The organism is Bradyrhizobium sp. MI1.4 (genome assembly GCF_055811315.1).
Window position 1 is genome coordinate 88,354 of the sequence record NZ_JBVVPP010000007.1, and the last position, 108,419, is coordinate 196,772.

At 61.2% G+C, this 108,419-nt stretch carries 124 protein-coding genes and 4 tRNA genes; 66 read left to right on the top strand and 62 right to left on the bottom strand.

Annotated elements, in window-relative coordinates; genetic code table 11:
• From AC0L23_RS10545 to pepT, 6 genes are all read left to right on the top strand, one after another.
• The coding region (locus AC0L23_RS10545; protein ID WP_473356847.1) for an SRPBCC family protein at positions 1 to 448 on the top strand (448 nt) is incomplete at its 5' end.
• A 60-nt stretch (positions 449 to 508) separates the two neighbouring features.
• On the top strand, positions 509 to 1,804 hold the full coding sequence (locus tag AC0L23_RS10550) for a spinster family MFS transporter (RefSeq protein ID WP_026232876.1): 1,296 nt from the start codon (positions 509 to 511) through the stop codon (positions 1,802 to 1,804).
• A gap of 141 nt (positions 1,805 to 1,945) precedes the next feature.
• On the top strand, positions 1,946 to 2,149 hold the full coding sequence (locus AC0L23_RS10555; protein WP_026232877.1) for a hypothetical protein: 204 nt from the start codon (positions 1,946 to 1,948) through the stop codon (positions 2,147 to 2,149).
• 160 nt (positions 2,150 to 2,309) lie between these two features.
• Positions 2,310 to 2,386 (top strand) — tRNA-Asp (locus AC0L23_RS10560).
• A 193-nt stretch (positions 2,387 to 2,579) separates the two neighbouring features.
• A complete protein-coding gene (locus tag AC0L23_RS10565; RefSeq protein WP_473356848.1) occupies positions 2,580 to 2,894 on the top strand; it encodes an HU family DNA-binding protein in 315 nt (104 codons plus the stop codon).
• Between the two features lie 102 nt (positions 2,895 to 2,996).
• Positions 2,997 to 4,247 carry a peptidase T gene (gene pepT / locus AC0L23_RS10570; RefSeq protein ID WP_085353354.1) on the top strand — a complete coding sequence of 417 codons (1,251 nt, stop codon included), beginning with the start codon at positions 2,997 to 2,999 and terminating at the stop codon, positions 4,245 to 4,247.
• A 55-nt stretch (positions 4,248 to 4,302) separates the two neighbouring features.
• Here pepT and AC0L23_RS10575 read toward each other — a convergent pair whose 3' ends face one another.
• Positions 4,303 to 5,196, bottom strand: a complete 894-nt coding sequence (locus tag AC0L23_RS10575; protein ID WP_018455101.1) for a hypothetical protein — start codon at positions 5,194 to 5,196, stop codon at positions 4,303 to 4,305.
• A 353-nt stretch (positions 5,197 to 5,549) separates the two neighbouring features.
• Here AC0L23_RS10575 and AC0L23_RS10580 point away from each other — a divergent pair, with 353 nt between their 5' ends.
• The 6 genes from AC0L23_RS10580 to AC0L23_RS10605 all read left to right on the top strand — a co-directional run bounded on the left by AC0L23_RS10580 (position 5,550) and on the right by AC0L23_RS10605 (position 12,750).
• Positions 5,550 to 5,774 carry a protein-tyrosine phosphatase family protein gene (locus AC0L23_RS10580; protein ID WP_247336870.1) on the top strand — a complete coding sequence of 75 codons (225 nt, stop codon included), beginning with the start codon at positions 5,550 to 5,552 and terminating at the stop codon, positions 5,772 to 5,774.
• A gap of 120 nt (positions 5,775 to 5,894) precedes the next feature.
• Positions 5,895 to 6,257: a hypothetical protein gene (locus AC0L23_RS10585; RefSeq protein WP_247336873.1), complete on the top strand. Its 363-nt coding sequence runs from the start codon at positions 5,895 to 5,897 to the stop codon at positions 6,255 to 6,257.
• A 56-nt stretch (positions 6,258 to 6,313) separates the two neighbouring features.
• On the top strand, positions 6,314 to 7,588 hold the full coding sequence (gene ihpA, locus AC0L23_RS10590; protein WP_085353357.1) for a divalent metal ion exporter subunit IhpA: 1,275 nt from the start codon (positions 6,314 to 6,316) through the stop codon (positions 7,586 to 7,588).
• Positions 7,585 to 8,574: a divalent metal ion exporter adaptor subunit IhpB gene (gene ihpB, locus AC0L23_RS10595; protein ID WP_204511355.1), complete on the top strand. Its 990-nt coding sequence runs from the start codon at positions 7,585 to 7,587 to the stop codon at positions 8,572 to 8,574. Before ihpA ends, ihpB begins: the two co-directional genes overlap by 4 nt.
• Positions 8,567 to 11,785 carry an efflux RND transporter permease subunit gene (locus AC0L23_RS10600; protein WP_473356849.1) on the top strand — a complete coding sequence of 1,073 codons (3,219 nt, stop codon included), beginning with the start codon at positions 8,567 to 8,569 and terminating at the stop codon, positions 11,783 to 11,785. The genes ihpB and AC0L23_RS10600 overlap by 8 nt, the downstream gene beginning before the upstream one ends.
• A 2-nt stretch (positions 11,786 to 11,787) precedes the next feature.
• Positions 11,788 to 12,750, top strand: a complete 963-nt coding sequence (locus AC0L23_RS10605) for a cation diffusion facilitator family transporter (protein WP_162496492.1) — start codon at positions 11,788 to 11,790, stop codon at positions 12,748 to 12,750.
• A 127-nt stretch (positions 12,751 to 12,877) separates the two neighbouring features.
• On the opposite strand, the gene AC0L23_RS10610 is transcribed toward AC0L23_RS10605, so the two are convergent.
• The 8 genes from AC0L23_RS10610 to AC0L23_RS10645 form a co-directional block, all read right to left on the bottom strand.
• Positions 12,878 to 13,738: a class I SAM-dependent methyltransferase gene (locus AC0L23_RS10610; RefSeq protein ID WP_085384772.1), complete on the bottom strand. Its 861-nt coding sequence runs from the start codon at positions 13,736 to 13,738 to the stop codon at positions 12,878 to 12,880.
• Positions 13,739 to 13,866: 128 nt separating this feature from the next.
• Positions 13,867 to 13,943 (bottom strand) — tRNA-Val (locus AC0L23_RS10615).
• A 61-nt stretch (positions 13,944 to 14,004) separates the two neighbouring features.
• Entirely contained in the window at positions 14,005 to 14,409 is a 405-nt protein-coding gene (locus AC0L23_RS10620) for a GFA family protein (protein ID WP_473356850.1), read from the bottom strand.
• Between the two features lie 87 nt (positions 14,410 to 14,496).
• Positions 14,497 to 16,920 (bottom strand): endopeptidase La, encoded by a 2,424-nt coding sequence (lon, locus tag AC0L23_RS10625; protein ID WP_018455109.1) that lies wholly within the window; start codon positions 16,918 to 16,920, stop codon positions 14,497 to 14,499.
• Positions 16,921 to 17,236: 316 nt separating this feature from the next.
• Positions 17,237 to 18,508 carry an ATP-dependent Clp protease ATP-binding subunit ClpX gene (gene clpX, locus AC0L23_RS10630; RefSeq protein WP_007603503.1) on the bottom strand — a complete coding sequence of 424 codons (1,272 nt, stop codon included), beginning with the start codon at positions 18,506 to 18,508 and terminating at the stop codon, positions 17,237 to 17,239.
• A gap of 440 nt (positions 18,509 to 18,948) precedes the next feature.
• Positions 18,949 to 19,584 (bottom strand): ATP-dependent Clp protease proteolytic subunit, encoded by a 636-nt coding sequence (locus AC0L23_RS10635; protein WP_007611005.1) that lies wholly within the window; start codon positions 19,582 to 19,584, stop codon positions 18,949 to 18,951.
• A 331-nt stretch (positions 19,585 to 19,915) separates the two neighbouring features.
• The gene (gene tig, locus AC0L23_RS10640) at positions 19,916 to 21,277 is read right to left on the bottom strand and encodes a trigger factor (RefSeq protein WP_085362115.1); all 1,362 of its coding nucleotides are present in this window, start codon (positions 21,275 to 21,277) and stop codon (positions 19,916 to 19,918) included.
• Positions 21,278 to 21,450: 173 nt separating this feature from the next.
• A tRNA-Leu gene (locus AC0L23_RS10645) sits at positions 21,451 to 21,535 on the bottom strand.
• A 153-nt stretch (positions 21,536 to 21,688) separates the two neighbouring features.
• Here AC0L23_RS10645 and AC0L23_RS10650 point away from each other — a divergent pair.
• Positions 21,689 to 22,993: a multicopper oxidase family protein gene (locus AC0L23_RS10650; RefSeq protein WP_473356851.1), complete on the top strand. Its 1,305-nt coding sequence runs from the start codon at positions 21,689 to 21,691 to the stop codon at positions 22,991 to 22,993.
• Between the two features lies 1 nt (position 22,994).
• Here AC0L23_RS10650 and AC0L23_RS10655 read toward each other — a convergent pair whose 3' ends face one another.
• Positions 22,995 to 23,435, bottom strand: a complete 441-nt coding sequence (locus tag AC0L23_RS10655) for a GNAT family N-acetyltransferase (protein ID WP_085362113.1) — start codon at positions 23,433 to 23,435, stop codon at positions 22,995 to 22,997.
• The gene (locus AC0L23_RS10660) at positions 23,435 to 24,934 is read right to left on the bottom strand and encodes an NAD(P)H-hydrate dehydratase (protein WP_085384770.1); all 1,500 of its coding nucleotides are present in this window, start codon (positions 24,932 to 24,934) and stop codon (positions 23,435 to 23,437) included. Before AC0L23_RS10660 ends, AC0L23_RS10655 begins: the two co-directional genes overlap by 1 nt.
• Before the next feature lie 380 nt (positions 24,935 to 25,314).
• Here AC0L23_RS10660 and AC0L23_RS10665 point away from each other — a divergent pair, with 380 nt between their 5' ends.
• Complete coding sequence (locus tag AC0L23_RS10665) at positions 25,315 to 25,653, top strand: P-II family nitrogen regulator (RefSeq protein WP_007603495.1); 339 nt, start codon at positions 25,315 to 25,317, stop codon at positions 25,651 to 25,653.
• Between the two features lie 149 nt (positions 25,654 to 25,802).
• Positions 25,803 to 27,212, top strand: coding sequence for a type I glutamate--ammonia ligase (gene glnA / locus AC0L23_RS10670; RefSeq protein ID WP_007603494.1), 1,410 nt, complete (start codon positions 25,803 to 25,805; stop codon positions 27,210 to 27,212).
• 318 nt (positions 27,213 to 27,530) lie between these two features.
• Here the strand turns inward: glnA and AC0L23_RS10675 are convergent, their stop codons facing one another.
• Together AC0L23_RS10675 and AC0L23_RS10680 are read right to left on the bottom strand one after the other, a co-directional pair.
• Positions 27,531 to 28,304, bottom strand: coding sequence for a gamma-glutamyl-gamma-aminobutyrate hydrolase family protein (locus AC0L23_RS10675; protein WP_085353369.1), 774 nt, complete (start codon positions 28,302 to 28,304; stop codon positions 27,531 to 27,533).
• 90 nt (positions 28,305 to 28,394) lie between these two features.
• Positions 28,395 to 29,099: a hypothetical protein gene (locus AC0L23_RS10680; protein ID WP_085353583.1), complete on the bottom strand. Its 705-nt coding sequence runs from the start codon at positions 29,097 to 29,099 to the stop codon at positions 28,395 to 28,397.
• Positions 29,100 to 29,235: 136 nt separating this feature from the next.
• Between AC0L23_RS10680 and AC0L23_RS10685 the strand changes: the two genes are divergently transcribed.
• Complete coding sequence (locus AC0L23_RS10685) at positions 29,236 to 30,372, top strand: AI-2E family transporter (RefSeq protein ID WP_039799329.1); 1,137 nt, start codon at positions 29,236 to 29,238, stop codon at positions 30,370 to 30,372.
• Between the two features lie 6 nt (positions 30,373 to 30,378).
• Here AC0L23_RS10685 and AC0L23_RS10690 read toward each other — a convergent pair whose 3' ends face one another.
• From AC0L23_RS10690 to AC0L23_RS10715, 6 genes are all read right to left on the bottom strand, one after another.
• Positions 30,379 to 30,675: an antibiotic biosynthesis monooxygenase family protein gene (locus AC0L23_RS10690; protein ID WP_018455117.1), complete on the bottom strand. Its 297-nt coding sequence runs from the start codon at positions 30,673 to 30,675 to the stop codon at positions 30,379 to 30,381.
• 101 nt (positions 30,676 to 30,776) lie between these two features.
• A complete protein-coding gene (locus AC0L23_RS10695; RefSeq protein ID WP_018455118.1) occupies positions 30,777 to 31,013 on the bottom strand; it encodes a hypothetical protein in 237 nt (78 codons plus the stop codon).
• A 57-nt stretch (positions 31,014 to 31,070) separates the two neighbouring features.
• On the bottom strand, positions 31,071 to 32,303 hold the full coding sequence (locus tag AC0L23_RS10700; protein ID WP_018455119.1) for a GGDEF domain-containing protein: 1,233 nt from the start codon (positions 32,301 to 32,303) through the stop codon (positions 31,071 to 31,073).
• A 229-nt stretch (positions 32,304 to 32,532) separates the two neighbouring features.
• Positions 32,533 to 33,012, bottom strand: coding sequence for a 30S ribosomal protein S9 (rpsI, locus tag AC0L23_RS10705; RefSeq protein WP_377791021.1), 480 nt, complete (start codon positions 33,010 to 33,012; stop codon positions 32,533 to 32,535).
• Between the two features lies 1 nt (position 33,013).
• The gene (gene rplM, locus AC0L23_RS10710) at positions 33,014 to 33,478 is read right to left on the bottom strand and encodes a 50S ribosomal protein L13 (protein WP_018455120.1); all 465 of its coding nucleotides are present in this window, start codon (positions 33,476 to 33,478) and stop codon (positions 33,014 to 33,016) included.
• Between the two features lie 157 nt (positions 33,479 to 33,635).
• Positions 33,636 to 34,064, bottom strand: coding sequence for a PaaI family thioesterase (locus tag AC0L23_RS10715; protein ID WP_007603483.1), 429 nt, complete (start codon positions 34,062 to 34,064; stop codon positions 33,636 to 33,638).
• Positions 34,065 to 34,150: 86 nt separating this feature from the next.
• On the opposite strand from AC0L23_RS10715, the gene AC0L23_RS10720 reads away from it, so the two are divergent.
• The 4 genes from AC0L23_RS10720 (at position 34,151) to AC0L23_RS10735 (ending at position 37,561) form a co-directional block, all read left to right on the top strand.
• Positions 34,151 to 34,975: an enoyl-CoA hydratase gene (locus AC0L23_RS10720; RefSeq protein ID WP_204511362.1), complete on the top strand. Its 825-nt coding sequence runs from the start codon at positions 34,151 to 34,153 to the stop codon at positions 34,973 to 34,975.
• A gap of 117 nt (positions 34,976 to 35,092) precedes the next feature.
• Positions 35,093 to 35,677 carry a CoA-binding protein gene (locus tag AC0L23_RS10725; protein WP_018455123.1) on the top strand — a complete coding sequence of 195 codons (585 nt, stop codon included), beginning with the start codon at positions 35,093 to 35,095 and terminating at the stop codon, positions 35,675 to 35,677.
• A 137-nt stretch (positions 35,678 to 35,814) separates the two neighbouring features.
• Entirely contained in the window at positions 35,815 to 37,095 is a 1,281-nt protein-coding gene (locus AC0L23_RS10730; protein ID WP_085353375.1) for an O-acetylhomoserine aminocarboxypropyltransferase, read from the top strand.
• Positions 37,096 to 37,216: 121 nt separating this feature from the next.
• Positions 37,217 to 37,561, top strand: a complete 345-nt coding sequence (locus AC0L23_RS10735) for a hypothetical protein (protein ID WP_247385784.1) — start codon at positions 37,217 to 37,219, stop codon at positions 37,559 to 37,561.
• Between the two features lie 13 nt (positions 37,562 to 37,574).
• Here AC0L23_RS10735 and AC0L23_RS10740 read toward each other — a convergent pair whose 3' ends face one another.
• On the bottom strand, positions 37,575 to 38,657 hold the full coding sequence (locus tag AC0L23_RS10740) for a COX15/CtaA family protein (protein WP_473356852.1): 1,083 nt from the start codon (positions 38,655 to 38,657) through the stop codon (positions 37,575 to 37,577).
• 93 nt (positions 38,658 to 38,750) lie between these two features.
• Here AC0L23_RS10740 and AC0L23_RS10745 point away from each other — a divergent pair, with 93 nt between their 5' ends.
• Entirely contained in the window at positions 38,751 to 38,972 is a 222-nt protein-coding gene (locus AC0L23_RS10745) for a DUF2842 domain-containing protein (protein ID WP_007603477.1), read from the top strand.
• A gap of 21 nt (positions 38,973 to 38,993) precedes the next feature.
• On the opposite strand, the gene AC0L23_RS10750 is transcribed toward AC0L23_RS10745, so the two are convergent.
• A complete protein-coding gene (locus tag AC0L23_RS10750) occupies positions 38,994 to 40,037 on the bottom strand; it encodes a polysaccharide deacetylase family protein (RefSeq protein ID WP_473356853.1) in 1,044 nt (347 codons plus the stop codon).
• A gap of 126 nt (positions 40,038 to 40,163) precedes the next feature.
• Between AC0L23_RS10750 and AC0L23_RS10755 the strand changes: the two genes are divergently transcribed.
• A complete protein-coding gene (locus AC0L23_RS10755) occupies positions 40,164 to 41,345 on the top strand; it encodes a GNAT family N-acetyltransferase (protein ID WP_085353381.1) in 1,182 nt (393 codons plus the stop codon).
• Positions 41,346 to 41,528: 183 nt separating this feature from the next.
• Here the strand turns inward: AC0L23_RS10755 and AC0L23_RS10760 are convergent, their stop codons facing one another.
• Positions 41,529 to 43,805 carry a GumC family protein gene (locus AC0L23_RS10760; RefSeq protein WP_085353383.1) on the bottom strand — a complete coding sequence of 759 codons (2,277 nt, stop codon included), beginning with the start codon at positions 43,803 to 43,805 and terminating at the stop codon, positions 41,529 to 41,531.
• Positions 43,806 to 44,008: 203 nt separating this feature from the next.
• On the opposite strand from AC0L23_RS10760, the gene AC0L23_RS10765 reads away from it, so the two are divergent.
• The 3 genes from AC0L23_RS10765 to AC0L23_RS10775 all read left to right on the top strand — a co-directional run bounded on the left by AC0L23_RS10765 (position 44,009) and on the right by AC0L23_RS10775 (position 48,250).
• Positions 44,009 to 45,142: a glycosyltransferase family 4 protein gene (locus AC0L23_RS10765; protein ID WP_085353585.1), complete on the top strand. Its 1,134-nt coding sequence runs from the start codon at positions 44,009 to 44,011 to the stop codon at positions 45,140 to 45,142.
• 120 nt (positions 45,143 to 45,262) lie between these two features.
• Positions 45,263 to 46,813 carry an undecaprenyl-phosphate glucose phosphotransferase gene (locus AC0L23_RS10770; protein ID WP_018455131.1) on the top strand — a complete coding sequence of 517 codons (1,551 nt, stop codon included), beginning with the start codon at positions 45,263 to 45,265 and terminating at the stop codon, positions 46,811 to 46,813.
• 180 nt (positions 46,814 to 46,993) lie between these two features.
• Positions 46,994 to 48,250: an O-antigen ligase family protein gene (locus AC0L23_RS10775; RefSeq protein ID WP_026232883.1), complete on the top strand. Its 1,257-nt coding sequence runs from the start codon at positions 46,994 to 46,996 to the stop codon at positions 48,248 to 48,250.
• Here the strand turns inward: AC0L23_RS10775 and AC0L23_RS10780 are convergent.
• Positions 48,219 to 48,695 (bottom strand): MarR family winged helix-turn-helix transcriptional regulator, encoded by a 477-nt coding sequence (locus AC0L23_RS10780; RefSeq protein WP_051112981.1) that lies wholly within the window; start codon positions 48,693 to 48,695, stop codon positions 48,219 to 48,221. The two genes, AC0L23_RS10775 and AC0L23_RS10780, sit on opposite strands and share 32 nt — an antisense overlap.
• Positions 48,696 to 48,841: 146 nt before the next feature.
• Between AC0L23_RS10780 and AC0L23_RS10785 the strand changes: the two genes are divergently transcribed.
• Complete coding sequence (locus tag AC0L23_RS10785; RefSeq protein WP_018455134.1) at positions 48,842 to 50,038, top strand: FAD-dependent monooxygenase; 1,197 nt, start codon at positions 48,842 to 48,844, stop codon at positions 50,036 to 50,038.
• Between the two features lie 158 nt (positions 50,039 to 50,196).
• Here AC0L23_RS10785 and AC0L23_RS10790 read toward each other — a convergent pair whose 3' ends face one another.
• From AC0L23_RS10790 to AC0L23_RS10800, 3 genes are read right to left on the bottom strand one after another with little or no spacing between them, the layout of a single operon-like run.
• Positions 50,197 to 51,375, bottom strand: a complete 1,179-nt coding sequence (locus AC0L23_RS10790; protein ID WP_085353387.1) for a saccharopine dehydrogenase family protein — start codon at positions 51,373 to 51,375, stop codon at positions 50,197 to 50,199.
• A 14-nt stretch (positions 51,376 to 51,389) separates the two neighbouring features.
• A complete protein-coding gene (locus AC0L23_RS10795; protein ID WP_085353389.1) occupies positions 51,390 to 52,172 on the bottom strand; it encodes a DUF169 domain-containing protein in 783 nt (260 codons plus the stop codon).
• A gap of 57 nt (positions 52,173 to 52,229) precedes the next feature.
• Positions 52,230 to 52,997 carry a YdcF family protein gene (locus AC0L23_RS10800; RefSeq protein ID WP_473356854.1) on the bottom strand — a complete coding sequence of 256 codons (768 nt, stop codon included), beginning with the start codon at positions 52,995 to 52,997 and terminating at the stop codon, positions 52,230 to 52,232.
• 164 nt (positions 52,998 to 53,161) lie between these two features.
• Between AC0L23_RS10800 and AC0L23_RS10805 the strand changes: the two genes are divergently transcribed.
• The 3 genes from AC0L23_RS10805 (at position 53,162) to AC0L23_RS10815 (ending at position 55,054) form a co-directional block, all read left to right on the top strand.
• Complete coding sequence (locus tag AC0L23_RS10805; RefSeq protein ID WP_018455138.1) at positions 53,162 to 54,103, top strand: acetamidase/formamidase family protein; 942 nt, start codon at positions 53,162 to 53,164, stop codon at positions 54,101 to 54,103.
• Between the two features lie 200 nt (positions 54,104 to 54,303).
• Entirely contained in the window at positions 54,304 to 54,501 is a 198-nt protein-coding gene (locus tag AC0L23_RS10810) for a hypothetical protein (protein WP_007603456.1), read from the top strand.
• A 73-nt stretch (positions 54,502 to 54,574) separates the two neighbouring features.
• A complete protein-coding gene (locus tag AC0L23_RS10815; protein ID WP_018455139.1) occupies positions 54,575 to 55,054 on the top strand; it encodes a GcrA family cell cycle regulator in 480 nt (159 codons plus the stop codon).
• 331 nt (positions 55,055 to 55,385) lie between these two features.
• Here the strand turns inward: AC0L23_RS10815 and AC0L23_RS10820 are convergent, their stop codons facing one another.
• Positions 55,386 to 56,942 (bottom strand): porin, encoded by a 1,557-nt coding sequence (locus AC0L23_RS10820; protein ID WP_204511371.1) that lies wholly within the window; start codon positions 56,940 to 56,942, stop codon positions 55,386 to 55,388.
• Between the two features lie 406 nt (positions 56,943 to 57,348).
• Here AC0L23_RS10820 and AC0L23_RS10825 point away from each other — a divergent pair, with 406 nt between their 5' ends.
• Positions 57,349 to 57,855, top strand: coding sequence for a MarR family winged helix-turn-helix transcriptional regulator (locus tag AC0L23_RS10825; RefSeq protein ID WP_007611061.1), 507 nt, complete (start codon positions 57,349 to 57,351; stop codon positions 57,853 to 57,855).
• A 10-nt stretch (positions 57,856 to 57,865) separates the two neighbouring features.
• Here the strand turns inward: AC0L23_RS10825 and AC0L23_RS10830 are convergent, their stop codons facing one another.
• The 3 genes from AC0L23_RS10830 to AC0L23_RS10840 all read right to left on the bottom strand — a co-directional run bounded on the left by AC0L23_RS10830 (position 57,866) and on the right by AC0L23_RS10840 (position 61,284).
• Complete coding sequence (locus AC0L23_RS10830; protein ID WP_247384834.1) at positions 57,866 to 58,984, bottom strand: alpha/beta hydrolase family protein; 1,119 nt, start codon at positions 58,982 to 58,984, stop codon at positions 57,866 to 57,868.
• A 275-nt stretch (positions 58,985 to 59,259) separates the two neighbouring features.
• Positions 59,260 to 60,231 carry an SDR family NAD(P)-dependent oxidoreductase gene (locus AC0L23_RS10835; protein ID WP_247384814.1) on the bottom strand — a complete coding sequence of 324 codons (972 nt, stop codon included), beginning with the start codon at positions 60,229 to 60,231 and terminating at the stop codon, positions 59,260 to 59,262.
• Positions 60,232 to 60,375: 144 nt separating this feature from the next.
• The gene (locus AC0L23_RS10840; protein ID WP_247336929.1) at positions 60,376 to 61,284 is read right to left on the bottom strand and encodes a dihydrodipicolinate synthase family protein; all 909 of its coding nucleotides are present in this window, start codon (positions 61,282 to 61,284) and stop codon (positions 60,376 to 60,378) included.
• A gap of 330 nt (positions 61,285 to 61,614) precedes the next feature.
• On the opposite strand from AC0L23_RS10840, the gene AC0L23_RS10845 reads away from it, so the two are divergent.
• A complete protein-coding gene (locus AC0L23_RS10845; RefSeq protein ID WP_007603449.1) occupies positions 61,615 to 61,854 on the top strand; it encodes a hypothetical protein in 240 nt (79 codons plus the stop codon).
• Positions 61,855 to 62,046: 192 nt separating this feature from the next.
• Here AC0L23_RS10845 and AC0L23_RS10850 read toward each other — a convergent pair whose 3' ends face one another.
• The 11 genes from AC0L23_RS10850 to AC0L23_RS10900 all read right to left on the bottom strand — a co-directional run bounded on the left by AC0L23_RS10850 (position 62,047) and on the right by AC0L23_RS10900 (position 70,069).
• Positions 62,047 to 62,778: a hypothetical protein gene (locus tag AC0L23_RS10850; RefSeq protein WP_473356855.1), complete on the bottom strand. Its 732-nt coding sequence runs from the start codon at positions 62,776 to 62,778 to the stop codon at positions 62,047 to 62,049.
• Positions 62,778 to 63,164 carry a hypothetical protein gene (locus AC0L23_RS10855; RefSeq protein ID WP_473356856.1) on the bottom strand — a complete coding sequence of 129 codons (387 nt, stop codon included), beginning with the start codon at positions 63,162 to 63,164 and terminating at the stop codon, positions 62,778 to 62,780. Before AC0L23_RS10855 ends, AC0L23_RS10850 begins: the two co-directional genes overlap by 1 nt.
• A gap of 13 nt (positions 63,165 to 63,177) precedes the next feature.
• Positions 63,178 to 63,384 carry a hypothetical protein gene (locus tag AC0L23_RS10860; protein ID WP_473356857.1) on the bottom strand — a complete coding sequence of 69 codons (207 nt, stop codon included), beginning with the start codon at positions 63,382 to 63,384 and terminating at the stop codon, positions 63,178 to 63,180.
• Between the two features lie 623 nt (positions 63,385 to 64,007).
• Entirely contained in the window at positions 64,008 to 64,346 is a 339-nt protein-coding gene (locus AC0L23_RS10865) for a P27 family phage terminase small subunit (protein WP_007591172.1), read from the bottom strand.
• Between the two features lie 157 nt (positions 64,347 to 64,503).
• Positions 64,504 to 65,100: an HK97 family phage prohead protease gene (locus AC0L23_RS10870; RefSeq protein ID WP_473356858.1), complete on the bottom strand. Its 597-nt coding sequence runs from the start codon at positions 65,098 to 65,100 to the stop codon at positions 64,504 to 64,506.
• A gap of 84 nt (positions 65,101 to 65,184) precedes the next feature.
• Positions 65,185 to 65,766 (bottom strand): hypothetical protein, encoded by a 582-nt coding sequence (locus AC0L23_RS10875; protein WP_473356859.1) that lies wholly within the window; start codon positions 65,764 to 65,766, stop codon positions 65,185 to 65,187.
• Positions 65,766 to 66,296, bottom strand: a complete 531-nt coding sequence (locus AC0L23_RS10880) for a hypothetical protein (RefSeq protein ID WP_473356860.1) — start codon at positions 66,294 to 66,296, stop codon at positions 65,766 to 65,768. The genes AC0L23_RS10875 and AC0L23_RS10880 overlap by 1 nt, the downstream gene beginning before the upstream one ends.
• Positions 66,297 to 66,488: 192 nt before the next feature.
• Positions 66,489 to 67,103, bottom strand: a complete 615-nt coding sequence (locus tag AC0L23_RS10885) for a hypothetical protein (protein ID WP_473356861.1) — start codon at positions 67,101 to 67,103, stop codon at positions 66,489 to 66,491.
• A gap of 62 nt (positions 67,104 to 67,165) precedes the next feature.
• Complete coding sequence (locus AC0L23_RS10890; RefSeq protein WP_473356862.1) at positions 67,166 to 69,271, bottom strand: AAA family ATPase; 2,106 nt, start codon at positions 69,269 to 69,271, stop codon at positions 67,166 to 67,168.
• Between the two features lie 302 nt (positions 69,272 to 69,573).
• Positions 69,574 to 69,780, bottom strand: coding sequence for a helix-turn-helix transcriptional regulator (locus AC0L23_RS10895; protein ID WP_473356863.1), 207 nt, complete (start codon positions 69,778 to 69,780; stop codon positions 69,574 to 69,576).
• A gap of 182 nt (positions 69,781 to 69,962) precedes the next feature.
• Positions 69,963 to 70,069, bottom strand: a tRNA-Pro gene (locus AC0L23_RS10900).
• A 179-nt stretch (positions 70,070 to 70,248) separates the two neighbouring features.
• Between AC0L23_RS10900 and AC0L23_RS10905 the strand changes: the two genes are divergently transcribed.
• Positions 70,249 to 71,295 (top strand): FRG domain-containing protein, encoded by a 1,047-nt coding sequence (locus AC0L23_RS10905; RefSeq protein ID WP_473356864.1) that lies wholly within the window; start codon positions 70,249 to 70,251, stop codon positions 71,293 to 71,295.
• Between the two features lie 56 nt (positions 71,296 to 71,351).
• On the opposite strand, the gene AC0L23_RS10910 is transcribed toward AC0L23_RS10905, so the two are convergent.
• Positions 71,352 to 71,639, bottom strand: coding sequence for a hypothetical protein (locus AC0L23_RS10910; protein ID WP_473356865.1), 288 nt, complete (start codon positions 71,637 to 71,639; stop codon positions 71,352 to 71,354).
• Between the two features lie 612 nt (positions 71,640 to 72,251).
• Between AC0L23_RS10910 and AC0L23_RS10915 the strand changes: the two genes are divergently transcribed.
• From AC0L23_RS10915 to AC0L23_RS10960, 10 genes are all read left to right on the top strand, one after another.
• On the top strand, positions 72,252 to 73,481 hold the full coding sequence (locus AC0L23_RS10915) for a phage portal protein (RefSeq protein ID WP_473356866.1): 1,230 nt from the start codon (positions 72,252 to 72,254) through the stop codon (positions 73,479 to 73,481).
• Positions 73,478 to 73,801, top strand: a complete 324-nt coding sequence (locus tag AC0L23_RS10920; protein ID WP_473356867.1) for a gene transfer agent family protein — start codon at positions 73,478 to 73,480, stop codon at positions 73,799 to 73,801. The genes AC0L23_RS10915 and AC0L23_RS10920 overlap by 4 nt, the downstream gene beginning before the upstream one ends.
• On the top strand, positions 73,794 to 74,282 hold the full coding sequence (locus AC0L23_RS10925; protein WP_473356868.1) for an HK97 family phage prohead protease: 489 nt from the start codon (positions 73,794 to 73,796) through the stop codon (positions 74,280 to 74,282). Before AC0L23_RS10920 ends, AC0L23_RS10925 begins: the two co-directional genes overlap by 8 nt.
• A gap of 107 nt (positions 74,283 to 74,389) precedes the next feature.
• Positions 74,390 to 75,442 carry a phage major capsid protein gene (locus tag AC0L23_RS10930; protein WP_473356869.1) on the top strand — a complete coding sequence of 351 codons (1,053 nt, stop codon included), beginning with the start codon at positions 74,390 to 74,392 and terminating at the stop codon, positions 75,440 to 75,442.
• A gap of 15 nt (positions 75,443 to 75,457) precedes the next feature.
• Positions 75,458 to 76,006, top strand: a complete 549-nt coding sequence (locus AC0L23_RS10935) for a hypothetical protein (RefSeq protein ID WP_473356870.1) — start codon at positions 75,458 to 75,460, stop codon at positions 76,004 to 76,006.
• A 337-nt stretch (positions 76,007 to 76,343) separates the two neighbouring features.
• Positions 76,344 to 76,640: a hypothetical protein gene (locus AC0L23_RS10940; RefSeq protein WP_473356871.1), complete on the top strand. Its 297-nt coding sequence runs from the start codon at positions 76,344 to 76,346 to the stop codon at positions 76,638 to 76,640.
• Positions 76,622 to 76,966, top strand: a complete 345-nt coding sequence (locus tag AC0L23_RS10945) for a hypothetical protein (RefSeq protein WP_473356872.1) — start codon at positions 76,622 to 76,624, stop codon at positions 76,964 to 76,966. Before AC0L23_RS10940 ends, AC0L23_RS10945 begins: the two co-directional genes overlap by 19 nt.
• A 16-nt stretch (positions 76,967 to 76,982) precedes the next feature.
• Entirely contained in the window at positions 76,983 to 77,273 is a 291-nt protein-coding gene (locus AC0L23_RS10950) for a head-tail connector protein (protein WP_473356873.1), read from the top strand.
• Positions 77,273 to 77,689, top strand: coding sequence for a DUF3168 domain-containing protein (locus AC0L23_RS10955; RefSeq protein ID WP_473356874.1), 417 nt, complete (start codon positions 77,273 to 77,275; stop codon positions 77,687 to 77,689). Before AC0L23_RS10950 ends, AC0L23_RS10955 begins: the two co-directional genes overlap by 1 nt.
• On the top strand, positions 77,689 to 78,012 hold the full coding sequence (locus tag AC0L23_RS10960) for a phage head closure protein (protein WP_473356875.1): 324 nt from the start codon (positions 77,689 to 77,691) through the stop codon (positions 78,010 to 78,012). Before AC0L23_RS10955 ends, AC0L23_RS10960 begins: the two co-directional genes overlap by 1 nt.
• A 2-nt stretch (positions 78,013 to 78,014) precedes the next feature.
• On the opposite strand, the gene AC0L23_RS10965 is transcribed toward AC0L23_RS10960, so the two are convergent.
• Positions 78,015 to 78,629 carry a hypothetical protein gene (locus AC0L23_RS10965; protein ID WP_473356876.1) on the bottom strand — a complete coding sequence of 205 codons (615 nt, stop codon included), beginning with the start codon at positions 78,627 to 78,629 and terminating at the stop codon, positions 78,015 to 78,017.
• A 47-nt stretch (positions 78,630 to 78,676) separates the two neighbouring features.
• Here AC0L23_RS10965 and AC0L23_RS10970 point away from each other — a divergent pair, with 47 nt between their 5' ends.
• Positions 78,677 to 79,150, top strand: coding sequence for an HNH endonuclease (locus tag AC0L23_RS10970; protein WP_473356877.1), 474 nt, complete (start codon positions 78,677 to 78,679; stop codon positions 79,148 to 79,150).
• Between the two features lie 2 nt (positions 79,151 to 79,152).
• Here the strand turns inward: AC0L23_RS10970 and AC0L23_RS10975 are convergent, their stop codons facing one another.
• Positions 79,153 to 79,380 carry a hypothetical protein gene (locus AC0L23_RS10975; RefSeq protein WP_473356878.1) on the bottom strand — a complete coding sequence of 76 codons (228 nt, stop codon included), beginning with the start codon at positions 79,378 to 79,380 and terminating at the stop codon, positions 79,153 to 79,155.
• A gap of 74 nt (positions 79,381 to 79,454) precedes the next feature.
• Here AC0L23_RS10975 and AC0L23_RS10980 point away from each other — a divergent pair, with 74 nt between their 5' ends.
• Genes AC0L23_RS10980 through AC0L23_RS11000 form a run of 5 tightly spaced genes read left to right on the top strand, consistent with a single transcriptional unit; the run spans position 79,455 to position 84,362 of the window.
• Complete coding sequence (locus tag AC0L23_RS10980; RefSeq protein ID WP_473356879.1) at positions 79,455 to 79,829, top strand: phage terminase small subunit P27 family; 375 nt, start codon at positions 79,455 to 79,457, stop codon at positions 79,827 to 79,829.
• Complete coding sequence (locus AC0L23_RS10985) at positions 79,807 to 81,438, top strand: terminase large subunit (protein ID WP_473356880.1); 1,632 nt, start codon at positions 79,807 to 79,809, stop codon at positions 81,436 to 81,438. Before AC0L23_RS10980 ends, AC0L23_RS10985 begins: the two co-directional genes overlap by 23 nt.
• Complete coding sequence (locus tag AC0L23_RS10990; protein WP_473356881.1) at positions 81,435 to 81,842, top strand: HK97-gp10 family putative phage morphogenesis protein; 408 nt, start codon at positions 81,435 to 81,437, stop codon at positions 81,840 to 81,842. The genes AC0L23_RS10985 and AC0L23_RS10990 overlap by 4 nt, the downstream gene beginning before the upstream one ends.
• Positions 81,835 to 82,161 (top strand): GTA-gp10 family protein, encoded by a 327-nt coding sequence (locus AC0L23_RS10995; protein WP_473356882.1) that lies wholly within the window; start codon positions 81,835 to 81,837, stop codon positions 82,159 to 82,161. The genes AC0L23_RS10990 and AC0L23_RS10995 overlap by 8 nt, the downstream gene beginning before the upstream one ends.
• Positions 82,158 to 84,362 (top strand): hypothetical protein, encoded by a 2,205-nt coding sequence (locus AC0L23_RS11000; RefSeq protein ID WP_473356883.1) that lies wholly within the window; start codon positions 82,158 to 82,160, stop codon positions 84,360 to 84,362. The genes AC0L23_RS10995 and AC0L23_RS11000 overlap by 4 nt, the downstream gene beginning before the upstream one ends.
• Positions 84,363 to 84,545: 183 nt before the next feature.
• Here the strand turns inward: AC0L23_RS11000 and AC0L23_RS11005 are convergent, their stop codons facing one another.
• Positions 84,546 to 84,812, bottom strand: a complete 267-nt coding sequence (locus AC0L23_RS11005; protein ID WP_473356884.1) for a hypothetical protein — start codon at positions 84,810 to 84,812, stop codon at positions 84,546 to 84,548.
• 1,126 nt (positions 84,813 to 85,938) lie between these two features.
• Between AC0L23_RS11005 and AC0L23_RS11010 the strand changes: the two genes are divergently transcribed.
• The 3 genes from AC0L23_RS11010 (at position 85,939) to AC0L23_RS11020 (ending at position 88,751) form a co-directional block, all read left to right on the top strand.
• Positions 85,939 to 86,109 carry a hypothetical protein gene (locus tag AC0L23_RS11010; protein WP_473356885.1) on the top strand — a complete coding sequence of 57 codons (171 nt, stop codon included), beginning with the start codon at positions 85,939 to 85,941 and terminating at the stop codon, positions 86,107 to 86,109.
• A gap of 571 nt (positions 86,110 to 86,680) precedes the next feature.
• Positions 86,681 to 87,403, top strand: coding sequence for a hypothetical protein (locus AC0L23_RS11015; protein WP_473356886.1), 723 nt, complete (start codon positions 86,681 to 86,683; stop codon positions 87,401 to 87,403).
• A gap of 292 nt (positions 87,404 to 87,695) precedes the next feature.
• On the top strand, positions 87,696 to 88,751 hold the full coding sequence (locus tag AC0L23_RS11020; protein ID WP_473356887.1) for a tyrosine-type recombinase/integrase: 1,056 nt from the start codon (positions 87,696 to 87,698) through the stop codon (positions 88,749 to 88,751).
• A 6-nt stretch (positions 88,752 to 88,757) separates the two neighbouring features.
• Here AC0L23_RS11020 and AC0L23_RS11025 read toward each other — a convergent pair whose 3' ends face one another.
• Positions 88,758 to 89,039, bottom strand: coding sequence for a hypothetical protein (locus tag AC0L23_RS11025; protein WP_473356888.1), 282 nt, complete (start codon positions 89,037 to 89,039; stop codon positions 88,758 to 88,760).
• Between the two features lie 546 nt (positions 89,040 to 89,585).
• On the opposite strand from AC0L23_RS11025, the gene AC0L23_RS11030 reads away from it, so the two are divergent.
• The gene (locus AC0L23_RS11030; protein ID WP_473356992.1) at positions 89,586 to 89,891 is read left to right on the top strand and encodes an endonuclease VII domain-containing protein; all 306 of its coding nucleotides are present in this window, start codon (positions 89,586 to 89,588) and stop codon (positions 89,889 to 89,891) included.
• Between the two features lie 67 nt (positions 89,892 to 89,958).
• Here the strand turns inward: AC0L23_RS11030 and AC0L23_RS11035 are convergent, their stop codons facing one another.
• Both AC0L23_RS11035 and AC0L23_RS11040 read right to left on the bottom strand, forming a co-directional pair.
• Positions 89,959 to 90,984 carry a phage minor head protein gene (locus AC0L23_RS11035; RefSeq protein WP_473356889.1) on the bottom strand — a complete coding sequence of 342 codons (1,026 nt, stop codon included), beginning with the start codon at positions 90,982 to 90,984 and terminating at the stop codon, positions 89,959 to 89,961.
• Entirely contained in the window at positions 90,985 to 91,347 is a 363-nt protein-coding gene (locus tag AC0L23_RS11040; protein WP_473356890.1) for a hypothetical protein, read from the bottom strand.
• Between the two features lie 104 nt (positions 91,348 to 91,451).
• On the opposite strand from AC0L23_RS11040, the gene AC0L23_RS11045 reads away from it, so the two are divergent.
• Entirely contained in the window at positions 91,452 to 91,892 is a 441-nt protein-coding gene (locus tag AC0L23_RS11045; RefSeq protein WP_473356891.1) for a hypothetical protein, read from the top strand.
• Positions 91,893 to 91,951: 59 nt separating this feature from the next.
• Here the strand turns inward: AC0L23_RS11045 and AC0L23_RS11050 are convergent, their stop codons facing one another.
• The 9 genes from AC0L23_RS11050 to AC0L23_RS11090 all read right to left on the bottom strand — a co-directional run bounded on the left by AC0L23_RS11050 (position 91,952) and on the right by AC0L23_RS11090 (position 100,108).
• Entirely contained in the window at positions 91,952 to 92,461 is a 510-nt protein-coding gene (locus AC0L23_RS11050) for a DnaT-like ssDNA-binding protein (RefSeq protein ID WP_473356892.1), read from the bottom strand.
• Positions 92,462 to 92,543: 82 nt separating this feature from the next.
• Positions 92,544 to 92,945: a hypothetical protein gene (locus tag AC0L23_RS11055; RefSeq protein WP_473356893.1), complete on the bottom strand. Its 402-nt coding sequence runs from the start codon at positions 92,943 to 92,945 to the stop codon at positions 92,544 to 92,546.
• 29 nt (positions 92,946 to 92,974) lie between these two features.
• On the bottom strand, positions 92,975 to 93,412 hold the full coding sequence (locus AC0L23_RS11060; protein WP_473356894.1) for a hypothetical protein: 438 nt from the start codon (positions 93,410 to 93,412) through the stop codon (positions 92,975 to 92,977).
• Positions 93,413 to 93,507: 95 nt separating this feature from the next.
• Entirely contained in the window at positions 93,508 to 94,752 is a 1,245-nt protein-coding gene (locus AC0L23_RS11065; protein WP_473356895.1) for a major capsid protein, read from the bottom strand.
• A 203-nt stretch (positions 94,753 to 94,955) separates the two neighbouring features.
• On the bottom strand, positions 94,956 to 95,237 hold the full coding sequence (locus tag AC0L23_RS11070; protein WP_473356896.1) for a hypothetical protein: 282 nt from the start codon (positions 95,235 to 95,237) through the stop codon (positions 94,956 to 94,958).
• Between the two features lie 137 nt (positions 95,238 to 95,374).
• Complete coding sequence (locus AC0L23_RS11075; RefSeq protein ID WP_473356897.1) at positions 95,375 to 96,226, bottom strand: DUF6651 domain-containing protein; 852 nt, start codon at positions 96,224 to 96,226, stop codon at positions 95,375 to 95,377.
• 234 nt (positions 96,227 to 96,460) lie between these two features.
• Positions 96,461 to 98,161, bottom strand: a complete 1,701-nt coding sequence (locus tag AC0L23_RS11080) for a DUF4055 domain-containing protein (RefSeq protein ID WP_473356898.1) — start codon at positions 98,159 to 98,161, stop codon at positions 96,461 to 96,463.
• A complete protein-coding gene (locus AC0L23_RS11085; RefSeq protein ID WP_473356899.1) occupies positions 98,158 to 98,319 on the bottom strand; it encodes a hypothetical protein in 162 nt (53 codons plus the stop codon). Before AC0L23_RS11085 ends, AC0L23_RS11080 begins: the two co-directional genes overlap by 4 nt.
• A 4-nt stretch (positions 98,320 to 98,323) precedes the next feature.
• Entirely contained in the window at positions 98,324 to 100,108 is a 1,785-nt protein-coding gene (locus tag AC0L23_RS11090; RefSeq protein WP_473356900.1) for a hypothetical protein, read from the bottom strand.
• Positions 100,109 to 100,216: 108 nt separating this feature from the next.
• Between AC0L23_RS11090 and AC0L23_RS11095 the strand changes: the two genes are divergently transcribed.
• The 10 genes from AC0L23_RS11095 to AC0L23_RS11140 all read left to right on the top strand — a co-directional run bounded on the left by AC0L23_RS11095 (position 100,217) and on the right by AC0L23_RS11140 (position 103,103).
• Entirely contained in the window at positions 100,217 to 100,441 is a 225-nt protein-coding gene (locus AC0L23_RS11095; RefSeq protein WP_473356901.1) for a hypothetical protein, read from the top strand.
• 140 nt (positions 100,442 to 100,581) lie between these two features.
• Complete coding sequence (locus AC0L23_RS11100; RefSeq protein WP_473356902.1) at positions 100,582 to 100,866, top strand: hypothetical protein; 285 nt, start codon at positions 100,582 to 100,584, stop codon at positions 100,864 to 100,866.
• 4 nt (positions 100,867 to 100,870) lie between these two features.
• Positions 100,871 to 101,239 (top strand): hypothetical protein, encoded by a 369-nt coding sequence (locus tag AC0L23_RS11105; protein WP_473356903.1) that lies wholly within the window; start codon positions 100,871 to 100,873, stop codon positions 101,237 to 101,239.
• A gap of 58 nt (positions 101,240 to 101,297) precedes the next feature.
• Positions 101,298 to 101,504, top strand: a complete 207-nt coding sequence (locus AC0L23_RS11110) for a hypothetical protein (RefSeq protein ID WP_473356904.1) — start codon at positions 101,298 to 101,300, stop codon at positions 101,502 to 101,504.
• A 61-nt stretch (positions 101,505 to 101,565) separates the two neighbouring features.
• Positions 101,566 to 101,694: a hypothetical protein gene (locus AC0L23_RS11115; RefSeq protein WP_473356905.1), complete on the top strand. Its 129-nt coding sequence runs from the start codon at positions 101,566 to 101,568 to the stop codon at positions 101,692 to 101,694.
• Positions 101,695 to 101,756: 62 nt separating this feature from the next.
• On the top strand, positions 101,757 to 101,894 hold the full coding sequence (locus AC0L23_RS11120; protein ID WP_473356906.1) for a hypothetical protein: 138 nt from the start codon (positions 101,757 to 101,759) through the stop codon (positions 101,892 to 101,894).
• Entirely contained in the window at positions 101,894 to 102,079 is a 186-nt protein-coding gene (locus AC0L23_RS11125) for a hypothetical protein (protein WP_473356907.1), read from the top strand. Before AC0L23_RS11120 ends, AC0L23_RS11125 begins: the two co-directional genes overlap by 1 nt.
• Positions 102,063 to 102,407: a hypothetical protein gene (locus AC0L23_RS11130; protein WP_473356908.1), complete on the top strand. Its 345-nt coding sequence runs from the start codon at positions 102,063 to 102,065 to the stop codon at positions 102,405 to 102,407. Before AC0L23_RS11125 ends, AC0L23_RS11130 begins: the two co-directional genes overlap by 17 nt.
• Positions 102,408 to 102,711: 304 nt before the next feature.
• Complete coding sequence (locus tag AC0L23_RS11135) at positions 102,712 to 102,933, top strand: hypothetical protein (RefSeq protein WP_473356909.1); 222 nt, start codon at positions 102,712 to 102,714, stop codon at positions 102,931 to 102,933.
• Positions 102,930 to 103,103, top strand: coding sequence for a hypothetical protein (locus AC0L23_RS11140; RefSeq protein ID WP_473356910.1), 174 nt, complete (start codon positions 102,930 to 102,932; stop codon positions 103,101 to 103,103). The genes AC0L23_RS11135 and AC0L23_RS11140 overlap by 4 nt, the downstream gene beginning before the upstream one ends.
• Here the strand turns inward: AC0L23_RS11140 and AC0L23_RS11145 are convergent.
• From AC0L23_RS11145 to AC0L23_RS11165, 5 genes are all read right to left on the bottom strand, one after another.
• Positions 103,100 to 103,483 carry a hypothetical protein gene (locus tag AC0L23_RS11145; protein WP_473356911.1) on the bottom strand — a complete coding sequence of 128 codons (384 nt, stop codon included), beginning with the start codon at positions 103,481 to 103,483 and terminating at the stop codon, positions 103,100 to 103,102. The genes AC0L23_RS11140 and AC0L23_RS11145 overlap by 4 nt on opposite strands.
• A gap of 2 nt (positions 103,484 to 103,485) precedes the next feature.
• Positions 103,486 to 103,869, bottom strand: coding sequence for a hypothetical protein (locus tag AC0L23_RS11150; protein WP_473356912.1), 384 nt, complete (start codon positions 103,867 to 103,869; stop codon positions 103,486 to 103,488).
• Positions 103,870 to 104,027: 158 nt separating this feature from the next.
• On the bottom strand, positions 104,028 to 105,296 hold the full coding sequence (locus AC0L23_RS11155; RefSeq protein ID WP_473356913.1) for an SGNH/GDSL hydrolase family protein: 1,269 nt from the start codon (positions 105,294 to 105,296) through the stop codon (positions 104,028 to 104,030).
• A 4-nt stretch (positions 105,297 to 105,300) separates the two neighbouring features.
• Positions 105,301 to 105,588, bottom strand: coding sequence for a hypothetical protein (locus AC0L23_RS11160; RefSeq protein WP_473356914.1), 288 nt, complete (start codon positions 105,586 to 105,588; stop codon positions 105,301 to 105,303).
• Between the two features lie 344 nt (positions 105,589 to 105,932).
• The gene (locus AC0L23_RS11165) at positions 105,933 to 106,532 is read right to left on the bottom strand and encodes a terminase small subunit (RefSeq protein WP_473356915.1); all 600 of its coding nucleotides are present in this window, start codon (positions 106,530 to 106,532) and stop codon (positions 105,933 to 105,935) included.
• 188 nt (positions 106,533 to 106,720) lie between these two features.
• Here AC0L23_RS11165 and AC0L23_RS11170 point away from each other — a divergent pair, with 188 nt between their 5' ends.
• The 3 genes from AC0L23_RS11170 to AC0L23_RS11180 all read left to right on the top strand — a co-directional run bounded on the left by AC0L23_RS11170 (position 106,721) and on the right by AC0L23_RS11180 (position 108,264).
• Positions 106,721 to 107,227: an aldo-keto reductase family protein gene (locus AC0L23_RS11170; RefSeq protein WP_473356916.1), complete on the top strand. Its 507-nt coding sequence runs from the start codon at positions 106,721 to 106,723 to the stop codon at positions 107,225 to 107,227.
• A 215-nt stretch (positions 107,228 to 107,442) separates the two neighbouring features.
• The gene (locus AC0L23_RS11175) at positions 107,443 to 107,709 is read left to right on the top strand and encodes a hypothetical protein (protein ID WP_473356917.1); all 267 of its coding nucleotides are present in this window, start codon (positions 107,443 to 107,445) and stop codon (positions 107,707 to 107,709) included.
• A gap of 114 nt (positions 107,710 to 107,823) precedes the next feature.
• Positions 107,824 to 108,264, top strand: a complete 441-nt coding sequence (locus AC0L23_RS11180) for a hypothetical protein (protein WP_473356918.1) — start codon at positions 107,824 to 107,826, stop codon at positions 108,262 to 108,264.
• Positions 108,265 to 108,419 lie beyond the last annotated feature (155 nt).

The window sequence follows — 108,419 nt, forward strand, 5'->3', positions numbered from 1 at the left end:
CCCCCCCCCCCCCCCGGGGGGGCCCCCCCCCCCGGGGGGGGGGCCCCAACCCCGGGGGGGGCCAAATGCGCCCGGGGGGGGGCGTCGGGGGGGCCGGCCCCCCCCCCCCGACACCTCGTTCCGCATCTACGTCGCCGGCCGCGTCAAGAACGCCGGCGACATCGGTCGCATGCGCTCGAAATTCAACGGCAAATTCTGGTGGGACATGACCGAGGAAGAACATCAGCGATTTCCGGGCGATTACGAAGCCCAGGTCGGCCAAGGACCGCAGACCATCCATTCCGAGGAGCATTTCGGCCAGAGCGACCGCGGCATCCTCATGATCCGACGCATGCTGAGCAACCAGCTCGAGGCGATGGAAGCAGGCCGCGATCCGATCGGAATCTCGTTCGATGCAAGCGCGCCTCCCGTCGAATTCGAAGCGGGGAATTACATCCGCGAAGGCTGACCTGCCAGCCCCAATCAGGGCTGGACCGACAACGATAACAAAGACTAATTGGGGGAAGCGATGGTCGATGTGACGTCACAAATGTCGGTGCAAACGGCCGCGACGGCAAAACCCTCGGCGCGGCGCTATTACGTGCTAGGCCTGCTCACGATCATCTACGCGCTGAACTTCCTCGACCGCACGATCTTCAACGTGCTGATCGAGCCGATCAAGAAGGAGTTTCAGCTCAGCGATACCATGATGGGCCTGCTCGCGGGCTTCGGCTTCGCGCTGTTCTACTCCCTGCTCGGCATCCCCATCGCGCGCGTCGCCGACCGGCTCAACCGGCGCAACATCGTCGCCGCCGCCTTCGCGTTCTGGAGCGCGATGACGGCGTTGTGCGGCGCCGCTTCGAGCGTCACCTCGTTGGCGCTGGCGAGGATCGGCGTCGGCATCGGCGAATCCGCAGGCTCGCCCGCCTCGCAATCGATCGTGGCCGACCTCTTCGCCAAGAACGAGCGTCCGCGCGCGCTCGGCATCTACGCCGTCGGCACCTATCTCGGCGTATTCCTCGGCTATTTCGTGGGCGGGTACGTCAACCAGCACTATGGCTGGCGGATGGCGTTCTACGTTGCGGGCCTGCCCGGCATCCTGCTTGCTGTTGTCCTGTGGCTGACGATCTCCGAGCCGAAGCGCGGCGCCATGCAGGAGAATTTCGTGCCCGAGCCGCTCGGGCCGACGCTGCGCTTCCTGGCCTCGCAGCGAAGCTTCATCATCGTGCTGATCGGCTTCTGTCTCACCACTTACACGAACTATGCGACCGCGGCGTGGATCCCGCCGTTCCTGGCGCGTGTGCACCATCTGTCGAGCGCGGAGATCGGCACCTATGCCGGCACCTTCAAGGGTCTCGCCGGCATGGCCGGCACCCTGCTCGGCGGCTTCGTGGTGGCGCAGATCAGCCGCCGCGACGACCGCTGGAAGCTGTGGGCGCCCGCCATCACCTCGGGCCTTGCCGGCCCGGTGTTCGCGCTGTGCATGCTGACGCAGGACTTTGCGCTGATGGTGGCCACGCTGGCGCTGACCTCGTTCCTGGTCGGCTTCCATCTCGGACCGATCTTCGCGATCGCGCAGACGGTCGCCAAGCCGAGCATGCGGGCGCTGGCCTCCGCCCTGATCGCGCTCACTGCCACCTGCTTCGGCCAGGGCCTCGGCCCGCTCGCCGTGGGCGTGGTCAACGATGCCCTGAAGGGCGCTTACGGCGCCGACGCGGTGCGCTATTCCCTGCTCTCGGCGGCGGTCACGACCACGCTGGGGGCACTCCTGTTCGTCTGGGCGGCGCGCTCGATCCGGGACGATATCGGCCGGGCGGCCGCCTGACGCCGGTACAGGCCGCAAGCCCGGCGAAACCAACCGGGCGCATTAATGAAACCATTTTGCGGAACCCGCGAAACCATCCGGAAACAGACGGTCTTTACAAGACGAGCCATAGACGGCGGCAAAGCCCGTCGGGAGGCTCAGATGAACCACTCTATCCACTCTGCTGATCGTGCGACCCACCTGAAGATCGTGGTGGTGGCGCTGGTGGCCGGAATTACAGTGGCCGGCTTCGGGATCGCAGCCCGCACAAATGCCGATTACAGCCAGACCGCCCAGTCCGCCCATGTGATCAAGGCCGGCAAGCCGGTCGTGGTAACCAGCGCCGGGACGTCGGAGATCCGCTGACACCGCCCCGCTCCGGGCTGACAGAGGCCGCCGCATGGCGGCCTTTTTCGTTTTCCAGAGCAATGCTTAGCCGGGATGTGCCGACGAAGCGCAACATCCTTGACTTCACCCAGCCCCGCCTTTAAGTCCCCCCTCGTTCCGCGCGCTGTCAGCGAACCACGCGGGAGTAGCTCAGTTGGTTAGAGCGCCGGCCTGTCACGCCGGAGGTCGCGGGTTCGAGCCCCGTCTCTCGCGCCATTTTGGCAATTCCTTCATAGCCTTAGAACAAACTTCTACACGCCTTTCGCTGCTGTGACGGCGATCGCCGGCATCCGTCGAGAACTTGCGCCATAGTCAGCCGAAGCCCGAATCGTCTAGGCCTTGCAGGACTTGGAGGGATCCCCACCCTTTACCGCCTTTTCCGGGGCCCCTGTGATTGAGGAGGCCAGATATGGCTAAGAAGGATTCCACGAAGAAGCCTGCCGCGCCCGCCACCATCACGCTCAAGCACCTCGCCGCCGACATTGCGGAGAGCCAGGACCTGTCGAAGAAGCGCGCCGAGGCCGTTCTGACCGACACGGTCGAACTCATCACCAAGCACCTGAAGAAGGGCGACCGCGTCCGCATCGTCGGCCTTGGCATCCTCCAGGTCCGCAAGCGCGCCGCCCGCACCGGCCGCAATCCCGCCACGGGCGAGCCGATCCACATCAAAGCCACCAAGAAGGTCGCCTTCCGCCCCGTCAAGGAACTAAAAGAGGCGATCTGACCACTCACGTTTCGTTAAGCCTGATCAGCCTCCTCCGGCCTCACCGCACCCTGCTTTTCTGGTATACCGCCTCTCTCCCCTGACCCGGCGGTTTGACCAGAAATGTCCTCCCTCACCTTTTCGCATACCGTGACCGAGCGCTTCCTGCGCTACGTCACCATCGACACCCAGTCCGATCCGGAATCCCCGAGCTCGCCCTCGACGGAGAAGCAGAAGGACCTCGGCCGCGTGCTCGCCGCCGAACTGAAGGCCATGGGCGTCGAGGACGCGCATCTCGACGACTTCGGCTACGTCTATGGAACGATTCCGGGCAACACACCTAAGAAGGTACCGGTGATCTGCTTCTGCTCGCACATGGACACTTCGCCCGACGTCACCGGCAAGAACGTCAAGCCGCAGATGGTGAAGAACTATCGCGGCGGCGACATCACGCTGCCGGGCGATACCAGCCAGGTGATCCGCTTCGCCGAGCATCCGGCGCTGAAGAACCAGATCGGCAACGACATCATCACCACCGACGGCACCACGCTGCTCGGTGCCGACAACAAGGCCGGCGTGGCTGAGATCATGGATGCCGCGCATTTCTTCATCAACAACCCGCAAGTGAAGCACGGCACCATCAAGATCCTGTTCACGCCGGACGAGGAGATCGGCCGCGGCGTCGACAATGTCGACATCAAGAAGCTCGGCGCTGATTTCGGCTACACCATGGACGGCGAGAGCGCGGGTAGCGTCGAGGACGAGACCTTCTCGGCGGACGGCGCCACCATCACCATCAACGGCGTCAGCGCCCATCCCGGCTATGCCAAGGGCAAGATGGAGCACGCCATCAAGATCGCCGCCGCCATCGTCGAGCGCCTGCCCCGGGAAGGCTGCTCGCCCGAGACGACATCAGGCAAGCAGGGTTTTCTGCATCCGATCGGGATCGAGGGTGCGCTGGAGCAGGCTACGCTCTCCTTCATTGTGCGCGACTTCACCGAGGAAGGGCTGAAGGAGAAGGAGATCCTGCTCGAGAACATCGTCAAGGACGTGATGAAGGATTTTCCGCGCTCGACTTACACATTCGAGGTGCGGGAGCAGTACCGCAACATGAAGCAGGTGATCGATCGCCACCCGCACATTCTTGAATACGCCATCGAAGCGATCCGCCGCGCCGGCCTGCGCCCGATGCGCACCGCGATCCGCGGCGGCACCGACGGCTCCCGCCTGTCCTTCATGGGACTGCCCTGCCCCAACATCTTCGCCGGCGAGCACGCATTTCACTCCCGGCTCGAATGGGTCAGCCGGCAGGACATGGAGAAGGCGGTGCAGACGATCGTCCATCTCGCCATGATCTGGGAGGAGAAGGCTTAGGCCTCTCGTCAAAAGGCAATATGGCTGGGATCGCTCCCGGCCATCGTCCTGCACGTTACGGCACCCGCATCGCACGCGGAGAGCGATGGAAGCGGTTGGAGCTCGCCATCCAGTTCGGGAGCGGCGCGCCGTCGCGATGCCGGCCACCGGCAACAGCCGCAGCCCAGGCCACCGCAGCGCCGATCAGGGTTGCTGCCGCAACGGAGAAGGCGACGATGATGGAGTTACGCCGCGCCCGATTGATGGCCGTCCTTGAATCCGCGATCAGCGTGTCGACCCGTCGCTCCGAGTCGGGTGCTGCAAGTCCCGTCAACGCGGCCACCTGCTGCACGAGGTAGGCCCGGTCATCGGTGCTGACGCCGCTGTGGCTCGACGACGTCATCAGGATGCGTCCCGCTTCGGCACGAGGTTCCCTGAGGTCGGTGTTGGGGGGCCGCCGCGCTGCGCGAAACAGCTTATCCAGCTCGTAGCTCAACAGAGGCTCGGCGGCGGAGGTACTGCTCGCCGAACTGCGCATCGGCGAGCGGTCAATCGCAGCTGCGCCGAGCATCGCGAGCAGAGCGGCACCAAGCAGCACGGCGAGCGCCCAGGACATCAGGCCATGCAGCCCGTCCCGCCGTTCGCCCTCGTCTTCGATCGTTGTGACCGCCGGGGCTGGTCGCGTCGTCCGGCCGGCGATATAGCCGCCGAAGCCGAAGCTGATAATCGCCTGGATGATCAGATACAGCCCCGACAGCAAAGCCAGCGCCGCCGATGCATCGCGCCATGTCGGCGAGGCTGAACTGACGCCCAGGCCGACGGCGACTCCAAAGCCGACCAGGATGAACGACATTGCGCCGGCAGCCAAAGCGCCTGCGATCACCGAGCTCCACTGGATGATGCGCCTTTCATCGGCAGCGACGCCGCCGCCTTCCACGATGTCTTCCCGTATGAGAGTTTCCATGGTCATCGCCGCTCTCTCAGCGCAAGCCGAAGAACGACAGGATCGCCATGACCACCACGATCAAGCCGATGAGATAAATCAATCCGTCCATGGTCCGTCCTCCTCAATTTCTCCTCGTCGCTAATCACAATGAACAAGGAACGTTCCAAATTGGACCGAGCCCGCGGGAACGAACCCGCGCGATGCGGATTATCTGTCCAAGTCCCAAGGATGAAGTTTGTGAGCACGAAAGCCTCAGCCGGTAAGTCCCGGCTGGGGCTTTCTTTTTGTGCGCCGGTTCCTGTCCTATGTTAACGACGCCGGCTCTCGGATCATCAAGGATGCGCTCGGGGCGGGAACCTCCGGATCGGGAGAGCCGCGTGGATCGCAGAACCGCGTGCCTTCATCAGGCAGATGCATTCCGGGAAAAGGCGATCGCCGATCCCGAGCACCACGACCAGTGGATCGATGAAGCCATCAAATGGCTGGAACGGGCCATGGAAGCGGGCTGCCGCGCCATCGTCACGGTCGAAGGCGGCGATATGCCGAACGTGGCACGCGGAGCGGCAGCCGATGCTCGGCTGAGCTTGATCACACGCCAATGAGAAGAGCTGCCGTCTTCGCGAGCGCTGCGGCAATTGTTCCCGGAACGTAACAATGTTGCGGGTCGACACTGTTCCCAACGCCATGCTAGGCCGGGCGCAGACCGCAACCAGAGTGACGTCGTGCTCGCGAACCGCCAGCCCTCAGGATCATGCCGGCCGCGCAACTGGCGCGGGCTGCTGTCTGTGCTGATCGCGGTCGTCTACCTGCTCGCGGGAGCGCTGCATGGCCTGCACGACATCGACGTCACCACGCCCGGTGGCGGCTCGGAGATTAGCGCGGTGCTTGACGGCTCGGCGGATCACAACGACCACAAGGCCATCGGCGGGCATCATTGCCATGGCTGCTTCTCGGTGACGGTGGCGCAGCCGACGCCACCGGCCGGATCGATCGGGCTCGTGTCCGCATCGCGCCCGCAACGCGCACCCCGGCTCGCCGGCATTGTTCCCGACACCGACTCCCCGCCTCCCAAACATAGGGCCTGAACGGATTGGTCGGGCGCCATGAGCGTCCATTCGGTTCATCCTCACAGGTCGGTTTCATGTTTTTCAGGGGAATGGCCGCGCGCCTGGCGTGCGCGGCAGCGTGTCTGATTGCCGGATCGGCGCTTGCGCCATCTCACGCCCAGACTCTGACGATGCGGAGCGCGCTTTCGCGCGCGCTGGCCGCGAGCCCGCGGCTGACCGCGGCGGAGCGCGATGTCGGCATCGCCACGGGCCAGCGCATCCAGGCAGGTGCGCTTCTCAATCCGGAACTGACCTACGAACAGGACAATTCGTTCGGGTCCGGCATCTATCGCGGCACACGATCGGCCGAGACCACGCTCCAGATCAGCCAGGCCTTCGAGCTGTTCGGCAAGCGCGACGCGCGGATTGCAGCTGGCGTCGCCGGCATCGAGGTCGCCGCGATCCAGCGCAAAGCCGTCAGGCTGGAGGTGCTGTCGGAGACCGCGATCGCCTTCCTCAGCGTGCTCGGCGCACAGCGGCGCATCCAGATCCTCGACGAGCAGATCACCGCCATCGACCGGCTGACGCCGCTTTTGCGCCGACGCGTCGAGGCCGGCGCCTCCTCGCCGGCCGAGACCGGCCGTGCGGAGGTGGCGTCCGCACTGGTGAAGGCCGACCGCGAGCGCTTCAAGGCGACGCTGGCCAGCGCCCGGCGCGAGCTTGCGGTCTTGATGGGCGACGCGGCACCGAAATTCGGCGAGGTCTCCGGACGGCTCGACACCATGGGCCGGCCGCCGACGTTCCAGTCGGTCGTCGCCGCGATCGATGCCAATCCGCAGCTGGTGCGCTGGACCGCGATCTATGCCCAGCGCAACGCCGAGCTGTTGCTGGCGCGGCTAAGGCCCTATCCCGACGTGCGGATCGCCGCCGGCTGGCGCCATTTCAACGAGACCAATGACGACGCGGCGCGCCTCACCGTCTCGGTGCCGATCCCCGTGTTCGACCAGAACCAGGGCAATATCCTTTCGGCCCAGGAAAGCCTCGCCAAGACCAAGGCCGAGCGCGAGGCCAACCGCAACACGCTGATCGTGGTCGCCGGCCGCGCCTACGACTCGCTGCAGGGCTCGCTGCGCGAGCTCGCGGTGCTGCGCGAGAGCGCCATTCCCAAGGCCACCGAAGCCTCGGACGCCATCGCGCAAGGCTACGGCCAGGGCCGCTTCAGCCTGCTCGAAGTGCTCGATGCCCAGGCCAGCGTCACCCAGGCGCGGCTGCGCGAGCAGGAGGCGCTGCAGAATTTCCACGCGGGGGTGGCGACCATCGAAGGGCTCGTCGGCAATCCCTTTACGCTGGCGCGGGAGAGCGCACGATGAAGACGTCCTCCACCATCCTCGTCGCATTCGTTGCCGCCGCACTTGGCGTCGCACTTGGCGCTTACGGCTATTCCCTGCTCGGCCCGGCCAGGGTCGAGCATGCCGAACACGCCGCGGACAAGAAGCCGGAGAAGCCGAACGACCATGTCGAGCAGGACGAGCACGGTGCCGACCGGATCCGCATCTCCGACGTCAAGCTTGCCGCCGCCGGCGTGACGCTGGCGGAAGCCGGGAGCGTCACGCTGACCGACACGCTCGCCTTCAACGGCATCCTGCGCGCCAACCAGGAAGCCGTGGTGCAGGTGACGCCGCGCTTTCCCGGCGTTGCCAAATCGATCCAGAAGCGCATCGGCGACGAGGTCGGCAAGGACGATCTGCTCGCCGCGATCGAGAGCAACCAGAGCCTCACCGTCTACGAGCTCAAGGCGCCGCTTGCCGGCACCGTCATCGAGCGGCAGATCTCGCTCGGCGAATACGCCTCCGAGCAGAAGCCGGCCTTCGTCGTCGCCGACCTCTCCACCATCTGGGTCGATCTGTCGATCTATCGCCAGGATCTGCGGCGCGTTCGTCTCAACGACGAGGTGCTGATCGATCCCGACGACGGCCGCGGCGAGATCAAGGGCACGATCGCCTACATGGCCCCGATCGGCTCGAGCGAGACCCAGACGGCGCTGGCGCGCGTGGTGCTGCCAAATCCGGACGGGCGCTTGCGTCCCGGCCTGTTTGTCACGGCACGGCTGATCCTCGCCGCCCGCAACGTCGCGGTCGCGGTGCGCAAAAGCGCGATCCAGACGCTGGAGAACAGGACTATCGTGTTCGTTCGTGAGGACGGCGACAAGATCGAGGCGCGCCCGGTGGAGCTTGGCGATTCCGACCCGCGCCATGTCGAGATCAAGGCCGGTCTATCGGCCGGCGAGCATTACGTCGCGGAAAACAGCTTCGTCGTGAAGGCGGAGATGGGCAAGGGCGAGGCCGAGCATGATTGAGCGTCTCATCGCGGTCTCGCTGCAGCAGCGCTGGCTGGTCCTGCTGCTCGCGCTCGGCGCCGTCGCTTTCGGAGCGTGGAATTTCCAACGCCTTCCGATCGACGCCGTGCCCGACATCACCAACGTCCAGGTCCAGATCAACACCCGCGCCCCCGGCTATTCGCCGCTGGAAACCGAGCAGCGCATCACCTTCCCGGTCGAGACCGCGATGGGCGGGCTGCCCAAGCTCGACTACACGCGCTCGCTGTCGCGCTACGGCCTGAGTCAGGTGACCGTCGTCTTCAAGGACGGCACCGACATCTATTTTGCCCGCCAGCTCGTCGGCGAACGGATCCAGCAGGTGAAGGACCAGCTTCCGGCCGGCGTCGAGGTCGCGATGGGACCGGTCTCGACCGGGCTCGGCGAAATCTTCATGTACACCGTCGAGGCCAAGGCGGGCGCGAAGACGCAAGGCGGCCACGACTATTCGCTGACCGACTTGCGCACCGTGCAGGACTGGATCATCAAGCCGCAGCTTCGCAACGTGCCGGGGGTGATCGAGGTCAACACCATCGGCGGCTTCGAGCGGCAATTCCATGTGCTCCCCGATCCCGGCAAGCTGATGGCCTACCGGCTCGGCTTTCGCGACGTCATGACGGCGCTCGCCGCCAACAATGCCAATGTCGGCGCCGGCTATATCGAGCGCAACGGCGAGCAATATCTGGTTCGCTCGCCGGGCCAGGTCGGCAATGTCGGCGAAATCAGGGACATCGTCATCGGCTCGCGCGGCGGCAATCCCGTCAGGATCAGGGATATCGCGACCGTCACCGAAGGCCGCGATTTGCGCACGGGAGCCGCAACGCGCGATGGCGAGGAAACCGTGCTCGGCACCGCCATGCTTTTGATCGGCGAGAACAGCCGCACCGTGGCGCGCCGTGTCGCGGCCCGGCTGGAGGATATCGCCAAATCGCTGCCCGACGGCGTCGTGACGCGGACCGTCTACGACCGCACCGATCTGGTCGAAGCCACCATCCGCACCGTCGAGAGCAATCTGCTGGAAGGCGCGGCCCTGGTCGTGGCCGTGCTGTTCCTGATCCTCGGCAACATCCGCGCCGCGCTGGTGGTGGCTTGCGTCATTCCGCTGTCCATGGCCATGACGGTCACCGGCATGGTCGAGGCCAAGGTCAGCGCGAACCTGATGAGCCTGGGTGCAATCGATTTCGGCATCATCGTCGACGGCGCCGTGATCATCGTCGAGAACTGCCTGCGCATGCTGGCCGAGGTCCAGCGCGAGAAAGGCGGCCTGCTCACGATCTCCGAACGGCTGCGCGCGATCCGGAGTGGGTCGAGCGAGGTGATCAAGCCGAGCCTGTTCGGAACGCTGATCATCGCAGTGGTCTACCTGCCGGTGCTGACGCTGACCGGCGTCGAGGGCAAGATGTTCACGCCGATGGCCCTGACGGTGCTGATGGCGCTGGGTGCCGCGGTGCTGTTCTCCATCACCTTCGTGCCGGCGGCGGTTGCCATCTTCGTCACCGGCAAGGTGTCCGAACACGAAAACCTGTTCATGCGGCTGGCGAAGCGCGCCTATCTCCCCGTGCTCCGGCTGGCGATCGACCATCGCCTCGGCGTCGCAATCATGGCCGCCATCATCGTGGTCGCAAGCTGCGTTGCCGCCGCGCGCATGGGCGGCGAGTTCATCCCGAGCCTGGACGAAGGCGACGTCGCGCTGGCCTCGATCCGGATTCCCGGCACCAGCCTGACCCAGTCGCTGGACCTGCAAAAGGCGCTGGAAAAGCGCGTCAAGCAGATTCCGGAGGTGAAGGAGTTCTTCACCCGCATCGGCACCGCCGAGATCGCAACCGACCCGATGTCGCCGGCACAGACCGACGGCTACATCATGCTGAAGCCGCGCGCCGGATGGCCCGACCCTGGCAGCTCCAAGGCCGAGGTGATCGAGGCCATCGCCCGTGCCGCTGACGACATCCCCGGCAGCGCCTATGAAATCTCCCAGCCGATCCAGTTCCGCGTCAACGAGTTGATCTCCGGCGTGCGAAGCGACGTCGGCGTCAAGATCTTCGGCGACGACCTCGAGATCCTGCAAGGCGCGGCAAAACAGGTCGAAGCCGCGATCCGCGGCATCCGCGGCGCCAGCGACGTCAAGATCGAGCAGGTCTCGGGCCTGCCGATCCTCACCGTCCGCCTCGACCGCCAGGCGCTCGCCCGGTATGGGCTCAGCATCAGCGAGGTGCAGGGCATCGTCGAGATCGCGGTCGGCGGCAAGTCGGCCGGCAAGCTGTTCGAGGGCGACCGCCGCTTCGACATCGTCGTGCGCCTGCCGGAACATCTGCGCGGCGATCTCGAGGTCATCCGGGCGATCCCGATCCCGCTGCCGCCGGGTGAGGAAGCAGCAATCGGCGCGCCAATCCGGACCGCATTGCCCGCCCCTCCCCTTGCCCAGATGCGCTATGTGCCGCTGTCGTCGGTCGCAACCGTCGAAGCGACGCCTGGCCCGAACCAGATCAGCCGCGAGAACGGCAAGCGGCGCATTGTGGTCACCGCCAATGTCCGCGCGCGCGATCTCGGCTCCTTCGTCACCGAGGCCGAGGCAGCCGCCGCGGAGAAGGTCAAGCTGCCGCCGGGCTACTGGATCGGCTGGGGCGGACAGTTCGAGCAATTGGTCTCCGCCACCAAGCGGCTGACGCTCGTGGTGCCGTTGGCGCTGCTGCTGGTCTTCCTGCTGCTGTTCATGGGCATGGGATCGGCGGCTGATGCGGCGCTCGTGTTCTCCGGCGTGCCGCTGGCACTGACCGGCGGCGTCATGGCGCTGCTGCTGCGCGGTATTCCGCTGTCCATCAGCGCCGGCGTCGGCTTCATCGCACTGTCGGGCGTCGCTGTCCTCAACGGGCTCGTCATCATCGCCTTCATCGAGCGGCTGCGCAGCGAGGGCCAACCCGTTACCGACGCGGTGCGCGAGGGCGCGCTGACACGCCTGCGTCCGGTGCTGATGACGGCGCTGGTCGCGTCCCTCGGCTTCGTGCCGATGGCCCTTGCCACCGGGGCCGGTGCCGAGGTGCAGCGGCCGCTTGCGACCGTGGTGATCGGCGGTATCATCTCCTCGACCGTGCTGACGCTGCTGGTGCTGCCGGCGCTCTACGTGCTGTTCCGCCGTGACGGGGCTGCCGAAACGCCTACAATAGCGCCTGATTTGGCAGCGTCCAGGGAGCGATAGAGGTGGGCAGCCACGACCATCACGGCCATCATCACGATGATCATAGCCACGGCCATGATCACGATCATGGTGGCCACGCCCATGCCCATGCGCCCGCCAGTTTCGGCAAGGCGTTCGCAATCGGCATCTCACTCAACACCGCGCTGGTCGCGGCGGAGGCCGTCTACGGCTATATCGGCAACTCCACGGCTCTGCTTGCGGATGCCGGCCATAATCTTAGCGACGTGCTCGGCCTGGTCGTGGCCTGGTGCGCGTCGATCGCGGCGCGGCGCGCGCCCAGCGGCCGCTTCACCTATGGCCTGCGCGCCTCCACCATCCTGGCGGCGCTGGCGAACGCGGTGTTCCTGCTGGTCGCAACCGGCGCGATCGGCTGGGAAGCGATTTTGCGCCTGCGGGAGCCGGAGCCGGTCGCCGGCATCACCGTGATGGTGGTCGCCGGCATCGGCATCCTCATCAACGGTTTTACCGCCATGTTGTTCGCGCGCGGTCGCAAGGACGACATCAACATCGAAGGCGCCTATCTGCACATGGCGGCCGACGCCGCGGTCTCGCTCGGCGTCGTCATCTCGGCGGCGCTGATCATCTGGACCGGCTGGCTCTGGCTCGATCCCGTCACCAGCCTCGTCATCTGCGCCACCATCCTCTGGAGCACCACCAGCCTGCTCCGTGGCTCCATCGACATGTCGATGGCGGCGGCGCCCAGGGGCACCGACATTGCCGCGATCAAGATCCTTCTGCTGGAGCGGCCCGGCGTCACTGCGATCCACGATCTCCACGTCTGGCCGATCTCGACCACCGAGACGGCGCTGACCTGCCACCTCGTCATGCCCACCGGCGCCGGCGATGCCTTCCTGATGGAGACGGCGCAGATGCTGAAGCGCTCCCACCGCATCGGCCACACCACGCTTCAGATCGAGACGCATCCGGACAATGGCTGCGCGCTGGCGCCGGATGACGTGGTGTGAGGTAGTTGCGTTGCTGCGTCCCCATCGTCATTGCGAGGAGCGAAGCGACGAAGCAATCCAGACTGCCTCCGCGGAGAACGGTCTGGATTGCTTCGCTGCGCTCGCAATGATGGGGACAGAGCGACGCCTACGCCGCCTTCGCCGTCACGATCCAGATCGCGCCCTGGAGCGCCACGCTCTGACCCTTCAGGAACGGCGCGAGCGTCTCGCGGATCGAGGCTTTTGCCGCGGCATAGGTCTCCGGCGGATGCCCTTGCAGCGCGCGGCTCGCCGGGCCGATCTGGAGCGAGCCTTCGACCGCGGCATCGAGCCCGCCGCCAATCGCGACGTCCATCGCGAGATTGTGCGGCTCCATCGCGACGTCGATGAAGCCCGCGCCTTTCAGGATGCGCGTCACGCGCTCTTCGGAGGCGAAGGCGAACGGGCCCGGCTCCTCCGGCCCGACCGGCGGCATCTTGGGAACGTGCTTGTAGACCGCCATAAGCGGCGCCATCATCCACGGATTTTCCTTTGGCTCGCGCCAGCAGGCAAACGCCAACCGTCCCGTTGGCTTCAGCGCGCGGCGGAGATTGGTGAAAGACGCGATGGGATCGGCGAAGAACATCACGCCGAACCGCGAGGCCAGCAGGTCAAAGCTCGCCGGCTCGAACGGATGCACCGTCGCATCGGCCAGCACGAAATCGAGCGGCAGGCCTTTTGGCGCAAACGCGCGCGCCTGCGACAGCATCGGCTCGGAGACGTCAAGCCCGAGCGCAAAGCCATCAGGCGCGACAGCCTTCGCGAACGCGAACGTCGTCGCACCGGAGCCACAGCCGATGTCGAGGACGCGCTCGCCCGGCTTCGGCCTGGCGCGGGCGATCAGCACGTCGGCAATGGGTCCCAGCAGGCTCTCCTGCGCCGCATGGCGATCGGCCCAGCGCTGCCCGCTGGGGCCATTCCAGTAGGCGATCTGATCGGCGTTCTGCTCGTGTCCGCTTGGTTGTTGCATCAGGACCTCTGTGGCTCGGTATCGCCCGCCTGCGCCTATCGGCTTCGGCGCGGCAGCCTTCGTTCGCTTCGCGCCAATAACGTGTGAGGCTGGCTCGCCGAGCCGAAGCTCGCGAAGCGAGCAAAGGCTGGTGGGCGGTGAGAGATTCGAACTCCCGACCCTCTCGGTGTAAACGAGATGCTCTAACCAGCTGAGCTAACCGCCCTCGCCGCTTCTTTATCCCTACCGGCCCCGAACGGGCAAGCGCGGAACGCCAATTCCTGGCCTCAATCCTGTGGCCGGCCCGGCAGCAGCGGCACCGCGTCGATCCACACCGCCGCCGAGTGGCACCAGATCTGCCTGACGGGCCGCAATTTGTCGCGCTGGCGGATGCTGCCCCAGCGGATGCCCCAATCGTCCTCCTGGTCGCCCTCGCCGCTCGTGAACAGCGGGGAACCGCAGTCGGCGCAAAAGTGCTGGAAGCGCATCCGGCCGTTGTCGCCGCGCTTGCCGTAGATCCTGGGCGTGCCGGCAGTCAGGCGGACTTCGGCGCCCGAACAGACGGCCGTCACCCGGAAGGGCGAGCCGGTCAGTGTCTGGCAATCGGTGCAGTGGCAGACCGACACCGTCTCGGGGTCGATCTCGGCTTCAAAGGTAATCTCGCCGCAATGGCATTGCCCGTCGATGTGCATTGTCGTCATCCGCTGCCCAAAACAAAATGCCCCACAAAAAAACGGCGCCCGAAGGCGCCGTTTTATCATCTTTTTCGAGCTGCGATCTCAGTGAGCGGTCAGGCCGCCGGCGGCTTCGTCGCCGTCCGGCTTCACCGTCACCTTGGTGTCCTCTTCCCAGACGATCGGCACTGGCTTCTTGACCAGCGCCTTGGCGACGACGTCGTCGAGGCGCGAGACCGGGATGATCTCCATGCCGCCCTTGATCGCATCGGAAATCTCCGTGAGATCCTTGGCGTTGTCCTCAGGAATCAGCACCGTCTTGATGCCGCCGCGGGCAGCAGCCAGCAGCTTCTCCTTCAAGCCGCCGATCGGCAGCACGCGGCCGCGCAGCGTGATTTCGCCGGTCATCGCGACATCGTGGCGGACCGGGATGCCGGTCATGACCGAGATGATCGCGGTGGCCATCGCCACGCCCGCCGACGGACCGTCCTTCGGCGTCGCGCCTTCCGGCACGTGCACGTGGATGTCGCGCCGGTCGAACAGCGGCGGCTCGATGCCGTAGACGATCGCGCGCGAGCGGACATAGGACGCCGCCGCCGAGATCGATTCCTTCATCACGTCACGCAGATTGCCCGTGACCGTCATCTTGCCCTTGCCGGGCATCATGACGCCTTCGATCGTCAGCAACTCGCCGCCGACATCGGTCCAGGCAAGGCCGGTGACGATGCCGACCTGCGGCTCGCTCTCGATCTCACCGTAGCGGTACTTCGGCACGCCCAGAAGCTCTTCGAGAGTCTTCTCGGTGATCTTGACCGACTTCTTCTTGGAGATCATCAGCTCCTTCACCGCCTTGCGGGCGAGTGTGGAGAGCTCACGCTCCAAATTGCGCACGCCCGCTTCGCGGGTGTAGCGGCGGATCAGAAGCAGCAGCGCGTCGTCGTCGATCGAGAACTCCTTGGAGTCCAGGCCGTGCTTGGACACCGCGGTCGGGATCAAGTGCTTGCGCGCGATCTCGACCTTCTCGTTCTCGGTGTAGCCCGCGATCCGGATGATCTCCATGCGGTCCATCAGCGGTCCCGGAATATTGAGCGTATTCGCGGTCGTGATGAACATCACGTTGGACAGATCGTAGTCGACCTCGAGATAGTGGTCGTTGAAGGTCGCGTTCTGCTCGGGGTCGAGGACCTCGAGCAGCGCCGAGGACGGATCGCCGCGGAAATCGGCGCCCATCTTGTCGATCTCGTCCAGCAGGAACAGCGGATTGGACGACTTCGCCTTCCGCATCGACTGGATGATCTTGCCGGGCATCGAGCCGATATAGGTGCGGCGGTGCCCGCGGATCTCGGCCTCGTCGCGCACGCCACCGAGCGAGACGCGCACGAATTCGCGCCCCGTCGCCTTCGCGATCGACTTGCCGAGCGAGGTCTTGCCGACGCCGGGAGGGCCGACGAGGCACAGGATCGGGCCCGTCAGCTTGTTGGCGCGCGACTGTACGGCGAGATACTCGACGATGCGGTCCTTGACCTTCTCCAGCCCGTAGTGATCCGCATCCAGAACCGCCTGCGCGGCTTCCAGATCCTTCTTCACCTTGGACTTCTTGTTCCACGGAATCGACAGCAGCCAATCCAGATAGTTGCGCACGACGGTCGCTTCCGCGGACATCGGCGACATCTGGCGCAGCTTCTTCAATTCATGCTGCGCCTTCTCGCGCGCTTCCTTGGAGAGCTTGGTCTTGGAGATCTTCTCTTCGAGATCGGCGAGCTCGTCGCGACCGTCGTCGTCGCCGAGCTCCTTCTGGATCGCCTTCATCTGCTCGTTGAGATAGTACTCGCGCTGGGTCTTCTCCATCTGGCGCTTGACGCGCGAGCGGATGCGCTTCTCGACCTGGAGCACCGAGATCTCGCTCTCCATCAGGCCCAGCACCTTCTCCAGGCGCTGCGTGACCGACAGCGTCTCCAGGATGCCCTGGCGATCCGCGATCTTGACGGCGAGATGCGAGGCGACGGTGTCGGCGAGCTTGGCAAAATCGGTGATCGCCTGCACGACGCCGACGACCTCGGCCGAGATCTTCTTGTTGAGCTTCACGTAGCTCTCGAAGTCGGACACGACGGAGCGCGCCATGGCCTCCGCCTCGACCGACTTCGCATCGGTATCGGCGAGCGCAATCGCGGTCGCTTCGTAATAGTCGGCGCGATCGGTGTACTTCTGCACGCGCGCCCGCTCGAGCCCTTCGACCAGCACCTTCACAGTGCCGTCGGGAAGCTTCAAGAGCTGGAGCACGCTGGCAAGCGTACCGGTCTCGTAAATGGAATCGGGTGCCGGATCATCGTCGGACGCGTTCTTCTGGGTCGCGAGCATGATCAGCGCGTCGTTCTTCATCACCTCTTCGAGCGCGCGGATCGACTTCTCGCGGCCGACGAAGAGCGGAACGATCATGTGCGGGAAGACGACGATGTCGCGCAGGGGCAGCACGGGATAGGCGTGCGTTTCGCCATGGACGATGGTTGGCCTGGGTTTTGGATTGGTCATGGCCTTTTCCTTTTGCTTTGCCCCCTTGCACGCAGCCCGCCATGCTCATGCGCAACCGCCACAAGGTGCCGAGGTGACCCGCAATACCGATCGCTCCTTTTGAGGTTGGACCGGCTTGCCGAATCGGAACTGAGGCGAATCTTGAAGAGAATTTTTACTCGCCGCCGACATTAGGTGGCTATCGACCCGGGGGGTGTCAAGTCATTGAAAGACGCGCGCCATCAGGCGCTTACGCACGCAATAAGCGACACCGGCTGCGGAGATACTTTCCGCAGCCCCTGCTTGAGGAGACGATTGGAGCGTTCCAGCGCCGAAATCAGGCGCTGGCGTTCTCGACGGCGCGATCGGACCGATCGGCGTAGATGTAGAGCGGACGCGCCGTTCCTTCCACGACTTCGCGGGAAATCACGACTTCTTCCACACCTTCGAGGCCCGGCAGGTCGAACATGGTCTCGAGCAGGATCGCCTCGAGGATTGAACGCAGCCCCCGCGCACCGGTCTTGCGCTCGATCGCCCTGCGGGCAACCGCGCCAAGCGCCTCGTCGGCGAAGGTCAGCTCGATGTTCTCCATCTCGAACAGCCGCTGGTACTGCTTCACCAGCGCGTTCTTCGGCTCGACCAGGATCTTCTTGAGCGAAGCCTCGTCCAGATCCTCCAGCGTCGCCACGACGGGCAGACGGCCGACGAATTCCGGGATCAGGCCGTACTTCAGGAGATCCTCAGGCTCGACATGACGGAAGATTTCGCCGGTGCGGCGGTCTTCCGGTGCGAGCACCTGAGCGGCGAAACCGATCGAGGTCGAACGTCCGCGTGCCGAGATGATCTTTTCGAGGCCCGAGAACGCACCACCGCAGATGAACAGGATATTGGTGGTGTCCACCTGCAGGAACTCCTGCTGCGGATGCTTGCGGCCGCCCTGCGGCGGGACCGAAGCCACCGTGCCTTCCATGATCTTGAGCAGCGCCTGCTGCACGCCCTCACCCGACACGTCGCGCGTGATCGAGGGATTGTCGGACTTGCGGCTGATCTTGTCGATTTCGTCGATGTAGACGATGCCGCGCTGGGCACGCTCGACATTGTAGTCGGCGGCCTGGAGCAGCTTCAGGATGATGTTCTCGACGTCCTCGCCGACATAGCCGGCTTCGGTCAGCGTCGTCGCATCCGCCATCGTGAACGGCACGTCCAGGATGCGGGCGAGCGTCTGCGCGAGCAGCGTCTTGCCCGAGCCGGTCGGACCGATCAGCAGGATGTTCGACTTCGCAAGCTCGACGTCGTTGTGCTTGGTCTGGTGGTTGAGGCGCTTGTAGTGATTGTGCACCGCGACCGAGAGGACCTTCTTCGCATGGTTCTGGCCGATCACGTAATCGTCCAGCACCTTGCAGATTTCCTTCGGCGTCGGAATCCCGTCGCGCGACTTCACCAGCGAGGATTTGTTCTCCTCGCGAATGATGTCCATGCAGAGCTCAACGCACTCGTCGCAAATGAAGACCGTGGGACCCGCGATCAGTTTGCGCACTTCGTGCTGGCTCTTGCCGCAGAACGAGCAATACAGCGTGTTCTTGGAGTCGCTCGTGCCGACCTTACTCATTCATGTCTCCGTCCGCGGTTCGATCCCGTCCGCTCGATCGCCCTATTCCGGCACGACAGCCGGTACAGTCCTTCAAATAGAGCAAATTCCGTACCAAAAAAGACCCTACGCGTTACATGCCGTGCGAATCGCGGTCATTCGATTCCCCGCGATCATAGCCGATCAGTCATAGCGAACCATGCTGGCACCCGACTATCAAGAATTCGCTAATCGGGGGTCGCCGGCTACCCGTGACAATACCGTGATTTCCGGTCTTGGCACGGGCGAAGTGATCGAAATCACCCCGGCGTTGCTGGATCGCCACGAAAAACAAGCACGAAAGCGGAACTTTCTGCCTGTCGCAGGGCGCAAAAGTGCGTTTTGCGACGCGCGCACGTGTCCTTAACGTGAACGCTCCCTGATGTGCCCGCGGTCCCAGAGGGATTGCCGGCACAGTAGTGCTACGGGGTCTTCGGCGACGCGGTTTCCTCGGCGCGCTTGTCGATCACCCTGTCGACCAGGCCGAACTCCTTGGCGTCGCTCGCGGTCAGGAACTTGTCGCGTTCCAGCGCGTCCTCGATCGCCTTGTAGGTCTGGCCGGTGTGCTTCACGTAGATCTCGTTGAGCCGCTTCTTCAGGTTCAGGATTTCCTGGGCGTGCAGCATGATGTCGGTGGCCTGGCCCTGGAAGCCGCCGGAGGGCTGATGCACCATGATGCGCGCGTTCGGCAGCGAGAAGCGCATGTCCTTCTCGCCGGCGCAGAGCAGCAGCGAGCCCATCGAGGCGGCCTGGCCGGTGCACAGCGTCGAGACCGGCGGACGAATGAACTGCATGGTGTCGTAGATCGCGAGGCCCGACGTCACCACGCCGCCCGGCGAGTTGATGTACATCGAGATTTCCTTCTTCGGATTTTCCGCCTCAAGGAACAACAGCTGCGCGACGATCAGCGTCGACATGCCGTCCTCGACCGGCCCGGTCAGGAAGATGATGCGCTCTTTCAGAAGGCGCGAGAAAATGTCGTAGGCGCGCTCGCCACGGTTGGTCTGCTCGACCACCATGGGCACGAGGTTCATGTAGGTTTCAACCGGATCGCGCATGAGTCACCTAGGGTTTTGAAGAGGCGGACATCGCCAGGCCCGGCTGCCAGTCGGGGCTGGATCTGCCGGAAGGCCGATGGACGTCCCGTGATGCAGGAACTTGGCAGAAGAACTTGGTAGAGGCACTTGGCAGAAGCAGAGGGCGTAGCGACAGATATAGCCCAATTCGCGCCTGACAAGTGCGGAGCGAATTAAGGCTTAATCCGTGAGGCAGTTGAAGCTGATTCGTACAAAGAGGCCCAGCCGGCCACCTGGCTAGCTCGACCTCTTCGCTGATCATCCTTAATGCAAGGCTATCCTGGAGGCTCTCCTAAAGGCTCTTCTGGAGCCCTCAGGCCGCGGTCTTTTCCGCCTCGTCGTCCTTGTAGAGATCGTCGCGCGAGACCTTCTTCTCGGTCACCTTGGCAAGCTCGAGGATGAAGTCGACGACCTTGTCCTCATAGATCGGTGCACGAAGCTGGGCCAACGCTTGGGCGTTGCTGCGGTAATAGTCCCAGACCTCCTTCTCGCGGCCCGGCATCGAGCGCGCCCGCTCGATCACGGCGCGGCCGACCTCGTCATCGGTCACGGAGATCTTGTTCTTCTCGCCGATCTCCGAGAGCACGAGGCCGAGCCGCACGCGACGATCGGCGATCTTGCGGTACTCTTCCTTGGCGGCGTCTTCAGTGGTGTCTTCGTCGGCGAAGGTCTTGCCGGCGGAGTCCATCTCGGCCTTCACCGAGTTCCACATCAGATTGAACTCCTCGTCGACCAGCGAGGGCGGAGCCTCGAAGCGATGGGCCTCGTCGAGGCGGTCGAGCAGCGCGCGCTTGACGCGCTGGCGGGTCGCGGTCGCGAACTCGGCCACCAGCCGCTCGCGCGCCGCTTCCTTCAGCTTGTCCAGCGATTCCAGGCCGAGCGTCTTCGCGAACTCGTCGTCGATCGCGAGATCCTGCGGCGCCTCGATCAGCGTCGCGGTGGTCTCGAACTCGGCCGGCTGGCCGGCAAGCTTGTCGTTCATGTAGTTCTTGGGGAACGCCACCTTCAGCGTGCGGGTCTCGTTGGCGGCGATGCCGATGAGCTGCTCTTCGAAGCCGGGGATGAAGGTGTTGGATCCGATCACCACCTGGATGCCCTCGCCGGCGCCGCCTTCGAAGGCTTCGCCGTTGATGGTGCCCTTAAAGGCGACGGTGACGCGATCACCCGATTCGGCCTTGGCGCCCTCGCCCTTCGCGGCATAGCCACGGTTCGAATCGGCGATGCGCTTGATCGCCTCGTCGACGTCGGCGTCGGTGACTTCGGCCACGGGCTTTTCGACCTCGAAGGTCTTGAAGTCGGCGAGCGCAATCGACGGCACCACCTCGATCGCAACCGTGTAGGTCAGATCGGTTTTGCCGTTGAGCAGCTCCTCGACCTCGGCCTGCTCGGTCGGCATGGTGATCTTCGGTTCGGTCGCCAGGCGGAAGCCGCGCTCGGAGAACAGCTGAGTGTTGGTGTCGCGGATGGTCTGGTCGATGGTCTCGGCCATCACCGAGCGGCCATAGACCTTCTTGAGGTGCGTGACCGGCACCTTGCCGGGACGGAAGCCGTTGATGCGAACCTTGTCCTTGAGGTCGACGAGCTTGGCACCGGCCTTGGCGTCGAGATCAGACGCGGGAACGCTGATCTTAAACTCGCGCTTCAAACCTTCCGAGAGGGTTTCTGTGACCTGCATGGTGTCCAATCTTCTTCTCGTTCGGTCCCGGCGCGCATGCGTCGGGACGCTGTCATTAATCGATCCGGCGCGAGGCGAACGCCTCAACGCCGGTGGTTCATCGGACCGACTTCCGGCGGACAAACATCCGCGCGGGAGCAGATCGCGTAATCCGTGCAAACGCTGAAAGCGCTTGGTGCGGGCGGAGGGACTCGAACCCCCACAACTTTCGTCACTGGAACCTAAATCCAGCGCGTCTACCAGTTCCGCCACGCCCGCGTAAATTTGCATCAAGACCGGCCGCGATGCCGCGGGCGGCGGGCTTATAGCATGTGCCCGCCTGTTCGCAGCAAAAAAATGGCCCGATAGAGGCAGGCTTCACCTAGGCACGACGGCTGGACTTATCCAGCACGGCGTGGTCCGGATCGGCCCATGAAAACGCGGATCTTCGACCTGACGAGGCGCGAGGTTTTGGCCGGATTTGGCGCCTCTGCGGCCGGGCTGACGGCGGGCGGCGCAGTCCCGGCCGTGACCGCCCAACTCGCGCTTCAGGCAAGGCCGGCAACGCTGGCTCTGAGGTCGGGGCAGCCGGCTACACCCATCTGGGAGCTGGCCGCCGTCAGCCATCTCGGGGATGTCCGCCTCAAACGTGGCGACCGCTGCGAGGTGGTCTTCCGCAACGACCTGCCTGTGCCGCTTGCACCAGTTTGGTACGGCCTCAATGGCCCGGCCGCGGCCGACCCGCTTCGGGGTCGCGCACCGACGGCCCCGGACGCGACGGAAACATCAATCATTTCAGTGCCAACCGCGGGAACCCTGTTGGCCGACTTCCGGCTGTTCGAGGACGGCCTGAAGCAGCCCGCGCGCCCGCTTCCGATCATCGCCACCGAGACCAACACGGTCGCCGCCGATCGCGACGTGGTCCTCTTGATCGAGGAGTGGCGGCTGCGGCCGGATGGGACCGCACTTGCCCCGGGCCGGGAGCCGAAGGACACATCCCCGCTCTATACAATCAACGGAACGACTTCATTCGAACTCTCAGCTTCAGCAAATGAGCGGCTGCGGCTGCGCTTTATCAACGGCTCGCAACGTTCTGTTCTGGCGATCAAATTGGAAAGTCACGAGGTCCACGTGGTGGCCCTGGACGGACAGCCGGCTGAGCCGTTCCCGGCTCGCAACGGCGCGCTGGTGCTGGCTCCCGGCGCACGCGCCGACGCCTTCGTGGATGCGGCCACATCGGCCCCATTCCTGCTGCATGACGGCAAGGAGGCGCGCCAGGTCGGCCGCCTGACGGTCTCCGGCAAGCTTGACCGGCGCGCGCCGCCGTTGCCGCTCTTGCCACTCCCTCCGAATGACCTGCCCGACCGGCTCGATCTGAGGGGCGCCCTGCGATTCGATGTCGCTCTCGGGGCAGCCGACGCCGGGTGGGTACGGGCCGCAAATTTCTCGACGTCCTCCGCCCCCGCCTTTCGCACCAAGGCCGGCCGCACCGTCGTGTTGGCCCTCAAGAACCCCGCCTCCGTCGCAACCGTCTTCCATCTCCACGGCCACCATTTCCGCCTGCTCGACAAGCTCGACGACGGCTGGAAGCCCTATTGGCTCGACACGCTCGCGATCGAACCCGGCCAGACCCAGCGCATCGCATTCGCTGCGGCCTCTCCCGGGCGGTGGCTGATCGAATCCGTCGTCACCGACTGGGCCGCGCCGCGGCTGGTGCGCTGGTACGGGGTGGAGTGAGCTATCGGCCACGCGTCCAAAGATAGCGAGCGTCCGGTTCTTTCTCCTCGTTTCGGGTCCCGTTGGTCTGCTCGATCAGCGTGAACCCGCGCGCTTCATAGAAGCGGCGCGCCAACGCGTTGCGCTGGAAGGTCCAGAGCTCCAGCTGTTCGCTGGCCCGCTTGGCGATATCGAGGAGTTCGGTGCCGACGCCGCGCCCTTGAACAGCAGGAAGCACGTAAAGCTGCTCGACCCAGCCGTCACGGACAGCGATGATTCCGCTCAGTACATCGGCATCGAAGCGTCCCCACACGCGGCACGTCGCCAAGACATGCTCGCGGTAGAACCAGCGGTCCTCATCCGGCGTATGCAGCCCAGCAAGCCAGGGCATCGCATGGTCGAATGCAGCCCGGTGAACCTGCGCCGCCGCGCCCATATCGGTGAGCGCGAGCGGCCTGAGCATTAGTACTCGATCCCCAGCGCATGATAGATCCGTCGGTGCACGGCGGGCAGCGTCTCGGTGAGATCCTCCGCGATCAGGCCCGGCCCCGCCTCGCTCGCCGCTTCGCCATGCATCCACACCGCGATGCTGGCGGCTTCGAACGCCGGGACGCCCTGCGCAAGGAGGCCTGCGATGATGCCGGCGAGGACGTCGCCGGCACCCGCGGTGGCGAGCCAGGGCGGAGCGTTGGCGGCGATGGTGGCGCGGCCGTCGGGCGCGGCAATCGTGGTGTCGGCGCCCTTCAGCAGCACGACCGCACCGGAGCGCTCGGCGGCGGCGCGCACGCGCTCGATCTTCGAGCGCCCCGGATGTTTATTGCTGAGGTCGGAGAACAGCCGCGGGAACTCGCCCTCGTGCGGCGTCAGCACCACCGCCTTGTCCTGCGACGTCTTGATCGATTCGAACAGGCGCTCGGGATTGGCGGCAAAGCTCGTCAGCGCATCCGCGTCGAGCACCAGGCGCCGCTGGGAGGTAAGCGCCGTGTGGACGAGATCGCAGGTGCGCTCGCCGACGCCCGCGCCAGGGCCGATGATGCAGGTGTTGTAACGCTTGTCGCCGAGCAGCTCGCCGAACTCGATGGCGGTATCGACGGGGTGAACCATCACCGCGGTGAGCGCAGCCGCATTGATCGCCAGCGCATCACGCGGTGTGGCCAGAGTCACCAGGCCCGCGCCGGCGCGCAGCGCCCCGCGCGCGGCGAGCCGCGCCGCACCGGTCGCCGCCGCATCGCCCGAGACCGCCAGCACATGACCTCGCGCGTATTTATGGCCGTCGATGCGCGGCACCGGAAAGGCCGAGCCCCAGAAGTCCGGATCGTTCTCAAAAATCTGCGGCGCGATCTCGTCCAGCACCTGCGCCTCGATGCCGATGTCGGCGACGCGGACGTGACCGCAATGCATGCGCCCCGGCAGCAGCAGATGCGCCGGCTTCTTGCGGAAGAAGGTGACGGTCTCGGCGGCGTTCACGGCCACGCCCAGCACGGCCGCGCTGGTGCCGTTGATGCCGCTCGGCAGGTCGACCGCGAGCACCGGCGCACCATTGGCGTTGATCGCCTCGATCATCTCACGCGCCTCGCCCTCGACGGGACGGCTGAGGCCCGCGCCGAACAGCGCATCGATGATCAGCGCCGGTCGCCCGATCGCCTGCGGGTTGAACGGGAGCACCGGGTGTTTCCAACCACGCGCGGCCGAGGCCGCGTCGCCCTGGAGCTGGTCCCGCTCGCACATCAGGATCACCGAGACCTCGCGGCCTTGCGCGGCGAGCTCGGCGGCTGCGACAAAACCGTCCCCGCCGTTGTTGCCCGGGCCGGCCACGATCAGGATTGGCCCCTCCTCCACCAGCGCGTGGGCGGCCTCGGCGACCGCCTGACCGGCGCTGAGCATCAGCTTGAAGCCGGGGGTGCCTGCCGCAATGCTGAGCTGGTCGGCGCGCTGCATTTCGGCGTTGGTCAGAACTTCCATGCCACTTCCCTGTCCAAAAGCCTTTTCAAGAGGCACGTTCCGCACCGGGCCATCCGACGGAACGACGATCTGCACAGATATTGAACCGTTTGCCTATTTCGTAGTCTGCGGTATTTTGTGCGGGTCGGCGCCACCTATCAGAGCTGCACGTTAAAGGGCTGATAACGCTCCAATAATCAGGGCATTTGCAACTTGGCATAGACCCTGCTTTCGCGGAAGTCGCTTCGGTTCGTCGTGCTCACTGGCATTTATCAGGGTGTGGCCGGCCGTTGTTGCCGGATTGGTCAGGGATCCCGGCATAGCGAAGACAAGATCATGCGTTAAGAAAAGCGCATCCTGACGAAGACGTTGCTATTGTTCGAAAGGCCGGGAGGCGCGCAGTGAAGAAAATCGAAGCCATCATCAAGCCATTCAAGCTCGACGAGGTGAAGGAAGCGCTTCAGGAAGTCGGCCTTCAGGGCATCACCGTCACCGAAGCCAAGGGCTTCGGCCGGCAGAAGGGTCACGCCGAGCTGTACCGCGGCGCAGAATACATCGTCGACTTCCTGCCCAAGGTGAAGATCGAGATCGTGATCGGCGACGATCTGGTCGAGCGCGCCATCGACGCAATCCGCCGCGCCGCGCAAACCGGGCGCATCGGCGACGGCAAGATTTTCGTCTCCAACATCGAAGAGGCGATCCGCATCCGAACCGGCGAATCCGGGCTGGACGCTATCTGAGCCGGGTGCTATCCCGCATTTTGCGACATTCTGACAAGAAATAGGCTGCTTCGGCGGCCTCGTTTTGTTTGTGCCTCGCGCGCCTCAAGAAGCGTGAACACGGTCGCTCGAAGTTTGGAAACCGACCCGCAGAGCCAAAAGGGGTATGCATGAAGACCGCCAAAGACGTCCTGAAATCGATCAAGGACAACGACGTCAAATACGTCGACCTGCGCTTCACCGATCCGCGCGGCAAGTGGCAGCACGTCACCTTCGACATCAGCATGATCGATGAGGACATTTTCGCCGAAGGCACGATGTTCGACGGCTCATCGATCGCCGGCTGGAAGGCGATCAACGAGTCCGACATGTGCCTGATGCCCGATCCGGTGACCGCGACGATCGATCCGTTCTTCGCCGAGACCACCATGGTCATCACCTGCGACGTGCTCGAGCCGACCACCGGCGAGCCCTACAACCGCGATCCCCGCGGCATCGCCAAGAAGGCCGAGGCGATGGTGAAGTCGATGGGCGTTGGCGACACCGTCTTCGTCGGCCCCGAAGCCGAATTCTTCGTGTTCGACGACGTGCGCTTCTCCGCCAATCCCTACAGCACCGGCTTCCGCCTCGACTCCTCGGAGCTGCCGACCAACTCCGACACCGAATATGAAGGCGGCAATCTCGGCCATCGTGTCCGCACCAAGGGCGGCTACTTCCCGGTGCCGCCGCAGGATTCCGTGCAGGACATGCGCTCGGAGATGCTCGGCGCCATGGCCAAGATGGGTGTGAAGGTCGAGAAGCACCATCACGAAGTCGCCTCCGCCCAGCACGAGCTCGGCATGAAGTTCGACACGCTGACGCTGATGGCCGACCACATGCAGATCTACAAATACTGCATCCACCAGGTCGCGCACATCTACGGCAAGACCGCCACCTTCATGCCGAAGCCGGTCTTCGGCGACAACGGCTCGGGCATGCACGTGCACCAGTCGATCTGGAAGGACGGCAAGCCGGTGTTCGCCGGCAACAAATACGCCGACCTGTCGGAGACCTGCCTCCACTACATCGGCGGCATCATCAAGCACGCCAAGGCGATCAACGCCTTCACCAATCCGTCGACCAACTCCTACAAGCGTCTGGTCCCGGGCTATGAGGCTCCCGTGCTGCTCGCCTATTCCGCGCGCAACCGCTCGGCCTCCTGCCGCATCCCCTACACCGCTTCGCCGAAGGCCAAGCGTGTCGAGGTGCGCTTCCCCGATCCGCTCGCCAATCCCTATCTCGGCTTCGCCGCGATGCTGATGGCCGGCCTCGACGGCATCAAGAACAAGATCGATCCGGGTCCGGCGATGGACAAGGACCTCTACGATCTGCCGAAGGAAGAGCTGAAGCAGATCCCGACCGTGTGCGGCAGCTTGCGCGAGGCGCTCGAAAACCTCGACAAGGACCGCGGCTTCCTGAAGAACGGCGGCGTGTTCGACGACGACTTCATCGACGCCTATATCGAGCTGAAGATGACCGAAGTCGCCCGCTTCGAAATGACCCCGCATCCGGTCGAGTTCGAAATGTACTATTCGGGCTAAGCGGCCCGAACGACCACGACGCACGAAAGGCGCCCCTCGGGGCGCCTTTTTTGTGGTCATCGAGTTTCGTTCTGCGTCTGACTCCATTTCGTTCTCAAAGAACGAATCGGAATCGAGAAAACTGGCGCGCATCAATTCTTGATATCTGGTTTATTGCGCCCGAGAGATCGCGAGCGCTGTTGGTAATTCGCAGGATGCATTCAGCGCCGCGAAATCCATCCTGGAGACTAGTTCTCGTGCCTGTTTGCAAAAATCGCCAATCCTCCGCCGCCGGTCGCAACGATCGATAGCCTTATAGGCCTCGGCGCAGCCCCGCAGCTACGCCGCCGCGCGCTGCTTCGCCACCACGGCCTGACCGAACGCCTCGAACAGTTTTCGATTGATCGGATTGTGCTGCGGGTCGTATTCGGCGTGCCATTGCACGCCGAGCGCAAAGGTCTTGGCTTCCGCGATCCGGATCGCCTCGATGGTGCCGTCCTCGGCAATGCCCTCGATCAGCACGCGCTTGCCGGGATCGAGGATGCCCTGGCCGTGCAGCGAATTGACCCTGATCTTGTCACAGCCGAGCAATTCCGCGAACGCGCCGCCCGGTGTCAGATCGACGTCGTGACGATCGGCGAACACCACTGTCGGGTCGGGATGGATCTCACCATTCTCAAGCCTTGGCATGCGATGGTTCATGCGGCCCGGGATTTCGCGGATCTCGGGATGCAGCGAGCCGCCGAAGGCGACGTTCATCTCCTGGAGGCCCCTGCAGATGCCGAACAGCGGGATACCGCGGGCAACGCAGGCGACCGAGAGCGCCAGCGCCACCTCGTCGCGGTGGATGTCGTAGGGCTCGTGCGCCTCACACGGATCGACGTTGAAACGGGTCGGATGGACGTTGGCGCGGGCGCCGGTGAGCACGATTCCGTCGACGGTATCGAGCAGCGCGCCGATATCGGTGATGTCGGGCGAGCCCGCGAACATCACCGGCAGACCGCCGGAAACCTCGGCCACGGCGCGCAGATTACGCTCGCCGACCATCTGGACCTGAAATCGATTCTCAACGCGATGGGCGTTCCCGATCACGCCGACGACCGGCTTTCTCATCTCCCGTTCAGACCTCTCGCCGAAGACGATTCTCCAAACATGCCCCTGGGGTGGAACAAATTCAACAGAAGGGTACGCGGGACGGCAATGCTATTTTCGCGCAAATGCCTCCCGGGCCACGATCGCGCCGCCAAGGGGCAGGCCGGCGGTCTTCAGCGCGGTCGCCGCCGGGTCGCCCGGCGCAGCCAACCAGGGCAGTTTCGTCTCGATTCCGCGCGTCACGGGCTCCCCGAGCGCGCCACCGAAATCGATCGGCCAAAGCCCGTTGGGCACTATTTCGGCGGTAAGGCCACGGAGTGCGTAACCGTCGCCCAGCACCGCCTCCACATGGTCGCCGGCGACAAGGCGCGCGGTCGTAGGGTCCAGGGGATCGCCAAAGCTCACCAGCGTGGGCATTAGGTCGCCCTGCACCGCGACGACGCCGGTCTGCCGGTTGAGCTCGTTGAACGAGACGCGGTTGCCTCGCGCAGCGCCATAAGCGCGGAGCGCGACATAGTTGATGTCGTCGAGATCGAGCTTCGCGCCCTGCTGATGCGCGAGCAATGCCACCACATTCTTTCCCCGGCCGAGGTCGACGAACACGGCCTCGCCGCGCATCGTGGTGCGGCCGCCCCGGCTATAGCCGCGATCGGGCACGACGGACAGAATGCCCGACCCGGTCTTGATCCCGTCAGGCGTCGTCACCTCGACCCCGAGGCGATATTTGTGACCGGGCCGATTGATCCGGATCTGGTCGCCAATCACGAGCACGGCCAGAAGCCCGAGCAGACCCACCCATTTGCTGATGAAACTCAAGCGCGCCCCACCTGTTCTCTCCTCGTCGGTCTGCACCGTTCATACGGCAGCGTCAAACCAGCGCGTTGACGCGGTCTTGATCAAAAGCGTGTTTGTCGAAAGAGTGCCCCCCGTTCCACCTAAAGGCCATTGCGTGATCACATTCCCGAATGAACGACCCCCGACCCGTTTTGATCTGGCTTGGGGCATTTCGGTCGGCGGCATCGGTGTGGTGCTGTTCGCCGTGCTGCTCGCGTTCTCCTGGTACTTCGCGACCACCCTGCTCCTGATCTTCGCCGGGGTGCTGCTGGGCCTTGGGCTCAACGCGCTGACCAACGCGCTTGGCCGGCACGCGCGTCTTCCGCATACGCTGCGGCTCGCGATCGTCTGCTTGGCCCTCGCGCTGATGCTCGCGGGCATCGCATATCTCGGCGGCGCCACCATCGCCGATCAGGCGGCGGGACTCAGCAAAACCATCAAATCCCAGATCGGCAACGTCAAATCATTCCTGGACAATCACGGCATCGACACCAGCTTCTTCGATTTCGGGAGCTCCGGACCCGGTTCGTCTCCCGACGCGCAACCGGAGCCGACGCCGTCGGCCGGCACGGCGTCGCGCGGGGCAATACCCGGCGCAGGCGCCCTTGCCTCCAGCGGCGGGGCGATCGTGAGCCAGACGTTCAAGCTGCTGCTTGGCACCATCCACGGCGTGGGAAACATCTTCATCGTGCTGTTTCTGGGAGTCGCCTTCGCCGCCCAACCCAGCGTCTATCGCGAGGGATTGCTGTTCATCGCGCCTGCAAAACATCGCGCGCGCACGGCCGTCATCATCGACCGCGTCAGCGAGACACTTGAACGATGGCTGATCGCACAGATGATCGTCATGCTCGCGGTCGGCGCGGTAACCTGGATCGGGCTTCTCATCATCGGCATCCCGGGCTCCTTCATTCTCGGGATTCAGGCGGGACTGCTCGGCTTCATTCCGACCGTCGGCGCCATCATAGCCGGCGTCGTGGTCGTGCTGGCGAGCCTCGCCTCAGGATGGATTCCGGCGCTGTCGGCGTTTCTCCTCTTCATGGGCGTCCACGCCATGGAGAGCTACGTGCTGACGCCCCTGCTGCAGCGGCAGGCACTGGACATTCCGCCGGCCACGCTGTTCGCGTTCCAGATCCTGCTCGGCGTCGTGTTCGGGATCTGGGGCCTGGCGCTGGCGCTGCCACTGGTCGCCATCGCCAAAGTCGTGATCGACCATTTCAAGACGTATGAAGCGCCGCCTCTGGCGGAGGCGGCCTGAGCCGCCTCAGGTGATGAGCACGGTTTCGGTGTGCTCCACCTCAGGCGGTGCCGCAAAATACTGGCCGACGAGGCCGCGCCATTCGGTGAAATTCTCGGAGCCGCGAAAATCGACGGTGTGGTTCTCGAGCGTCTCCCACTTCACCATCAGACGATAGCGCTGCGGCTTCTCGATCGACTTGTGCAGCTCGAAACCGTGAAAACCCTTGGAGCGGCCGAAAGCGGCCTTCGCCTTGGCAACGGCGGCCTCAAAATCCTTCTCGCTGCCCGGCTTGACGTCGATTTGCGCGATCTCGGTGATCATCTGTTTCCACCCATTTTGTTCGATGGGCGTGTCTACCGCAGCCCGCGACAAAGAAAAAGGCGCCGAAACGGCGCCCTGCCCGGTCCAAGAATGCAGATCACTCAGGCGAGCAGCAGAACGGTGCCCACCACCATCAGCGCACAACCGGCGAACAGCGCGAGCGGCCAGTAATTGCGGCCTTGCGTGTAGCGCCCCTGGGCGCGGCGCTCGGTGATCAGCGCGCTCTCGTATTCGTCCGCGGTCGAGAACAGGCACGCGAAGCCGCCGCGTGCCGAAGTCGCCGCGGCTTCGAGCGACATCAAGGCGGTCTGCGGGTTCTGTCGACGGATCGATTCCATGACCGCAATGGTAGGGATCGAATGGTAAACAGGGGATTACCGCGAGGCCTCCTTTGCCTAGGCGGTCGCCGGCTGCGCTTTGGACTGCGTGTTGGGCACGCCGATCCGCGCGGCGCTCTGGCGGCGCCAGTTCTCCAGCGACAGTGGCAGCTCCTCCGCCGACTCGACGCGGTTTCGGCCGCCGCGCTTGGCCTGGTAGAGCGCGGTGTCGGCCGAGGCCAGCAGCACTTCGAGCTCGGTGCCGGCCGGACCGCCGGCGACGCCGATGCTGACGGTGGTGTCGACCGGGCCCTCGTCGACGACGACGCCGGAGGTCTCGAAGGCCTCGCGCACGCGCTCAGCGACCAGCACGCCCTCCTCGAGCGAACACGGCAGGAGGGCGGCGAACTCCTCGCCGCCGATGCGACCCGACATGTCGCTGATGCGCAGATTGCTGACGACGACGGTCGAGAACAGTTTCAGCATCTCGTCGCCGGCGGGATGGCCGAACCGGTCGTTGATCGACTTGAAATGATCGATATCGAAGATCATCACGGTCACGGGACGTCCGGCCTTTGCCTCGCGCTCGATCACGCGCCCGCAGGCTTCCGAGAAGCCGCGGCGGTTGAGCATGCCGGTCAGCGGATCGGTGGAGGCGGCGGTCCGGTGCGCGGTGACGGTGCGCTCGGACACCAGCATGAAGATCACGAACACGGTGCCGACGGCATAAAGCACGAGCTCGACCGCGAACACGGTGACCCAGATGCTGCTGGCGAAACCCGCATCGTGCGGACGCAGGAAGCTGCCGAGCACGATCGGCAGCATCAAGACGCAGCCGTGCATCACCGGCACCACGAAGGCCGGCCAGCGCCGTTGCAGGCTCTTGCGTCGCTCGACCCAGAGCTCGCTGGCGGTCAACGCCGCATAGACCGACACGATGCCGGCGCCGACGATCATGCGCAGCATGGACGCGGCGGGATCGAGCAACGTGGCGGCAGCGACCCAGGCGAGCGCGCCGACCAGGAGACCCGGCCAATTCGGCTTGCGGCCGTGGAAGACGCGCGCCGCATTCCACACCATGCCGCACGCGACGAAGCCGACCGCGTTCAGCGCAAGGTAAAGATGCGGCCCCAATCTGTCGCCCGCCGCCGTCCAGAGCGCGACCGATGCGGCGCCGAGGAGATAGGCGGTGCCCCACCATTTCAGCGCAGCGCTATTCTCCTGCCTTCCGAAAAACACCATCATGGCGCCGAGCAGTGCGGCGACCATGGTGGCGACCAAATAGAGCGTGATGCTATCGAGCGACATCATGTCGGCCCCCTTCTAGACATAGCAGTTACGCGATCGGATCAACCGATTTGCGCGCCCTTCCAAAAGCGACGCTATGTCCCGCGGGTTCCATTCAGGTTTTCATGCGAGCCCAAGTTTTCAGGAAACACGCCATCAATTTGCATACAAACGAACAGCAAAAAGGGCGCTGAAATCAGCGCCCTTTTGCATCTCATTGAAGCCGCTTTCGCGACGAATGCGACCGATGCGATTAACGCTTCGAGAACTGGAAGGACCGGCGGGCCTTGGCCTTGCCGTACTTCTTGCGCTCGACCACGCGGGAGTCGCGGGTGAGGAAGCCGCCCTTTTTGAGCACGGTGCGCAGCTCCGGCTCGAAATAGGTCAGTGCCTTGGAGATGCCGTGACGGACGGCACCGGCCTGGCCGGACAGACCACCGCCGGCGACGGTGCAGATCACGTCATACTGGCCGGACCGCGCGGCCACGGAGAACGGCTGCTCGATCATCATGCGCAGCACGGGACGGGCGAAATAGACCCCGACCTCGCGCGCGTTGACCGTGACCTTGCCGGCGCCTGGCTTGATCCAGACACGGGCGACCGCGTCCTTGCGCTTGCCGGTGGCATAGGCGCGGTTGAACTTGTCGACTTTCTTCTCGTGCTTGGGCGCGTCGGGCGCGGCCGCCGTCTTGAGCTGCGAGAGCTGGTCGAGCGACTGGATGGATTCGGCCATGTTATGCGGCCCTCGTGTTCTTGCGGTTCAACTTGGCGATGTCGATCTTCTCGGGCGTCTGGGCCTCGTGCGGATGATCGGCGCCGCCATAGACGCGGAGGTTGCCCATCTGGACGCGACCGAGCGGGCCACGCGGGATCATGCGCTCGACGGCCTTCTCGAGCACGCGCTCGGGATGCTTGCCCTCGAGGATCTGGCGCGCGGTGCGCTCCTTGACGTGGCCGACATAGCCGGTGTGCTTGTAATAGGTCTTCTGCTCGCGCTTGCGGCCGGTGAGAACCGCATGCTGCGCGTTGATGATGATGATGTTGTCGCCGCAATCAACGTGCGGGGTGTAGGTCGGGAGGTGCTTGCCGCGCAGGCGCATGGCGACGATGGTGGCGAGACGGCCGACGACCAGACCCTTGGCGTCGATCAGTACCCACTTCTTCGTCACCTCAGCCGGCTTTGCCGAAAAGGTTTTCATGTCAGAGTTTCCGTGAACGGGGAGCATCGGCGCGAACACCGCACCGGACTGGCGGTTTTCTAGAGAACAGAGGCGCCGCGGTCAATGCCCAAAGGCGGAATTTACTTGTTAAATATCAACGACTTGGAAATATGGTATTAAGATACCTGTAAAAAGTTCAAACGTTTGGAATGGAATAGGTCGAGGTGACATGCGCAATCGGATCGGGCGAGGTGCCGGACAATAGCTTCACCTCACCGACTGCGAGGCGCTTGCCGAGCTTGAGCAGCCGCGCCTCCGCCAGCACGTCCTGCCCGGGCTGGCCCTTGCGCAGGAAGTTAATGTTGAGATTGGTGGTCACCGCGAGCCCGATCGGCCCGATCGCGGACAACAGCACCACGTACATCGCGAAATCGGCGAGCGCCATCAGGGTCGGGCCGGACACGGTTCCACCCGGCCGCAGCATCTTTTCGCTATAGCGCTGACGCAAAAGGCAGGCCTGACCGTCCGCGCTCTCGATCGTGATGTCGTCGCCGCTGAAGGCCTGGGGAAACTCGTTGCGGAGGAACTGCTCGAGCTCCGCCACGCTCATTTTCGCTAACGCCATGCTGCCCCTCACCCTCGCTTCACGTCCCCTGTTACATTAAGTTATCTGCGTCATCCAATCGCAATAATCCAACCGGAAACGCTTTGATGTCCGTCCAGGCCGCCCGCGCCCCCTCCCCGCAACTGCCGATCCTGCTGCGCGAGACCGTCGGCCCTATCGCGGTCCTGACCCTGAACCGCCCGGCCGCCCGCAACAGCCTGTCGGCGGCGATGATCGCAAGCCTGCATGCCGAGCTCAACGAGATCCGCGACGACAAGTCCGTCCGCGGCGTCGTGATCGCGGCCAACGGTCCCGCCTTCTCCGCCGGCCACGACATGAAGGAGCTGACCGCGCGTCGCGGCGACCCGGATCGCGGCCGTGCCTTCTTCGCCGAGATGATGACCGCCTGCAGCGCGATGATGCAGGCGATCGTGCACCTGCCCAAGCCCGTGGTCGCATCCGTTCAGGGCATCGCCACTGCCGCCGGCTGCCAGCTCGTGGCCAGCTGCGATCTCGCGATCGCCTCGGAAGCAGCACACTTCGCCACTCCGGGCGTCGACATCGGCCTGTTCTGCTCGACGCCAATGGTGGCGCTGTCGCGCAATGTGCCGCGCAAGCAGGCGATGGAGATGTTGCTGACAGGCGAGCCGATCCCGGCCGCACGCGCTCGCGAGATCGGGCTCGTCAATCGTGTCGTCGCCGCCGGCAGCGAGCGCCATGCCGCCATTGCGCTCGCCGAACAGGTCGCGCTGAAATCCGCCTATACCGTCAAGCTCGGCAAGGAGGCGTTCTACCGCCAGGCCGAGATGAACCTTGCAGATGCCTATCGCTATGCGGCAGAGGTGATGACCGAGAACATGATGGCGCGCGACGCCGAGGAAGGCATTGGCGCCTTCATCGAGAAGCGCACGCCGACATGGCGGGATGAGTAATTCGTCATTGCGAGCGAAGCGAAGCAATCCAGAATCCCTCCTCGGAGACAGACTGGATTGCTTCGTCGCTTCGCTCCTCGCAATGACGGCGAAAGATGAGCCCGAAAAGATGAGCCAATGAACCACGACGCCTATCCCGACAATTACATCCGGGGCATCCTCAACAACGTGAAGTCGATCGCGATGGTCGGCGCTTCGCCTGCCAACGTGCGGCCGAGCTATTTCGCGTTCAAATATCTGGCCCAGCGCGGCTACGACATGATTCCGGTTAATCCCGGCCATGTCGGCAAGGAGCTGCTCGGAAAACCCTTCGTCGCCTCGCTGTCCGACATCGGCCGTCCGGTCGACATGATCGACATTTTCCGCAACTCCAGCCACATCATGCCGGTGGTCGAGGAAGCCCTCACGCTCGATCCGCTGCCGATGGTGATCTGGATGCAGTTGGGGGCGCGCGACGATGCGGCGGCGCTGAAGGCGGAATCGGTCGGTATCAAGGTGGTGATGAACCGCTGCCCCAAGATCGAATATGGCCGCCTGTCGTCGGAGATCTCGTGGATGGGCGTCAATTCGCGCACGCTGAGCTCCAAACGCGCTCCGGTACCGACGCAGGGCATGCGGCTATCCCTCAATCGGATGAGTGTCGGCGGCGGCGACACTGCGGCATCGGACCGCGCCGCCAAAAACAAGACCGAGCAAAGCTGACGCAATTGCGAAGGTTTCATTCGCGAACGCGACAATGCGTAGCACGATCGTTCCGATGTGAAGCCGCGCCTTGACGGCAGCCGCGGCGCCAATCAGCATGCCGCGCGATTTCAGACCACGAGAACAGGACGCCCTCAATGAGCGATCGCCTTCCGGGATTTTCGACCCTCGCCGTGCATGCCGGTGCACAGCCCGATCCCACCACCGGTGCGCGCGCGACTCCGATATATCAAACGACGTCGTTCGTCTTCAACGATGCCGACCACGCCGCCTCTCTGTTCGGCCTGCAGGCGTTCGGCAACATCTATACCCGCATCGGCAATCCCACCAACGCCGTGCTGGAAGAGCGCGTCGCGGCGCTCGAAGGCGGCACGGCCGCGCTGGCGGTGGCCTCGGGCCATGCCGCGCAGGTCGTGGTGTTGCAGCAATTGCTCCAGCCCGGCGACGAGTTCATCGCCGCGCGAAAGCTCTATGGCGGCTCCATCAACCAGTTCACCCACGCGTTCAAGAGCTTCGGCTGGAACGTGGTGTGGGCCGATCCCGACGACATCGCGAGCTTCGAACGCGCGGTCACGCCGCGCACGAAAGCGATCTTCATCGAGTCCATCGCCAATCCCGCCGGCAGCATCACCGACATCGAGGCGATCTCGACGGTGGCGCGCAAGGCGGGCGTACCGCTCATCGTCGACAATACGCTGGCCTCGCCCTATCTGATCCGCCCGATCGACCACGGCGCCGACATCGTCGTGCACTCGCTGACGAAATTTCTCGGCGGCCACGGCAATTCGATCGGCGGCATCATCGTCGATGCCGGCACTTTCGACTGGTCGACAGGCGGCAAATATCCGATGCTATCGGAGCCGCGGCCCGAATATCACGGCATCCGGCTCCAGGAGACGTTTGGCAATTTCGCCTTCGCGATCGCCTGCCGCGTGCTCGGCCTGCGCGACCTCGGACCCGCGCTGTCGCCGTTCAACGCCTTCATGATCCTCACCGGCATCGAGACATTGCCGCTGCGCATGCAGAAGCACTGCGACAATGCGAAAGCGGTCGCCGAATTCCTCGCCGGCCATCCGGCGGTGGCCGCGGTGAACTATGCGGGCCTTGCAAGCGACAAGTACAACCAGCTCGCGCGCAAATACGCGCCGAAGGGTGCCGGCGCCGTGTTCACCTTCAGCCTGAAGGGCGGCTACGATGCCGGCGTCAGCCTGGTGTCGAAGTTGCAGCTGTTCTCGCATCTGGCCAATGTCGGCGACACCCGTTCGCTGGTCATCCATCCGGCCTCGACCACGCACAGCCAGCTCGACGACGCCGCCAAGGTCAAGTCCGGCGCCGGCCCCGACGTGGTGCGGCTCTCGATCGGCATCGAGGACAAGGAGGATTTGATCGCCGATCTGGAACAGGCACTGGGCACGTAGCTGTCCTGGACATTCCGGGGCGCTTTGATGTGCCCCGGGAGTCCGGCTCCAGTTAACAGTCATTAACCATATCTGCCGCATACATCGTCACTGGATCGCCCCCTTTGATTCGGAGCCGACGATGCTGCGCTGGATGGTGCCTGCCCTTGCGGCGATGTTGACAGTCTCAGCTGCGTTCGCCGCCGATCTGCCGGCCACGCCGAGGCGGCGGGCCGCCGCTCCGCCGCAGGAGCCGCCGCAGGTCTATGTCGAGACCGATCCGGATGCGCTGATCTCGCCGGCCTACGGCATCGGCAGCTACGTCCGCAATTTACCGGGTACGCCACTGCTGCCGGGGTCGCACACGCTGCCGGGCTATTACGGCCGCCCCTGGGACTACGATTACCAGGGCGCGTATTACGGCGGGAAGCAGGTCGATTATTTCTGGCGCCTGCCCTACTCGTGCGGCATCTACGGCTATTGCTGAAGAGCAGATCCGATCAGCCGGCCTGACCGATGGGAACGGCGCGCGGCTGCGCTTCGGTTGCGCCACGCGGCGCGAGCCGCTCTGTCTGCATCACCGCAAGCGTCAGCACCACGATCGCAACTGCCTGATGCGCGAGCGCGAGATCGATCGGCACCTGGTTGAGCAGCGTGAGGATGCCGAGCACGCCTTGCAGGCTGACCGCGCCCAGCAGCAAGAGCGCGCCGCTTGCCGCAGAACCCGCGCGTGAACGGACCGCATCGAACGCGTGCAACGCCGCCAGCGCGAACAGCGCATAGGCCGTCATCCGGTGCTCGAACTGCACCGTCAGCACATTGTCGAACATGTTGCGCCACCACGGCGTCTCGAACCACAGCCGCTCCCCTGAGGGAATGAACGCGCCGTCGATCTGCGGCCAGGTGTTGTAGGCGCGGCCGGCGCGCAGGCCCGCAACCAGAGCACCAAAATAGATCTGGATAAAGGTCACCGCGAGGAGCAAGGCGCTGGTAAAGCGCAGCCGCGACGATGCTGCGATCTGCGGACGCCCGGCGAGCCGCCGCACCGTCCAGACGATGCCGGCGAAGATCACGAGCGCGAGCATAAGATGTGTCGCCAGCCGATATTGCGACACCTCGACGCGTTCGGACAGCCCCGAGGCCACCATCCACCAGCCGACCGCGCCCTGGAGGCCGCCGAGCCCAAACAATAGCCACAGCCGCCGCTTCAACTCACCGGACAGGCCGCCGCGCCAGAGGAAGAACAGGAACGGCAACAGATAGGCGACGCCGATGAAACGGCCGAGCAGCCGATGGCTCCATTCCCACCAGAAGATCTCCTTGAACTCGGACAGGCTCATGCCGGCGTTGAGTTCGCGATATTGCGGGATCGTCTTGTAGGCCTCGAAGGCCGCCGTCCACTGCGCTTCCGAAAGTGGCGGCACGCTGCCCGTGACCGGCTTCCACTCGACGATCGAGAGCCCGGATTCCGTCAGCCGCGTTGCGCCTCCGACCAGCACCATCAGCGCGATCAGCGCAGCCACTGAGATCAGCCACCAGCGCACGGCGCGATACGGCTCGGACGGGGCGGAATTCGTCGTCATTCGAGGCAAAACCAGAGCTTGAACCGGACTGCGTGCCCCTTATAGTCCCCCGCTCCCGCAGCGCAAGTTACGCGAAAGCCGCGATATTCCGTCATGACGATCCGCACTCGCAAGTTCCTCGGCACCATCCTGCTCCTGGTGCTCGCCACCGTCTGGGCACTGCTCGGCATGGCGCTGGCGCAGATGCCGTGGATCGCCGAATCCGGCTGGCGGCAGGCGATCTACTACGTGGTGGTCGGCATGGGCTGGGTGCTGCCGGCGATGCCGATCGTGAGCTGGATGCAGCGGCCGGACCGGGCCAAGTCGAGTTCGTAGCGCTTCCAGTTCGTAGCGCTTCTAGGTCCCAGCAGTGCCAGTCGGCTTCACCGGCGCAAAAGCGACCCCCGACACCAGCACCCGCATCATGCGCAGCGAGCGCACCCGGCCGTCCCAGGAAATGCGCGGCAGCGCGCGCAGATTGGTGCGTCCCTCCGCGTCCACCACGCCCGGGATCGTCGTCACCGCGCTGGCAAAGCCCGCCTCCTCCGCCATGATGACATGGCTGCGCCGGAACGAGGCGCGATCACCGAACGGAAAGGCGAGATGCCGGATGTCGCGATCGAAGGCCGCCTCCGCCACCGCCTTGCCCATCGTCATCTCGCGCAGTGCGGCCGCATCCTTCATGTTGGCGAGAACGGGATAGTTCACGGTCGCACTGCCGATTGTCACCAGCGGATCGGCCGAAAGCCTTGCCAGATCCTCCCAATTCATCGATGCCTCGCGTGAGAGCGCGGCAAGGTCGACCCGGTAGCGCGTGCAGAGGTCTGCGATCGCAGCCGACACATCCGCCGGCGGCAGCGAGCGCAGCCAGGCCTCGAGGAACGAAAACAGCGCCTGCTTCTCCGCGTTGCCAGTCACAGTGAAGCGCTGCTCCTTCTCGCCCATCAAGAGACTGACACGGCTCTCGCGCGCGATCACCTGTTCGAGTCCGAGCCACCAGGCCTCACCGACGCCGTCGGGAAACGCCGTGGGCACATAGATCGTGAAGGGCACGGCGTGGCGCGCCAGCACCGGATAGGCAAAGTCGATCAGATCCTTGCCGGCGCCGTCGAAGGTGAGTGCCACGAAGCGCCGCTGTTTCGACAGCGTCACCGCGCGCCGGCAGACCTCGTCCATGCCGACGAAATCATAGTTCCACCGCTTCAGCGCGCGAATGGCGCGATCGAGGAAATGCGGCGTGATCTCGTTCTCGCGCAGCGGCTGAAACCCGCCGCGCCGGCGCGACCGCACATGCGCAAAGCGCAGGATGGCGCCGGCTCCACGACTGCGCAGCGCAGCCTGGCCCGTGAACCAGGTCAGCTCAAGTCGCAGCCGTTCCAGCCATCTGTCGTCGGATGCCAATGTCCCACCTCGCGCCCGTCGGCGGCCGGTCCCCTCTTATAGTCATTACCCTTTGTTGACATTTCTTTGCAAAGGTCGGCCACAGGCCGAATTACGCATATTTTTGATTTCTCGACAGGTTCGCGAATGACCATGGCTGCGGCGATGCAAAGCCGGACGGCAGAATTGCCAGCGCAGTCGAAAGCGGGCCGCATCGCGCATGTCGATATCGTGACCGATCTCGGCGCGGCCGAGGCCGTCTGGCGCGCCTTCGAGCAGCCCGGTCATCTCTTCACGCCCTATCAGCGATTTGATCTGCTCAGTCCCTGGCAGCGTCTGGTCGGCGAGCAGGAACGCGCCCGCCCCTTTATCGTCATTGCCCGCGACTCCGAGCATCGGCCGCTGCTGCTGCTGCCGCTCTCGCTGCGCCAAAGCCACGGCGTGCGCACCGCCTGCTTCATGGGCGGCAAGCATACGACCTTCAACATGGGCTTGTGGAACGCCGAATTTGCAGCGCAGGTCGCCAGCGGTGATCTCGACGCGCTGCTTGCGCCGCTCAACGAACATGCCGACGTGCTCGCACTGACGCAGCAGCCGCTGCACTGGAACGACCAGCAGAACCCGTTCGCGCATTTGCCACGCCAAAGCGCGATCAACGGCTGCCCGCTGCTCACGATGGAACCGGGCGGTCCGCCGGCATCGCGGATCAGCAACTCCTTCCGCCGCCGCCTCAAGAGCAAGGAGAAGAAGCTCCAGGCGCTCGCCGGCTATCGCTATCATTTGGCGACCACCGATGCGGACATCACCCGCCTGCTCGACTGGTTCTTCCGTATCAAGCCGGCTCGGATGGCCGAACAGAAGCTGCCCAACGTCTTCGCAGAGCCCGGCGTCGAGCAATTCGTCCGCAGCGCCTGCCTTGCACCACGCGGCGACGGCCGCGTCATCGACATCCACGCGCTCGAATGCGACGACGAGGTGATCGCAATCTTCGCTGGCGTCGCCGACGGCCAGCGCTTCTCGATGATGTTCAACACCTACACGATGTCCGAGCACGCCCGCTACAGCCCCGGGCTGATCCTGATGCGCTACATCATCGACCGCTGCGCCGAGCGCGGCTACCGCTCGCTCGACCTCGGCATCGGCTCGGACGAGTACAAGCGGATGTTCTGCAAGGACGACCAGGACATCTTCGACAGTTTCGTTCCGCTGACGTCACGCGGAAAGCTCGCGGCCATGGCGATGTCCTCGCTGAGCCACGGCAAGCGGCTGGTGAAACAGAACCAGATGTTGTTCGACCTGGCGCAGCGGCTGCGGCGAGCGTTCGGGTAGCTCTCGCCATTGCACGACTGCCCACCTTCTCCCCTTGTGGGAGAGGGTGGCGCGAAGCGCCGGATGAGGGGTTGTATCAGCAAGTCAAAATGCGAGAGGCACGCGCGGAGAGAGACCCCTCACCCGTCTCGCCGCTATCGCGGCGAGCCACCCTCTCCCACAGGGGGAGAGGGTAAGAAACGCCTACGCCGCCACGACGCGCGGCGCGTCCCTCGCATCCGACGGCTGCACCGGTCTGTTCAGCATCGTCACTTCATTGAATCCGACGGCGCTGAGCTGCTCGCACATCAGTGCGCGCGCATCCGGCGCCATCGACGCGTCGGGCACGACGACGGCGCGGGCATTCGCCGTCAGGAGCTCCGCCGGAAGGTCGGAGGCACTGCCGGCATCGAGCAGCACGTGGTCGTAGGCGCGCAGCAGCGCGTCGATCGCGAGCGTCACGCGGGGCGACTGCAACAGGCTGCGATCGAAGCCGGGGCGGCCTGCCATGACCAGATGCAGCCGCGAGAGCTTGTCCCGGGTGATGATCTGCGCGAACGACGCCTCGCCCTGCATCAGTTCGGCGAGGCCGGGTGCCGAGGCATCGACGGACACGGCGGCCATGGTCGGCGAGGACGCGGCGAGATCGACCACGACGACCCGCGCATCGCGCGCCAGGTGCCGGGCCAATGTCAGCGTCGACAGCGTGATGGCTTCGCCGCTCGCAGTGCCGAGCACCGTGACCTTCTTCGCCATGGCTCCGGCGGCGCGCAGGCTGTCGGCCAGATGCTCGATCTCCGCGAATTCGGCGACATCGGCATCGGCCGTCATCTCCGGCTGCAGCGGCGCGGGTTCTGCCATGACCGGGTCGACGACCGGATCGGCGAAGGGCTCGACGACCACCGGTTGGACGATTTGTTCCTGGCGAGCCGACGCCCGCATGAGCGTTGGCGTGAACACCGCCACCGCACGGGGCGCGGTCTGGCGCAACAACTCTCCGGTGACGACGACGCCCGACGAGAGCAGCAGTGTCGCGATCGTCGCGATCAGCACGATCGGCAGCTTCTTCGGGTAGGCCGGCGTGTTCGAGACGACGGCGCGCGAGATGATGCGGCCATCCGTCGGCGCGGTGTCGATGGTCTCGCGGGTGTTGGCCTCACGGTACTTCGCGAGATAGGTTTCGAGCAGGTCGCGCTGCGCCTTGGCCTCACGCTCGAGGGCGCGGAGCTGCACGTCCTGGCCGTTGGTGGCCGTCGCCTGCTTCTTGAGCTGCTCGAGGCTCGCCGACAATTCCTGAACGCGCCCGCTGGCGGCACGCGCATCGTTTTCGAGCGTGCGGGCGAGCTTGGCGGCCTCGTCGCGGATCTGGGTGTCGAGGTCGGCGAGCTGCGCCTTCAACTCCTTGATGCGCGGATGGTTGCCGAGCAACGTCGACGATTGCTCGGCCAGCTGGGCCCGCAACGCCACGCGCTGCTGCGAAGGCGTGCGCATCGATTCCGAGTTCAAAATTTCCGACGATTCGATCGGTTTGCCGCTCTGGATCATCTCGCGGATCAGGCGCGCCTTGGACTCGGCATCGGCCTTGAGCGCGCGCGCATTGTTGAGCTGGGTGTTGACCTCGCCCATCTGCTGGTTCGATAGCGTCGTGTTGTTGGTGCCGACGAACAGGCTCGACTTGGAGCGGAAGTCCTCGGCCTTCGCTTCGGCCTCGGAGACATTCCGTCGCAGCTCATCGATCCTGCCGGCATACCACTGGCTGGCGTTTCGGGCCTGGTCCTGGCGCGCATCCTGCTGGAGCACGAGATAGCCGTCGGCGATCGAATTGGCGACGCGCACGGCGAGATCGGGATCGGCAGACTGGAATTCGATCACGATGACGCGTGACTTGTCGACGGCGTAGGCCTGGAGGCGCTCGTAATAGGCGTCCAGCACCCGCTCTTCCGGCGTCATCGAGAACGGATCGCGGCCGATGCCGACCAGCGCCGCAAGAGACTTCAGCGGCGAAACGCCTTGCAGCACCGGATCGAACTCGGGCCGCTCCGCAAGCTTGTTCTTCTTGATGATCTCGCGCGCGAGATCGCGCGACAGCACGAGCTGCACCTGGCTGGTGACGGCTTCGGCGTCGAGCGCCTGCCGTTCCTCGGCGCGATCGCTATTGGGCCGCAGAAACACGTTCTCACGGCCGTCGATCAGGATACGGGATTCAGACTTGTAGCGCGGCGTGATGAGATTGACGATTGCGATGGATGCGACGAGCGCCAGCACCGTCGGAACGATGATCCAGCCGCGCTTGCGCGCCAATGCCGCGCCGAGCGCGTGCAGGTCGATGTCGCCGGATTCGACTGGCGCCGACCGCGGAGCAACGGGCGCAGGCTTTGCTTCAATGCTGGGCTCGAGTTCAGCCCGCTTGGCTGCTGCCTTCGAGACAGCCCGCTTGACCACCGCCTTGTCCTTGCCGGCACGCCAGAACGCTAAACGCATCGAACACTCCCGCAGGCGCAACGCCACGAACCTACCTCAACCAGAGCGATTACACTCCATTAAGGTTGCCGCTGGGTTAATCGCAGCGTCGGGCGGCTCGCGCAGGTGCGTCCGTCACCGTTTGTTAACCACGAGGCCTCTTAATCCGTCTCGATATTTCGTCAGATTGTTCGAGCATTCGCCGTCGAGCGCTGGTTTTGATCATGCCCCCCTCTCCCGACCAGCCGCTTCGCATCCTGCACGCCGTGCGCGCTCCGGTCGGCGGCATCTTCCGCCACATCCTCGACGTCGCCAACGGCCAGGTCGATCGTGGCCATCACGTCGGAATTCTCGCCGACAGTCTCACCGGCGGTGAGCGCGCCGACAAGGCCCTTGCCGAGCTCGCACCGCGGCTGAAGCTCGGCGTGCACCGGATGGCGATCCGCCGCGAACCGTCGCCTGACGATGTCCTGGTCTGGTTTCGCTTGCGGCGCCTGATCGCCACGCTCAAGCCCGACGTCATGCATGGCCACGGCGCCAAGGCCGGCGCTTTCATCCGGATGCGGCGGCGATCCGACGACACCATCCGCATCTACACCCCGCATGGCGGCTCGTTGCATTATCCCCTCAACACCCTCAAGGGCGAGTTTTACGCGCGGCTCGAGCGTGCGCTGATGGATGCGACCGACCTGTTCCTGTTCGAAAGCGCGTTTGCCCGCGACACCTATCAGCGCATCGTCGGCAAGCCGAAGGGCGTGGTGCATTGCGTCTTCAACGGCGTGACGCCGGAGGAATTCGAACCTGTCGTCATGGCCGACGACGCCACCGACCTCGCTTATGTCGGTGAGTTCAGGCACATCAAGGGCGCCGATCTGCTGGTCGACGCGGTGGCGCGCCTGCACGAGGGCGGTAAGAAGGTCACGCTGACGCTCGGCGGTGACGGCGAGGAGACCGCGGCGCTCAAAGCGCAAGTCGAGAGGCTCGGCCTCTCCAGCGCCATCCGCTTCATCGGTCACGTCAAGGCACGCTACGGCTTTTCCAAGGGGCGGCTGCTGGTCGTTCCCTCGCGTGGCGATTCCATGCCCTATGTCGTGATCGAGGCCGGTGCCGCCGGGATACCGATGATTGCGTCCAAGATCGGCGGCATTCTCGAGATTTTCGGCGCGGAGAACCCGGCGCTGTTTGCGCCGAGCAACGCGGAAGCCATGGCGGAGGCGATCGCGGCCGCGCTCGACAATCCGCTGGGAACAGCGCAGCGCGCCTTGTCGCTTCGCGAGCGCATCTCCGCGCATTTCTCGCAGCAGGCGATGGTCGAGGGCGTGCTCGCGGGCTATCGCGACGCATTTACCAATCACTAACCATTCTTAAGACCCGCTTTAGAGAATCTTCCGATTTGTCCGATAACCCAAGCGCCAGGGGATACTCGCCCGGGACGCAAGGACGCGGCCCGCGGGTTTTTGGAATGGACGTGGACGCCCGTGGAACCGCTCAACGCACGCTCGATGCTCGATGCCGCGACCAGCGCCGCGGCGAAGCCGGCTGACCGGCCCTTTGTGGAGCGGCGTCAACGGCTCTCGGCCGCCGCGCTCGACGTCGTCAACCAGAAGGTCGCCCGCGCCTATTCGCCGATCGTGATCACCGGCTTCGTGCGCCTCGCCGATTTCGCGCTGCTGAGCCTCGTCGGCATCGTACTCTATCTCGGCTATGTCATGCCGCACGCCGGCTCCTTCAGCTGGATCTATCCCGCGCAGATCATCGCCGTCGCGGTCTCCGCCGTGGTCTGCTTCCAGGCCGCCGACATCTATCAGGTGCAGTTGTTCCGCGGTCAGCTCCGGCAGATGACGCGGATGATCTCGTCCTGGTCGTTCGTCTTCCTGTTGTTCATCGGCATCTCCTTCTTCGCCAAGTTCGGCAGCGAAATATCGCGGCTCTGGCTTGCCGCCTTTTACGTCCTCGGGCTCGCCGCGCTCCTCTGCGAGCGTCTGGTGCTGCGCTCGCTAGTGCGCGCCTGGGGGCGCGAGGGCCGGCTCGACCGCCGCACCATCATCGTCGGCTCCGACCGCAACGGCGAACAATTGGTCGAGGCGCTGAAGCAGCAGGAGGATTCCGACATCCATGTGCTCGGCGTGTTCGACGACCGCAACGACAGCCGCGCGCTCGACACCTGTGCCGGCGCGCGCAAGCTCGGCAAGGTCGACGACATCGTCGAATTCGCCCGCCGCACCCGCGTCGATCTCGTGCTGTTCGCGCTACCGATCTCCGCCGAGACGCGCATCTTGGAGATGCTGAAGAAGCTCTGGGTGCTGCCGGTGGACATCCGCCTCTCCGCACACACCAACAAGCTACGCTTCCGCCCCCGCTCCTATTCCTATATCGGCGAGGTACCGACGCTGGACGTGTTCGAGGCGCCGATCACCGACTGGGACCTGGTGATGAAATGGCTGTTCGACCGCGTGGTCGGCACCCTCGCGCTGCTCGTGGCCTTGCCGGTGATGGGATTGGTGGCGCTGGCCGTGAAGCTCGACAGCCCCGGACCCGTGCTATTCCGCCAAAAGCGCTTCGGCTTCAACAACGAGCGCATCGACGTCTACAAGTTCCGCTCAATGTACCATCATCAGGCTGATCCGACGGCCTCGAAGGTCGTGACCAAGAACGACTCGCGCGTCACCCGCGTCGGCCGCTTCATCCGCAAGACCAGCCTCGACGAGCTGCCGCAGCTCTTCAACGTGGTCTTCTCCGGCGATCTCTCTTTGGTCGGCCCACGTCCGCATGCGGTACAGGGCAAGCTGCAGAGCCGCCTGTTCGACGAAGCCGTCGACGGCTATTTCGCCCGCCACCGGGTCAAGCCCGGCATCACCGGCTGGGCCCAGATCAACGGCTGGCGCGGTGAGATCGACAACGAAGAGAAGATCCAGAAGCGCGTCGAGTTCGACCTCTATTACATCGAGAACTGGTCGGTGCTGTTCGATCTCGTCATTCTGCTGAAGACGCCGATCTCGCTGCTGACCAAGAACGAGAACGCGTATTGAGTTGAATTTTTCCGTCATGCCCCTCCTTGTGCGCTGTTGCGCACTGGGGCGGGGCATCCGGTACTCCGCGGCGCCGGCCGCTTCCGCAATAGACGCCGCGGAGTACTGGATCGCCCGGTCAAGCCGGGCGATGACAGCGGTATTTGTGGCGTACCAGTTGCGTAAACGTATGAGCGTGTGATGGCGTATGCGGCAACAGCCGGGGAGATGAATGCAGCGGTTCGGGCTGCGCCCGGCGTGTTGGCGCTCCAGCGCGCGCTGGTATGGCTGGTCGGCGCCTCCGGCGCGATCGTGTTCATCGAGCCGAGCCCCTACGAGATCGTGACGCTGCTGGCCACCGTCACCTTCTTCGCCACCGGACTGCGTCTGCGGCTCGCTTTGATGCCGCTGGTGCTGATGCTGGTCCTGCTCAATATCGGCTATACGATCAGCGCGATCCCGCTGTTCGAGCAGTCCGAGGTGGTGAGCTGGATTGCGACCTCCTGGTACATGGCGGTCACAGTCGTGTTCTTCGCCATGGTCACGTCGGAGGACACCGCCGCCCGGCTCGATATGCTCCGCCGCGGGCTCGTGATCGGCGCGATGGTCGCCTCGCTGTCGGCGGTCGCCGGCTACTTCCACCTGGTTCCCGGCGGCGACGACCTCCTCACGCTGTACGGACGCGCGCGCGGCACCTTCAAGGATCCGAACGTGCTCGGCGCCTTCCTGATCCTGCCGGCACTGTTCTCGCTGCAGAGCGTCGTCTCCGACAAGTTCGGCAAGGCGTTTCGCAACGTCATCGCCTTCGGCATCATGTCGCTGGCGATCCTGCTCGCTTTCTCCCGCGCCGCCTGGGGCGGGCTGGTGCTGACATCCGCCTTCATGCTGGCGCTGATGGTGCTGACCAGCCGCACCAACGCGCAACGCTCGCGTATCATCGTCATGGCGATCCTGGCCGCGGTGCTGGGCCTTGCGCTGATCGCGGTGTTGATGTCGTTCGATTCCACCGCCGAGATGTTCAAGCAGCGCGCGAGCTTCGATCAGAGCTATGACGAAGGCCGCTTCGGCCGGTTCGGGCGGCACATCCTGGGAGCGGAGATGGCGCTCGACCTGCCGTTCGGCATCGGCCCTCTGCAATTCCACCGCTTCTTCCCCGAGGACACCCACAACTCCTATCTCAACGCCTTCATGTCCGGCGGCTGGCTGTCAGGCATCTGCTATCCCGCGCTGGTCTTCACGACCGTCATCATGGGTGTCAGGCACATCTTCGTGCCCGTGCCCTGGCAGCGCGCTTATCTGGCGGTGTTCTCCGCCTTCGTCGGCACCGTCGGCGAAAGCTTCGTGATCGACACCGACCACTGGCGGCACTTCTGGATGATGCTGGGCGCGATGTGGGGCATGATCGCGGCTGCACAGATCTACAAGGCTAGGTCTGGCGACGAAGCTTCTTCAGCTTGAGATCGGGGCGTTTCTCCGGCGGCGTGTCGAGCAGGCCCTTCAGCGCCGCGGTCGCCGCGAGCACGCCCTTGTAGCCCTCATTGGCGAAGCGCAGCAGCAGGCGCAATTCCTGGTCGGAATAGCCGCCAAAAACCTTCTCCATCGCCTGCTGCATCGGCACGTAGAACTGGCCGAGCCTTTCGATCGCCTCCGGCACGACGGCAATGAAGACCTTGCGACGATCGGCATCGTCGCGCTCACGACGGACCAGGCCCGCCTTTTCGAGCCGGTCGACCACGCCGGTGATGGCGCCGGTCGTGAGCCCCGTGACTTCGGCGAGCCGGCCGGCGGTGACGCGGCCTTCGAGGTACAGGATGTCCATGCATTCGAGGTCGGAATTGGCGATTCCGGCAACGTTCGCAACGGTCTGGCCATAAAGCACGCCCTGCGCGGACGACCTGCGCATCGCCTCCTCGAGCTCCTGCAGCAGCGCGGCGCGCGCCTTCGTCCTTGACAAGGCAAACCTCGTATCTTAGTCGATATATATCTTAGTCACTAAGAGATTTAGCGACTGTAATTCTCCTAGCACCACGGAAACGTCGGGAGCAAGCCATGTCCTATCGTCCTCGCAAGGCCCTGATCATCGGCGCCGGCATCGCCGGCCCCGTCGCGGCGGTCCTGCTGCGCCGCGCCGGCATCGAGTCCGCGATCTACGAAGGCTGGCCCTATTCGAAAGGCATCGGCGGCGGCCTTCAGATCGCGCCGAACGGCATGCAAGTCATGGACGAGATTGGCCTTTCCAATGAGCTGATCAGCCGCGGCTCGATCGCGGAATCGTTCGACTTCTATTCGCAAGCCGGAGAGAGGCTCGGCTCGATCAATCGCGACATGGCGCGGCGCTTCGGCCAGCCCGCGGTCAATGTCTGCCGCGCCACGCTGAACGAGATGCTGATCGACAAGGCCTGGTGCGCATGCGTTTCACTTTATTTCGAGAAGCGCCTGATCAAGATCGAGGATCGCGCCGACCAGCCGATCATCGCCTACTTCGCCGACGGTACCACGGCCGAAGGCGACTTCGTGATCGGCGCCGACGGCGTGCACTCGGTGACGCGGCGCCAAGTCGTCCCGGACGGGCCGCAGCCGTTCGATACCGGACTGATCGGCTTCGGCGGCTTCGTGCCGCACGCCGTCCTGGATGGCCGGCCGATCGGCCGGCACGTTGAAACCACGTTCGGACAGAGCGGCTTCTTTGGCTACGGCTATTGCAGCCCCGATCCGAACGACGGCGTGATGTGGTGGAGCACGCAACCCGCGCACGGCATGGACGCGGCGATGTTTCGCGCGCTCGACCATGCAACGCTGAAGCAGCACCTGCGCGGCTTCCACCGCGGCTGGCACGATCCGATCCCTGGCATCATCGAGGCAGCCGAGAACATCGTGGTCACCGACACGCTCGACGTCGCCACCCTGCCGACCTGGTCGCGCAAGCGCTCGCTGCTGATCGGCGATGCCGCCCATGCGACCAGCCCCCATGCCGGCCAGGGCGCCTCGCTCGCGCTGGAGGATGCGATGCGCCTCGCCCGGTTGATGCAGCAAGGCCGGGAGCTCGGCGCCACCTTCCAGGCCTTCGAGGCCGAACGGCGCCCGCGCACGGAAAAGATCGTCGCCATGGCCCGCCGTAACGGCAACAACAAGCGCGAGTTCAGCGCCACCGGCGCGTGGATTCGCAATCAGATGATGAAATGGCTGCTGCCGCTGGGCGCGAAAAGCATGGAGTTCATGTACGCCTACGACGCGCGGGCGGTGTAGTGGCACGAACGCTGTCATGCCCGCCTTGTGCGCACTTGCGCACCGGGGCGGGCATCCAGTACGCCGCGGCCTCTCGATTCAATCGGTGCCGTCTCTGGAATACTGGATCGTCCGGTCGAGCCGGACGATGACACCGTGATTGCGGCAAGTGACCGCCTCTACTTCTCCACCGCGAACGTCAGCCCGGCATTCTCGACCAGCCGCTTGATCAGCTTGTGCTGCATCGCCGCGCCCGGGGTCCAGAAGCCGGCTGCGACGTCAGTCGTGTCCCGCAGCATGCAGATGGCGCATTCGGAGATCATCTTCGAGGTCGAGCCGTAGCCGGGATCGCGGTCGCCGGTGACGCCGGCGCGAACCATGCGGCCATCGGGTGCGATCGCGACATAGAGCAGATCGAACAGACCGTTTTCACGCTCTTCCTTCGACGGCCCCTCGCCCGGCTTCGGTGCGTCGGGGCCGGTCTTGCCCGCATTGGCAGCCATCACGAGCTTGGCGTTGGCCTCGCCCTTCTCGCCGGGACCGGTCAGGACCATCTCGTCGTAGACGAAGTCCTGGCCGTAGGGGAATCCCATCAGCATGTTGGAGCGGTGAACGTTGCGCGTGTTGATCAGCGCCATCGTGAACGGCGCGGCCCAGGATTGCAGATCCTCCTCGAAGGCGGCCCTGTTGCCTTTCGGCTGCTTCGGGCCGGTGAAGCCGGGCGTCAGCGCAAAATGATCGTTGAGAATGGCGACAAGGCTGAGATCCTTGGCCACCGCATCGAAGGTCGCCTTAGCGCTGGCGGCGGTGCCGCCCGAGAGCGTGCCCCGCATGTCGCGCACACGCCCTTTCACCCGCGGGGCCGGCGCGCCGAAGACACGTTTGGCCTCTTCCTGGACGAAGAACGTACCGAGCTCGAACGGCACGGAATCGTAGCCGCAGGAAAACACGATCCGCGCGCCGCTCTCTTTTGCAGCCGCCTCGTACTTGTCGATCATCTGGCGCATCCAGATCGGCTCGCCGCAGAGGTCGAAATAATCCGTGCCCGTGGCCACGCAGGCGGCGAGCAGTTCTTCACCATAGAGCTGATACGGGCCGACGGTGGTGATCACCGACATGGTCTGCTCCGCCATCGCCTTCAGCGAAGCCGCATCCGACGCATCCGCGACAATCAACGCCGTATTCCCGGGCGCGCCGATCGCATCGCGGACCGATTTCAGCTTGCCGAGGCTGCGGCCTGCCATCGCCCATTTGAGCGCGTGGTCGCTCTTGTAACGCTGGGTCAGGTATTCGGCGACGAGCTGGCCGGTAAAACCGGTCGCGCCATAAACGACGATGTCGAATTTCGCAGAGCTCATGATCCGCCTTTGCTTTACTTCTTCGCGTAGCTCACGCCCATGCCGGCACGGACGTCGCTTTGAATACCATAGGGCGGGATCGGATAACGCAGGCCGTTCTTCGCCAGCGCCTTCATGCCCACAACCGCCTTGGCGAGATGTTCCGGCTTCAGGGCCATCAGCATCTCCTCGTCCGGCACGCCGCCATAGCGCCGTTCGGCGTAGCATGGCAAGGACAGGCTGGGCTCACCGCTCTTGAGCGCCCTGCCCCAGGAATCGGCGCAAGCGGTCTCGCCGACCACGCCCCATTCGAACTTCTTGTAGCCGGTGTATTGCAGCCCGTTGATCAGGATGATCATCTGCCCCGGCGTCGCATAGACGAGACAGATGTCGGGCGGATCGAGCCGGCCGCTCGCCAGCGGACTGACCGCGAGCGCCTGATATTGCCCGAACGGAACCACATCCAGCGCCTCCTGGCGCTTGCGTGCGTCCTCCGCGGTGCCGTGCCAGACCCCGACATAGTTTTCGCCGGCGAGCCATTTCTCGTCCTGCGGTGCAAGGCCGATCACCGCGCGGCATTGTGCGCCGACGAGATCGTCGGCCGTGATGCCCACGGTCCAGCCCAGACGCGCGGCCATGCTGACGATCTGGTCGGTGGTGTGGACCGCGTTCGGCCGCCGGACTTTCGGAATTGCCTCCATGTCCGCGGTCCGCGTGAACAGCTTCATGCCGATCACCGTGGTCTTCAGCCGCAACAGGCTGTTGAGATCGGCGACGAGGCCGGCAAGATCGATGCTGTCTGCACTCTGCTGTTGCATGGCGTCCTCCGGGGCCGGCGACCGTGAGCCGGTGCTGTTATTGCTTCTTGAACGGTTCTAGTCCTTCGTCGGTCCCGGGAGCAACTCGCCAGTCCGGCCCATCAGGTGGTAGGCGACGAGCCCGATCCATTCGCGCACGGCGACCTCGGTTCGGCCGAGCCCGTCCGTGCCGACATTGGTGAAAGAGAAGAGATCGTCACGCCCGCCCATTCGCCAGTCCACGGGATAGGCTTCGACGTCGAATCCCGCCTTGCGAAAGATTCCCATCGAACGCGGCATGTGAAAGGCCGACGTGACCAGGAGCCAGCGTTCGCCCGCCTTCGGCGCCACCAATTGTTTGGTGAAGATGGCATTCTCGTAGGTGTTGCGGGAGTCCCGCTCGAGGATCAGGCGCTGCTTCGCGATGCCCAGATTCTCCAGGATGGGCGCGGAGTAGTCGGCCTCCCGGGAGTCCGTCGAAACCAGGTTCGCGGTGCCCCCGGTGAAGACAATGCGCGTGTTCGGATAGCGGCGCGCGAGCTCGGCCGGCGCAAACAGGCGATCGGCCGCGTGCGCGACGACCGGCGTGCGGTGCGCCGCCGACAGATCGGTGTCGATCGAGCCGCCGAGCACGATGATGCCATCGGGCGCACCGCGCGACGGATCCCACGGCGGAAAACGCGACTCCAGCGGATAGAGCAAGAGGTTGCCGAGCGGCGAAAACGCGGCGAGCGCCAGCAGGATCAGCGTGGCCGCGGCGAGCTTGCGGCCGAAGGCGGCAAAGCGCGTCGCCATCAGGACGACCGAGACGATTCCGAGCTCGATCATCAAGTTGATCGGCAGCACCGCTGCGCCGAGGGTCTTGGACAGGACAAAAAGCAGGGGAGCCTCGCTGGAATGATCGTGCCTGTTGCGCGCGGGCTTGACCCGCCCGTCGATCTTCAGAAAGCTTCTTGGAAGAGGATCGATTGCCTGGTCAAGCCCGGGCCTGTGAAACGGACGGACGCCACATGACCCATCACCACCTGCATTCCAGCCCCGAGACCTGCCATTGGGGGTTCTTCGAGGCTGCGCTCAAGCCCGTCCTCACCATCGCGAGCGGTGACGAGGTCACGGTCGACACCATCAGTGGCGGTCCGGACATGCTGCCCGACCGCAGCAAATTTCACATTCCGCCCGAGATGCACGAGGTTCATGCCCAGAACGAGCGCATGCTGCCCGGCCACATCCTCACCGGCCCGATCGCGCTCGAGGGCGCCGAGCCCGGCGACGTGCTCGCGGTCGAGATCCTCGACGTCCAGCTCCGGCAGGATTGGGGCTGGAACATGATCAAGCCGCTGTCCGGCACCCTGCCCGACGATTTCCACGAGACGCGCATTCTGAACATCCCGCTCGACCGTTCCCGGATGGTCGCCCGCATGCCGTGGGGGCTGGACCTGCCGCTCAAGCCGTTCTTCGGCGTGATGGGCGTTTCGCCGCCGCCGGCCTGGGGCCGCATCTCCTCGCTCGTTCCTCGCGCCATGGGCGGCAATCTCGACAACAAGGAGCTTGGCGCCGGGGCGACGCTGTATCTGCCGGTGTTCGTCCCGGGCGCGCTGTTCTCCTGCGGTGACGGCCATGGCGTGCAGGGCGACGGCGAGGTTTGCGTCACCGCGATCGAGACCGCGCTTCAGGGCCGCTTTCGCCTGACGCTGCGCAAGGACCTCAGGCTCGATTATCCCCGTGGCGAGACGGCGACGCATTACATGACCATGGCGATGGACCCCGATCTGGACCAGTGCGTGGTGCGGGCGCTGCGCGACATGATCGTGCTGCTCGGCGAGAGGCGCAATTTGTCGCGCGAGGACGCCTATACGCTGTGCAGCCTGGCGGCCGATCTGCGGGTGACCCAGACCGTCAACGGCTCCAAGGGCATCCATTGCATGATCGAAAAGACGATCGTGCACGGCTGAGCCGACCAGCCCACTCCTGACCGGTCGAAGCCACGCCGCCGCCGGCCTGCCGCGCGGCGTGCCTTGTCATGCCTAAATTTCCCTCGCGATTCCAACGGGCTGACCAGGCGCCGCAGCCTGCATTTGACTTCTGCCTCCAAACCTAAATAGAGTCTTAATCGTAACTTTTATGTACCCGAGTAAGAGGCTAGCGTTCGGCCATGGCCACCGAAAAAGCCGAGACTGACCGCATTCCTGTAACCTTGGCGCTCTCGACCATCACCTATCTGGAGAAGCTGGTGAGACAGGGCACCCACGGCACCAGCGTTCCCGGCGTCGCACGTACCTTGATCGAGGAAGGCATCCGTCTCGCCATCAAGGACGGGCTTTTGTCGATTCGCGACAATGGCAGGACGTGAGCGCGCGCCGAACGTGAGGCGGACGGATCTCGAGAGGCGGATGGCCGACATCTGCAACCTGGGACCGTTACACATGCCTGTTCTCTCACCCACCTGGACCGACGAACGCATCGAACTTCTGAGGCAGCATTTCGAGGCCGGGCTCTCCTGCCGCGAGATCGCCGCCGACATTGGCGTCAGCCGCAACGCCGTGATCGGCAAGCTGTCTCGCCTCAATCTCACGCGCGGCCGAACCATCGACGATCGCAAGGTTCACGACAGGGGCCTGGCGCCGGCGCGCGCGCCGCGGACCGTGCCGCGGCTGCAATATGAGATGCTCGCCACGATCTACGGCGAGACCGGTGCGCCGATGGTCACCGGTCCGATCGACGACGCCAATCGCTGCTCGCTACTCGAGCTTGCCGAGAACCGCTGCCGCTGGCCGATCTCGACGCCTGGCGCGGACGATTTCTGCTTCTGCGGCAACTCCGCACCCGACGGCCAGTCCTATTGCGCCGGCCACAGCCGCCTCGCCTACCGGCCGAATTCCCGCGCGCGCGTCATGCGCGGCTAGAGCCAAGTCCTGGAGGCGAGTCCTGGAGCCATGCCCAAAACGAAAAACCTCCGGCAGGGCATTGCCGGAGGTTTCTGGAGGTTTAGCATCAAGTCAGAGCCGCAACTTTCGTCATCGGCTGGAAGTAATATAGCTTAGTAACTCAGGTAAGTAAATAAATTTGGGCCCATCGATTCGCATGGCACGTCTTCGCCACCCGCACGCGCCGGATTTTCCGAAGGCCATCTTCGTAAAAAAAGCTCATCTCATAAAAAAGCCCCGGCGGTGTCCCGCCGGGGCTGCGTTCTATCCTAAGACCCAGGTGTGAAGACCCAAGTCCGAGGACCAAGGCTTACCAGTTGCGCTGGGCGCGAACCAACAGGCTGTAGGTGTCCTGGTCCTTTAGCTCATAGGTCGCCGCGGGCTTGGCAACGCTGGTGAGCGCCGGCGTCGTGATCACGCCCGAGTACTTCTGGTCAAGATGGCTGTAGGTGAAGTCAGCCGAGAAGGTCAGGTTCTTGATCGGGGTCCAGCGGGTGATGACACCGATCTGGCCGATGTTGAAGTCCGGGTTGCAGGTGCCGGTCAGGGTCGCGAACGCGGCGCTGCCGCAGATCATGCCCTTGGCGGTGCCGCTGTAGTTGACGGCAGCCCACGCACCATAAAGCGCCGAATTCCAATACGGGCTCCAGTTGTGAGTGTAGGCACCACGGAAGCCGTAGGTCTTGGTCAGCTCGAGACCGCTGCCGGGTGCGAACACCGCGTCAGACACGCCGGCGAAGCCGATGCTCTGATACGCGCCGCCCGAACCGCCGAACATCGAGTAGCTGGTCGCTGCCAGCTCCTGGAAGTTGTAGCGGCTCGCGCCGTCGGTGTAGACGCCCGAGATGTTGATCACGTCGCCTGCACCGGTCGGGATGTTCTTGATCGACAGCGCCAGCTGGACGGCCCAGCCCCACTTGTCTTCAGGATGACCGGTAACTTCGCTCGCGCCGTAATAGCCGACGTGGTTGTCGTGCGCAGCGACCGAGGCCTGGAACAGGCCCCAGGCCTGGTCGACGCGGAGCGTGCCGACGAGATCGGGGGAGCGGGTGCCGCCGAGATCGTTGGAGCCGTAGGCACCGCCGAGGACGCCGGCGGTGGACATGCCGGCCGTATTCCAGAGCGCGGTCTGGAACACCTGCGTCTGGTCCTGGGCCGAGACGATCGCCGTCACGCCCTGGCCGAGATCGGCAGTGTAGGTGAACTGGGCAACACCGTTGGTGGTGCCGCTGCCGCCGACGAGCTGGTCGAAGTTGTTGCCGGGATAGTTGATCCAGGGCGCGTCGAACTGCGACACGGCCTTACCCATGGTGAAGCCGGCGAACTGGATGAAGGCGTAGTAGACGCCGAGCGCGCCGCCCGAGATCGTGCCGTCGGTGCCGTTGACGGCGCCACCGCTGGAGCCGATCAGGCTCGTGCCTGCGGCGTTGAGGCCGAGCGTGCCGCTGTACTGGGTCGCACCCGTTCCCGAACCGGCGCCGACATAGTTGCCGGTCGTCCAGGTGAAGACCGCATCGAAATAGGTGCGGACCACGCCGTACTCGGTTGCGGTGCGCGTGTCGATGTTGAGATCTTCACGAGCGCGCATCGAGTAATAGTTGGTCAGGCGGTTGTTGGCCGCGAAGACGTTGTTGTACTGGGCGCTGTAATTGCCGCCGGCATTGAGCGCCACTTCGGCACGCAGATAGCCGCCCAGCTTGATGCAGGTGTCGCTGCCCGGGATGTAATAGAAACCCGCGCCGTAGAGCGAGCAGACCTTCACATACTCGACTGCCTTGGCCTTGACCGGAAGATCAGCCGCCTGAGCTCCACCGACGGCGATCAGACCCGCCGCAGTGCCGAGCAAAAGGCTCTTCACCACTTTCATATTAAAACCTCCAAGTTGCTCATTTTACGAAGACCGGACCGTGAGGCCCCCCAAGATCCCCGTCTTTGAAATCCGCTCGGCCGCTTTGCGCTTCGGACACACCCTCTTTCGACGCGAGGGACGTGAGCAAACCACCTGCAACGGGACGATCGAGTACCCCCCACCGCCACGAAGCAATATGCCTGCGCCTTTCGGTAATCAAAATACCTTATTTAGTCAGCTTTGTTGGTTTTGCTAAACCTGTGCCCCGTTCGCAACACCATTGCGAACCGATTCCGTGAGCTGATCATCTTTGTAGTTTTACTGACAAAATTACCCTGCTCTGCACTTGCGTCAGAGCAGGCTTGCGTGGACTATGGCTTGCACGACACCGGCCGCATACAAATCATCTCACGGGAGTGACGCTGTGTCAGCGACGAGGAAAGAAGGGGCGCGCCTCCGCACCATCGGCAATCTGGATATCATCAGGCGCTTCACCTGGGAGATATCGTCGATCAACATGTATCTGGAGGAGCTGCGTCAGTTCTGGGCGAGAACGCTCGGCATCAGCGGCCCGCAATGGCTGATCCTGATGGCGATCTCCGACCTCGACAAGGACGACGGCATTCCGGTCAACGTCGTCTCGAAACTGCTCCACGTCGACCCGTCGTTCGTCACCACCCAGTCCAAGCTGCTCGAGAAGAAGGGCCTGTTGCGCCGCCGCCCCTCGCCGACCGACGCAAGGGTGGTCCGACTGTCCCTGACCGAGAAGACGCAAAAGCACCTGGCGAGCCTCAACGAGCAGTACAAGACGATCAAGGAATTCGTCTTCCAGGAGTTCGACGAGAAAGAGCTGACGGAATTCACCACCAAGCTCGCGATGTTGAAGACCCGTCTCGAAAAAGCCTGCGTCCGCCTGACCCTCGACTTCTGAGGCGACGTTCTCAGATGCGCCGCGCGGCGCCGAGCCGCGATTCCAGCCAATCGAAGATGTATTCATTGGCAAGGCTCGGATTGTCCGCATGGGCCTGCGCCGCGCCGGTTTCGGCCGCGGTGAACACCTTCAACATGACATCCGAACTGCCGAGCCGGGAGGTCTGGACGATCTGACGCGCCCGATCGGCCTTGAGCCAGCCGTCCTCGCCGAGCGTGATCAGCACCGGACAGTCGGCGCTGGAGGCCATCAGCGGAGCGTGCGGCACCGGGACGATGCTGACGTCGCTCATCGCGAATCGGCTGGCAAAGAAGGCCCGCTCGTGCAGGTCCCACAGGCCGCCATCGCAGACGGCGGCGGCAAGCCGCGGCTCCTGCAGCACCGCGCGCGCCACGAAGGAAGAGCCCCAGCCATCGGCGACGATCGCGACGCGCTCGAAGTCGACCTCGCTGCACGTCTCCAGATAGTCCATGACGCACGGAATCGCACTCTCGAGATCCCGGCGCCGCAACAGCGCGTCGAGATAATCGTCGCGCTGGTCGCCGAACAGGTCCAGCGCCAGCAGCGAAAAGCCGCGCTCGCGGGCGTGCGGCGCGAGCTTGAACAGAAACTCTTCCTTGCGATGGCCGGGCTCGCCGATGCAGATCACGGTCGGGGCTCGCACGCGCTCCAACGGCGCGTGCGCGGGCAGGAAATAGCCCTGCAACGAATGTCCGTCGAGCCAGGGTATCGTCACGACTTCCCCGGCAGGGTCGCGCGCGGCGAGGAAGCGGCGGGCGCAATCCTGCATCGCGAGGACCGCGACCCAGCGGCGCTCGTCCGCCTGATCGAGCGGCATTGCGGCCGCGCTGTAGTAATTCATGGCGCGGAGCCAATTGCGCTGCGCGGTCGCCCTGTGACCTTCCGCGAACGCGGCCTCGGCACGATGGCGATTGGCCTGCGCCAGCTTCTTCCACTCGCGATGCCAGGACTGGTCGTCGCCCCGCTTCAGCTGCCGCGCGATCATCAGGCATTCGGCGATCGTGGCGCCGCCGTCCTGGGCCGCGGTGAGGAGCCGCGTGAACTCAGCGGAGATGTCCTCTCGCTCCGGGCAAAGGATCCAGTCGTCGGAGAGGCATGCGGGTATCATCGGGAGCTACGCTCTGGTCATCGCCTTACACGTGACTGAATAAACTATTTTGGTTCCCTGACCAAGCTGCGGCGCGCCCAATGAGAGCCGTTCGAGATCACCATCGCTTGAACGCAGGGATGTGTCGCATGCGTGACATTCCAATGCGTCAGGAGTGGCCGACACGGCCAAGAAACGCCGGCAGCGAACTGGCAAGAGGTGGCACGTGAAATTGCCTGCGCGCCTCTTGCCATGATGCGCATCATACCTATATCGGCGCGCGCTCGTCGCCTGCGTCAGCCGAGCCGCCAGCCGACCTCCTGCGTGAAACTTTCGTAGAAGGCGCGGTCGTAGGCCTGCTCCGGCGTAGCACGAACGCGCTCGTCAAGGCGCTTTGCATCCTCACCCACGAGAATGCGCCATTGCTCCGCCTTGACGCCGTCGAGGATGATCCTGGCGGCCTGAGCCGCCGTCGTCGGCGCATCCTCGAGGAAGCTGCGGGCGCGCTCGGCGAACGCCGCCTGGATGTCCTCGTCCGACATCTTGTCGGCATCCGGCACGCCGGCCGCGACCATGCGCTTGCGGGTCAGCGCGACCTCGTCGCCGTTGAGCCGCTCCGAGCCGTCGGCGCTCTGCACCTTGCGCGAATTGGAGACGATCGAGGTGCCGATATGGCCGGGCATCACCACCGAGCATTTGACATGCGGCGCGTGCAGGCGGAGGTCGTTGATGAGCGCTTCGGTAAATCCCTTCACGGCGAACTTCGCCGCGCTGTAGGCGGTGTGCGACTGGTTCATGCCGATGGAGGCCCAGAAGCCGTTGACGCTCGCGGTGTTGACGATGTGGGCCTCGTCGGCCGCGACCAGCATCGGCAGGAAGGTGCGGACGCCGAGATAGACGCCGCCCCAGCAGATGTTGAAGGTGCGCTCCCACTGCTCGCGCGTGTTGGTGAACAGGCTGCCGCCGCCGCCGATGCCGGCGTTGTTGAACAGGAGGTGGATCCGGTCGGTCTTCTGCTGCTCGGCGAGCTCGTCGCGGAATCGCTTGAGATGATCCTCGATCGAGACGTCGGCGACATGGGTGGTGACGCGCAGGCCCTGCGGCAGCTTCTCGAGCTCGCACAGCCGCTTGGTCTCGGCCATCGCGGCTTCCGAGACGTCGCACATCGCGACATTGCAGCCCTCGGCGACGAGCTGCCGCGCGAGCTCGCGTCCCATTCCCGTGCCGCCGCCGGTGATGACGGCGATCTTTCCTGCAAAATCCTTCATGGGACTTTCGGCCCCTCCCCTGTCGGTATGTTTCTTCATGGCTACGCCGCGTGCATCGAAGCGCGCACAAAATGTAGCAGCGCCGCATCCGCAGGTAAAAGCGGATCGGCGCTGCTATGTTCATCAGGGATTTCGGGGCGCGGACTATTCGGCCGCCTCGACGCGCCGCCCGTTCAACGCGCCGAGGCCGTCCAGCGCCTTGCGGATCGCCGCCTGCTGCGCGCTTGAGGGCTCCGGCATCGGCGCGCGCGGGTAAGTCCTGGGCAAGCCCTGCAGCGTCTGCGCATAGCGCGTGCAGGCCGGGAGATTGTCGGCGATGACAGCGTTCCACAGCGTCAACAGCTTCTTGTGCAGATCGAGCGCGCGCGGATGGTCACCCGCCTTCACCGCATCCCACAGCGCGACGGAGGCATGCGGCGCGGCGGTCAGGATCGCGGCGATCGAGCCATGGGCCCCCAATGTGTAGGACGGATACATCAGGGCATCGACCGCACTGTAGATCAGCTTGTCCGGCGCCATCATCATGAGGTCCGCGAACAGCTTCAGGTCGCCCGCGCTCTGCTTGACGCCGACTACCAGCGGCACCTCGGTCATGATCCGAGTCAGCAGCGCCGGCGAAAGATAGGACCACGGCACCACGTTGTAGATGATGACGGGCATGCCGGTCTCGTCCGCCATGGCGCGGAAATGCGCCACCATCGCCTCGTCGTCCGGCTTGAACAGATAATGCACCGGCGTGACCTGGAGCGCTGCGACATTCATGTCGCGCATCAGCTTGCCGCGGCGGATCGCATCGCGGGTGGAGTCGACGATGATGCCGGCGATGACGGGAATGCGCCCCTTCACCGCGGCGACCGTCGCCTCCATCAGGTCGCGATATTCCTCGTGATCGAGCGTATGCCCCTCGCCGGTCGAGCCGCCGGCCGCGACGCCGTGTGCGCCGGCGCCGATCATCCAGTCGACCTGGGCTGCTACGAGGGTGTAGTCGATTTCGCCATCCTTCCGGAACGGCGTCGTCATCGGCGGGATTACGCCGGTCGGTCGTGTCTTCATGGTGTGCCCTCGCGTTTTCATATCCCTTGTGGCGGTCCCGCTCTTTTGGCGGGTGGCCGCGGTCTGAAAGCCTAGCGGCTACAAGCGGCCTGTGAAGCGCCACCGGCGCGGCGCTGCTCCCAGCATTCGACATCCCTGCGGTTATTATTGACCCGGTTCCCCGTATTTGCCCGGCTTCGGTTTAGGGGCAATTTTTTTACAATCCGAATCGTTAAATGGAGTCCGGACGCTGGGTCGAGTCGGCCAGGTCAGCGTGTTGTTTGCGTCACAGGCTCTGGCACTCCGCTTGCATCCTCTTCGTGGTCAGAAACTACCGATGAGGTGACTGGAATGTTCGTGACCGTCGTTGCCGTGCTCTGCCGGCTGAGTGCAGCCAGCTCAGGCAGTTGCATCGAGGAAATCGTGACCGACAGCAACATGACGCCCGAGATGTCGATGATGCAGTGTGCGATCGGCGCACAGGCTCCATTGGCGAAATGGATGGGCGAGCATCCGATCTACCACGCCAACTGGCGGCTCGATCGCTACAAATGCGTTCCGGGTCGCTACGAGATCAAGGGCCACGCCTAAGGTCCCGCAAAACTACCGATACCAAGACGACAGACGAGGAAACGCCCCGGAGGCCGCATCGTCCTTCCGCGCGGGCATCGACAGCGCCAGCCCCCATTGCGGCGGCGCGCTTTGTGACAACGATCACAGCTTTCCCTTAAGCCACCGCCCGCAGAATGATCACACGCGCGCGTCGCCCTTCCGGCGTCGGCATCAGCGCGTACTGGCACCGTCTGGCTCGAAGTCCCAGCCGTAGCTGATGTTGCCGTGAGCGACACCATAAGAGGCGTTGAAGCCCGTGCAGTTAATGAACGCGCCAATATACGCACCTACGACACTGTAGCAATTGCGGCCTGGAGCCTCCACGTAGCAATTCTCCACCAAGAAATGTTGCGAAAGGCGCCCGGTACTCGCGTTGCCGCCGACATAGATGCCGTCGCCGGCCGCATCGATGCTCTTGACCTTGCGTAACACCATATCCTTGGTGCCAATACAATAAACAGTCGCCGCTTGACCCGTTCCGGATAAAGCGCCAGACGCACGGCGCGCTGTTGCGTTGCCGTTGATGATCAAATCTTCGATCAGAACACCTGTCGGACCAATCCCAGTCCATGTTTCCTTTGATACATGCAACCCCGTCGTGTTGATATCGCACGCCGGGTGCGCCGTAAGCGTAGCGCCGTTGCCGATCAGCTTGCAATTGTCGCGGAGATAAAGCTGGCCGGTGTAGACGATATTCATCAGCGCGGATTCGATGATCGCCTGGCGGTTGGCGCCCTCGTCGAGAAAGCGCTGAAACTGCTCGTTTTCAGGCTCGTGACCAAGGCCACGAATGCCGAAATCACGATTGGCGAAAATCGGATCATGGCGCCCCCGAATGATCGGAGGCGACGGAATGCCCCTATCCAGGCCATTGCGCAGAAGGCCGCCGGACTGAATCAACATCAGAAATCAGCTCCCGCAGCGAGGATGTTGAACGTTTCTGCGTTGTGCGTAGAACAACGCAACGAATACCCGCTCGGCAGGAAGATTGGTTCAGCCGACAAGTTAGATCGAGAACCAAAAGTACCAACCGAAGCCGAAGGCGTGATGGCTGCGACGGGGACTTCACGATCAAGTCGTGCATTGGTACCATCATGGATATACAGACGAACCATGCCGGCAGTTGTGGTTCCCACCGCTTTGACATTGAGAAAATCGACGCGCGAGCCGTTGGCACCGGCAGTAAAGATCGTCGCAAGCGTTCCAGTGCCGTCGCGGTTGGTGTTTGCAGCCGAGACTTGACCGATAGCATGGCGTGGTGTCGAGGCAAGGTTTGGAGTCGTTCCCATTGGTGATTTGCTCCTACGCGAAGTTTTGGATCAGATAGAGTGAAAGCAGACCCGCGGTCGATCCCGCAGCTGCTGCCGTATCGATCGCATCTTGAATTTCGGTTTCAAGCGAAGTCCCCCATGCGATGATCTGCGTCTTGTCGGGCGGATGCGGGCCGCTGGCTGGCACGCCGTCGACATTGTATTTGCGCCAGACTTCCGCAGAAGTTGGTGTGGTCATTTAAGTCATCCTTTGCATCATAATCGCGTCGCTCCCGTAGTCTGCTTTCGGCATCGTCGCCGCCCACTTGGCGGATCGCTGCCGGCTCTCTGAAGTTGGATTTTCATTTGCGGTCCTAACTTCTACTAAGCAGCTGCGCCCGAAGCCCGAGCACAACCTCAACCGGCTCGCGGTCGCAACCAATCAGGCTTCGCGGGCGAGCATCCAGCGGACACGCCGCGAACTTGCTGCGGCCCAGCGCGGCGGCCAAGGCGATCCTGATGGCCTGGTCATTTGGTGCGCGAATGCCCTGCCGAAACAGCGCAACGGCCTCGCTGGTTATGTGCGACGTTCTGCGCCGCCGATCTCGTCTCGACCGCGCGGGCATCAAGGCGGGCCAAATGTGGTCAATGCCCAGGGCGGCCTTAGCGCTGGATGGCGCGGAGGCAGCGTCCGCATGAACTCGGCACCCAGGCGTTGCCAGGCTGCGCGCGCAACCTCCAGATCCGGTCTGTCGTACGCGTCAAGGATGATGCCGGCGCCTTCGAGGTCGCCATCAAAATCAAATTGACATTCGAACACGCTTCTCCACTCTTCGAGGCCAGCCGCCTGCTTACGTCTATTCTTGCGCGCTCTGACCGGCATTAGCGACGAGCCCCATAATCTGCGGTTCTCGGCGCGCGCGGCGCCTCTGGCCCGTCGACCCCATCAAGCGCCAGCTCCCGCAGCAATCGGGCGAACGAAATCCGGGCGTTTTGCAGGATACCGACCTCCGGCCGCTCCTTCGGCTGGCCGAAGCGATCGAGAAAGGTCTGCCCGTCACGGTCAAGAACTTCACGCGCGGTCTGCGCCTGGTCCCAGGCTTCCGCCGCCAATTGCAGCAAACGCAAGTGATGCGGCTCCAGCTCGAAGTCCGCGACAACACTTGCCCACCATTTCCGGGTCGCGGGCTTGAGGTGCGAGGGTGGTTTTGGGGTGGTCAATTAAGCCTCCAGATTTTATTTTGAACCGGGGCACCCATCTAGCGCGTTCGAGGAAGGCGCCGGCAAGCGGCGGAGTCGGTGAGAGCTATCTGCTACACCCCTCCGCCCCTTTGGATTCAAAAATGTAAGATATACATTTTTGTCGCCACTACCCGCGCTACAGCATGCCTCTCAGCCGCATGGCTTCACGCCTTGCGGCTATCCGACGTTGGGCTGCCTCGTTGTTGCTGGATGCCCGGCTAATCTGTGCCGAGGTGCCGCTGCCATATGCGCCCCACAGAACCAAACTGATCTCGAATAGTTTGGCCTCGGTGATGAGCCGCTTAGGTAGATCCCCATCGTCCGTCCATTCCTCAACCACGGGCGTGAATGAGACGCTGACCTCCGTCACCGTGCCGTTGCCGACCGTCGCCAAGGCTTCCTGCCCTAACGGCGCGTCAGGATTGGGCTCTAGCGAGTAGTAGAGTCCAATTGCGTCCGAACGCAGCTTGAGGCTGCCGTTGCTGACACGCCCCAGCGGCCTGCTTGGATCATGGCTCCATAGGGCGGCCACGTCTGGATTCTGCGCGAGATGCTTATCGAATGCACCTCTCGCAAATCTCTCTTCGAAAACGCCCGCGATTATCGCCGGCCGATTCCAGGAAATTGCAAAAGCCGGAAATAGTATCAGCCATTTCGCTGCAACGCCTTCAGTCGCCTTTCGCGTTTGGCCTGCATCAACTTGCGCGCAATCACGGCAGGTGAGTCCGAGCATTCGGAGTGTCGGCTTTCGCCAGGCATCTTGACGCTGCGTCGGACTGGCTTTCTGTCCGCGGTGTCAGAAGTACGTTCAGCGCCCTTAGACATTGTGACCCGCCTCCCGCGCTTCCTTCAGAAAATAGAAAACCTTGCCTTCACGTCGATCGCCTAGGAAATGCGCGCGCACAGGGCGCAAGTAGGCTAGGTTCAAATCTTCCCGTTCGATGTCGTCAAGCAGCGCGTCATGCTGTTCGCGCGCAGTCTCCAGAATTTTGGCAGCAGCACACACCGCACCGAGACGCCGCTGATATTCATGATGCATGGTGTCGCAAACGACTTTGCTTGCACCATTGCGAGCCTCATCCATGCGTCTGCGGATTACCTCTTGGGCTGCTTCGATATTGTCCATCGAAGTCGCGACTTCACGCATGCGCTGCGACATCAGCGTCAGCTTATCTGGCGCATCACCTAGCAACGCAGCCACGCCAGGCGAAAGACGTTGACCGCCGGCAGCCTTCTCAGCCTCGATGTCACCGCTAAGCTTAGAGCGCTCCGCATTCAGCTCGCGGTATCGATCGCTCAATTCCTGTCGTTTTTCGACTAGGCCGGCATATTCCGGGCTTGCCTCACTCAGCGTGGGCACGCGGAACGATTCAGTATCTTTCTTCTTCAAAATTGCCATTAGACAACCCTCCCAAACAAACCGTCCAAAATATCCGCAACCGCTCTCACCGGCACCGTCGTCGCCGAGCGATGTCCCGGCCGCTCCCAATGTGCGGCATCAGCTCCCGCAGCCCGGAATTGGCTCACGCCATTCGGCCGATTGATGACGATTTCGGGCCAACCGCGGACGAATTCGACGGTCGAGCGCCTCGCATCGGAATCGCCGCCGCGAGCCATCTCAATCAGATGCTCAATTGCGTCGAATGCAGTGCGCGGAATAGCGTCAGGCGCGTCGTCATGGAGTACCGCGCCGCCTGGAACGAGACCGGCATAGGTTGCGAGGTCGTGCTCTGCGAGACGCAGCTTGCTGGTGACCGCGATCGCTACGATCAAACGAAGCGCGTCGGTGTCGGTTAGTTCGGGCGGCCGAGACGGGCCACCGGTGGGAATTGCGCTCGACTCGGAAAGACGTCGAGCGATGTGTTTGACTCGCGGGGGATCAAAGCCGAGGGCTTCGAGGGCCGCGAGAACATCGGCAAGTTTTGCCAATTTTCAAATTCCTTTTTCGAAAGTGTCGAGATGATGGGTAAATGAAAAGCCGCTTGGCGACTCATCGGCACTACGCCGGAAAAAGAGCGCGACGCCGGTAGTGGGCCGGCGCGCGCCAAAGTCTGCACGTCACGTCAGCCACAAACGTGGCCTCATATCTCTGTCTTTGAGACCGATGATTAGCGCAAACGGCTAGGCGGCTATAAGCTCGGTCAGTTTCCGCGCCGCGCGGACCACTGCCTGTTTGCCGATTCCTTCGTATGTGCGCTTGCTGCTACCTGGACCGGCAACCATCTTGCCGATCTCGGCGGCCGAGCTGTCGTCTAGAACCGCATCGAGAACTTCAGCGTGCCTGCCCATTTTGATCCGGAGTCGACCCTCGTCGATACTCCGAACCATGACGCCCTCGACCGTTTGGGTATTAACTTGGGCCGGCGAAGCTTTGGCTTTGCGAGGACGTCGGAACCGCTCTACGTGCTGGCCCAGGCTGTACGGTGGTAACTTCTTTTCGAAGTTTGGATCCCTTTTGGCCTCCTGATCCTCTTCGTACATCGCAATCAATTCTTCGGCGGTTGCGGTCTCCATTAAGGTTTCCACTCTGGTGCCATCAGGCACAGCGGATTTATGGACCGGCCGCGCTGGTTCGGCGTGGTTGTCGTTATCGGCAATGAGCGCTTTGCCGGTGAGTTCTGACCATGCGTTGATGCTGTGCAGCGTGATCGTATCGCCGGCCTTGTGGAAAGCCGGAATGAGCTGGGATCGGTTCACAGTGGAATATCTCTCTTCAATAATTGCAGCTCGGGACACCGGGACATCGGGACACACCCTAAAGGGTGTGTGTCCCTGTCCCGTTCCAGATGTCGGGGACACTAATGAATTGTCCCTGTCCCGGGACATGTCCCGTTTTCATCTATGGCCCAAACCCACATCCCGACCGAGCCAACGGCCCCCTTTTCGATGAGGGATTTCTTGGCTCGCAAGAATCGCTTCTTGAGGGTTTCCTGCGCGACGGAAGACTGTGTATCGTAATACGCTTGGCGCCACTGCTTCTCCGTCACGACGAGGATGCTATCTGGAAAGCTAGCACCGTCCGGTTCAACACCATCGTCTGAGATCGCACGCTCAAGCGCCGCGAGTACATTCTGCGCTTCATGCCCTTTCGCTAGCTTGGTCGCACCGCTTTCGCCGGCCACAACGACCGGAGCTGTGGTCGGCTCCCCATCCTCGTCTTTTGCTATCTCAACCGATTGCATGGTGAACGTCGCGATGGTGCCTTCCTCGCCATCGTTGGCACCGTCGCACTTCAATGTGTAAGTCCCGGCATTCTTGGAGATGAGGAAGCTGGCATCCACCGCACCGTCCAGATCGATGGCTCCCTTGCCGCGTTCGCCCGACCATGCGGTGTGGTGAACGACCGTTAGGTGAGCGCCGGTCAGTCGGATTAGTTCGTCACATGCTGCGATAAATTTTGACATGTCCTTAGACGCATTCTGGTCGCCTGGACCGAATACGCGCGTCAGTGTGTCCAGGACAATCCAGACGCAGCGCTGGCCACAGTCCATCGATGCTTGCTTGATGACATCGGCGAGCGCCTTGGCGTCTACAAGCGAAGACGTCATGTCTAAACGTCCGCTGATAACGACTAGAGGGACATCATGAACGCCATAATGCTGACGGAGCGCCAGCATTCGCCGTTCGGTCAGCGCGCGCCTCTCGGCCGCCACATAGGCCACCATACCTTGGGTGACACGACGACCGAACCATTCCATGCCGGCAGCCACGTGGAAGCACCCGTCCCCGGTAATTACCGACTTACCCGTGCCGGGAAGCCCCGAAATGGTCGTCATCTCGCCGTCCCCCAAAACACCTTTAATGGTCCACATCTTCGGCTTGCCTTCCTCGATGTCGTCAAACCAAGTGACGTTGAAACGGGGCTTTGGTTCTGATGCCGCGGGCGTCACGTCATTGTCGTTCGCCGCCTGGGGAAGAGCCAACCCCGCCACCAAATCCGCGTTTGCCTCCCGCTTCTCATCGCGCCTTGCAACCTCCTTAGCCCACACCCTCTCGAAGTCCTTACGCGCACGCCGCTCGTTGGGATAGCGGTCAAGCCAATTACCCGTAGCGGTCAGAAACAACGCCGCCGCCGCAGCAACACTGTGCCCGTCGAAGTTCAACTGCTCGATAACCGCGCGCGCATGCTTGGATCGATCGCCGACGTCATCAGCCGCGAGAAGCGCTGCCGCCCTGCCTGATACAACGATGCCGTCAACGTCCGGTAGCTCGCCAAGTTGAACTGGCCTCGCCTCGGTCGCGGGTGCAGATGCCCAAGGCGCCAGCGCCCCGCGGAAGGCATCCACGTTAGTCAGATCGCCGCACCATTCTTGCAGATAGCGCACGGGCGCCGGATCTGGCGATCGACCGCGCTTCAGCTTGGCTTCATTCGGCCAATTCTTTGTTCCCGGAACGCGCCACACGTGGTCGACATCAGCGGTGCCGTGATCAGATCCGGTTGCGCGCTTCAGGCCCACGGCGAGCGGCGCAGCCTCGGCGACAGATAGCGGCTTATCGAACAGCCACACCGGCTGTTGATTGCCGGGACTGGTCTCGATGACGTAGCTAGGCTCAAACGGCAGTTCGCCAGTTTTGCCAGTGTCGCCGTCCATATCGGCTACAAGTCCGAGCACAGCGACGATATCGTCCTTCGTGCCTCGCTTGCCTCGCGCTAGGCTGCGCTTCATCAGATGCAAGCCAACGTAAACGTTGGCGCCTGTGGTGCCGCTGTGTGCATCGATGGCAGCTACCATGCCGTCAACGTCGCCTGGCCGATGGTGGGTGATGGTGCCGTTGCCGCCGGCAACGTTGTAAGCCGCAACAACCAGCACGCCGTCGATACCTTCGGCAAGGTCGTGGAGCATCTCGCAGTGCGTGCGAACTGGGTCGGTGTTGTCGGTGTTCTTAGCTGCGAGTGCGGTCATGCTGCGAAGGCCCGTCAATTTGAAGTTCGGAAATGGTTGCTTCGGCGATCCGCGCGACAATCTCTCGCGAGAAGGAACAGGTGCGGCCGCGGTGGGAATTCTGGCCGAATGCTCGATAGGTGCCGTCTTCGGCGCGCGAGACGCGGAGCCCATAAAGTTTGACGCCATCGATTATCTCGACGTCGGCGTGCGCAATCGTTCCACTGCCAGGCGGTGCCGGGCGGACTGTTAGGATTTTCAAAGGTGGAATCCCCTGAGGGGTTGCCCTATTGGGCGATGCTCTCGGCTAAAGGCCGATCGAGCTAGACGGCTTTGGTGCCACTCTTTGAATTGTCGTTAGCGACCGTGCAGGTCCGCGCCCACTCATCGAGCGCCTCGGTTGAATAAACGACTGCTTTTCCGAAACGCATAAACGCGGGACCGTTGGTCCCGTAGCAGCGGGCTTTGTCTAGGAAAGATTTTGAGACGCCGAGATATTCGGCCGCGTCCCGAACCCTGATGTTCGCCATGGTTGCCCTCTCGTGGTTGGCGTTGCACTCACAGGAGTAGTGCGCATCCAACGGCGAAACACTAAAAGGGCGGCGGAAGAATATTTGAGGCGGTCCGCCGAGATTCGCCGGTGGGCTGGCTACACGTTGGCTATAAAATTTGTAGCCAGCTTCCAGACTTCCAGCTAAGTCTTTGATTTTATTGGTCGGAGCGAGAGGATTTGAACCTCCGACCCCTAGTCTCCCAGACTAGTGCAGAAATTTGTTTTTGCTAGCGTTTTCTGCAAACTCCCAGATTCTCGACGCACTGAAATCACAGCGCTTTTGACTTCGGCTGCAAAAGCTTCGGCCCAAATAACCGTTGCGATCTGCAAGGGGAGATTGAGGCGGTCCCTGTCTCCTAGTACAACCAGCAGTAAGGGCACGGGGGACAAAATGCTACAGGGACAATGGCTTGGACGCTACGCAGGGACCAACAGTGGCTCAGCGATGCTGGAGCTGGACGAAATCGGTCCCAATTACGAGGGGCGAGCCTACATTTTCGACGATCAAGCGAACCTCCCATCTACGGCTGCCTATGTAACACTGCCCAAAGGCGTTGCCGCTCACAGCATTGCTGGCTTGCAGCTAGCTCCACTTGACCGAAACTACGACTTCTCGAACTGGGAAGCGCTCGCGACCCAATTTCCGGGAGTGACGTTTTCGACCACCGTTGACACTACTTGGATCATTTCAGGCAATACGATCACGGTAAGCTGGACAACGAATATCGGCACAACCGGGGGCGCTACTCTTTCCAGAGTTGACGGAAGCCGACCATCCACACTGAAGGCGACCAACGTCAACACGTGGGAGGAATTTCGTCGCTTCGTGCGGGACCAACCGCCTTACCGGTATATCTTTAGGGGCCAAGAAAACAATAGCTGGCGCTTGCGTACGTCGTTCCATCGAACCCAGCGAGCCGATCTGATTAGATACATGGACACGGACATCAACGAACTCCATCGGCATCTAAGCGGATTGACCAACCATTATTTCAATCTGTTGATCGGCGTCGAATACGCAGCCTTCATCAGCCTTGCGCAGCATCATGGCTATCCCACCCCTTTGCTCGACTGGACCTACTCGCCGTTCATCAGCGCGTATTTCGCCTTTAAGAAAGCGGCACCACCTGTGGAAAAGGTCCGCATTTTTGTGTTTGACCGAGAGCAATGGACAAGAGATTGGAGACAAATGCAGAAAATAGCGCCGGCTCCAATTCACTTTTCGCTGTTGGATGCGGTAGCGGTCAACAACGTCCGCAAGGTTCCACAGCAGGCACTTGCGACCGTTACGAACGCGGAAGATATCGAAGACTTTATTGCATTCAGAGAGACGAACGGCCGGCAGTATTTGCAAGCCATTGACCTCCACGTTGCGCTGCGTGAGCAGGTCCTGACCGAGCTGAACCTGATGGGCATCAACGCGGGCTCGCTTTTCCCTGGCCTGGACGGAGCCTGCTCCCAGCTTCGCGATCGGTTCTTTGGATTTTCTTAGTCGCATTAGTGCGTCGCCGGGACCATACCCGGCGACACGCTACGGCCCGAAGATTACTAAACGGTCCGGCTGTCCTCGGCGGTCGCCAGCACCGACACACCATAGATTTCCTTGGGCCACATGTCACCATCAACACCAAGGCAGTGCTTGGTTTCAGTATCGGTCATCCGACCAGTGACCGGACAGGGTGCCAAATAGGCGAGCCGCTCCGCCAGCCCGGGCCGGTCGTGCAGCAACGGCCCCATTGCAACCTTGATCAGTTCAACGTCGCCCTGCCCGGCAACCTTGGTCACGCGCTCAACGACGATCGCGTAGAGAGAATTCGGCAAAAAGCTTTCAGTCATGTCAGCCCCATTTGTGGTGATGCCGGGACATAGACTCATATTCGCAGAAGTGCGTCAAGGTATTGTTTCAATTCAAGATTGTAAGTTAAAACTGACTTATAGACGCCGTGACCGAGGGTGATACGGAGCCCGGCTTCGCATCCCGGGAAGCATCAGAGCGTGACAGGGTGATACGGTCGAGGGTGATACGATTCCGGGGCAGCGTGACCAAAATCGTATCACCCTCTGCGTAAGCCTTTGAAAAACAACGAAACAGGGTGATACGATCTATGTCACCCTCTTCCGTCTAGTAAGTAAGAAGGTATATCTAGATTCTATTATTAGACAGCGCGGCGTGACATCAGGCCGTATCACCCTCTCCGGAATGGAAGCGCTCCCGGGATGGACAACTCGTCCCGGGATGCAAACCCTCGGCTGTCACAAGGCTCTCGTCGCGCCTGTAACTATACAAATGCGACAATTCCGAATTTTTTGCTTGCGCGTAATTTGAAACCGTGAGACTATAGTTGCGTCGGCGATCGCACGAGCAAACGTGATCTCGACCTTCAGAGCAACAATCGGGGAACTGCATCACGCATCCGCAATCAAGCGGACGCGCAACCCCTTTTGGTTATGTCTCTCACTTCGCGCCTCAAACAATTTATCGGTCTAGAAACGAAAGTCGCGCCCAGCCTTGCTGACGCGAGCGGCTTCTATTTCGACCTATTCGGCGCGAACCCGACCCTTTCGGGCGTGACCGTCACCCCTCACACCGCAATGACCTGCGCACCCGTAGCATGCGCTGTGCGGTCGATCAGCGAAGCGGCGGGCTCGCTGCCCTTGCACATTTACAAGCAACTTCCGGACGGCGGCAAAGAGAAAGCACCCGATCACGCGCTCTACGGCCTTCTGCATGACGCACCCAACAGCTTCAGCCCCGCCGCGCTGTTTCGCACCCAGCTCATGGCCGACGCGCTGTTGCAGCCCTGGGGCGCCTTCGCGCTCATCAATCGCGTTGACGGCGGCAAGCCCGCTGAGCTGATCCGGCTTGATCCCCGAACCAATCCGGTATCCGTCGACGATTCCGACGTTGAGCCGACTTACAAGCTTGATGGTCGCGAGATCGCGGGCGCCGATCTCATCCACCTTCCGACGCCGGCTTATGATCCGCGCAAAGGTGTTGTTGGCGAAGGTCGAGAAGCAATCGCGCTTGCGCTGGTTCTGGAACGTTATGCAGCTAGGCTATTCGGCAAAGGCGCCCGCCCCAGCGGCGTGCTCACATCAAAGGGCAATGCCACGGCTGAAGCCATCGCGAAGGTCGCCACGGCTTGGAACGCTGCTCACGGTGGCAACAAGTCCGGCGGCACTGCGATCTTGCCCGCCGATTTCAACTGGCAAGCCCTGACGTTTAGCAGCGTTGATGCTCAATTCCTCGAAATGCGCACATATGCCGTCGCGGAAATCGCCAGATTGTGGCGCGTCCCGTTGCACATGTTGATGCAGGTAGATCGCGCTCAGCCGCGATCGATTGAAGCAATCGGCCAAGAATTCCTATCGCAAGCTCTGTTGCCTCGGCTCAAGTCTTTCGAGCAAGAGCTTGAATTGAAGCTTCTGACGCCGGAAGAGCGGAAGCAATACTGCATCGAATTCAACGTGGATGGATTTGCCCGCGCCGATCTTCTCGCGCGTGCCCAGGCGCTCAGCGCCACCGTTTCCGCCCGCATCTTGAACCCGAACGAAGCCCGGCAACTCGGTTTCGGCTACCCCGCCTATGAGGGCGGCGACGTGTTTGAAAACCCCAATACCAGCTCGGCGCACGAGGGCGGCAAGCTCAACGGCAACGATCAAGCGGAGGCCGCATGACGCCATACATCGCATTCCTTGGCGACGGCGAGCACACGTTCAAGCTCACCAAACGCGAGATCGAAGAGCTTCAGGTCAAGTGCGGCTCCGGTATTGGCGCGATCGCAAACCGCCTGTTCGCGCGCAACTTCGCCCAGGCCGACATCAACGAGACGATCCGCCTCGCCCTCATCGGCGGCGGAATGAGCGCGAAGCGCGCGCATGAGTTGATCCTGACTTACGTCGATGGCTGCCCCCTGATCGAAACATATGAGCTCGCCGCGAAGATCCTTGAGCGGACGGTATGCGGCAATCCTCATGAGGCGGCTACCAATGAATAGGCTTGAGATCAAAGCGGCTCTCTCGGTCAACGATGAAGGTGAGATCACCGGCATCGCTTGGCCGTTCAATGCAGGCCCTGACAGCTACGGCGACCTGATCACGAAGGGCGCATTCGGCACAATCCTTCCCGATCTGCCGATTTTGTATCAGCACCGGCCTGACGACCTAGTCGGCACCTGGAGCGAAGTAAAGGAGACCGACGACGGATTAAGCGTCAAGGGCACCCTCCACCTCGACCAGCCGCGTGCGCGCTCGATCCGAGCGATGCTCAAGACTGGCCTTGTTACCGGCCTGTCCATTGGCTTCCGCACGAAGGCGTCCCGAAAGCAAGCCCGTGGACGCATCATCGACGCACTTGACCTAGCTGAGATCAGCTTGGTCCGCGATCCCGCTCACCCTCGCGCTCGTCTGACGGCAGCGAAATCTGACACGCTTCGCGGCGTGGCCGACCTTCTCCGGCATTTCCGGCAATGCCTCTAATCCCTAGGAGCTTAGACGACCAAATGAAGACTGCGCATGCACTCCAATTCAAGGACACCGGCGAAGCCGATGATCCGATTGCCTCCGTCGCCAAAGAACTGGCGGAGTTGAAGGCGGCCCTCGAAACGAAGACGGCCGCCAACGACAACACCAAGCTCACCGAGCGCTTGGACCGTATCGAGGCCAAGGTTAATCGTCCCGGCAACAAGGCCGCGAACGATAACGAGCCCAAGATCGAAACCAAGGCGTTCGAGTCGTTCCTTCGCGGCGGCGCCGACAAGATGGACGACCTCGAAAAGAAATCGCTGGTTGTCAGCAACAACTCCGCTATCGCGCCCCCTGAATTCGGCAACGAAGTTCTGAAGCTTCTGCGCCAGTTCTCGCCCATCCGCCAGTATGCAAACGTCCGCACCATCGGCGCTGGTCAAGTAAAATATCCCCGGCGCACGGGCAGCCCGGCCGCTGTGATCGTCGGCGAGACTGAGGACCGCACCGAGAGCGAACCGTCCTATGAGCAGATCGGCATCTCTCCGTATGAGTACGCGACTTATACGGACATCTCCAACTGGTTGTTGGAAGACAACGCCTATGGCCTCGAAGGCGAACTGCACTCGGAATTCGGCGAGGCTTTCGGCATTGGCGAGGGTGCCCACTTCGTCAAGGGCAACGGCACGACCCAGCCCATGGGCCTACTGAACGCCACCGGCATCGCCACCCTAATCACGGGCAGCGCCACCGACTTCCCGACCTCAACGCCGGCCGACGTGCTGATCAAAATGTTCCATCAGCTTCCGGGCACGCATGCCCAGAATGGCGTTTGGCTCATGAACCGCAAGACGCTCGGCGCCATCCGTCTGTGGAAGGATGGAATGGGCCGCTATCTGGTCCTGGACCCGATCTCCGAGGGCGCACCGACCACACTGCTTGGCCGCCCGATCGTTGAAGCGGTGGATATGCCCGACATCGCGGCCAACGCCTTCCCGGTCATGTTCGGCGACCTCAAAGGTTACCGCATCGTCGATCGCGTCGGCATTTCGATCCTTCGCGACCCCTACACGCTCGCGACCAAGGGTCAGGTCCGCTTCCACGCGCGCAAGCGCGTCGGCGCCGACGTGACCCATCCCGATCGCTTCGTGAAGCTCAAGGTCTCCGCGACCTAAGAGGACATGAAGAACATGCGGCTCGTAGCGAATTTTGCCCTCCAGCTTGGCGACAAGTCTTTCGACTTGAAGCCATCGCTACGAGCCGCATTTACCCTAAACGAAAAATACAACGGCTTCCAAGCGCTCTATCTCGCTATCCACGGCGGCAACATTACAGCCATCAATGACCTGATCTACGCGACGCAAGTCGGTCACCGATACCGGCAGCCAGCGATAGCGGTACTGTTGGCCCCGGAAGTGATCGACCAGCTTCTCGCATTCATACCCGTGCTGTGCGGCGCCAACGACACAAGCGACGACGAACCGCAATCGGGCGAACCTCTGTCATTCGAAGAGTATTTCACCCAGCTTTACCAGATCGGCACCGGCTGGCTTGGATGGACGCCGGAAGCGACCTGGAACGCCACACCGGCAGAGATCATCAACGCCAAGCAAGGCCGGGTTGAGATGCTTGCGGCCGTCTTTGGTAAGCGCGACGACACCGAAACAATCGACGCGACCAAGGGCATGCCCGCCGATCTCCGCAAGGAGATCAACGCAATTGGAAGAGGCAAAGGCTAATGCCCTTCAAACCCCGTCGCGTCTGTAGTTGCGGCAAACTCGTTTGGGCTGGGGAGCTGTGCCCATGTCAGATCAAGCGCAAAGCTGAGACCGATCGCCTCAGGCCCACCGCACATCAGCGCGGCTATGATTCCAAGTGGCGCCGCGAGAGCAAGGAATTCCTTGCCCTGCCCCAGAACCGCTTCTGTGCATGCGGCTGCGGTCGCATCGCGGATTGCGTCGATCACAAGGTTCCCCATCGCGGCAACATGAAGCTGTTCTGGGACCGCTCCAACTGGCAGCCGCTCGCCAGCTCGCCTTGCCATGCCAGCCGCAAGCAATCGCGGGAACGCCAGCAATGAGCGAAAAGCGATTGTGGTGCGCTGTGATCCAGCAAGCGTTGATCGACGCGACCGAACCGCTCTCGACCAGACTCAACTGGCGCCGCAACGAACAGCGTGACGCCCGCGATTGGCTCACCAAGCCGAACAAGGATTTCAACGCCGTGTGTGCCCTCGCCGGCCTAGAGCCTATGCGCGTCCGCACCTACGCGACGAAGGTAGTCACTGAGGCCGCCAAGCACGATCAGCCACTCGAAACGCCAACCGCAAGACGTAGAGCCAACAGGAACAACCAATGCCAGCCATCACGCTAACCCACGATGGCTTGACCCTCACCATTCGTGAGTGGGCCAAGCACACCGGTCAATCACCTCAGCTCCTCTATTGGCGCCTCAGTCAAGGATGGACTGTTGAGCGGACGCTGACCACACCAACACGCAAGCACACGCCTCGACCTACCCGCACCGCTATATTCCAAACTGAGTTTCACAAGCTCGTCTGTTCGATCGATGGTGCGTTGCGCGTCTACCGCAAACACGTCGGCTCGCTGGTGTTCGAAGAGCTAGACCGGGGGGTGGGTCGTAAGTTCGCAAAAAACGTCCGCGACCGGTGCTCCCGGGTCACGCAAGACCGCGCCTAATTGGAGTTTTTCGACCATGCCCGGTATCACCTTGGACCAAGCCAAGGCCCACCTGAACGTCACGATCGACGCCGACGACGCCCTGCTTACCGACAAGCTGGCGGCAGCAAAGGCGTGGGTTGGCGCCTATACGGCCTCCGATGTGGACACAGATGGCACCCCGACCCCGGTGAATGAAGCTGTGCTGCAATTGATGGCGCACCTCTATCAGAACCGGGAAGCGTCCCTTGTCGGCGTCACCGCCCAGGAATTGCCGTTCGGTTTCCTCGACCTTTTGGCCCCTTATCGCGCGTTTTGCTTCGGCTGATGACCAAATCTGACCCCTCATATGACCTGCAAAAGTTCATCCGAGCGCGCCTGATCGCGTCCGAAGAGCTTCTAGCCCTGGTCGATCCCGACGCGATCATTGACGCCAACGGCCGCCCAGAGCGCATGCCGTGCGTCCAAATCGGTGAAGGCCAGACCATCTTTCGACGCTGGGACTCGACTACACACGCCACCTTGCACGTCTGGTTTCATGAACCGGGCCTCGCTCAGTGCAAGCAGGCAATTGGCGCGATCGTTGAGGCATTGCGTGTTGACGCCCAGGTGGGTGGCGTTCTGATCCTAGACAACTTCACCTGTCATGACCTGATGGTGACCCAGACCCGGTTCATGCGCGACCCCCACGGCTCCTTTAGCCATGGCGTGGTCACGGTCGCAGGCATGATGAAGGCAAACTGATGCGCGCCGGTAACCTCGACCGCCTGATTGAAATTCAGCGCCGCACCACTGGCCTGGACCTCTACGGCACGCCCGTAGAGACCTGGACCACGTTCGCCACCATGCGGGCGCAGCTCATCAAGAATGCGACTGACGACCGGGAAGACGCACGCGGGCACACAAGCGACGCGGTGTTGACCTTCCGCATGTATTACTTTGCTAGCCTCAGCCTCAATGACAGGCTGTTTTATGAGGGCCATCAGTATGACGTGAAGCAGATCGTCGAGATCGGCCGCCGCGTTGGGATGGACGTCGCGTGCGCGAGAGTTGGAGCGTCCGCGTGAAACTAACTCAAGAAAGTTATCATGGTCCTGAGTTGCTTAATCGCACCCACCGCAGCCTCAGAAAGTTCGCCGGCGATGGACTTCAATCTTTTCAAATCTTCTGGGGGCGTTGTCCAGGCTTTGAGGTCCCAGACAGCGTCATTCACTACCAACTTGAATTGTTGGAAGTCGTACAAGCTTCCCTGAACGTCGGCCAGCAACTCCGCAATAGATGGAGGGAAACAGTCGAGACTCTGCCAAGCCTCAGCCAGCGCTTCGGGCCTCTCAAGCTCAATCGCTTTCATGTCCAACTTCACTTCCTTGGTAGCGATAGCGTCTGGAATCTTATCTTCCAGCAATTGAGCTTGATGTATCAAGACGCGCATTGCGAACTCGAGTCGCAAGCAGAGACCGAGCACCCTTCGTTTGTCCTGGCGTTCTATGGTAAGCCGATCGAAGTTTACCTTCGCCATTGCTGCCTTATAAGCCAAGGTCGCAGCACCCAGCGCCACGAAAGACGCCAGAAGCGTTTGCCAATCCTTGAGGATAAAATTCATGGGACCGGCGGTCAGCCATACGGCCATGACTGCGGAGAACAGCAAAAGGGAAAAGGCGAGAAGATCGTATCGCTGATTCATCCCTACAAACTGCTCTGCGCTCCCCCGATTGTCGAGAGGGTTGCGGCGTGACCCACCGAAAACCACAGCTTGCCGCTGACCGCCTTCGGCAAGTGCTCACGTATGACCCTGCTACGGGTGTCTTCACCCGGGGTGGCAAGCTCGTCGGCTCCGTCGACCGGAACGGCTTCGCCCATATCACGGTCGACTATCGCTTCTACCTCGCCAGCCGTCTTGCATGGCTTTACATGACCGGCGGGTGGCCGCCCCGCAAGGTAAGCTACCGCGACCATGACCCGAGGAATCTCCGTTGGGCAAACCTCCGCTTGGCGTCGCCGAGGCAGGTATCGCACGGCATCAAGGCACGCAATAAGCTCGGCACCAAAGGCGTTCGCGAGACCCCGAACGGCAACTATCGGGCATCCATCTTCGTCGACGATCGCGCGCTGAGCCTTGGCACCTTCACCACCAAGGAAGCGGCAGCGGAAGCCTACGCTACCGCCGCGCGCAAGCACTTTGGCGAGTTTGCGAGGGTCGATTGATGCTAGTCAGCCAACACGTAAACGCGCTTGAGCTTCGCCACTATTGCCGCAAGCCGCCGGTGATCACCCGCCCGCATGCGGTCTCGGTTTCTTCCCGCGATGACAACGCGCCATTCACCTTTGTCACCATCCGAAACGACCGAAAGCCCTATCGGGCCAAGTCCGCCGGCTCTCAATTCCTCAATAATCATCCAGCCCAAATCGCCACTAGAAATAGTCTTTTTGGCCATCGATTCTCCTCAGCCCGGCTGAAGAGTATCTGCACCCGATTGCGATGCAACCCCCGTCGAATTCGGGGGCAAATATGAGGGGCCGTAAACCAGAGCTGGCCGCCGATAGCAACGCGCTCGACGCTGGCACCAAACCGCCGTCCTGGTTGAGCAAGCACGCGAAGGCAGAATGGCGCCGCGTCATGCCAGAACTCGCAAGGCGCCGCATCCTCACCATCGCCGATCTTGGCAGCCTCGAAAGCTATTGCATCGCAATTGGCCGCATCCGCCAACTTGAGCTACTGCTCCGTGGCGAGATGGACCTGAAACTTCTCCGGGCCCAGGACAAGGCCATGGTGACGGCGCGCCAGCTCGCGGCTGAACTTGGCTTGACCCCCGTCTCCCGGTCCCGACCGGCAGTCCGCGAAAACGACAACGAAGGCGACGATGACAACCCGCTCGCCCTCTAAGGATACCTATCCGCAGTGGATTTATGACAACGCGCCGATCCCCGACCCGCTCGGTTATGGCGAGCGAGCGGTCACGTTTCTCCGGCGCCTGAAACATCCCAAGTCCGCCTTACCCCGCAAGCAATTCCAGCTCGACCCCTGGCAAGAGCGGATTGTTCGCCGTATTTATGGGCCACGCGACGGCAGCGGTAACCGGATCGTATCGACGGTTGTAATCCTGGTCCCGCGTGGCAACCGCAAAACGAGCCTGTCCGCCGCCCTGGCTCTGCTTCACACCATCGGCCCAGAACGGGTCTCCGGTGGCGAGGTGATCTTTGCTGCCAGCGACCGCAGCCAAGCCGGTATCGCGTTCAAGGAAGCGCGGGGCATCATACAGGCCGACGCCAAGCACCTAGTCCCGGTGACGAAGGTCTATGACGCCTTCAACAGCGCCAAAAAGATCGCGTATCCGCGCGACGGTACCGAATTAGAAGTCATCTCCGCCGATGCACCGAGCAAGGAAGGCCGCACGCCCTCATTCGTGCTCGCCGATGAAATTCACGTCTGGCGCGGCGACGGGCTTTGGAAAGTTCTGACCAACGGGCTCGACAAGATCGACAACAGCTTGCTTGTCGTCGCCACGACAGCCGGTCGCGGGCAGGACAACATCGCATACGAGGTAATTGAGCGCGCCCGCAAGATCGCGCGCGGCGAGATTACCGACCCGACATTGCTCCCGGTCCTCTTCGAGTCGGCCCCTGACTGCGACTATGCCGACGAAGAGCTTTGGAAGCGTGTCAACCCGGGCAGCGCTCACGGATATCCTTCTGTTGCCGGCTTCCGGCGCCATGTCGCGCGCGCAAAGGATAGCCCCACCGAGCGTGATAGCTTGCGCCAGTACAAGCTCAACGTTTGGCTGGATCATTCGACTTCGCCCTTTGTCGATATGGCGACCTACGATCGCGGCGCGGGGCCGATCGACTATGAGGCCTTGCTCGGTGCACCGTGCTGGATTGGCGTCGATATGTCGAAGACCACCGACCTTTCATCGGTCGTTGCCTGCTTCCGCGATGGCGAGACCTACACCGTCTTGCCGCACTTCTTTTGCCCAGAGGAAGACATTCGCAAACGCGGCGACCTCGATGGCGTGAATTATACGTCCTGGGCGAAGGAAGGCTTCATCACACCCACCCCTGGCAACGTGATCGATAACGCAGCGGTCGCGGACTATATCCGCAGTCTGGCGGAGCGCTTTCAGGTCCAAGAGATCGGATTTGACGTGGCCTATGCCCAAGCGGTTATGGCGCCGCTGTTAGAGGAAGGCTTTCCAGTCGTCACCATACGACAGGGTTGGGTTACGCAATCGCCCGCGCTCAACACACTTGAGGCCGCGATCATCGGTGGCAATTTTCGCCACGGCGGGCATCCGGTGTTGCGTTGGAACTTCTCCAACGTGGCCATCCATAAGGACGCGAACGACAACCGCATTATTCAGAAGTCGAAATCGACCGATCGCATTGACGGTGCCGCGGCGACTTGGATGGCTGTTTCGCGCGCGGCTGCGGGCGAGACCGGCCGTTCTTTCCTCGATAACCCCGCGATCACTGCGGACATGCTGGTGCTCGAATGAGCGATAGCGACGATTTTGCAGCCTACCTGGAATCTCTGCCCGACAAGCTTACCGAGCAGTTGTCGGAAGTCGTCCGCGAACAAGCGGAGCGGCTTTCGGCTGCCCAGCGCGAGGCCTTGCAGGCTCTAGAGGAAGCGCCCGACGAAACGGGCCACCTTGAAGAGTCCTGCGTTGTGGTGCCCGGCTCCCATGATCTCGAATTCATCGTTCAGGCGGGCGGCGCGCTCACCACCAAGGAAGTCCGCGACGGCAGCGGCGAGCCCTACGACTACGCGGAGGGTTTCGAATTCGGCAACAGCCGGCAAGCAGCGCGGCCCTTCTTTTTCAACACCTACAACGCCATGCGCGACGACATGCAAAAGGCGATCGAAGACGGCATTGAAGAGGTTCTGGACAATGACTGACGACAAGTGCGCCCGCGAGATTACTTGGGCCGGAGGGACCCACAGCTTCACCTTGGCCGACCGCTGGGTGCAACGCGTCATCTCTTGGCGGGGCATCAACGGCTTTTCGCCCTACGCCGCCCTCGCCCGGTTTGAAACCGGAGCATACACCGCCGACGATGTTGAGCGAGTGGTGGAGCTTGGCTTGCTGGGTGGAGGGCTCCCGGAACGGGACGTTGAACGGCTTCTGGACACTCATGTTCGCGGCAAGCCGCTTGCACCGAACGTGATCCTCGCCAACGAAGTCCTGACCGCGCTCTTCATCGGAGAAGCAAATTGAAAATCCCCGTTAGCGTCAACCTTGAGCAGTTGAAGGAAGGCCTGAAACAGACCAGCTCGCTCACCCAATCTGCGACGCGTCAGATCGCAAAGCAGTTTATCGATTTGAACGAGGCTATCGGCGCCTCTATGGCTGGTAGTGCTGCTCGCATGGCGCTTGGTGTCGCTGGCAAAGTTGCGCTTGTCGTCGGATCTTTCAAGCTCATGTCGGCCGCGATCGAGGGCGCGCGCCAACAGCTTAAGGATATGGTCGATCTTGCCGACAAGTCCCAGAACGCTGGCGTCGCGCCTGCATTCTTTCAGGCGTTCACCTCGGAGGCCCGGAAGCTCAAAGTTGAGGCTGGCGACCTAGAGTCGGCGCTTAACCACGCCTTCAACGCGACCAAGGAAAAGTCGCCTATCGACGTGTCGGAATGGACTGTTGGCGAAGAGAAGCTCAGCGACGTTGAGAAGGCGTTGCGGGTCTATAACGAGACGCTGGCGAAGAGCGCGGGGCAGCGCCTTGAGGGCCTGGTTCTGTTCCGGGACTCGCGAACCCAGGAAGATCGAATTCAGGCCGTTCTCAAGGCCATGATTCAGTTGCAGTCAATCGGCCAGCAAGCAGCCGCCTATGACTTGGGCGAGAAAATGTTCGGCTCGCAGATCATTGATCGCATGCGGCAAGGTAAAACGTCCGCCGACAGCATGCTCGCATCCATCAAGGCAGCCGCTGCGAATTCGGATGGCATTTTCAGCAACGCCCTGGTTCAGCGCGCTAAAGAGATGGACCTCCAATTGGAATTGGCCCATCAGCGCCTCTCAACCGCGTTGAAGCCAAGCTGGGATGATCTCGCGTCGGTTCTGCTCACGATCAAGGGGCATTGGGCTGAAACGGTCGATCTGATTGCCAAGGCCGTCGAATGGTCGAATAAGCTTGGCCTCACCTCGGAGACCGCTCGCAAGCGAAACGAACTCGCGGCCGTCAATGACGCGATCAAAAATGGCACCGCCTTGGGCGGGTTGCCGCAGGTCACGTCTATCCCGGGGGTCAGCGGTCTCTATGACGCGATCGGCGCTGAGAAGCCCCAGCACGCTTTGAAGCGTCGGCGCGACCAGTTGCAGGCTGAAATTGACGCATCAGAACGCGGCGTTCCGGAAGGCCCCGAGGCTCCGAAGTCGCGCGGCACCGGTGCGGCGCCGACCAAGATCAGCACCGGCAGCAATGTGGACAAGCTGGGCACGGCCGCCGACAGTATCGACAAGCGCACCGCCGCAATGAATGCGGAGGCCCAGAGCCTCGATCTGAGCACCGCCGCCCGCGAGCGCAACAAAATCGCGGCCCAGCTCCAGGAAGTCGCGATGCAGGCCAACGCGGCGGCGGGCAAGGGCGAAGGCGTCGTTACCGACGAACAGCGCAAGCGGATTGAGGAAGTCACTGGGGCCTACGGCAAGGCAACGCAGGCCGTCGAAAAGGCCAGTGTTGCTCTCTCCATCAAGCGGGGCAGTCAGACCGCCCTACTCGACCCCCAGGACGTTCAGATTGCCGAACAACTAAGGGGCCTCTATCCGGACGTTGCCACCGCCCTCAACTCGGTTGAAGCGCAAGCCATGCGGACCAATGAGGCTATGCGATCGATCGGCAACACGATGTCATCGTCGCTCGCCACCGGCCTTACCGACATCCTGGACGGGACCAAGAGCGTAAGCGACGGCTTCGCCAGCATGGCAAAGAACATCGTCCGGGCGATCGAAGAAGCCGCGATCAAGATGCTGATCGTGCAGCCGCTTATGCGTGGCCTATCCGGCGGCCTTGGCTTTGCTGATGGCGGAATCATTCCGAAGTTTGCCGATGGCGGCGCCGTGACCGGCCCGGGCGGCCCCCGCGACGATCGGGTTTTGGCACGTCTGTCTCCCGGCGAATTCGTCGTGAACGCGGCCTCGACCGCGCAGCATCGGGCGCTGTTGGAACAGATCAACCGCGCGCCCAGGTTTGCTGACGGCGGCGCAGTCGGAGGCAGCGGCGCAGCACCCATGTTCGGCGGACAAGGCGGCAACTTCATCATGGGAGATATTCACGTCAACGGCGGCGCTTCCAATGGATCACCGGCCGATAATCGCGCCCTTGCCCAGCAGATCGCCCAGCAAGTCAAGAACGCCGCGCGCGAGATGGTGGGGCAGGAGCTGCGCACCCAGACCCGCCCCGGCGGCATGCTGAAGCGCTAGAATTTGCGCAGCCGGGACAAGCCGCGTCCTTCAGGGCGTCAGGACAGCTAAGGGCCAATAGCTGCCTTCTGCCGGAAATTCTTGATGTTCGAACGCAAAAAGAAAGACCGCCTCGCGGCGGTCCTTTCAAAATTCGATCAGGTGTTTTGATCCGGCGGCTTTGCGGCGGTGATAGCAGCAGTTCTATTCCGCCTTGCGACGGCGCTTAATCAGCCAATACACACCGTAGCCGACTGCAAGGATAGGCAGACCCGCACCCGCGATAGGCCCAGGCGCACCATGTACACTGCCATTATTCCCATTCTGGCCGTTCTGGCCGTTCTGGCCGTTCTGGCCGTTCTGGCCGTTCTGGCCGTTCTGGCCGTTACCATTTTGAGCGTTGGCTAAATTCGGGGTGCCGAATACGATAGCAAGCGCCAGCGCGGCTGTCGCAATCTGAGCAAATTTCATCGCTTGGACCCTCCAAATTAAATGCAACTCGCAGCGAGTAAATAATAGTCATCTCCATTAATATGTCAATTAAAATTAAATGATCCATATAAACCCATTTATGGGCGCCACGTGTTACCGGCTTACGCGTGGTCGGCTCGGGGCTTAATACCAGAAGGGAGGGTGTCGTTCGGTCGCCAAGGGTCAGTTTTGACCATTGGGCTGGTTATGGTTGCCGCCTCCGAAGCCTGAGTAATTGCCGAACCCTTGATTGCCGTGGAAGCCGCGCATGTCGTGCGAACATGCTCCTTGTTTCTAACAAGAATGAAGGCGCCAGAAGACCGCTGACTGCATGTCGAGGAGAGGCGCGGCGACCGGAAATGCCCCCGCCAGGGGCGTCGCTTCGGCAAACCAGAACAATACTATCAAGGCAAAGAGGGTTCGTCATGTTCCCTCCCGACAGTCGGAACGCCGTCGGGCGGGATGGGCCTGTTAGCGAACAGGAGGCGCCTACATTTAGCCTAGAAAGCCTGCAGGCTGTCAGCAGAGTATTCTACGGAATAGGCGCCGAGACGCTCTAAGATGAGCTGAGAAAGTGATAAAATCCTTCGAGAAAGCAAAAGTCAGTCTTGCTGAGGCGATAAGTATCGACTGAAGCTTTTAGCAGGCCAGCCAATTCCAACTTATCCTCTTCGTCAAGTTTGGATACCGGCTCCAACGATGGCGCCTGCAACAGCATCATCAGCCAAGGCAGCCCGAGGTGCGGCCAGTGCCAGCGCGGCGATCAAAGCGGCAAAAATTCGGGTCAGCATCGTGATCTCCATGAGAAGGTGAGTCGCTCAGCCTCCCTTAAGGGTGCCTTTCCGATAGTTAATACGAGGTTACCGGACCTTCATAATCTTGATGACTAAAAACGTGCGGTCCAAGCCGGCGCCCCCCTATTGGCTTAATCTCCTTTTGGGAGCTGTGACCAAGCCGCCTGCGAACGACACTCTGCTCTTCGAATGGGTGGGCCAGCAGCGAGAAGTGGCACCCGCCCACGTGCTGCAAGACGCGCGGAGTCCGAGATGGGGTCAGAGGACTAAACCGCTCGCGCGGTAGAACGCCGCGGCTGGCGACACGGCGAAGCAATAGGCGACAGCTCATCGTGACGAGCGGGGCAATTGGTGTAGCTGGCGACGATCCGATGATCGAGGACGTGCTGATCTGGAAGTTCGTGGCGGAGCACCAACCATTGCACAAGAGCCAACTCGAATCCTCGATCGCGATTGTGTTCAACGTCGCGCTAGTTGGACCCCGTCGAGGCATCTCGACGTAAGCAGACTTACAAATGCGGTGATGCTCTTGACGAGCAGCTCGAAACAGTTTCGGCTCTGATAGCTCCGGGGGCTTTCCAGCCGCCAGAGATCAGTTTGCCTTATGGCCTTCAAATATCGAGGAGCTCACGTTTAGATTGTGTGGTGTGGTATTTTTGCTATAGCCAAGCCATTGAAAGTATAGGTGCCGCCAAACATTAAATCCCCATAGGCGATCGTCCTGATCGTCTGAAGGTTGTTTGACGCGACTAGCTCGATCACGCGGCATCGTCCTACGTCCCCCCAGCGCGGTTTCCTCCTTTGGAGGCTTTCGGACGCCAGCCCCCGTGTGCGCGGCAACACCGTCATGGGGCCGGCATCCGAAACCCTTCACAAAAGCGGACAAACGGTCGCTCGTTCAAGGCGCGAGAAGTCGAATCTTCCGGCGGACGCTATATTCCCAATTGAACGCAAAATAAGAGCCCCAGGGACGCGCATCCCTGAGGCTCAACAGAAGGAGTTTCCGACGTGTCGGCGTCAGAACTACAGCTAGAGTATAGCACGAATTCGGAAGTCCGTTGGTCAAGACCCGCCATGGCGGACGTCACCGACGAACAATTGGAGCGCAGCCTTTTCCCCGATGGCTGCCAGCCGGGACGGTGTGTCACGATCGGTGGCGATCACGAAGTTGATCTCGCTGCCATCGTTATCGCCGGTCTCGATGACGACGGGGAAGCGCCTCCGACTCCCGTAACCACAATTGAATTTCCGCCGCCTGAGGCGCAACCCGAACCGGAAGCGGAGGCTGCAAAGCCCATTCCGGCAGCCTTGGCCCGATTTCGGGCGCTCAAGGCTGAAGCCGCACGCCAGAAGGAAGAGCGACGGGAAGCCGCTAAGCGGGCCAAAACGCGTGAGCAAGCGCGCGCTCGGAAACAGAGGCAGCGCGCCAAAGCGAGCGAGCCTGATGTAAGCGCCCGCGTCGATGACCTTCTCGCGGACCTTGAGGCATCCCCTCCGTGGCGAGAGTTTTGCGCGACGGGTTGGGCACGCCAGTACGATCAGCGCCTCGCCGCCATTCGCAGGGCGACCGCCAACCCACAGGGCGACAAGTTTCTAGAGCAAATGGAGGGGCGCGAGCTTGAGCTAGTCCAAGGTTGGGTCACGCAACAGCGGGCGCGCGCGTCGTTCGGGCCGAAAGCTTCCCTCAGCCGGATTGCAGAGCAAGCGGGCATCACAAAAAGCAGTGCTCAGAAGCTGGTCAAGAACATCGCGAAATTGGAGGAACCGGGGCGCCCGTGGCACGGCCTGCAAAGTTGAGGGACGCCCGGAGAGCCGCAACTTCGGAATCTCCGTAAGAAATGGCGCTATGCTCTCGGCATGGATCGACTAGCCAAACGCATGCTCACGAAACAGGAGGCGGCCGACTACTGCGGCTGCAATACCTTGGCCGCGTTTGATCGGTGGGTTCAGAAGGGACTTATCCCCAAGGCAGTGCCCGGCACGAACCGTTGGGACCTCAAAGCCCTTGACTCTGCCCTAGACCGGGCATCGGGCCTTGTGACAGAATCTGCTCCGGAATTGTCCGTTTACAAGCGCTGGAAAGTTGAGAATGCGCGTACGACCTAAGCCGCTCAAGCTCAAGGGCATCAATCGCGTTCCCAAGCGTCAGGCGGACGGCACAGTCAAAATCTACCTCTACCACCGAGCCACGGGCATCCGCCTGGACCCCGATCGGCTTGCCGAAACCTATGCGGAGGCGGAGAAGCGCACCCGGCGCCTGAGCGAAAAGACACTCACCGATCTCATTCGCCTGTTCGATACATCCAGCACCTACGCCGCCCTGAGCGAAGAGTCCCGAAAGCAGTATCCTTGGAAGCTCAAGCGCATCGAGCAGCAATGGGGGACTGTCCCAGAGGACACATTCAACAACGCTGACGACGCCGACGCCTTCGCGGCCGACGCGCTCGCTTGGCACCAAGAGCTAGGCAAGACCTCGCGCCGATCGGCCGACAACCTCATGTCAGCGCTTTGCCGCGTACTCTCGTTTGCGAAAGAGCAGCGCCGGATCAAGCACCACCCCATCCCGACCTTCCACCGACTCTACAAGAGCGACCGGGCGGATAAGACGTGGTCGGAGGAGCTACAGCAACGGTTCATCAAGACCGCTCGGCCAGCTATAGCGACGGCCATGATCCTGGTGCGCAACACCGCCATGCGCGCCAGCGACGTCCGCAAGTTTGCCTGGACCCGCTACGACGGACAGCTCGTGCAAATCCGCTCCAGCAAGACCGGCAAGATGCTTTGGATACCCGCGACCCGGGAGTTGAAAGCGCACCTGGACGCCCTGCCCCGAACCGGCGCGCTGGTTATGCTGACCCCGACCGGCAAGGCGTACACGAAGCGCTATTTCAACGACCACTGGCGCGAGGACTCCGAGATGGTCGGAGCCAGCGATCTGAACTTCCACGATAACCGGGGCACCGCCGCGACGTTGCTCGCTGAGGCTGGCGCCACGGCTCCGGAGATCGCGGAGGCCCTGACGTGGACCGTCGACAAGGCCCAGAAGGTGATCGACAGCTACCTCGCGCGACGCGGCGTGCTTGCGGCAAACGCCATCAAGAAACTGGAGGACTATCGCGACAAAAACAAAGAGGTCGCCAAATGAGGCGCCCTAGTCCTCGTCGTCATCATCAACTTCGTCATCGTCATCGTCATCGTCGTCGCCATCTTCTTCTTTCGCCGCAATCGTTCCGAGCTCTGTGGCCGAAAACCATCCCTGGGAATTCTTGCATCGTGGACAAATCGCATTAGACCAAGAACAGTCCCTGCAATATATTTTTCCGCAGTCGTCGCATCTGTAAATTTGGGTCCCGTCTTCCTCATTGCCGCAATTGCGACAGCTCCGATACGCAGCCATTGCCGTATCCTTTCTTCGCCAGGACCCCGCAATCATACCTAAGGTCTCGGGCCAGAACCCAAAACTTCAGATTTGGACATCGGCGCCGCTGTCGGTCCTCTCCATCCCATGGCTGTCCCGTTCGCGCTCGGAATACACCCACTGTGGAACGAGTTGAGAACAGGACTTGCAAACCGTCTGCAAACGGGCGGTCGGCCGCAAACCGACCGCTCAGAAATGACATTGATGGTATTGAAGAAAATGGTCGGAGCGAGAGGATTTGAACCTCCGACCCCTAGTCTCCCAGACGCGGGCGGGCCTTTGAAATCATTGACACATTCTGCAAAGCGACCAAATATCTCGGATTGTAGACGCAGGGGTTTTATACTTTTTTGCAAAATGCTATGATCGCTTGACCATCAGGAAAGGCCGAAAGTGACCATAGAAGATTTCATGATTTTCATCCGGAACGCCATTGTGGGCAATAATCCTAGTTCAAGACAAAAGACGATGCTTAACCAGATCGGAATACTCTTGGGAAATTTGCAGAGTAATCAGGAAGCTATTGAATTTCGTCGCGAGCAGTCTTTGAAGCCGTCCGAAATGAAAATACGCGACTACCTCTTGAGACGAAAATACGGCATCACATTGGCTGATTGGGATGCGATGTTCCTAGCGCAGTCTAGTGCGTGCGCCATTTGCAAATGCACAAATCCCGGTCTCCGATGGCACACGGATCATTGTCATACAACAGGGAAGGTAAGAGGTATTTTGTGTAATGGCTGCAATACCGGATTAGGTAGCTTTCGGGATGACATCGCATCGTTACAAGCCGCATCCGAGTATATAAATCGATCGCGAACGGCTGACCCGCTAGGAACAATAGTGATCGCAAGCCCATCGCAATAAGCCGACGTTGTTTGCGACCACTAGAACCGCGATGAATGCGACAAAAGCGCCAACCGCTATTTTCATATCAATCAATATCCGCGAGCCAATCTATGCGCATCTTAGCGCGGCAACGGCAATTGATTGTTTCGGACGCGTCGGCACCGAGCGAGCTATCACCCGGAAACATCAGCATTTGCCCCGATGGCGTCTTAAACGGTTCATCCAAGCCAACGGTTTGACCGTTCATTTCCCGGTGTGAATGCCGCACGCGGATATCTCCCGCATCGTCCCATTCGCGCCGAACGTCTTGCTGCCGAACCGCACCCATATCAGCGGCTTGCAATAACGCTTCGTGCTGTGATCGATTGAGAGATTGGATTGTTTCAGTGCGCGCGATCGTATCACCGCGCAACTTCAACAGGCTGGATTTGTATTTGATAACCAACTTATCGATCGTCGCTTGATCCAACGGTTGACCGCTATCGATCGCCTTGCGCACAATCGCATCAAACCGCTTATCACGCCTCGCCCGCGTGAAATATCGTTCACTCAATTCCGATAGATCACGGCGAGCGTTCGCAACCCATGCCTCTTGCTGTTGCGTCAAGCCGACGATACCGCCAACCCGCTGCCCGGTGCGCGGATCAATCCGGCCGACGATATCGAGCGCGGTTGTACGCGGGTTGTTGCCAGCCTCTAGGCCGCGCGTGATGACGTTCCGGACGTTCACCCGCGTATCTTCCTGAATTTGGACGATCAGCCGCGATGATTGCTGTTTCAACCATTGTTCGGCACGCGGGTTCGTCACGTCGAAGCGAAACACCGCCCTGCCCGCACTGGTATTCAGGCGCTTAGGGAACGTTGATCCGACTGCCACCCCGCCTTGCTCGAATACCAGTTGCAACGCCGCTGTGATCGGCCGCAGCGAGGCATTCGACATACCTAGCGCCGTGAACGCCTTTTCATAATCCTGTGCCTGAATAGCCTTGATCAGATCAGTCAAGATAACCTGATCATCAACGCCCTGAATTGCAGCCCGGAAGGCATCGCGAATTTTAGGCGCGAGTTTGTCAATTAGTTCATCAAGGATTTGTTCAAGGGATTTCGCCATCTAGCCGCCTGCCCGGAAAATAATTACGTTGACCACCGGAGTTCCAACCGGGGGGATCGGCTGAACGGCAACGATTTTGTACAGAATGCCGTCCGCTTCAATTTGACCGGTCATTTCCGGCGTGAATCTGACATCAACGGGCGCGATCACTTGAAGGTCAGTTGCCACCGCCAAACCGCTTTGAACGTACTTGAATTTAACGCCCGTCGCAGTTGCCGGGATTGTGAATGGCGTTTTCGTCGGCGGGCCGGGGTTATCAACAGGACCGTTGCCCGGCACCACTTGAACATATTTCACCAAGCCTTGCTGGAATTCGGTTAGCACTTCCCGCGCTACACCCTGCATTTCATCATAGAACGTCATTCGATTTCCCCTATGTTCATCAACTTACCACTTGACGATTTACAAAACCATCACTAGAAACACCGTATTGTGAGTTTTTCACCACCATCAGGGAATTGATCAAAATGGCAAAATCCGCCACTTCCACCGCTACCGCTGGCACCAGCAAGCCGAAGACCACGCAGCCGCCGCGCGTTGCGCCCGTTCTTACTGGCGTTTCCACTTCGGTTCCGATGCCCGATCGCAACGCCAATCGCGGCAGCAAGACTTCGTATCCGTTCGAAGCGCTGACCACTCCCGGCATGTCCTTCGGCGTGAAGAACAAGACCGCGAAGCAGCTTGCGTCCATCATCAGCAACCAGAACCGCAAGCCCGGCCCCATGAAGCGCAATGCGGACGGTTCGATTATCTACAAAACGCAGGACATGACGGATGCACAGGGCAACGTCACGAAGGTTCCGACCAACGAGCCGGAAACGCTGCCCAACAAGCAGTTTTTCGCCGTCGATTGCGATCCGAAGTCTGATCCGGACGGCGCGAGCGTTCGCGTTTTCCGCCAGTCGTAACACCGGCAATTCTCCACAACACCGAACGGCCCTGTAAGCGATTACAGGGCCGTTTCATTTTAGACCCTTGCAACGAAGCCTGAGAGCGACGAAAACCCGCCAGTGCCCGCCCCTGTAAGAATGGGCGCTAACATGGCGGCAAGTGCGGGCATCTTGGTTTGAAAGTCGTAAGCATCGCCGATCGCGTATGTCACCGACACCGCGCCGCTAACCGAAACGCTGCGATATTTCGACGGGCTGTAATCCTTGAAGAACACCCCCGGCGTTTGCAATTGGCGGAACGTAGCTTCATAGGTTGCTGAAATCACTTCGCGCGGCGTTTCGGTGTTCGGCACAGCGTACCCGTAATAATCTTGCACACCAATGCGCGGCCACTCGCGAACCTGATCGCGCCCGCCGACCTTCAACCCCATGTATTGCAATCGAAACGCAGCATCCAAGAATTCGGATGCCACAAGCAACGCCGCATTGATTTCGTTATCATCGAACGCGACGATTGCGCCTTGCTGCCCGCGTGCATCCCAATAGGTTTTGAAGCCAGTAGCGTCGCCGTAAATCGGATCAGCCATATTCCATCCCCTCAAAAGAAAAGCCCGCCACGGCGAACCGTAGCAGGCAGGATAGCACATTCCGCCGATGGTCTATAGGCGGTTAAGCGTTGTCCGTTGCGGTTTTCGACTTGATGAAAAGCAGGACGGCCCAAGCGTCTTGATTGGACGTGTAGCCCTCCGGATCGATGCCCTCAACGTCTTCAACCGGCTTGCCGCCGTTGGCACCGTCAACGATGTAGAACTTGTTCTTTTTCTGCATCACACCGAGCGTATCGAAACGACCGGTGTTCGCACCGTCGCTGTTGCCGGTCGTGGTCATCAGCTTCACGTCACCACGCGCGGGCGTGACTTCCGAACGATCGTTGACGCGCAAAACGCCGTGTTCATCATACCGTTCATCGGCAACATGCAACTCATGTTCGCCGTCCTTAAAATCCGATGCGTTGATGCGCAGCGGGCCGTTCTCCGTCTTGATCACTTTCACGTCGGTTACATCGTTCATTGTCTTCACCTTTCTTTCGCTAGTTAAACTTACTTCGCCTTGCGCCCTTCCTCGATCGATTGGGCTAGATGGTTCATTTGTTCTTTCATTTCCTCAAAGCCGCGATGCACGTCCGCTTTCAATTCGCTGTGCTTGTCGTTGAAGTCGCGCTTTAGTTCGTCCGTCGCTTTATAAAAGCTATCGCGCCGCATGTAGTTTTCCGCCATCTGCGCACGGAAATCGGAGAACCCTAGTTGCAGCGCGTGAATGTTCGCTGTGATCGCCTCAAATCCAACTTTAGAATTGGACGCGGCGTTAGCGTTCTTTTCGATGAACTCGAAACGCAACGCGTTGTATTTTTCAGTCGTGTCTTTTTCGAGCGCGCCGAACCGGGATGCGAGTTTGCTTCCGCCGCCGAACAAATCTTTGCCAAGCACGATCGCAAGGCTGACACCCGTGAAAATCAAAGCGATCGTTGAACTGTCCATAGCGCCCGGTCATCACTGGAAAGAGTTAAGACAAAGGGCCGGGCGGTTCATCCGCGCCCGGCCCCGATCGTCACGCAACCGCCAGTGGCAGGCTGTTAACCGAGAAGGCCCGCGATATGTTCCGGCTTGATCGCCTTCACACCCCACGCCTGAGCCACTTCCGCACGGATTTTCCGATAACCGGCGTAAATGGCGACTTCGAACACCATGCCCGAACGCGGATCGGTGATGTTGATCCGGTCAATGGCAAGATCGCCTTCGTTCGGCAGCGCGGGCGCGCGAGCGACAAGCCGCAGAGCGTTCGGCGAAAACGCCGTGCTGGCGGTATGCGCGGCAACAACGGTGATCGCGGTTGCGGATGCCGGGATAGCCACACGCAGGCCCGGAGCGTTCAGCGTCAGCGTACCGCCTGCCGCAGCGCTGGCGATGCCACCACTCGGAGCGACCGTGTACACGTTGTTGTCACCCGCGAACTTGATCGAAGTACCGGCCGGAATGGTGCCGGTGCCCGCCGCAGCAATGCCGATCGACGTTGCGCCCTTCGCGAAGCCCGCCGCCGTGGTGGTCGAACCCGCCGCCGTGCCCGCTCCGATCAACGGGATAGCAGCGCTTTCCTTGATGTTCAGGCCAGCAAGGTTGATCAGCGTGCCATCCGTCAGAACCATCTGCGTCCCGGCTTCGTTCGCCTTCGTCAGATTGGTCAGCGAACGCAGATTTGCACCCGCAGTCGTATCGATCACCAGTGAACGGCCGGTCAGCGGCGCACCGTTATCATCCAGAATTTTGCGAACCTGCGCGGCATCGCCAACGGAGGTTGCAAACGGCGCGGTGCCAGCGGTGCCGTACCAACGCGACACGTTCGCGGCGGCTTCGGCAGCAAGATCGGTTTCAACCGCGTTCGTCAGCGTGCGAAGCGCCTGCGCGAACAAGTCGGCCTGAACGGAAAGATAGCCCGAACCGGTGTTCAACCCGCGCTGTTCTTCACCCGTGAAGCCGAACGGAACGGCCTTCGATTTGGTAATCGAAATGGTGCCGTTGCCAATGGTGTTATCCGGGGGTTCCGGAATGCTCATGGCGGGCACAACGTCCACCATGGCTTGCTGCGGCGTAACGAAATACACGATCGACTGACCGACCGCCGCGCGTTCTGCCGAAACGTCGCGAATGACGGACGGGATATAGCCAACCAACTCACGCGAAACCACGTCAAGGCCCGCGTAAAGATCAGGAATCAGCCGGGTAAGGGTGTTGGCGTAAGCCGCCATATGGACGATGGCCGGGGCAGCGATCAGCGACGACGCCGCGAGCAGCGACGACTTAACGAGAGACTTCGCGCGCATGTTGCGACGCTCCTATATCAGATGATGTTTCGGGATTGGTCTAAGTGCATCATCCGATGCGAACGCCGCATTGCCATCCGGTCTAGCGACTAGATGCAATCGGTAAACGTGTTCGCGTTTTTGGTCAAGCGCTGATGATCGCTTAAAACATAAAGGGCGCATAACGATGCGCCCTTTTCCACAATGCTAGATGGAAAGTTACCCTACGCCGTCACTTTCTGAGCTTGGCCGACTTGGTAGGGCATCCATTCGGCATAAGAACCCCCGGTATCTCCCAAATTGATCGGCACCGAAGTTCGTTTGTGCATGTTGCCGTTGTGGTCAAACACCACAAGATTAACGCACGTGTCGGACCACACATGAACAATGTGCGCGTCAAACGGCTGATCGTTGTGACGCACCATCACGTTTTCAGCCTGTGATCCTGAAAACTCGCAATCTGCCGCGCGATACCACACAACACGTCCGATAGTTGGTTTGATCATCGTTCTTTCCTTTTCTGATTGCGCTGATGATAGCTTAAAACGTAAAGGGCGCGCGGTTTCCCCCATCAAAAAGAACCGCGCGCCCTCCGATCAAGTCGGGTTGCCAGCGACGAACAACCCGACGATGCTTAAAGCGGTCAATCAACGATGGTAACGAGACCCTTACCCATTTCGGTTGCGATACGCGCTTGATCGTGGCCGGGCATCTTGTCGTATTCAGCGCGAGCAATGGTGCGCGTTCCGCCGCGATTGCCGCCGTTACCACCGCCGCCGCCGCCACTGTTGTTGTTGGCCTTCAAGATCACGGCTTTCTGCGGATGCTGATCCACAAGAATTTCGAGCGCTTCGGACGCGTCGGCAACCTGCCCAACGTTCTTTTTGCTGAACACGCGATTGCCCGCCTTGTCATAGGCTTCAACGCGACCATCTTCCGCAATCTTCAAGTTGTTGCGGAAATACGCTTGGAACATATCGAGCGGCATCGCGATGTTTTCGCGAACGAATTCCGACTGACTGAAAACGTTATCAATCAGCAATCCGTCAAGCGATGATTTCAGCTTACCGTTTTCCGTGGTCAAAGTTTCGATTTGGCCGCTGAACTGCGCTTTGATATCGTTCGTAACGCGATCGACTTCGCCCGCATCGATCAGCTTTTTCTTGTCAAGCTTATCGGTGATTTCCAGCGATGCCCGCGCCTTCGCAGGATCGATGCCCTCAAATGTCGCCAAGGTTGCTTCGGCCTTTTCGGCGCGCTCGCGATGCTGTTTCGCCTCGCCGTTAATGCGCGTGATGGCGTCGGACGCAAGCGTGCCTTCGCTACCATCTGCGTTGATCCAGATCGGGTTGCCATCCTTCAACTGAATGGCCTTGCCGTCTTCGGTCAACTTCCAACCGGCCTTGCCGGGATCGAACACGCGCAAACACAGCCCGGCCATATGAACCGAAAGAAGCTTGGTTGCGATCGAATTAAAAATAACTGCCTTCGTCATTGTCGCTTTCCTTTGGTCATCCGACCATTGCGCCGCTCGCTATCCTGCTTGCGACTAGTTGAGTTTTTACGCACGTGTTACAAAAGGTTAGATCGTTGCGCCTTCCTGATATCCTCAAGAATGCGCTTGCTAAGAACATCGTTAGCGCCCTGCAACTTCATGATTGCTTGCTGTTGAGTAGCAACAGCGGCTTTCAATGCTTCAACGGACGCTTCAAGCTGGCCGATACGATCACTAGACATTCGCGGGCACTTTCTTTCGCGGTTGCGGTTTCTTCGCTGGCGGCTTGCCGCCCGTATCGTCAACGGCGTTCGGATCAACGTTGTCATCCGGGGTTTCTTCGAGCAATTGCCGCTTGTTTTCGTCTTCGTCCATATCCGGACGCACGGTATTGCGGCGCTTCAATTCGAGAATATAATTTTCATGGCTCAAGTCGCCGTTGGTGCGTGCGAACTGCAATGCGCTATGATCGCTTGCTTGGTCCGTGGTGAAATCGTCAAAGTCATCGTAAATGTTGATGGATGGTTCAAAATCGGTTGTCTTTAGGTTCATCCAAAGACAAGTGAGCTTCATTGCGTTTTCTAACGCTTCCTTCAATCCGACTGCCCACCAACCAACAGCCGAACGCGTCTTACCCGCTGCGTATGCGGTTGTAACAACAGTAAGGTTGCCGGATTGCGCGGTTAGCGGTTGCCGTCCAAGATCGCGAACAACATCCTGCGTTTCTTTAATGTCATCCTTTAGCCAACGCAGATTTTCAGCGGGCGGAACAACATAATTCCAATTGCCGATCTTGCCGGTTGCGTCGGGTTCGGAATACAAAACGACATTCGGGCCAACAGCGAGTTGCAGCGGTTTTCCATCCGCCCCCTTTTGCGGCTTAACACCGTTCGCCGCGAGCATGGGATATGCGGACATCAGGCGCGCGAATTTCAACCCGCTTTCTTTCTGATACAATTCAATCTGTGCATCAGCCGCAGCAAGCATTGGTTTCGAGAAACGCCACGTGCGCCCGTTGCGACGACCGGTCGGGAACGGTACAAGCGGAATAACGCCGATGGTGATCGGTGCGCTGTCAACCAAGATGAACGTTTTGGTTTTGCCGTCCGTTTCATGCTTTTCTTCGAACAGCGCCATCATTACCGAACCGTCTTCGCTGCGCTCGAAAAGGCGAATGTGGTTCGGCGTGCCCGGTTCAAGAATACGCAGGCGAATAAGCGTTTCCTTGCTGTTGATGATCTTGGACGTGGCTTGAAGCACGTTGCGACCAAGCACATGCGACCAATAAGGGCGTATGTTTTGGTCTTTCTGATCTTGCAGCGTGCGAACCTTCGTCGGATCAACTTTCGGATAGTCTACATAAATCCAATCGATCGCCGAATTGATGCCGTTGAAAAACGTCACCGCGCCGAATGACGAAAGACAATTTCCCGCCCCGTCAACATCCTTCACGAATTCATCGATATCGGACGGTAGCGGAACGGGCTTGCCGGTTGCTTCGTCTTTGTCCTGTTGAAGCGTAATCGGTTCTTCGAACGGTTTGCCTGCGAGCATTTCCACAACGTCGCCGTAAACGTTGGTCATTTCGGTTTGCAACAAACGCGCGGCGTAATTCTCGTTTGGTTCGTTGGCAAATCGCGGCAAATATTTATCGCCGCGCGCTTTGACTGCTGCGTAACCTTCAATCAAATCGTCGGTTAAATCCCAATACGGAAGCATGTAAGCGCTGTCCGCGTCGCGAGCGCTCAAATCCTCTTGCTCGGAACTGATCGAAACGACTTCCTGATTTGCCGCCCTTCGCGCGGCATCAATCAACGCCGCAACCATGCTGGTGTTGGCGCGGCCGGGAGGTGCTGGCGGGAAAGAATTGCTTGGATCGAATGCGCGGATGCGAATTGCGTTCGTTGCGACGGTCGAAAGCATGTAATGTTTCATGAGATTTCAACCTTGCCGCGAATTGTTCTGATCTTGTTATGCTTCACAAACTCAACAACGCCTTCAACATCATCCGCGATGATCGCGTTTCTAATCGCTTGACCGTTAACTTTCACGATCGGCCAATGCTTGTTAGTCTCGCCCCAAACAATCCGCATCAGCCTACATTCCATAGCGCCCGACCAACGGCGCGAAATCGTCACGAACCGGAAAGTACATCATTACACCAGCGTCCGCTAGGTTCGGCGACTTTGTACCATCAGGTTTTTTATCAACAACCATTCGGAGGGATGCGCCCGGCCCGTGGGTTGGCTGTGCCAACTCTTTCATAAGCTGTTGCAAAAGCGGCATGTTGCCATCCAACGAAATCATTTCATCGATCGGATACAGCACGCCTTCCGCAACATTCTTCCACGTCTTATAGAAACGCGTTCGCAACGACCACCAAGCTTGCGCTTTGAAGTTATGGAAAAAGTCTTTGTTAAGTGCGGATTGTTCATCATCAGGAATTAGACGCGCATACGGATCAACAACCGCAGCACCGGCATTCCAGCCAACAAAATCAATCCGATCACGCGTGATCAAGCGTTCATCGGCGACCAAGCGATTGAATTCCGACTTGACGGCGGAACCAATGCCGATTTCATCGTATTGCACTTTGATGCGATTGTGATCGCGACAAGAGGCAACAGCGCGACGCGTGGTAACGCCCGGATCGCGCTCGCCCCATTCTTCAACGTGACGCCAGATGATGCTTTGCCGCTTCGCAAACGCGTTGCGGTCAATACCACCATCGGCAACGTCCAATCCCGCAACCCAATTATCACCAATGAGATAATCAGGAATGCCGGTAATGATTGAACCGTCTTTGAACTGCCAACGTATCTTTAGATGCGCGTCAACTGCCGCACTGATCCATTCATATGGAATGATGGTGTTCGAAACCGCAGCGCTATAGTTGCGGTCAACCTCTTGCGCGAATAGATGCTGCAACCCTTCGCGTTCGGCCTTGGCTTTGCGTTGAGCATACCAAGCCGGGGTCTTCTCCGGATGATCGCGCCAATCAAAGACGAACACCCGCGTAAATCCCGGTTGAAGGTTGATCGCGTTCGGACGCCAATCAACGCCAGCCTCGCGCTTGCGATGAAACACGTTGCCCAAACCGTTGACGGATGAAATATCGATCCGGACGTTTGTTGTATCGCCTAGCGCCGCTTCAATCTTTTCCGGGCGTTCAAGGTGCGCCGCTTCGTCAACGAAATAGATGCGATTGCGCCCGCCTCGCCCGATGTTGTCGCCAGTTTCGCCACTGATCACCGAACCATTTTCCGGGTTGATCATCTTCATAAACGTAAGGTGGTCGCGCTCGCTCAACCCCTTCGGTTTCCAGATATTCGGCAACCGATGAACGATCATGCGCAACTTTTCAAAGATGCTTGAAACGTCGCCGATCTTATCGACCAACTCTTGCTTGCGGCTTCCCCATCCGATCGCGTCGCTAGGTACGAACAGCCACGAATGCACGCTGTATCCACACGCGAGCCACGTAACGCCAGCGTCGCGGCATTTTTCAGCTAAGCCGCTTTCGTTATCTCGCGCGCACTGATCAACGAAATCAACGAATTCGGCTTGCCGCTTGAAAAATATAAACGGTATCCATTTCGATCCTTTGCGGCGCGGATCGTAAGTATCCATCCAATGCATGATGAATTCTTTGGGCCGCGTCCGATAATACGCCTTCGCACTTGCGAGCAACGCAGGGTTATTTCGCAATTTGTGCAATTGCTGCAAACGCCAAGCGTAAACCGATCGATACGACGGGGGCCATTGTTCATGCGTTAGGAAGTCGGGCTTCCACGGCTTGACGGTATCGGCATGGCCGGAACTACGCCAATCGATCACGTCCGCGTTTGGCGTGGAATAGCTCTTGACCATCGCAATATTCATCGCTATTCCAAATAAAGCCTAAGTCTCCGACTTTCCGGCTTGATGCTTCGCGGCTTTGTCCTATCATACTTTCCGCCAACTTTCCAACCGGCCGGGGGATATCTCGCCTTGCGCAAAACAAGCAAATATTACGGCCTTGACTACTTGGTGCAGTGTAGTTGGCCCGAAAAGCATCATTTCGAGACCATCGCCGCGTTCGGCTTTGGCTCAGTCGCTACCGATTACGCCAAGGAAGTCTTGGCCCGGCAATGCGTGCCCGGCTTTCGTTGGCGCGTCATCCATCACAAAAACAATGAACCAACCTGCGTTTGGCGCAGTGAGGAAGGCGGCTAAGATGATCGCAATTTATTTGGTCGCGGGATGGCTTGCATTCAACGTCTTGTACGCTGTTCTGATGTACAATCGACCGTGTTTCCGCAAACGCGATAATCCGGTGCAACTCAAAATAATTGCCGGTAGCAGAAAATAACCGCTTGACCATCGCAATTATCATCGCTATAAACAACGCATGGTTCACGGCAATTCCGCCCCAAACCATCGGAGTTAAAATGCATAACGAATTCGTCGCTTTCGCCTCTCGCTTCGGTGTCTCTGTTGCCGATGCTTACGTGCTGCCCGCTCTTTTCGAGCGTAGCGCGGAAATGGCGAAAATGCCGGTTCGTGCCCTGCTTTCGCAGGCAACGTATTCCAACCGCGCTTTGGGCGAATACCTCGCCAACGCTGCCCGCAAGGTCGCAACCGAAGATCGGAAAGGCTGAACCGATGCTGTTGAAATCACGGCGGAAGATGGGAAGGGCTAGACCCACGCCGTTGAGGTGGCGAATTGTCACCCCTTCGAATGATCCGCGCCATTTGGTGCGCGGTACGGAGTTGGAAAGCGCAATTCCGGACGGCTTTCGATCGCGGTTCGCCGTTTACAGCATCCGGACGGTTGACCGTGATGCATCATTCACGTTCGAACACGTCAACCAATACGATCGCCGCTATATCGTGCGCGATGCCGAAACCATCAATGATGCCGAAGTCAAAGACGGCAAACGCCCTGCCATCATCGCGCAATTCGCGACCGAAACCGAGTTGTGCGCTTGGTTGGATCAGCAACCAATAATCTGTGACAACATCGAAGAATAGCGCTTGACCATCGCAATTTCCATCGCTATAAACAACGCATCAGAACGGAGTTACGGCGATGACCAAGCGCAGCGAAATGACAATTGCTCAAGCTGATGAACGTGCGCAAGCAGTTGGTGCTTTTGTACAGGTTTCCGCGCTTGGCGGATCACTCGTTTTCTACACGGGTAATTTAGACGATCGCGGGACGTGGCTGGAAATGGGAAAGATCGCCATTCGCAGCGGCAACGTTTCGATCAAAGCGGTTGACGCGGTGTTGCAATGAAAATCATCTATCAGGCATCAACGTACAAGCCCGAGTTGTTGAGGTATCAATGATGTATCGAATGGTAGTCATCAAATCGCGCTTCCGTCGTCGCTGGCATGTCTATCGCATCGCGCCGAACGGCAAGCGCTATTGGTACGCGACTTTCAAAGACAAGACATCAGCGACCGCATGGGCGATGCCAGAATGACGATGCTTTGTCAGTTGTGCGGATTGCCGCATTCGGGGCCGTGTACGGCTGGATACGCTGAAATGAAGCAGGCACAGCGCAAACGTGAGAAGATCGCCGAAATGCGCGCCCGCTTGCAACGCGCTAAGCGGTTTAACAGCGTTGACGAATTGATGGTTATCATGGGTGATTTAATCGACATGATCGAACGGGAATTGTGATGCAGCCCGGTTACTACTTCGTGCGCTATACCGACGACAACAGCGCAGATGCATGGTTCATCGTCAGCGTTGATGATTACGGGCACATTTGGCAAACCGGCCTAGACGTTGCGCTTGATCGCGATGATTTCGAATTCGGGCGACGCATCGATATCGAAAGGGAACGACATGCTGCGCATGAATGACGAAACCACCGATCACGACACGTTGCATTTCGCGATCGAACGGGAATGGAAACGCGATCAAGTACAGCGCGAGTTCTGGCGTGATCACGGTTATTGCCGGTTTTATCTGTACTTCCCGCCCCCTCTTTCTCCGATCCGTGCATATGCCGATATGCCTGACACCGTGCCGACCCCGATCGCATTCGCGCAGTACGATCGCGAAACCGGGTTTATCATCATCACAACGCCGCTTGATCGGTCTTACAAATGGCTTATCCCTGTTCTATTCAACCCGTGGGGAATGATCCGGACGCCACTGCTCAACCCCGCTAATCGAGGGCGCTACTGATGATCATTGAATGTTCGCGTTGCTACGGAAACCACATGCGTTCGGAATGTCCGTATGAGCCAAAGACGCAACATGCGTTTATGATCAAACCGTTTGACGGTGCAATCACAGGATCATTGCGCGCAACTCATATGACAATCGGCAACGTCGTTAGGATCGATGTTGCAACCGGTGCAATAGAACGCTTGCCGCATCTGTCACCTGTCTCCCTGCCCGATCTATCGAACACTACGGGCGGATTAGGTGATGTTGATCCGAACGGGACGATGCCACTAAAGTGCAACGCGAAGAAAGACGATTAGCGATGGTGAAAATTATCGGCTATCGCACATTGAAGCCCGGCGAAATGCAAACCGACGCCGACCGTGAAGCACACGCTCCAAAGGGTTTGCGCGTCGAAACCGAGGCGGAATATCAAGAACGGCAATCCTTGTGTGAACGCGAGTGCGGCGAAGATCATACGCGTTGTTCGTATCCAGTTTGCGCACATGGCAACATCAACGCTGCACGGGACGCCAACCAATGACAGCATCCGAGCTAATCGAAGTTTTGAAGCAATTACCGCCCGATCGCGAAATCGCATCGCAAGATGAAAACGGGTTAATGACGCATGTGGTTATCGGCCCGGACGCTGCAACTGATCCGCGATTTCCGGGATGCGAATTTTTCGTGTTGCTTTTCGGGCACGACGACTAAGACGGGCGCGGAATAAGCCCTTCATCATAGCAATACGCCTGCATCTGTGATGCAACGTTCTCAATCTCGCTCCTATCAGCGAAGCCCGGAACGTTCGCGACGAATTCGCAAAGCGGGCAACGTGACGAACCATCTTCCTTCGGCATCATCATAGCAAGCCCGCCGCATTCGAGCGCGCTATTTGCCCAATGCCAATTCATTGACATCAGCGGATCGAACGGCGCGGCTTTGTCCGGTTCAGGATGGCCGTTCTTTGCGGCATCCAACTGCGCAACTTCGTTTTCAATCGCGGTTACGCCATCCTTCGCGATCAGCGACGACATGCCTTTGTCATCGATCGCTTGGCGCATCATCGCCCAATGGTCTTTGCAAATCTGCATTGTCAGGCGTCCTGTTTTGGTTGTGACGGAATAACCGACAAGTCGATTTCACCGATGAACCCGCCATGGATCAGCGTGTAAGCAATGCGACCATGTGGTTTCACGCTGCTATCTGCCATACGCAAGCAATTACCGGTAACGCCAGAAATCGCGCCGCAAATAGCACGCACCAATTCATCGGACGTGCTGACGTTGTGTTCACGCCACGCAACAGCGATTAAATCGATATCCCGTTTTAGCGATCCGTGAACCGCAACCGCGTAACCGTGATGACGTGCAGCAATCCTGATCGGCGGCAAGATCGCATCAAGTAGCGAACGGCAGAATGCGCCCGTTGCTTCGCGGATCGCTTCCGATTGATCGCGTTTCACATCATCATCGGCCACGGGCTAACCCGTGTTCCAATGCTTTTGCAGCCACGCCGCAACCTTGGGCAACACGAACAGAACCGCGACAATCAACATGATGCAGATGATCCAAGCCATTTTGATTATCCTTATTTCACACTTGCACTGCCCCTGAGGGAGCGCCAGAGAGCGGACGGCTAGAACCCAAACCGCGCCTGATCCGTCTGCTCCCAAAGGATGCTGCCGGTCGGGTTCGGGTGAAGGTTGTCTGGCATTAGCAGCGCAGCCAATCCGCCCGCATAATTTGAGAACGCGGCGAAGGCGTCGATACGATCCCAACCGTTTGATGGGCATGCGGCCTTCAGAGCCGCCATTCTCGCGGCATGGTCCGCTGCGTTTGCGAGAAGTGTCGCGTTTTGGAGTTCAGCGACGATTGGGATTTGCGCACCTGCCTGCACCCGAAGGGCCGCAACATAGGTTTGGTAGTCACTCACGAATTGAGCCGGGAGCGTGCTCTCGTTATGTCCAAGGCTGACGACAGCCAAGTCCGGCCTTTCGGGACAGAGCGTCGCTATATTGGTCGTGTGATAGCTGAAGCCAGTACCGGAGACGCTGCCGTTGCGGACGGTCAACTTGTTCGCCGGCTTGGTGATGTTGCCGATATAGATGTTGTCGTAGGCGTGCCCGACAATGCTCGTGACTGACGTGAACTTGACGCTGCGACCGACCAAGGCGTTATCCTGCGCCTGCGAAAGGCTGCAAACAAGCTGACGGCCGTTCAGTTCGACGTAGATCTGAAGGCCGTCTTTCACGATCGTGAGGGGATATGAAGTGCCAGCCGATAGGCCGAGAGAGTTCATCGTTCCAAGGGTTGTCGAGCCGGCATTCGTATAAAGCACGCTGACCGCGCCAATCGCCTGAACGGAAACGATGATGTTGATCGACGATTGGTCGAACAGGTAGACGCGATAGTCGCCGGCCGACTGATAGGTTACGTCGGTCTTAACCTCGCACGAAGTCGACGAAAGTGTCGCGGCGGCCGTCAGAAACGAAGAAGTCGCGTTCGGGACGGCCTTGTTGGACGAGATGGTCCACGAGTTCGCCGACCAAGTTTGGCCGCCCGAGCTGGTCGTCCCAACCGCTCCATCAGCCCGCGTGAACGTCTCCTGCATGAGGCTGAAGGTCGATCGTCGGCCAAGCAACGCGTTCAGAATATAGGCTTTGGTCGTGTCATCGTAGAGATAATAGTCGATATAATGCGTCAGGTCGGCCGCCTCGATCGCGGTCGTCAGCAGATAAAAATGCTCGTCGGTCGCGTTGCCGGTGCTGTCCCCAAGGAATGTGAGAACCTTGTCGGACCCGCCTGCATAAAGGGCTGTCTTGAATGCCTGTGCCAGCGCGGGCGGCACCCCAACTGGCCCAAGGAATGCGCGAGTGCTCAGATTTAGACCAAGCCCGATCTGCATTCGATTAGCTCGCGGCTTTGATGTTGACCACCGCGCCACGCTTGGCAAAGATCGGGTAAGACACGCCACCGCTTGGGATGGGAATTCCGTTGAGCGCTGCATCGGGCGTGCCGATATCGACCGCAGCGAGGATCATTCCCGCTTCGGTGTTTCCGATGACGATGAATTCGTTATCCTGCACGGTTTCGGTGCTTGTCGCGCCGACTGCGACGGTTACGGTTTTCCGAACCTGATGAATTCCGGACGCTGAACCCGCAGCCTTCGGAGTGCAGAAAGACACATAGGCGGGCATGGCGCGATCTCCGAAAAATGGCTATCCATCGCGCCTATCTGATTTATGCCATGTGGTCAATTGCTGGCGGAAATCCGTTAACCGCTTTCTGCCACTCAACTCAGTCAGTGAACGTACTGCCGAACAAAAGCAACTGTGAATGCAGATACAGCGAAAAACAATGATACTTGCCAATGTTGTAACCGCATTATCGACCCCATATTTCTGCAACACCGAACATCGTCAACACGTCCCCGATATCGGCGCGCAAATACGAAAATACGGATAGCAATAACCCGCGAGCGTGTCCGCGCCTACAATCACACCGAGCGCAACCGCGAGAATGAAAAGCACCTTCACAGCCATCAACCCCCGATTTCACGCGCGTACAGCGCTGCCGCTGCATCTTCATCGATACCATTCGGCAACATCGTGGGTTGCTGCGGCTGAACCGATTGTTCCTGTTTGAGCCAATGCGCGTTATCGGGCGTCAACAAACCCTGATAACGCATCATGTTGCCCAACGCTGCCAACTTGTCATGCAACGTGAACTTGATTTTTTTACCGCCGCGCGGCTTTTCCTCGATTTCGATGGATTTAACCGCTTCCATCATTTCGGGCGTGCAATCCGCAAAATTCGGTTCGGGTTCGCCCCATTCGTTGATCTTGATGTAATTCGAAATATTCGAGTACGCGATCACGGCGTTTGCCTTCAACGTCCGCATGATCGAAATATCGTATAGTTCCGATAGCTCTTTCACCCGTTCAGCAATCGCAGCGCGGACCATGGGGCGCGCGAGCATCGCAACGGCCCGCTGATCCAATTCCCAAGGGAACGGCTGCTGTAGGACCGCTAGAAGCCGTTGACCGGTCTTTTCCGCTATCCCCTCAATATCCTTCACGTAACCGTCAACGAATTTCCGTTCCCATTGGTCAATTTGACCATAGGCCGGGCGGAAATCCATTCGTGGCGTGATCGGCGCGAGCATAGCGCTAGATATTGGCTATTCGTCGCATTTTGTCAATTTTCCACGCTGATTTGCCTGTTGACCATCAGTGCGCAATCGACCATCGCAATGAGCATCACACTTGACTAGATACTTTCCACGTGGTTAGTTGCGATCACCATCAACCACGAAAGCGAGATTTCGCAATGACCACCACCTATCACGTCACCGGAATTGCACCTGATCTGTTTGTCGTCAATGACATGAGCGCAAAGATGGGCGGCCCGTACAAGAACGAAGAAAGCGCCAAGCGCCGTATTCGCGATTTGAAGCGCAAGGAAGCCGAAGCGCTAAACGTCAAGTCGGTTGGTAATCCCAAAGAAATCGGTGATCGGATTTACAGCGCTGTTCCGACCGCAACGCAGCAGGTGTGCGGGGAATGCCATTTGCAACAGGGCGAACGCTGCGACGTTTGCGGTGCGCAGTCCATCCCGACCGCAACGCCGAACGCTGCGACCGTTGCCGCGCTGAACGAAGCGAGCAAGCCGGTTCATGTGAAAATCATCACGGGCGAAGCACCTGCCCTGCCCGATGCCGCGAAACTCGCCGCATACACCAAAAGCGCCCCGGCAAGGATGCGAGCGGTTCGCGAACGCGGCGTTTATCCTGCGATCAGCAAGAGCGAACGCCGTAAGCGCTGGAACTACGCTTGAACGTGTTCAACGCGTATCCATTCATCGTGATCGGGGCAACTCTTGCCCTGATCTATTTCAACCACTGATTAAAGCAAAGCCAATGATCGCCCGCCTGATCTATCGCCATCGCAATATGCGGATTGTTGCACGTTTGTTTGAACTGCATTCAACCGCGTATTGGGCGAAGTATCTGCGCACACAAGGCGGCGCGATCGTTCGGCGAGGAAAGCACCATGCATCCAAATGGCGTTCTCTATATGATGCCGCGTGAAGTTGAAGCGTCGGCGAAGTTCGGCAATCGTATCGCTGCAAGGATCAGCAACGGCAAGCCGATCAAGGCGAACAGCGCATTGCGTCACGCTATGTTGGTCAACGGGCCAACCCACGCGGCTATGATCGCAGCGAAACTGATGGGCATCACCCATGAAGAAGCGTTTAAGCACATTGACAACCTCGCCAAAACCAAAAGCCTCGATATCGTTTCGCCGCACTGCAAGTAAGCGCCCTGCCCGATCATGATCAACCCCGGCTAACCACCGGGGTTTTTCGTTGACAGGAACAATTTACCATCTGGCGCGTTTAGACTTTTCCACCAACATTCCGGAGCGCGCACCATGTCAACCCATGATCAAGACGGAAAACCGATTTCCAATCCCGCCGATCGCCGCACCATGACTACCGACCCGAACGCGACGGGCGGGCCGGTCGTTGAAGACGGCACCAACGGAGACGGGCTGACCAAGACGATTGCAGGAAGCACGCACCTAACGACGAACATTGATGGCAAATGGTACGTTTGCAACACGCGCGGCGAACCGTTAGATATCAACCAAGGTTTCACTACCGAAAGCGATGCCGTCGCGGAAGCGCAGCGGATGAACGGGATGCAACCAAAACCCGCAAATCCCGATGTTGTACGGCAACAGCAAACGCCGAACGAAAATCAGTCGCTTGGAAATCGAGTGCCTGACACCATGGGGACGCATCCGACCGTTGTTGCGCCAAGTGCTGAACCGAACACCACGAATGCTAAGCAGCCAAAAAAGCCCGCTTAACGCAATCGACCACTCAAAGCCCCGCTTCGGCGGGGTTTTTCTTTGCGCGCGATCGGACGGCAACCCATAAATTATGGAGCGCTGTAAATTACATAATTTTGCATAATTATGGACGTGGTGATTTCCCTAACCTCTTTAGAACGATAGACCCGTTT

Excerpts from the sequence above, each read along its gene's own strand:
- AC0L23_RS11030 (WP_473356992.1), top strand. The coding sequence starts at position 89,586 with ATGAAAATACGCGACTACCTCTTGAGACGAAAATACGGCATCACATTG.
- ihpA (WP_085353357.1), top strand. The coding sequence starts at position 6,314 with ATGTTTTTCAGGGGAATGGCCGCGCGCCTGGCGTGCGCGGCAGCGTGT.
- AC0L23_RS10890 (WP_473356862.1), bottom strand. The coding sequence starts at position 69,271 with ATGACCGCACTCGCAGCTAAGAACACCGACAACACCGACCCAGTTCGC.
- AC0L23_RS11115 (WP_473356905.1), top strand. The coding sequence starts at position 101,566 with ATGGTAGTCATCAAATCGCGCTTCCGTCGTCGCTGGCATGTCTATCGC.
- AC0L23_RS10790 (WP_085353387.1), bottom strand. The coding sequence starts at position 51,375 with ATGAGCTCTGCGAAATTCGACATCGTCGTTTATGGCGCGACCGGTTTT.
- rplM (WP_018455120.1), bottom strand. The coding sequence starts at position 33,478 with ATGAAAACCTTTTCGGCAAAGCCGGCTGAGGTGACGAAGAAGTGGGTA.
- AC0L23_RS10795 (WP_085353389.1), bottom strand. The coding sequence starts at position 52,172 with ATGCAACAGCAGAGTGCAGACAGCATCGATCTTGCCGGCCTCGTCGCC.
- AC0L23_RS11065 (WP_473356895.1), bottom strand. The coding sequence starts at position 94,752 with ATGCGCGCGAAGTCTCTCGTTAAGTCGTCGCTGCTCGCGGCGTCGTCG.
- AC0L23_RS11135 (WP_473356909.1), top strand. The coding sequence starts at position 102,712 with ATGGTGAAAATTATCGGCTATCGCACATTGAAGCCCGGCGAAATGCAA.
- AC0L23_RS10975 (WP_473356878.1), bottom strand. The coding sequence starts at position 79,380 with ATGGCCAAAAAGACTATTTCTAGTGGCGATTTGGGCTGGATGATTATT.
- AC0L23_RS11130 (WP_473356908.1), top strand. The coding sequence starts at position 102,063 with ATGCTGCGCATGAATGACGAAACCACCGATCACGACACGTTGCATTTC.
- AC0L23_RS10755 (WP_085353381.1), top strand. The coding sequence starts at position 40,164 with ATGACCATGGCTGCGGCGATGCAAAGCCGGACGGCAGAATTGCCAGCG.
- AC0L23_RS10985 (WP_473356880.1), top strand. The coding sequence starts at position 79,807 with ATGACAACCCGCTCGCCCTCTAAGGATACCTATCCGCAGTGGATTTAT.
- AC0L23_RS10785 (WP_018455134.1), top strand. The coding sequence starts at position 48,842 with ATGTCCTATCGTCCTCGCAAGGCCCTGATCATCGGCGCCGGCATCGCC.
- pepT (WP_085353354.1), top strand. The coding sequence starts at position 2,997 with ATGTCCTCCCTCACCTTTTCGCATACCGTGACCGAGCGCTTCCTGCGC.
- AC0L23_RS10745 (WP_007603477.1), top strand. The coding sequence starts at position 38,751 with ATGACGATCCGCACTCGCAAGTTCCTCGGCACCATCCTGCTCCTGGTG.
- AC0L23_RS11005 (WP_473356884.1), bottom strand. The coding sequence starts at position 84,812 with ATGAAATTTGCTCAGATTGCGACAGCCGCGCTGGCGCTTGCTATCGTA.
- AC0L23_RS11060 (WP_473356894.1), bottom strand. The coding sequence starts at position 93,412 with ATGGACAGTTCAACGATCGCTTTGATTTTCACGGGTGTCAGCCTTGCG.
- AC0L23_RS11140 (WP_473356910.1), top strand. The coding sequence starts at position 102,930 with ATGACAGCATCCGAGCTAATCGAAGTTTTGAAGCAATTACCGCCCGAT.
- AC0L23_RS11180 (WP_473356918.1), top strand. The coding sequence starts at position 107,824 with ATGTCAACCCATGATCAAGACGGAAAACCGATTTCCAATCCCGCCGAT.
- AC0L23_RS10945 (WP_473356872.1), top strand. The coding sequence starts at position 76,622 with ATGCCAGCCATCACGCTAACCCACGATGGCTTGACCCTCACCATTCGT.
- AC0L23_RS10875 (WP_473356859.1), bottom strand. The coding sequence starts at position 65,766 with ATGGCAATTTTGAAGAAGAAAGATACTGAATCGTTCCGCGTGCCCACG.
- AC0L23_RS10815 (WP_018455139.1), top strand. The coding sequence starts at position 54,575 with ATGCCTGTTCTCTCACCCACCTGGACCGACGAACGCATCGAACTTCTG.
- AC0L23_RS10715 (WP_007603483.1), bottom strand. The coding sequence starts at position 34,064 with ATGGCGTTAGCGAAAATGAGCGTGGCGGAGCTCGAGCAGTTCCTCCGC.
- AC0L23_RS10905 (WP_473356864.1), top strand. The coding sequence starts at position 70,249 with ATGCTGGAGCTGGACGAAATCGGTCCCAATTACGAGGGGCGAGCCTAC.
- AC0L23_RS10575 (WP_018455101.1), bottom strand. The coding sequence starts at position 5,196 with ATGACCATGGAAACTCTCATACGGGAAGACATCGTGGAAGGCGGCGGC.
- glnA (WP_007603494.1), top strand. The coding sequence starts at position 25,803 with ATGAAGACCGCCAAAGACGTCCTGAAATCGATCAAGGACAACGACGTC.
- AC0L23_RS11155 (WP_473356913.1), bottom strand. The coding sequence starts at position 105,296 with ATGCAGATCGGGCTTGGTCTAAATCTGAGCACTCGCGCATTCCTTGGG.
- ihpB (WP_204511355.1), top strand. The coding sequence starts at position 7,585 with ATGAAGACGTCCTCCACCATCCTCGTCGCATTCGTTGCCGCCGCACTT.
- AC0L23_RS11040 (WP_473356890.1), bottom strand. The coding sequence starts at position 91,347 with ATGACGTTCTATGATGAAATGCAGGGTGTAGCGCGGGAAGTGCTAACC.
- AC0L23_RS11080 (WP_473356898.1), bottom strand. The coding sequence starts at position 98,161 with ATGAAACATTACATGCTTTCGACCGTCGCAACGAACGCAATTCGCATC.
- AC0L23_RS10915 (WP_473356866.1), top strand. The coding sequence starts at position 72,252 with ATGTCTCTCACTTCGCGCCTCAAACAATTTATCGGTCTAGAAACGAAA.
- AC0L23_RS10990 (WP_473356881.1), top strand. The coding sequence starts at position 81,435 with ATGAGCGATAGCGACGATTTTGCAGCCTACCTGGAATCTCTGCCCGAC.
- AC0L23_RS10765 (WP_085353585.1), top strand. The coding sequence starts at position 44,009 with ATGCCCCCCTCTCCCGACCAGCCGCTTCGCATCCTGCACGCCGTGCGC.
- AC0L23_RS11070 (WP_473356896.1), bottom strand. The coding sequence starts at position 95,237 with ATGATCAAACCAACTATCGGACGTGTTGTGTGGTATCGCGCGGCAGAT.
- AC0L23_RS11145 (WP_473356911.1), bottom strand. The coding sequence starts at position 103,483 with ATGCAGATTTGCAAAGACCATTGGGCGATGATGCGCCAAGCGATCGAT.
- AC0L23_RS10600 (WP_473356849.1), top strand. The coding sequence starts at position 8,567 with ATGATTGAGCGTCTCATCGCGGTCTCGCTGCAGCAGCGCTGGCTGGTC.
- AC0L23_RS10700 (WP_018455119.1), bottom strand. The coding sequence starts at position 32,303 with ATGATGTCGCTCGATAGCATCACGCTCTATTTGGTCGCCACCATGGTC.
- AC0L23_RS11110 (WP_473356904.1), top strand. The coding sequence starts at position 101,298 with ATGACCAAGCGCAGCGAAATGACAATTGCTCAAGCTGATGAACGTGCG.
- AC0L23_RS10565 (WP_473356848.1), top strand. The coding sequence starts at position 2,580 with ATGGCTAAGAAGGATTCCACGAAGAAGCCTGCCGCGCCCGCCACCATC.
- AC0L23_RS10660 (WP_085384770.1), bottom strand. The coding sequence starts at position 24,934 with ATGGAAGTTCTGACCAACGCCGAAATGCAGCGCGCCGACCAGCTCAGC.
- clpX (WP_007603503.1), bottom strand. The coding sequence starts at position 18,508 with ATGAGTAAGGTCGGCACGAGCGACTCCAAGAACACGCTGTATTGCTCG.
- AC0L23_RS10870 (WP_473356858.1), bottom strand. The coding sequence starts at position 65,100 with ATGCTCGGACTCACCTGCCGTGATTGCGCGCAAGTTGATGCAGGCCAA.
- tig (WP_085362115.1), bottom strand. The coding sequence starts at position 21,277 with ATGCAGGTCACAGAAACCCTCTCGGAAGGTTTGAAGCGCGAGTTTAAG.
- AC0L23_RS10965 (WP_473356876.1), bottom strand. The coding sequence starts at position 78,629 with ATGAATCAGCGATACGATCTTCTCGCCTTTTCCCTTTTGCTGTTCTCC.
- AC0L23_RS11125 (WP_473356907.1), top strand. The coding sequence starts at position 101,894 with ATGCAGCCCGGTTACTACTTCGTGCGCTATACCGACGACAACAGCGCA.
- AC0L23_RS10650 (WP_473356851.1), top strand. The coding sequence starts at position 21,689 with ATGAAAACGCGGATCTTCGACCTGACGAGGCGCGAGGTTTTGGCCGGA.
- AC0L23_RS10805 (WP_018455138.1), top strand. The coding sequence starts at position 53,162 with ATGACCCATCACCACCTGCATTCCAGCCCCGAGACCTGCCATTGGGGG.
- AC0L23_RS11045 (WP_473356891.1), top strand. The coding sequence starts at position 91,452 with ATGGCAAAATCCGCCACTTCCACCGCTACCGCTGGCACCAGCAAGCCG.
- AC0L23_RS10620 (WP_473356850.1), bottom strand. The coding sequence starts at position 14,409 with ATGCACATCGACGGGCAATGCCATTGCGGCGAGATTACCTTTGAAGCC.
- AC0L23_RS10695 (WP_018455118.1), bottom strand. The coding sequence starts at position 31,013 with ATGGAATCGATCCGTCGACAGAACCCGCAGACCGCCTTGATGTCGCTC.
- AC0L23_RS10860 (WP_473356857.1), bottom strand. The coding sequence starts at position 63,384 with ATGACCACACCAACTTCTGCGGAAGTCTGGCGCAAATACAATGTCGAC.
- AC0L23_RS10775 (WP_026232883.1), top strand. The coding sequence starts at position 46,994 with ATGGCGTATGCGGCAACAGCCGGGGAGATGAATGCAGCGGTTCGGGCT.
- AC0L23_RS11085 (WP_473356899.1), bottom strand. The coding sequence starts at position 98,319 with ATGCGGATTGTTTGGGGCGAGACTAACAAGCATTGGCCGATCGTGAAA.
- AC0L23_RS11035 (WP_473356889.1), bottom strand. The coding sequence starts at position 90,984 with ATGGCGAAATCCCTTGAACAAATCCTTGATGAACTAATTGACAAACTC.
- AC0L23_RS10820 (WP_204511371.1), bottom strand. The coding sequence starts at position 56,942 with ATGAAAGTGGTGAAGAGCCTTTTGCTCGGCACTGCGGCGGGTCTGATC.
- AC0L23_RS10730 (WP_085353375.1), top strand. The coding sequence starts at position 35,815 with ATGAGCGATCGCCTTCCGGGATTTTCGACCCTCGCCGTGCATGCCGGT.
- AC0L23_RS11055 (WP_473356893.1), bottom strand. The coding sequence starts at position 92,945 with ATGAACGATGTAACCGACGTGAAAGTGATCAAGACGGAGAACGGCCCG.
- AC0L23_RS10925 (WP_473356868.1), top strand. The coding sequence starts at position 73,794 with ATGAATAGGCTTGAGATCAAAGCGGCTCTCTCGGTCAACGATGAAGGT.
- AC0L23_RS11090 (WP_473356900.1), bottom strand. The coding sequence starts at position 100,108 with ATGAATATTGCGATGGTCAAGAGCTATTCCACGCCAAACGCGGACGTG.
- AC0L23_RS11170 (WP_473356916.1), top strand. The coding sequence starts at position 106,721 with ATGACCACCACCTATCACGTCACCGGAATTGCACCTGATCTGTTTGTC.
- rpsI (WP_377791021.1), bottom strand. The coding sequence starts at position 33,012 with ATGGCCGAATCCATCCAGTCGCTCGACCAGCTCTCGCAGCTCAAGACG.
- AC0L23_RS10690 (WP_018455117.1), bottom strand. The coding sequence starts at position 30,675 with ATGATCACCGAGATCGCGCAAATCGACGTCAAGCCGGGCAGCGAGAAG.
- AC0L23_RS10910 (WP_473356865.1), bottom strand. The coding sequence starts at position 71,639 with ATGACTGAAAGCTTTTTGCCGAATTCTCTCTACGCGATCGTCGTTGAG.
- AC0L23_RS10950 (WP_473356873.1), top strand. The coding sequence starts at position 76,983 with ATGCCCGGTATCACCTTGGACCAAGCCAAGGCCCACCTGAACGTCACG.
- AC0L23_RS11105 (WP_473356903.1), top strand. The coding sequence starts at position 100,871 with ATGCTGTTGAAATCACGGCGGAAGATGGGAAGGGCTAGACCCACGCCG.
- AC0L23_RS10780 (WP_051112981.1), bottom strand. The coding sequence starts at position 48,695 with ATGCGCAGGTCGTCCGCGCAGGGCGTGCTTTATGGCCAGACCGTTGCG.
- lon (WP_018455109.1), bottom strand. The coding sequence starts at position 16,920 with ATGACCAATCCAAAACCCAGGCCAACCATCGTCCATGGCGAAACGCAC.
- AC0L23_RS11025 (WP_473356888.1), bottom strand. The coding sequence starts at position 89,039 with ATGATTGCGGGGTCCTGGCGAAGAAAGGATACGGCAATGGCTGCGTAT.
- AC0L23_RS10835 (WP_247384814.1), bottom strand. The coding sequence starts at position 60,231 with ATGAAGGATTTTGCAGGAAAGATCGCCGTCATCACCGGCGGCGGCACG.
- AC0L23_RS10675 (WP_085353369.1), bottom strand. The coding sequence starts at position 28,304 with ATGAGAAAGCCGGTCGTCGGCGTGATCGGGAACGCCCATCGCGTTGAG.
- AC0L23_RS10895 (WP_473356863.1), bottom strand. The coding sequence starts at position 69,780 with ATGGCGAACATCAGGGTTCGGGACGCGGCCGAATATCTCGGCGTCTCA.
- AC0L23_RS10855 (WP_473356856.1), bottom strand. The coding sequence starts at position 63,164 with ATGGGAACGACTCCAAACCTTGCCTCGACACCACGCCATGCTATCGGT.
- AC0L23_RS10735 (WP_247385784.1), top strand. The coding sequence starts at position 37,217 with ATGCTGCGCTGGATGGTGCCTGCCCTTGCGGCGATGTTGACAGTCTCA.
- AC0L23_RS11165 (WP_473356915.1), bottom strand. The coding sequence starts at position 106,532 with ATGGATTTCCGCCCGGCCTATGGTCAAATTGACCAATGGGAACGGAAA.
- AC0L23_RS11120 (WP_473356906.1), top strand. The coding sequence starts at position 101,757 with ATGAAGCAGGCACAGCGCAAACGTGAGAAGATCGCCGAAATGCGCGCC.
- AC0L23_RS10845 (WP_007603449.1), top strand. The coding sequence starts at position 61,615 with ATGTTCGTGACCGTCGTTGCCGTGCTCTGCCGGCTGAGTGCAGCCAGC.
- AC0L23_RS10840 (WP_247336929.1), bottom strand. The coding sequence starts at position 61,284 with ATGAAGACACGACCGACCGGCGTAATCCCGCCGATGACGACGCCGTTC.
- AC0L23_RS10850 (WP_473356855.1), bottom strand. The coding sequence starts at position 62,778 with ATGTTGATTCAGTCCGGCGGCCTTCTGCGCAATGGCCTGGATAGGGGC.
- AC0L23_RS10550 (WP_026232876.1), top strand. The coding sequence starts at position 509 with ATGGTCGATGTGACGTCACAAATGTCGGTGCAAACGGCCGCGACGGCA.
- AC0L23_RS10810 (WP_007603456.1), top strand. The coding sequence starts at position 54,304 with ATGGCCACCGAAAAAGCCGAGACTGACCGCATTCCTGTAACCTTGGCG.
- AC0L23_RS10760 (WP_085353383.1), bottom strand. The coding sequence starts at position 43,805 with ATGCGTTTAGCGTTCTGGCGTGCCGGCAAGGACAAGGCGGTGGTCAAG.
- AC0L23_RS10740 (WP_473356852.1), bottom strand. The coding sequence starts at position 38,657 with ATGACGACGAATTCCGCCCCGTCCGAGCCGTATCGCGCCGTGCGCTGG.
- AC0L23_RS10555 (WP_026232877.1), top strand. The coding sequence starts at position 1,946 with ATGAACCACTCTATCCACTCTGCTGATCGTGCGACCCACCTGAAGATC.
- AC0L23_RS10940 (WP_473356871.1), top strand. The coding sequence starts at position 76,344 with ATGAGCGAAAAGCGATTGTGGTGCGCTGTGATCCAGCAAGCGTTGATC.
- AC0L23_RS10725 (WP_018455123.1), top strand. The coding sequence starts at position 35,093 with ATGAACCACGACGCCTATCCCGACAATTACATCCGGGGCATCCTCAAC.
- AC0L23_RS10980 (WP_473356879.1), top strand. The coding sequence starts at position 79,455 with ATGAGGGGCCGTAAACCAGAGCTGGCCGCCGATAGCAACGCGCTCGAC.
- AC0L23_RS10720 (WP_204511362.1), top strand. The coding sequence starts at position 34,151 with ATGTCCGTCCAGGCCGCCCGCGCCCCCTCCCCGCAACTGCCGATCCTG.
- AC0L23_RS10610 (WP_085384772.1), bottom strand. The coding sequence starts at position 13,738 with ATGCAACAACCAAGCGGACACGAGCAGAACGCCGATCAGATCGCCTAC.
- AC0L23_RS11175 (WP_473356917.1), top strand. The coding sequence starts at position 107,443 with ATGCATCCAAATGGCGTTCTCTATATGATGCCGCGTGAAGTTGAAGCG.
- AC0L23_RS11075 (WP_473356897.1), bottom strand. The coding sequence starts at position 96,226 with ATGACGAAGGCAGTTATTTTTAATTCGATCGCAACCAAGCTTCTTTCG.
- AC0L23_RS10960 (WP_473356875.1), top strand. The coding sequence starts at position 77,689 with ATGCGCGCCGGTAACCTCGACCGCCTGATTGAAATTCAGCGCCGCACC.
- AC0L23_RS11160 (WP_473356914.1), bottom strand. The coding sequence starts at position 105,588 with ATGCCCGCCTATGTGTCTTTCTGCACTCCGAAGGCTGCGGGTTCAGCG.
- AC0L23_RS10635 (WP_007611005.1), bottom strand. The coding sequence starts at position 19,584 with ATGCGCGATCCGGTTGAAACCTACATGAACCTCGTGCCCATGGTGGTC.
- AC0L23_RS10830 (WP_247384834.1), bottom strand. The coding sequence starts at position 58,984 with ATGATACCCGCATGCCTCTCCGACGACTGGATCCTTTGCCCGGAGCGA.
- AC0L23_RS10995 (WP_473356882.1), top strand. The coding sequence starts at position 81,835 with ATGACTGACGACAAGTGCGCCCGCGAGATTACTTGGGCCGGAGGGACC.
- AC0L23_RS10935 (WP_473356870.1), top strand. The coding sequence starts at position 75,458 with ATGCGGCTCGTAGCGAATTTTGCCCTCCAGCTTGGCGACAAGTCTTTC.
- AC0L23_RS10920 (WP_473356867.1), top strand. The coding sequence starts at position 73,478 with ATGACGCCATACATCGCATTCCTTGGCGACGGCGAGCACACGTTCAAG.
- AC0L23_RS11050 (WP_473356892.1), bottom strand. The coding sequence starts at position 92,461 with ATGGCTGATCCGATTTACGGCGACGCTACTGGCTTCAAAACCTATTGG.
- AC0L23_RS10655 (WP_085362113.1), bottom strand. The coding sequence starts at position 23,435 with ATGCTCAGGCCGCTCGCGCTCACCGATATGGGCGCGGCGGCGCAGGTT.
- AC0L23_RS11015 (WP_473356886.1), top strand. The coding sequence starts at position 86,681 with ATGGCGGACGTCACCGACGAACAATTGGAGCGCAGCCTTTTCCCCGAT.
- AC0L23_RS11020 (WP_473356887.1), top strand. The coding sequence starts at position 87,696 with ATGCGCGTACGACCTAAGCCGCTCAAGCTCAAGGGCATCAATCGCGTT.
- AC0L23_RS10955 (WP_473356874.1), top strand. The coding sequence starts at position 77,273 with ATGACCAAATCTGACCCCTCATATGACCTGCAAAAGTTCATCCGAGCG.